Source organism: Mesorhizobium sp. B2-1-3, from assembly GCF_006442495.1.
GTDB lineage: Bacteria > Pseudomonadota > Alphaproteobacteria > Rhizobiales > Rhizobiaceae > Mesorhizobium.
Genome location: NZ_VFWL01000004.1, coordinates 1 through 115,343, shown reverse-complemented (window position 1 = coordinate 115,343; position 115,343 = coordinate 1). Strand labels below are relative to the sequence as shown.

Below are 115,343 nucleotides of genomic sequence, written 5' to 3'. Positions count from 1 at the left end.
CAGGAACATGGTCGCGATCAGCACCGAGAACAAAAGCGAGCGGCCGGGGAAGTGGTATTTGGCGAAGGCGTAGCCGGCCATCATGCTGGTGATGAGGATACCGGCTGTGGTGATCGAGGCGATGACCAGGGAATTCCACATAGAACGGCCGACATTGACCACGCCCGAAACTTTCCCGTAGGCGTCGAGGCTCGGCGTGTGCGGGATCCACACCGGCGGCACCTGCATGCTCTCGGCCGGAGTCTTGAGACTGGACAGAACCATCCAAACCAGCGGAAAGGCCGACGCCACGGCCACGAGCAGCATGAGCGTGGCCAGCAGCGCCTTGCGGCCGGCGGGGCGTCTGCGCGGCAACCGGCTCGACGATCCCGCGCTCATTCCTGATCCTTCCGGTTGGCAAAGGCGAACAGAGCGCAGACCACGACGATCAGCGACAGCATCAGCATGACGGCCATGGCCGAACCCAGTCCGCCCTGCGCGCGCTCGATGCCGACGCGGCGTATGTGATAGGTCAAGACATTGGTCGAGCCGACCGGCCCGCCCTGCGTGATCAGCGCCACCGGCTCGAACACCTGCACGGCGTTGATGATGGCGATCACCGCGCTGAACAGGAGTGTGCGCCGCAGCAACGGCAAGGTGATGAAGCGGAACTGCTCGAACCGGTTGGCGCCGTCGAGTTTTGCCGCCTCGTAGAGGCTGCCGGAAATCTGGGTCAGCCCCGCAATAGCCAGCACCGTGAAATAGCCGACCTGCTGCCACACATTGAGCAGGACGATCGAGATCAGCGCCGAGCGCGGGGACGATAGAAAGGGCTGCGGGCCGACGCCGATCAGGCCGAGCATCTGGTTCAGCGGCCCTTCACCAGGCGAATAGAGTTTCGACCACACCAGCGCCACCGCGATCATCGGTACCACATAGGTGGAAAACAGCACGGTCCGCAGCGCCGTGCCGCCGCCAACATCGTGCTGGTGGACCATCAGCCCGAAGGCGACCGAGAGCGGCAGGATGAGGATGACGGAAAGCGCGGTGTAGATGGAGGTGTTGATCAACGCGCCCTTGAAGTCGCGTCCGACCGATGAGGCGCCGAAAATCTCGCGAAAATTGTCGAAGCCAATGAAGGCCGCATTGGAAAAAGGCGTCTGCGTCGACCAGTCCTGGAAGGATAGCCAGACGGTGAGCAGCATCGGCAACAGGATGAAGATGCCGATCAGCGTCACGGCGGGCGCCAGCATGATGCCCGCCGAGGCACGGTACCTGTTGATCATGGTTCGGTCTACTTGGCGGCGCGCTCCAGGATCGAGGCGGCGTCCGCTTGCGCCGTCGCCTGCGCATCCTTGGCCGAGACCTGGCCGTACTGCAACGCCTCCAGCGTCTGCTGCAGGGATTCCGAGAACTCCTGTCCGCCCGGCACGACCGGGAAGGGCTTGGCGTCGGCCAGCACGCTGACATAGCCCGACAGGAATTCCGAGCCGAGCTTGTCCTTGTGGGCCTCGATATCGGAGGAGCGCGAGGGCAGGATGCCCATCGACATCAAGATGTCGGACATCGCCGAGGCGCCGTTCTTGCCGGATTTCGGATTGTTGAGCCAGGCCAGGAATTCCCATGCGGCCTTCTGCTCGGCCTCGCCGGCATTGCCGTTGACCACGGTCATCCAGGAATAGGAGATCGAATGCGGCTTGTCGCCGCTCGGGCCGACGGGGATTGGTGCGGTGGCGATATCCGCGAACCTGTCGCCCATGCCTGCCTTCAGCGCGCTTTCCCACCAATTGGCCATGATGATCATGCCGGTCTTGCCGGAGACGAAATTGTCGAGGAAGGGGCCGGTGGTGTTGGCGTCTGCCGTCGCCATGGCCGGCACGCTGGCGCCCGATTTGATGAGATCCTCATAGAGCTGGAAGGTCTGCGCGGCCTGCGGAGTGTCCAGCGCCGGCTTGCCGTCTTTGACCAGGTCGCCGCCATTGGAGACCAGCAGCGAGGCGAAGGGGTGGACGACGCCCGCCGCCCAGGAATTGATCATGCCGAAACCCTGCTGGCCGGCATCCTTGTTGGTCAGCTTCTTCGCCGCCTCCTTGAACTCGTCCCAGGTCTTCGGCGCAGCAGTAATGCCGGCCTGCTTGAACAGTGCCTTGTTGTAGTTCAGCGCGTAGACGTCGATCTCGTTGGGAATGCCGTAGAGCTTGCCGCCGACCGACGCGGCGCTCACCACGCCAGCGGGCCATGCTCCCTTGACCTCTTCGGCGACGGGGTCGGGGGCGGGCGCGACGAGCTTGTCGCGGGCGAGCTCAGGCAACCAGAGATCGTAGATGCCGCCGATCGTGGGACCGTCCGCGCCGCCGCCCTGGGAGCGCAGCGTGGTCAGGAGATCGCCGAAGGGAACGGCGCGCACGGTGACGCTGACATCTGGATTTGTCTTCGCATAGTCCTTGGCCGCCGCTTCCAGCAATGCGACCGTCTCCGGCGACCAATGGGTGAGATAGGAGATGTTGACCGACTGCGCCCAGCCGCTGGCGGGCAGGATGGCCAGGCTCGCGGCCAGAGCCAGTTTCGAAGTCCAGGCAAGAGACATCCTCATCCTCCCTCAGGCTAGCGATCACGATGACGTTATGACAACATGAAGCATTGGCGCAAGGGCCCGATTGCGAAAAAGCTGCGCATGGCGCTGTCCCTGATTTCTCTGCTGTCCGTTCACATACGAAATTTACGGTGGAAATACAGTTAGCTGTGAAGGAATCATGGTTGATTGGCTTAGCCCAGCCGTTCCCGGAGGGAGTGTCAGACCTCTTGCGGAGGCTGCTATGTCGTTATAATGACTTTCCTGAGGAATGACTCTCCGCGGCGTCGATAGGGCCGCGGGACGCCAAGGACAGATAAAAATGGGAGACTGGCAATGAGCATGCTTTCAATTCACCGACGCGCAGCCCTTGGCCTGATCGGCGGCCTTGCCGCCTGCGCTGGCCTGTTCACCAGCCTGCCGGCGCGGGCCGACAGCACGGTGACGCTGTGGAGCTGGCGCACCGAGGACGAAGCCGCGATGCGCCGCATCTTCGATGCCTTCGAGGCCAAGAACCCAGGCATCAAGGTCAACATCCAGTTCACGCCGGATGCCGACTACCAGAACCGCCTGAGCACGGCGTTGCGTGGCGGGCGCGGGCCCGACATCGCCCAGCTCAAGGCCTATGGCGAATTGCAGCCTTTCGTCGAGGCGGGCTATCTCGACGCGCTCGACGAGAGCGTGCCGGAACTGAAGAGCATGCCGGACGCAGCCCTTGGCGGCGCGCGCGGCCGCGCCGACGGCAAGCTCTACGGCGTGCCCTATTCGGTGCCGATGATGGGCGTCTTCTACAACAAGGATATCTTTGCCGCGCAGGGCATCGAGGTCCCCAAGACCTACAAGGATTTCGTCGCCGCCTGCGACAAGCTGAAGGCGGCCGGCATCACGCCGATCGCCACCGGCGGCGCCAACGGCTCGGCGTGGGAGCTGGAGATCGGCGTCGGCGTCATCGGCCCGACCGTCTACGGCCCCGGCTTTTACGACGAGATGATGACCGGCAAGGCGACCTTCGAGGATCCGCGCTATGTCGCGGCGCTGAAGCGCTTCGCCGAGCTGAAGCCTTATTTCCCCGACGGCTTCGCCGGGATCGACTACACCACCGCCACGCAGCAGTTCATTGGTGGCAAGGCCGCGATGTTCCTTGGCGGTTCGTTCGAGAATGGCAGCTTCAAATCGCAGAACCCGAAGCTGAAATTCTCGATCTTCCCGTTCCCCGCCGACGATGCGGGGGCAAAGCTCTACACCTCGGCCTTCTCGGACGGCTCCTACGGCCTCGTCTCCGAAAGCGCGAACAAGGAAGCCGCGATCAAGGTGCTGGACTTCATGGCCTCGGCCGAATTCGCGCAAATGTTCGCCGACGAACTCGGCTGGCCGCCGGCCCGCACCGATGTCACGGTGAAGGACCCGGTATTGGCCGAGATGATGGAGATGTCGAAGAACTCGACGCCTTACCTGACGCTGGTCGGCTTCCGCTGGCAGTCGCCGACCGCCTCTTCCGTCCTGCAAGCGGAGATCATCGACATGGTCGAAGGCAACATCGCACCGGAGAAGCTGGCGGCCGACATGCAGGCCGCCGTCGCCACCTGGTTCAAGCCGAAGCAGTAAGGAGCCGGGCCGGCCGCAATGCGGCCGGCCTCCCACCGGGCAAGCCACGCATGATCGATCGTCGCCGCAAAAGCAGCCTGAAGCGAACGCAGCAGCGCATGGCCGTGCTTTTCATCCTGCCGGCGCTGGCCGTCTACGCCCTGTTCGTCCTCTATCCCTTGGCGATGTCGCTGTGGGGCAGCTTCTTCATCTGGAAGGGGCTGCGCATCACCGAGTTCGCCGGCCTGTCGAATTTTTCGCGCCTGTTCGTTTTCCCCAGTAGCGCCAGGCTCTACGGCGCGCTCTGGCACAACACCGCCTGGTTCTTCGGCATCATGGTCTTCCAGAACGGCATCGGACTGCTGTTCGCCTGGCTGCTGTTCCTGCGTGATCGAGGTGCGGCCTTCTTCCAGTCGGTTTTTTTCTTCCCCGCGGTGCTGAGCCCGGTCATCGTCGGTGCGCTGTGGCGCCTGCTCCTGGCGCCGGGCGGCGTGGTCGAATGGGCGCTGAACGGGCTTGGCCTGCACCAGGGCAGCCTGACCGTGCTTGGCAACAGCCACACCGCGCTGGCCATGCTGGTCGCCGTCGACGCCTGGAACTGGATGGGCCTGCCGGTGCTGATCTACACGGCGGGCCTGCGGCAGATTTCGGGCCAGATCTTCGAGGCGGCGAAACTCGACGGCGCCGGCAATGCGCGCATGCTGTTCTCCGTCGCGCTGCCCTTGCTGATGCCGGCGCTGGGCACGCTGACGACTTTGTCCTTTATCAACACCTTCAACCAGTTCGACATCGTCTATGTGATGCAAGGCGTGCAGGGCAATCCGAGCTATTCGACCGACACGCTGGTGACCTATTTCTACAGGCTGGCCTTCGGCGCGGAGGGCGCCGTCGGCATCACCGACATCGGCCTGGCGCTGGCGTTGGGCACCATGCTGTTCCTCATCCTCAGCGTCGGCACGCTGTTGATGCTGCGTTTCTTCGACCGCCGCACGGTGCAGCTATGAGCGCGCTGACCATGGCAGGCAATCCCGTGATCTCGCGCCGGCTTTCGCGGCTGCCCGGCTGGACGGTGCTTGCCCTGTGGACGGCGGCCGTGCTGCTGCCGCTCTACATCCTCGTCGTCTCCTGCTTCAAGTCGACGGCCGAAATCTACGACAACCGGCTCGGCCTGCCGGCAAGCTGGGCCTTCGACAATTTCGTCAACGCCTGGACGCGCGCCGACCTCGGCCACAATTTCATCAACAGCCTGATCGTCACCGCCGGGACGGTCATCCTCACCATCGTCGTCTCGGCCATGGCCGCCTATCCGCTCAGCCGTTACCGGCTGGGCTGGAACGCCATCATGCTCGGCCTGTTCCTGTCCGGCATCATGCTGCCGATAAGGCTCGCCTCGGTCGAGCTGTTCACGCTGATGCGCAATCTCGGCCTGCTGGATTCCCTGACCGGACTGATCCTCGTCTATTCGGCGATCCGCATTCCCTTCGCCGTCTTCATCTTCGCCAATTTCATGCGCGTTCTGCCCTCCGAACTCGACGAGGCGGCACGCATGGACGGCGCCGGCGAGGTCCGCATCCTGTTCCAGATCATCCTGCCGATGGTGAAGCCAGCGGTGTCGATCGTCGCCATCTTCACGGCAATCGCCGTGTGGAACGACTTCTTCTTCCCGCTGATCTTCATCTTCGACGACCGCTACAAGACCGTGCCGCTGGCCATCAGCGTCTTCGTCGGCCAGTACCGCACCGATTGGGGCCTGGTGTTCGCCTCGCTGGCGATCTCCATGGCGCCGATCCTGATCATGTATTGTCTGCTCGCCCGCCAGATTCGAGAGGGCGTAGGCGCCGGGGGAGGCATGAAATGATCGAGGACAGGATCTATGACGCCAAATCCATCCTCGTCGTCGGTGCGCATGCCTTCGATGCCGAGGTGATCGCCGGACCGCTGGCGGCGGCCGCCGTAATGAGGGGCGCCACGGTGACGTTCCTGCACCTGAGCATGGGCGAGCAGGGCCATCCGTGCCTGATCCCCGAGCATTATTGCGCCCAGAAGGAAGAGGAAGCGGGCAGGGCCGCCGCTCGCCTCGGCGTCGCCATACGCAATCTTGGCCTGCATGACGCCTTCCTGCCTTCCGACGACGAGACGGCGCTGAAACTGTGCGATGTCATTCGCGAGCTGAAGCCGGAAGTGGTCATAACCCATTGGCACGGCAGCTGGCACAAGGACCATCGCGCCGCAGCCAAGCTGACGCAGACCGGCATCTTCTTCGCCGCCCTTCCGACTGTTGCGCGCGACCATGCCGCCTTTACGCCGGGCTTGCTGCTGTTCGGCGAGAACTGGGAGGACGATGACGGTTTCCGCCCCGAGCACCTGGTCGACGTCAGCGACGGCTTCGAGGCGTGGAGCGAGGCGGTGCATGAATACGAGCTGGCGCGGGGCCTGAGCAGCTTCCCCTATGTCGATTACTACAGCGCGCTCTACCGTCTGCGCGGCTGCCTGCGCGGCACGCGCCATGCGCAGGCCTTCGCGGCGGCCTCGCATTCCTGGAACGCCGGCAGCGGTCTGTTCGCGCCACCGGCTGCCGGAGGGCGCCGATGACGCGGGTTCTGGCCATCGATCTCGGCGGCACCAATCTGCGCGCCGCCGTCCAGTCCGGCAATGTCAGCGCGCTGGAGAGGCCGAGCCGCGAACCGGCGCCGGCAAGCCTTGATGCCTTCGTCGCCCGTATCGCGGCGCTTTGCGCCGAGGCTGGCGCGGTCAAGGCGTTGGGCCTGGCGGTGCCAGGTCTCGTCGAGGGGTCGGTCTGCCGCTGGATCCCGAATCTCCCTTGGCTCGACGGTGTCGACATCGCGGCGCTGTTCCCGCAATTGCGCGTCGCCGTTGGCAATGACGCGCAGATCGCCCTGCTGGCGGAAGCCGTTGAAGGCAGCGCGAAGGGCATGTCGGATGCGATCCTGCTGGCAATCGGCACGGGCATAGGCTCGGCGGTGCTCGCCAACCACCGCATCGTCGCCGGCACGCATGGCGGCGCCTGCTCGTTCGGCTGGGCCTGCGCCGACATCAAGGACCATGGCGAGGAGCGCAGCGGCTGGCTGGAGCGCGTTGCATCGGGCCGTGCGCTTGACGCGCTTGCCGGTCAGGTCGGCCTTGCCAGCGGCCGCCAGCTGATCGCGGCTGCCCAGGCGGGCGAACTCGCGGCACAGACCTTGCTCGAGCTGCCGGCGCGCCGGCTGGGCACCGCGCTTGCCGGCGCCGTCGCGCTGCTCGACCCCCAGGTGATCCTGGTTTCCGGCGGCCTTGCCGATGCGCTTGACGTCATCGGACCGCCGCTGCTTGCCGCGCTGCGGCGCCAACTGCCGCCGCATCTGCGCGGCATTTCTCTCAAGGCTGGCGCGTTCGGCCCTGGCGCAGGCCTGGTCGGTGCGGCAGTGGCCGGGCAGGCCGGAAGCGGGTGGAGACAGATCCGATGAGTGAAGCCAGTTTTCAGCAGCCGGATCGCAGAAGGCCCGAGCCGCTCTGGTATCAGGTCGAGGAGGCCATCCGCGCCATCGTCAAGAGCGGCGAATGGGCGACGGGCGACCAGATCCCGGCCGAAGACCGGCTGGGCGCGCTGTTCGGGGTCAGCCGCATCACGCTGCGCCACGCTTTGCGCAATCTGGAGGAAAGCGGATTGCTGCGCCGCGAACACGGACGCGGCACCTTCGTGCGCTCCACCACGCTCGTCGCCGGCACCCGCGAACTGACGAGCTTCACTCAGGAGATGGGCAATATCGGCGTCGTTGCCGGCTCGCGCCTGCTCGATTGCAGCCTCACCACCGCCAATGCGGCAGCGGCCGGCGCGCTGGAGATTGAGGAGGGTGACCCGGTGGTGCGCATCCGGCGGCTGCGGCTCGGCAACAACGAGCCGATCGGCATCCAGACGGCGCAGCTCGCAGCCGCGCGCGTGCCGGGCTTCCTCGACGCCGGCCTGCTGCAGGGATCGCTGTACGAGGCGCTGGAGCGCCACTACGGCATCGTGCCGGTGGCGGCGCGCGAGAATTATCGCGTCGGCGCGGTCGGAGCGGCGGACGCCGAGCTGCTCGATCTGCCGGTCGGCAGTCCGGCCTTCGTGGTCGAGCGTATCGCCACCGACGAGCGCGGTCCGTTCGAGTTCACTGTCTCCATCATGCGCGGCGACCGCTACGAGATACGCTCGACGCTGCGCGCCGGGCGCGTCCCGTCAAATCCGCGAAGCTGATCCATCATCACCCCAAGCACACACTTAACAGGAGTACCCACGTGTCCGACCTCTACATTCACCGTCTCGCCGCCCTCATCGACCAGGCAGCGAAAACCAATGAAGCGGCCTTTGGCCAGGCAGCCAGCCGCTTTGCCGACTCGCTTGAAGGCGGCGGTCTGATCCATCTCTACGGTTCAGGCCATTCGGTGCTGCCGGTGCAAGAAGTGTTTCCGCGTTACGGCAGCTATGTCGGTTTCAACCCGCTGACGGACCCGCGCGTGATGTGGCACAATGTGCTCGGCGCCGGCGGCGTGCGTGAGCTGCTGTGGCTGGAGCGCACCGAGAAATACGCCGAAAAATTTCTGGATCATCAGCCGCTCAACAAGGGCGACTCCATCATCATCTTCGGCCACAGCGGCCGCAACTCTTCCGGCATCGACACGGCGCTCTATGCCAGGAAGCGCGGCATCTTCGTCGTTGCGGTCACCAGCAAGAACAATCTCGACAAGCCCGCGACGCACTCCTCCGGCAAGCGACTGGCCGACGCGGCCGATCTCGTCATCGACACCTGCTCTCCGATCGAGGATGCGATCGTTCCGGTCGAGGGCTGGAGCCGTCCGGTCTCCGGCTCTTCGACAGTACTCGCCATGATCCTGGCGCATGAGCTGATCGCGCGTACCGCCGAGCAGCTCGCCAAGCGCGGCATCGAACTGCCGGTCTTCGCTTCGCCGACGATCGCGGGCGTGACCCTGCACGACACCGATGTCATCTACGGCGTCTACCGCGAACGCATGCTGGAAGCGCAGAAGAAGCACCTGCCGGCCTTCCAGGCGACGATGCGGGGCGAATGATGTTCGGGGCGGGAGGCGTCGCGTACGCCTCCCGCCCATGGATGCGCCCAATGCGAACTTATCATCGTCGATGCAAGACCGGGCCTATCCCATTGGCTTCCTTCCGAAGCTTCAGTGTTGCTTTGAAAGCGTCAATAGATAATTTGACGCGCGTAATGACTCTGCGATCTATTGGGAACCGTTAAAACTTGACTGGACAAGTTCGGTCGAGCATTGCTGCTTCCGGGCAACGGCCACGTGACTCGTGTCGGCCGGGGCGGCGGGCGAGGGCAAGGGACCCTGAATATCGATGGCGGAAAAGACGCACCGCACGATGGATGACTTCGCCCGGGCGTGCGGCGTGTCACGGCCGACCCTGTCGAAATATTTCGATGATCCGGCGAGCGTCAAGCCGGCGACGCGCACCCGCATCGAGGCCGCGCTTCGCTCCTCGGATTATCAGCCGAACCTCTTCGCCCGCAATCTCAACCGCAAGCGCACCCGCAATGTCGGCATCGTCGTGCCGGCGATCACCGATCCGTTCTATGCCGAGATGGTCAGCCGCATTGAACTGCGCTGCCGCGACGAGGGTTTTTGGCCGATCGTCATCTCCTCGCACGGTTCGCCCAGGCTTGAGTCGGAATCGGTCAAGACGCTCACCTCGCTGAAGGTGGCCGGCGCCATCGTGGCCCCGCTGGGATCGGTCTCCGAGCCGGGCGTCTTCGAACGGATGGGCAAAGACATCCCGATCGTCTATTTCGACACCTATATCGAGGGTGACACGCCCTTCGTCGGCAACGACAACCACCAGAGCACGTCGATCATGGTCGATTATCTCTGCCGGTCCGGCGAGCCGCCGGTGTATGTCGACATCCCGCACGTCAACCACAATTCGGGCGAGCGACTGCAAAGCTATATCGAGACGATGCGGGCCGCCGACCTTGAGCCTGTCGTCATCAACGCGGCGCGCGACTACACCTGGGACTTCGAGCGGATCGGCCATGAATGGATGGAAAGGACGCTCGACAAGGGAGGCCTGCCTGGTCGCACGATCCTGTGCGCCAATGACCGGCTCGCCTTCGGCATCATGTCGGCCGCTTTCACGCGCGGGCTGAAGATCGGCCGCAAGCCCGATTGCGATTTCCGTGTCGCCGCCCATGACGACCACCCGTTGAGCCGCTACACCTGTCCGCCGCTCACCACCATGGCGCAGGACTTCGCCGCAATGGCCGGCCGCAGCGTCGAGATATTGCTGGCCTTGCTCGACGAGGCCCGCCCGCCCGCGCATGACCTCGTGCGAAACGTCAAGCTCGGCGCGACCCTGGTGATGCGTCAGTCGGCCTGAGCGCGCGTCTGCAATTGGAGCCAGGCCGCGGCCTCGCTCATCGCTTGCCGCGCGGCGAGAATGTAGCGGCCCATCGAGACGAAGCCGTGGATCTGGCCCGGCCAGTGCCGCAGGACCAGCGGCACCCCTTCAGCGAGCAGGCGTTCGCCATAGGCGGTCCCTTCGTCGGCCAGGATATCGTGACCGGCGGTCAGGACAAACGCCGGCGCCGCGCCTGCAAGGCTCGATGCCAGCAGCGGCGAAACGCGCCAATCCTTGATGTCGTCCGGGGTGCGCACATAGTGGTCGCGGAACCAGGCCATGGTGGCGGCGGTCAGTCCAAAGCCGTTGCCGAAACGGCGGTAGCTGTCCGCCGTCTGGCGGGCATCGGTGTTGGGATAGATCAGGATCTGTGCGGCAAGCGGCGGTGCTTGCCCGTCGCGGGCGAGCAGTGCCAGCACGGCGGCAAGGTTTCCGCCGGCACTGTCGCCGGCAACGGCGATACGGGCAGGATCGATGCCGAGATCCCCGGCGTCTTGCGCGATGAAGCGGAGCGCTGCCGCGCAGTCTTCGAGCCCGGCGGGGAATTTGTGCTCTGGTGCCAGTCGATAATCGGGGCAGACGACGAGGGCATTGGCCAGATTGGCCAGCCAGCGGCAGATCTCGTCATGCGAATCGAGATTGCCGATGACCCAGCCGCCGCCATGCAGATAGAGCACGGCGCGCGCGCCGGTTCGCGGTGCGCCGATGCCGCGATGGATGCGGATCGGAACCGGGCCGTCCGGTCCGTCGATCTGCCGCTGCGACGTCGCCGCGACCGGCTCATGTTCGCCCTGCTGCGCCGGGAACGAAGCGTTGTAGGCGGCCCGCGCCGCCGCCACGCTGCCGTTCTCGAACGGCGCACCGCCGGCCGCGCGGCCGATTTCCAGGGCACGCAGAGCATCAGGATCGAGCGTCATCGCAATCTCCGTCATGATTGCATCTAGGCGAGCAGGCCGCGCGCCTCGTCCTCCGAGAGCAGGGCCGGCTGGACGACGTCGCCAGCAATGGCGACCGGGCTTTTCGTTTCGCCGGAGTGCAGGATCGCCTCCATGATCTCCAGCACATGCAGCGCCAGAGTGCCGGACGCGCGGGGCGTGGCACCTGTCGCGAGCGAACGCACGAGGTCGGCGACGCCGAGCATGCGATAATTGGCGCGGTCGGGCGCGGCATAGGGCCAGTTGCGGGCGCCGTAGAGTTCGCCCTCGCTGGGGAAATCCTTCCACTCGGCGCCGCGCTCGGACAAGGACACGGTGCCGCCGAACGTGTCGGGGTCGGGCAGGCGCAGCGAGCCCTCCGTGCCGTGCAGTTCGATCGGATGGTTGGAGTGCTTGAAGACGTCCCATGAGGCGCCGAAGGTGACTGTCGCGCCTGACCGGAATTCGAGCAGCGACAGCACGTTGGTCGGCGTGCCGACCTTGAAGGTCGTGTTCTTGAACGGTCCCTCGGCTGATATCAGCCGCTCCTGCTGGCCCCGCGTCGCCATTGCCATGACGCGTTGGACGGGACCGAGCAAATTGACCAGCATGGTCAGATAGTAGGGGCCCATGTCGAACACCGGGCCGCCGCCCGGCTGGTAGTAGAATTGTGGGTTGGGGTGCCAGTGCTCCATGCCGCGGCCCATCATGAAGGCTGTGCCGGTCACGGCGCGGCCGATGGCGCCTTCATCCATCAGGCGGCGCGCCCGCCGGCCGGCGGCGCCGAGGAAAGTATCGGGGGCCGAGCCGAGCAGCAGCCCTCGCTTGGCCGCCTCCGACACCAGGCGGCGCCCGTCGCTGGCCGAGGTCGCCAGCGGCTTTTCGGTGAACACATGCTTGCCCGCCGAAAGCGCCGAAAGCGAAACGTCGAAATGCGCAGCCGGGATGGTCAGGTTGAGGACGAGATCGATCTCGGGATCGGCCAGCATCGCATCGACGCCGAGCGCACGGATGCCATATTCCTTGGCGCGCAAGGTAGCCATGTCGGCCGAGATGTCGGCGCAGGCGCGCAGCTCGATGCCGCCGAAAAGCGCGGCATTGCGCAGGTAGGTCATCGAGATGTTGCCGCATCCGACGACGCCGATCCCAAGCTTCGTCTTCGATTGTCCGTGCATTTTCTTGTCGTTCCTCCGATGCGGCCACGCTCTGCCCGATCCGTTGCCCGCCAATGGATCATCCCTCGCAGCCGCTATACAACATATTGAATATTGACGCGCGTAAAATTTTTATAGACCATGCGAAACCCAGGGGCGCCAAGGAAACCCAGGGCGGCGTCAAGGAATGAACGACATGACGAAGACGAAGCTCAAGATCGGCTGCCAGACCTTCACCTGGGAGATGCTCGGCAAGGCCTGGACCGGCGGCCCCGACGATCTCCTGAAGGCGATCGCCGACGGCGGCTATGCCGGCATCGAGATCACCGACACCATGATCGGCCGCTATGCAGGCAAACCGACGGAGTTCGCCGCGGCGCTTGGAGCATCCGGCCTGACGCTGGTCTCCTTCGCCTTCGGTTCGAAAAGCGGCTTCACGCTGAAGGACGAGATCGGCGCCGATCTCGAAACCGCGAGGCGCTGGATCGATTTCGCTGCCGCGTTCCCAGGTGCGCTTGTCTCGATGGGCTCGGCGACCGTCGTCTCCAACGGCTCGCGCGACGACAAATTCGCTATCGCCGCGGAGGTCTACAACAGGGCCGGCGAGCTCGGGCGCAAGGCCGGCGTCCAGGTCGCAGTGCATCCGAGTTCGCACCACAACACGCTGCTGTTCGACCGCGCCGACTACGACGCGATCTTTGCCTTGCTCGAACCCGACCTGGTCGGCTGGGTGCCCGATACCGGCCACATATTGCGCGGCCACAAGGACATGGCCGATACGCTTACCACCTACCGCGACCGCATCCGCTACATCCATCTGAAGGACGTCGACGCCAAGGGCGATTGGGCGATGCTGGGTAAAGGCGTCTGCGACACGCCTGAAGTGATCGAGATCGTCGGTGCTGCGCCGCGCTTCAACGGCTGGCTGGTGCTTGAAGAAGAATCCGACACGGCCGCGGCCGATCCTGCCGGCGCGGTCAAGACCAACCGCCAGACGATGCGCGGCTACGGGGCCTGAGACGATGATCAGGAAACAGGACAGACGCCTCAGGGTCGGCGTGCTCGGCTGCGGCCCCATCGCGCAGTTCGCGCATCTGGAATCCTGTGCAAAGGCCGGCAATGCCGACCTCTACGCCATCTGCGACGCCGCGCCCGACCTGCTCGCCCGCATGGGCGCCACCTACGAGCCGCGGAAGATGTATGCCGACTATGACGAGATGCTCGCCGATCCGGAGCTGGAAGCGGTCATCGTCGCCACCTCGGACGCCTATCACGTGCCGATGTCGGTCAAGGCGCTCGACGCCGGCAAGCATGTGCTGTGCGAAAAGCCGATCGGAACTTCGGTCGAGGAAGGCGAGGCGCTGGCGGCGGCGGTGAAACGCTCCGGCAGGATCCTGCAGGTCGGCCACATGAAACGCTTCGATCCGGCGCTGGAGGCGGCGCGCGACTTCGTCCGCGACGAAATGGGCGAGGTGCTGGCGCTGAAGGCCTGGTATTGCGATTCCACCCACCGCTACACCAATACGGATGCGGTGCAGCCGCTGCCTGTCACCAGCAAGCTGGCGAAGAAACCGTCCGGCAATCCGAAGGCGGATCTCCGGCAGTATTTCATGCTGGCGCACGGCTCGCATCTGGTCGATACGGCCCGCTTCCTCTGCGGCGAGATCACGGCCGTACGCGCCCGTCTCAACGAACGCTTCGGCGCCTATTGCTGGTTCGTCGAGACCGAGTTCGCCAGCGGCGCGCTCGGCCATCTCGATCTCACCGTCGCCGTACGCATGGACTGGCACGAGGGTTTCCAGCTCTATGGCGAGAACGGCTCCGTCATCGCCAAGACGTTCAATCCCTGGTACTTCCGCGCCAGCGAGGTCGATATCTTCCATGAGAAGGACGCGACCTCGCGAAAACCGCTCGGCGCCGACGGCCATTTCTTCCGCCGCCAGCTGGAAGGTCTCGCCGACACGGTGCTGAACGGCGCGCCGATGCGCGGTGCCAATGTCGAGGACGGCATTGCCTCGATCCGCGCCATGGTCGCCATTGCCCGCTCCGTCGAGACCGGCGAACGGATTGAGCTCGCTTCAGTCTCGGGTGCGGTCTGATGCGTCTCGGCGTCTTCGCCAAGACCTTTGCGGGCACCGAGCCGGCTGTTGTGCTGGCGGCCGTGCGGCAGGCGGGCTATGAGACGACGCAATTCAATCTCGCTTGCGCCGGCCTGCCGTCGATGCCCGATGCGGTGCCTGACGCAGCCATTCCGGCCATCCGCGCCGCCGCCCGATCAACAAGCGTATCGCTCGCCGCCCTGTCGGGCACCTACAACATGGCGCATCCAGACAAGGCGGTGCGCGATGATGGTCTTCGCCGCCTTGCCGTCGTCATCGATACAGCCGCCGCCCTCGACATTCCGCTGGTCACGCTCTGCACCGGCTCGCGCAATGCAGCCGACCAATGGGCCTATCATCCCGACAACGCCACACCGGCCACCTGGTCCGACATGGCCACTGAGATGGAAAAGGCGCTGGCGCTGGCCGAAGGGGCAGGCGTCGATCTCGGCATCGAGCCCGAACAGGCCAACATCGTCACCTCGGCGAAGGATGCCACCCGCTTGATCGCCGACATGGGCTCGAAGCATCTGAAGGTCGTGCTCGATCCGGCGAACCTGTTCGAGCATGCGACGCCGGGCGAGGCGCGCGCCATCGTCGCGGCGGCGATCGACGAGGCCGCTGCCCATATAGCCATGGCGCATGCCAAGGACAGGCATGGCGACGGCCGCTTCGCCACAACAGGGGAGGGCATTGTCGATTTTCCGGATTTCGTCGCGCGGCTGAACGCTGTGAAATTCGATGGCCCGCTTGTCACGCACGGATTGTCGGCCGACGAAGCTCCCGCCGTCGCCGCGTTTCTGCGCGGGCTGCTCCGATGAGCGTCGCACCGACAATGATGCTTCGCGACGATGCTGCGCTTCGTATCTTCGACACGGAGCAAGGCAGGCTTTCCGTCGTCTTCCAGCACGGTCTCGGCGGTGATGCCGCCCAGGTGGCGCAGAATTTTCCCGACAGCCCGTCGCGACGCCGGCTCACCGTCGAATGCCGGGCCCAAGGCGGCTCCGGTGCCGGCCATAAGCGCCCCTTTTCGATCGCCATGTTCGCCGACGACGTGCTGGCCGCCGCCGATGCGGCCGGCATCGAACGCTTCGTCGCCGGCGGCATCTCGATGGGTGCGGCGATCGCGCTGCGCCTGGCCGTCCGGCATCCCGAGCGCGTCAGCGGCCTGGTGCTGGTCCGGCCTGCCTGGGCCTTCGACGCGGCCCCTGAAAACATGCGTCCCTATGCGGCAGTGGCCGAGCTCATCCGAAACCGTCCGCCGAACGAGGCGCGCGCCATCTTTGCCGCTTCGGCCACGGCGGCCCGGTTCCGCGCCGAGGCACCCGACAATCTGGCGTCCTTGCTCGGTTTCTTCGAACGCGACAATGCAGCGGACTTCGCCGAAATGATGCAGGCAGTCGCCGGCGATGGACCCGGCGTCTCGCGTGGCGTGGCCGGCTCGCTCGCTGTCCCCACACTGGTCATCGGCAGCGGTACCGATCTCGTCCATCCGTTGGCGATTGCGCGCGAACTGGCGAAGACAATCCTCAACGCGATCTTCACCGAGGTGACACCGAAGGCCACCGACAAGGATCGCCACTTCGCCGAAATCCGTGCCGCGATCGGCGGCTTTCTCGATAAAAATTTCAACAACCAGGACCAGTCATGATCTCGAAACTCCTTTCAGGCCCGGCCGCCATCGCCGCATTGCCGCGCGATCGTCTGATCGCCGAATTCTCGCTGTGGTCGGCCGATCTCGCCAATTTCGAGAGCGACCTCAGGCGCATCGAACCCTATGTCGATCTTCACCACATCGATGTCGCTGACGGCCACTTCGCGCCGTCCTTCCTGTTCTTTCCCGATCTGGTCGCTCGCATCGCCAAGCTGACGGCCAAGCCCATCCATGTCCATCTGATGGTCGACGGGACAATCGTCGGGGAACAGACGCGCCAATTCATCGAGGCCGGCGCCGACATGATCAGCGTCCATGCCGAGAATGGCGAAGCAGGATTGCGCGCTGTGCGGCTGGCGCGCGAACTTGGCGCCGAAGCCGGCGTCGTGCTGCGGCTGGAAACGCCGGTCGAAGCGGTGAGGCCCTTCGTGTCCGAAGTCGCGTTCGTCACGCTTCTGGGAACCGCGATCGGCGTCAAGGGGCAAGGCCTTTCGGAGAAAGCCTGCGACAGGTTGGTTGAGGCCCGCGCCATCCTGCGCAAGACCGGACGCGAGGCGGACGTGGTTCTTGCCGCCGACGGCGGCATCCGCCATGAGACCGTGCCGCTGCTGCGTGCCGCGGGTGCCGAGACCGTGGTTCTTGGTTCGCTCGCCTTCGGTGACAAGGATCTGGCCGGCCGCATTGGCTGGCTGCACGGGCTGAAAGTCGCGGCATGAGCAACGAGGCCGCTCTCGCGATCGATCTGGGCGGCACCGAGCTTCGTGCCGCCCTGGTCGACCGTGATGGCAAGATACTGGCGTTCGCGGCGGTGCCGACGCAGGCGCAGGCCGGTCCCGAAGTGGTGATCGGCCAGATCGAGGCTCTCGCCGCGACCATCCATGCCGAGGCGCCGGCGCTCGCCATCCTCGGTGTCGGCGTCGGCGCGCCGGGACCGCTCGATCCGCTGGCCGGCATCGCGGTCGGGCCGCCGACGCTTGCCGGCTGGCTGGACGTGCCGCTGGCCGACATCCTCGAGCGGCGGCTCGGCCTGCCGGTGCGGCTGGAGAACGACGCCAATGCGGCAGCGCTCGGCGAGTGGCGCTTCGGCGTCGGCCACCGCGCCCGTTCGCTCGTCTTCGTCACCGTCTCGACCGGCATCGGCGGCGGCGTCGTCGTCGACGGGCGCATCCTGCATGGCCGCCGGGGGCTTGCCGCCGAGATCGGCCACATGACCATAACCAACGAAGGCGAGCGCTGCATATGCGGCGTCGTCGGCTGTTTCGAGGCCATCGCCTCGGGCACCGCGCTCGGCCGCCGCGCCAATGCCGCGACGTCGGCCTTCGACGGCTCGACGCTGCGCCGCCTCTCGGCTAATGCCGAGGTGACGGGCCGCCATGTCGTCGATGCAGCGCGGCTGCAGGACGATCTCGCCCTGGCCCTGCTCGAGGAGGAAGCGCGCTGGCTGGGCGTCGGCTTCACCAACCTCCTGCATCTCTATTCGCCCGACGTGCTGGTCGTCGGCGGCGGCATCGCCAATGGCCTCGATCTGATGGCTCCGGCAATAGAGGCGACAATCCGCCAGCGCGCCATGCGCGCCTATCGCGACGTGCCGGTGGTTCAGGCCCAGCTCGGCCGCCACGCCGGGCTGATCGGCGCGGCAAGCCTTGTCCTGTTCGCCGATGGCACGGCCCGCCTGCCTGTCGACGGGCCGAGCAGATATCCCGGACACGAGGACGGACACTGATGGTCGAGGTCAAGCTGCGCGGCGTGCGCAAGTCCTGCCGCCTCACGCGGTGAACATACGAAAAATGGCCGGAGGCAGCGATGCCTCCGGCCGTTTGCTATCGCTGTGCGGCCGTTGTGATTACTCGGCTGGAACGATGTCCGCCGGCAGGCTGTCGTCGGCCGTTCCCGCCAGCGCCCTGGCCAGCTTGGCCTCGTCGAGCTCGCCTTCCCAGCGCGCCACCACCAGCGTCGCCACCGCATTGCCGACGAAGTTGGTCAGCGCCCGGCATTCCGACATGAAGCGATCGACGCCGAGGATCAGCGCCATGCCGGCGACAGGCACAGCCGGCACCACCGAAAGCGTGGCGGCAAGGGTGATGAAGCCGGCGCCGGTGATGCCGGCCGCCCCCTTGGAGGAAAGCATCGCCACCAGGAGCAGCAGGATCTGGTCGCCGAAGGAGAGGTGGATGTTCGTCGCCTGCGCGATGAACAGCGCGGCCAGCGTCATGTAGATGTTGGTGCCGTCGAGGTTGAAGGAATAGCCGGTCGGGATGACCAGCCCGACCACCGAGCGCTTCGCGCCGGCCTTCTCCATTTTCTCCATCAGCGAGGGCAGTGCCGCTTCCGAAGACGAGGTGCCCAGCACCAGAAGCAGCTCCTCCTTGATGTAGCGGATCAGCGACAGGATGGAGAAGCCGTTGTAGCGGCAGACGGCGCCCAGCACGATGAACACGAACAGAAAAGCGGTCATGTAGAAGGTGCCGACCAGCATGGCGAGGTTGATGACCGAGCCGATGCCGTATTTGCCGATGGTGAAGGCCATGGCACCGAAGGCGCCGATCGGGGCTGCCTTCATCAGCACGCTGACCAGCTTGAACATCGGCGCCATCAGCGCCTGCAGGAAATTGAGCACCGGCGCGCCCTTGTCGCCGACCAGGGCCAGCGCGATGCCGAACAGCACCGAAAAGAACAGCACCTGCAATATGTCGCCGTCGGCGAAGGCGCCGACGATGGTCGTCGGGATGATGTTCATCAGGAAGCCGGTGACCGACTGGTCGTGCGCCTTGGCGGCGTAGCTGTTGACGGTCGCGGCGTCGAGCGTCGCCGGGTCGATGTTGAAGCCGGCCCCGGGCTGCACGACATTGGCCACGATCAGGCCGATGATGAGCGCCAGTGTCGAGAAGGTGAGGAAGTAGAGCATCGCCTTGCCGGCGACGCGGCCTACCTTCTGCAGGTCGCTCATGCCGGCGATGCCGGTGGCGACCGTCAGGAAGATAACCGGGGCGATGATCATCTTGACCAGCTTGATGAAGGCGTCGCCAAGCGGCTTCATGCTCTCGCCGAGCGACGGATAGAAATGGCCGAGCAGGATACCGACGGTGATCGCCACCAGCACCTGCACGTAGAGTTGGGCGTAAAGCGGCTTGCGCTGCGCGGCGGGCGCGCGTGATTGGTCTGCCATGTGCATCTGCTATCTCCCTGGCCGGAGGGAACGGCACGCGCCGCCCCGCAAGACTTCTCCCATCGCGGCGCTCCGGTCGCTCGCCGCTGTCGAGAGTTTTGCAAGCGCCGTGCCAGATCGAGAAAAGGCCGGAACCCTGGATTTCCGGCGGTTTTGTCCCCGTTTCAATGGAGGCCTGTGCGGATTTCCGCACTCACCCTTGTTTGCCTGGGCGGAGTTTCGCATTACAGTGGCTGCTGAACAGCGAACGGTGGAGAGGGCAGACGCCGCAGGCAGACATCGATAGCGCATCCCCGGAATTCGCCGGCCGCGACCTGCTGCGCGAAGCGATGGCCAGGCTGCGTGACGGCCGCTGGCTCATTCTCCTGGTCGCCCTGGCAATGCTGGCGGGAGCGGTCGCGATTGCCGGGCGCCTTGCCGCCAACCAGGCCGCCGGCAATCTGCGCGACGGAGCACTGGCAGCCTTGCCGCTGGCGGCGGGCACCCTGACCGGCGAAATCGAAAAGCAGCGTCTCGTTCCCTTGGTGCTGGCACGCGACGATGCGGTGCGCGACGCGTTGCGCCGGGCCGGCAAAACCCAAGAGACAGCGCTCGACGACAAGCTCCGCGCCATTGCCGCCGACGCCTCGGCATCCGCCATCTATGTCATCGACACGGCAGGCATCGCGATATCGGCCAGCAACGCCGGCGAGCCGGGCAGCTTCGTCGGCATCGACTACAATTTCCGCCACTATTTCACCGACGCCATGACCAAGGGCGCCGCCAGCCAGTATGGCCTCGGCACGATCAGCGGCAGGCCGGGACTTTATCTCGCCAGCCGCGTCGATGACGGCAAGACGCCGCTCGGCGTTGCCGTACTGAAGGTCGAACTCGACGGAGTCGAAGCCAATTGGCGCTCCAGCGGCTTTGTCGTCTTCGTCACCGACGAGCGCGGTGTCGTGCTGGCGACCAGCCGGCCCGAGTGGCGTTTCCACGCGCTTGCGCCGCTCTCGGCCGCGGATGCCGCGACAGCCCACGCGCAGCTTCAACTTGCCGAAACCGGCTTCGAACCGCTGCCGATACGACGCGGTGCCGGTGATGGCCTGGCGACAATCGACAATGCCGGAAAATCGCGCCAGTTCGTCGAAGTGGCGCAAGACCTGCCCGGCGCCGTTCCCGGTTGGCGTCTGTGGCTGCTCACGCCTGCCGATGCCGCTTTGACGTCGGCCGCCAACACGGCACGCCTGACCACGCTGCTGGCGCTGCTGTTCACGGGTTTACTTGCCTACGTGCTTCTCAGGCGCCGCCGTGCGCGCCGCGTGAGGCAGGAAGCGCTGGCGCGCATGAATGCTGAACTGGAGAGCAGGGTAAGCACGCGAACGGCGGAACTGACCCGCTCCAACACCGCCCTTGCCGGCGAGATCGCCGAGCGCGAAAACGCCGAGGCCAAGGTCCGCCGACTGCGCGACGACCTCGCCCAGGCCAACCGGCTTTCCATCCTCGGCCAGATCGCCGCCGGCGTCGCGCATGAGATCAACCAGCCGGTGGCGGCGATACGCACCTACGCCGAGAATGCCGGCCGCTTCCTGCATGGCGACAAAGTCGAATCCGTCTCGGGCAACCTGACATCGATCGTGTCGATGACCGAGCGCATCGGCGCCATCACCAGCACGCTGCGCAGTTTCGCGCGGCGGCCAGGCGTCGCCGCCTCGCCGCTGCCGGTGCGCGAAGCGATCGACGGCGCGCTGTCGCTCCTGTCCGGCCGCATCCGCGATTCCGGCGTGACCGTCGTCAAGCCGCGCGGCACCGCCTCGCCGGCGGTCATGGCCAGCCGCATCCGGCTGGAGCAGATCCTGGTCAATCTCTTGCAGAATGCGCTGGATGCCCTGAAGGACCGGCCCGATCCGCGCATCGAGATCGAGCTTGCCGAGCGCGACGACAGGGTGCTGGTTTCGGTGCGCGACAATGGACCTGGCCTCGGGCCGGAAGCGGCCGGCAATTTGTTCATGCCGTTCCAGACCACCAAGGAAAAGGGGCTTGGCCTCGGTCTGGTGATCTCGCAGGAGATCGCCCAGGAACTGGGCGGCACGCTGCGCCTCGATCCGGGCAGCACGAAAGGCGCATCCTTCACCATAGAGCTGAGGCGAATTGAATGACTGAGGGATCAGGGCTGGTCGCGCTCGTCGAAGACGACGCGGATCTGCTTCACGCCACCACGCAAATGCTCGAGCTTGCCGGCTTCAGCGTGATCGCGTTCAAGGCCGCGGAGGCAGCGCTTGCCGCCGTCGACCGGGATTTCCAGGGCGTGGTTGTCAGCGATATCCGCATGCCCGGCATGAACGGCTTGCAGCTGTTCGATCGCATCAGGGCGATCGACATCGACATACCGGTGATCCTGGTCACCGGGCATGGCGATATCGATCTCGCGGTGGCGGCGCTCAAGGACGGCGTCTACGATTTCATCCCGAAACCCTATGCGGGCGAGCGCCTTGTCGAGGCACTGAAGCGGGCAAGCGAAAAGCGGCGGCTGGTGATGGAGAACCGGCGGCTGCACGAGGCCGCCGCACAGGCCGCCGACGGCCTGCCGCTGATCGGCGAGGCGCCCGCCATCCGCCGCCTGCGCGAGACCTTGCGTCAGATCGCCGACATGGATGTCGACGTGCTGGTGGAAGGCGAGACCGGCACCGGCAAGGAGGTGGTGGCGGATCTCCTGCACCGATGGGGCCGGCGCCGCGCAAAGCCTTTCGTGGCGCTGAATTGTGGCGCTCTGCCGGAGACCGTCATCGAGAGCGAACTGTTCGGCCACGAGCCGGGCGCGTTCACCGGGGCGCAGCGGCGGCGGATCGGTCGCATCGAGCATTCGAGCGGCGGCACGCTGTTCCTCGACGAAATCGAATCCATGCCGCCGCCGCTACAGGTCAAGCTGCTGCGGGTGCTGGAAACGCGCAGCCTCACCCCGCTCGGCTCCAACGAAACGCGCCGCCTCGATCTGCGGGTCGTCGCGGCAACGAAGGTCGATCTAGGCCGGCCGGACCAGCGCGGCGATTTTCGCGAGGATCTCTATTTCCGCCTCAACGTCGTGACGCTGCGCATCCCGCCGCTGCGCGAGCGGCGCGGCGACATCCCGCTGCTGTTCGGGCATTTCCTGGGTAACGCCTCGCAGCGTTTCGGCCGTCCTGTCGCGGCCGTGAATGCCGCGGTGAGCGACCATCTCCAGTCGCATGACTGGCCCGGCAATGTGCGCGAGCTCGCGCATTTTGCCGACCGGGTCGCGCTTGGCCTCGGGCCCGACGAGGAGGCCAGGGCAACGTCCGCGCGCTTGCCGGAGCCCTCGGCGGCGCTGCCCGAACGGGTCGGCCGCTACGAGGCGCAACTCATCCGCGAGGCTTTGCGCGATCATGCCGGCGACGTGCGCGGGGCCATCGACGCACTCGGCGTGCCGCGCAAGACTTTCTACGACAAGCTCAAGCGCTACGGCATTTCCGCCTCCGAATTCCGCAATGGTGGCGCCCCGGACCAGCACCCTGTTCGGGGACGGACATAGGCGTTGCGCAGGCGCTCCGGCCTTCGTAACTCTGTTCATCTCCCGTTGCGCATTTCGGATGAGCCATGATCACGACACTTGAAACGACGGCAACCCCCTTGCCCGAGGAGCTCGCCTTTCTCGGCGAGCGGTTGATGGCGTTCAACGACGGCGATGTCGGCGCTTCCGAAAGGAAGGCCCTTGCGGTGTTCGTGCGTGATGAAGCCGGCGCGATTGTCGCGGGCACTTCGGGCTACACCGCCTGGGGCTGGCTCTACGTGCAATGGCTGTGGGTCGACGAAAGGCTGCGCGGTCGGCACATGGCCGGCACGATGCTGGACGCGGCTGAGAAGGAGGCGATGGCGCGCGGCTGCCAGAACGCCTGGATCGACACCTTCAACCCCAACGCCGCCAGGGTCTATCGGCGCCAGGGCTATCAGCCCTTCGGAACACTCGCCGATTTCCCCGTCGGCCGCAGCCGCGTCTTCCTGCAGAAAAAACTGTCGGCGGGCTGATCAACCGGCCAACCGTCCGCCGCGCATCGGCTGCGGCGCGCCCGTCGTGCTGGGGAAACTGATCGGCAGGCCGCGCAGCACGCGCACCGCCAAAAAGGCAAAACACTCCGCCTCCACCGCGTCGCCGCTCCAGCCGAGGCTTTCGGCCTGCACCACCTCGACACCGGCGCGGCTGGCGATCATTGCCATCATCGTCGGGTTGTGGCGGCCGCCGCCGCTGACCACCAGTCTTTTCGGCCGGCTCGGCAGAAGATCGAGTGCCTTGCCGACCGCGGCGGCGGTGAAGGCGGTCAAAAGCGCGGCGCCGTCCTCGGCGCTCAGGCCATCCGCCATGGTGGCGCCGAAGTCGAAACGGTCCAGCGATTTCGGATAGGGTTTGGTCAAATAGGGGTGTTGCAGCAGCTTGGCGAGCCGGGCTTCGTCGACCGTTCCCCCCCGGCCAAGCGCGCCGTCGCGGTCCATTTCGCCGAGCCCCTTTGACTTGATGAAGTCGTTGAGCGGCGCGTTGGCGGGGCCGGTGTCGAAGGCGACGACATTGTCGCCGCCGTCCCACCAGGTGATGTTGGCGACGCCGCCCAGGTTGAGCACGGCTACCTCGCCACTGGCGCCGGCGCTGCGCATCAGCGCGGTGTGATAGGCGGCCGCCAACGGCGCGCCCTGTCCTCCGGCGCGCATGTCGGCAGAGCGGAAATCATAGGCGACCTTGGTGCCGAGGATCGCATGCATCAACTCGCCGTCGCCGAGCTGCCGGGTCTGTCCGAGCCGGCCGATTTGCGGCGCGCGATGCAGCACGGTCTGGCCGTGGAAGCCGACGACGCCGATATCCGCCATTGTCATCCCATGGCCTTCGACGAGCTCCCTGACCGCCGCCGATTGCGCGCGCGTCAGCGCCTCCTCGGCCTCGCGGAAGATCGCCGGCTCCGGTCCGGCAAAATTCCAGCCCCGCGCCTGCTTAAGCGTCTCTTCCAGCAGCGAGCGGATCGACGGGGGGTAGGGCATCAGCCGGTAGGTGCCGAAATCGTCGATGCGCTCGCCATCTGTCTTGATCAGGGCGACATCGATGTTGCCGTCCAGCACGGTGCCGGTCATCAGGCCGACGGCCCAGATGGATTCCATTATCGAACTCCATTGATGAGATCGCCGACCGCTTGGCGAAGCGCGACGATTCCGCTGTCGAAGTGACGTGTCGGATGGATCCGGTTGGTAAGCAAGGTCCAGGCCTTTCCCTTGTCGAAGTCGATCCACAGCCCCGTGCCGGTAAAGCCGGTATGGCCTATCGTTCCGGGGCCGCACAAAGCGCCGCCGGACCAGCCGTCATAGGGACGCTCCCAGCCATGGGTGCGGGTGGCGGACAAGGGCGTGCGCATCGGCGCGATCGACCGTTCGGATGCGCCGGTCAGCAGCCCTTGGGCGAAATCGAGCACCGAGGCCGCCGTGCCGAACAGGCCGGCATGGCCAGCGCCTTGCAACGCCGCGCAATTGTCGTCGTGAACCTCGCCGGACAGAACGCGATGGCGCCAGGTGCAGTCTTCTGTTGCCGCGGCGAGATCTGGCTCGGCGGACCACGCAAAGCCCGGGCCGGGCTCCATGCCCCGGATGCTTTTTCCCGACAGCCGTTCGAGCGCAAAGCCGAGCAGGATGAAATTGATGTCGGAATAGACCGGATCGCGGGCCCGCCATTCCCGTTGCAGGATGAAGGCGCGCAGCAAGTCGGGGTCGCGCCCGTAAGTGTAGATCGGTTCGACGGCCGGGAAGGGCGTCTGGTGCCCGAGGCACTGGCGAAACGTCACCTTCCGCTCCCAGGCACTCGCGTCATATTGGCGAAGGTCCGGCAGCACCGAGACGAGTGGTGCGTCGAGATCGATGGCACCGTCCTGAGCCAGCGCCAGAATGCGCGGCGTGGTGAAGATCACCTTGGTCAGGGATGCCAGGTCGAACCAGGTCTCCTCACGCATCGGTCGCTGCTTAGGCACGAGTTGGGCTGAGCCGATCGCCCTGGTGATGCGGTCGCCATTCCTGTCAACGATGCCGAGCACGCCACCGGGGATGCGCTTGGCGGCAACTGCCGCTGCGAGTGGTTGGAACGCGCGGTCGAAGATCTGGGCGAGGTTGGTCAATGCGGGCCTCCTGAAAGGCCGAGTTCCGTCACACCCCCCTCTGCCCTGCCGGGCATCTCCCCCGCAAGGGGGGAGATTGGCAGAGTTGATGTCCCGCCAGCCTTCCAACATCGGAGATTGGCGAAAGCCGACGCGACATCCGATCTCCCCCCTTGCGGGGGAGATGTCCGGCAGGACAGAGGGGGGTGCTGTCCCGCCGACCTAACCGAGCCCAGGGCACCATGCATCACCCTTCCACCCTCGCCATATGATCTACCCCAAATTCCTCCCATCTCGCCGGCGCCGGCTCAAACCCTTGCGGGCGCACCAGGGAAGGCACCTGGCGTGTGTCGACCTCGAAACGCTCATGCCGCCGGTCGATGGCCGGAACCGCTGATATGAGCTTCTTCGTGTAGGAATGTTTCGGCGCCGACAGCACCGAGGCCGCGTCTCCGATCTCGACGATCTGGCCGGCATAGATGACGGCGATGCGATGAGCGATCCGCTCGACGACAGCCATATCGTGCGAGATGAACAGATAGGCCAGCCCGAACTCGCGCTGCAGGTCGACCAGCAGCTCCAGCACCTTGGCCTGCACTGAAACATCGAGGGCGGAAACCGCTTCATCCAGAACGACGACCGACGGGTTGAGCATCAGCGCGCGGGCGATGCACAGCCTTTGCCGCTGGCCTCCGGAGAATTCGTGCGGATAGCGCTGCAAACTGTTCTGCGGCAGGCCGACGCGCTCCAGCAGGCTCGCCATCCTGGCTCGCGTTTCGGCGTCCGCCCGGCCGCCATTGGCGATCACCGGCTCCGCCAGGATGCTCTCGATGCTCAGCCGCGGGTTGAGCGAAGCGTAGGGATTCTGGAAAACCATCTGCACGGGCTTGGCGCCGTGCTTTGCCGAGGCCGTCCGGGCGCCGACCGAGAAGCTGCCGCGCGTCGAGCGCACCAGCCCAAGGACTGCTTTCGCGGTGGTTGATTTGCCCGAGCCACTCTCGCCGACAATGGCCAATGTCTCTCCCGGCATCAGGTCGAAGTCGACACCGTCCACGGCGTGCACCGCGCCGCTGGCATGGCTGAAGAAACTGCTCTTGAGCGGAAACCGCACCACGAGGCCGTTGACCTCAAGGGCCGGGTCCGTCCTTGCGTTCTTGTCGCGCTGCCCGTCCGTGCGTGTCGCGCGGCCGTGGGCGAAATGCGGCACATCCTGCAACAGATGCTGCGTGTAGGCGTGCTGCGGCCTGTCGAGGACCTGGTTCAGTTCGCCCTGTTCCACGGCCTGCCCGTTCTGCATCACCATCACAGTGTCGGCGATCCCGGCGACAAGGCCGATGTCGTGGGTGATGAAGATCATCGACATGCCGCTTTCCTGCTTGAGCTCCGCAAGCAGCGCCATGATCTGCGCCTGTACCGTCACATCGAGCGCCGTGGTCGGTTCGTCGGCGATCAGCAGACGCGGATTGCAGGCGAGCGCAATGGCGATCATTACCCTTTGCAGCATGCCGCCCGACAGCTGGTTGGGCGTGTATTTCAGCCGCCTTGCCGCATCGGGGATGCGCACCCGGTCGAGCGCGTCCTTGGCCGCCGCCGTGGCCTGCCGGCCGGTCAGGCCGCGATGCAGCCGGAACGATTCCTCGATCTGGGTGCCGATCGTCAGCACAGGATTGAGCGAGGTCATGGGCTCCTGGAAGATCATGCCGATCTCTGCGCCGCGAATCCCGGTCAGTTGCCGCTCGGTCGCGGTCGTCAGGTCGAAGAGACTGCCGTCGGCCCGTTTCAGCGTCATGGCGCCGCCGGTGATGCGGCCGCCGCCGAAATCGATGAGACGGTTGATCGACAGCGCGGTGACGGACTTGCCCGAGCCGCTTTCGCCGACAATGGCCAGCGTTTCGCCGTCGGCGAGATCGAAGCTGACGCCGCGCACCACCTCATTGGCTTTCGGGTGGCGGCCGAAGCCGACGCGCAGATCGCGGACCGACAGAAGCGGGATCATGCGAGCGCTCTCCGCATTCTGGGATCGAGGATGTCGCGCAAGGCGTCGCCCAAGAGGTTGAAGCCCAGAATACTGATCATGATCGCCAGGCCCGGGAAGATCATCAGCCATGGGGCGGTTTCCATCAGATTGCGGCTGTCGCTCAGCATCAGGCCGAGCGAGGCGGCCGGTGGCTGCGTGCCGAGACCGAGGAAGCTGAGGCCAGCCTCGGTCAGCAATGCCCAGGCGAGCGCCAGCGTCACCTGGACGGTCAAGGGCGCGATCAGATTGAGCAGCAGGTGCCGCGTGATGATGTAGCTGGAGCTGCTGCCGAAGGTGCGCGCGGCGTCGACGAATTCGCGCGCCTTGAGCGACAAAGCAGGGCCGCGCACCACGCGTGTGAAGATCGGCGTATAGACGATGCCGATGGCGACCACGCTGGTCCATGTGCCCGGTCCGGCAACGGTGACGATCAGCAGCGCCAGAAGAATGGCAGGAAAAGCCAGCAGCACATCCATGATCCGCATCAGCACGCCGTCCCAGCGACGCCCGAGCCAGGCGGCGGCGAGCCCCAGCACGGTGCCGGCAAGCGCGGCGAAGGCGACCGAAAGAAAGGCAACGGTGAAGGACTGGCCGACGCCCGCCATCAGCCGGCTCGCCACGTCGCGGCCGAACAGGTCGGTGCCCATCCAGTAGGCGGCACTGGGCGCATGCAGCCGGTCGACCCGGTATTGCGTGATCGGATTGTGCGGGGTCAGTCCCAACAGGCCGAGGATGGCGACCAGGAGATAGACGCCGACGATCACGCCGCCGACACGGCCGCTGCCGTGCCCGAAGATGGCGCGCAGCATGCGCATCACTGCTCGCCCAGCCGGATGCGCGGATCGAGCGCGACATAGGCGAGGTCGACCAGGAGATTGACGATCATGAAGTTGAAGGCGATGAACAGCACGCTGCCCTGCACCAGCGCGTAGTCGCGCTGGAGGATGGCGTCGAGCACCATGCGGCCGAGACCGGGCAGGGCATAGATCTGCTCGACGATGACCGCGCCGCCCAGGAGATAGCCGAATTCAATGCCGCTCAGCGTCACCACGGGGATCAGCGCGTTGGGCAGCGCATGCCGCCAGATGACGCTGCGCGCCGAGGCGCCCTTGCTGCGGGCGGTGCGCACATAGTCGTCGCTCAACACGTCGAGCATGGCCGAGCGCGAGATGCGGGTGACCGATGCGGCGAAGGCGAAGCCGAGCGTGATGGCAGGCAGGATCAATTGGCTGAGATTGCGCAAGGGATCCTGCCAGAGCGGCGCGAATTCGCCCATGGCCGGCAGCACGCCGAAGCCGGCCGACAGCGCGTAGATGATCAAAAGGCCGAGCACGAAGCTCGGCGTCGACTGGCCGATCATAGCGACGACGCGCACACCGAGGTCGGACAGTTTCTCACTATGCGTGGCGGCGTAGATGCCCGCCGGCATGCCGGCGGCGAGTGCGATGATCATCGACAGCACGGCCAGTTCCAGCGTCAGCGGGAAGCGCTCGAGGATGACGTCCAATACCGGCCTGCCATAGGTGACGGAGATGCCGAAATTGCCGTGCAGGATGCCGCCGATCCAGCGCCAGTACTGGACGAACCAGGGCTGGTCGATGCCGAAATAGGCGGCGAGCGCATCGCGCTGTGCCGGCGTCAGCAGGCCGGCTTCGGTGCCCAGCATCGCGGTGATCGAATCGCCCGGCACCATCCGGATCGCCACGAAGACCAGGATCGACACGCCAAGCAGGACGAGAGGAAACGCCGCAAGTCGTCGCATCAGATAGTTCACGCGAAGAAGACCTCTCGTCTAGAGCATGATGCCGAGTGTGAAGCGGTTTTCGGACGACATCATGCTCTATCCCTTTGATCTGGAGGCGGATTCAGATTTCAGGTCGATTCAACCTGAAATCATCCGTCTCCAGGGCCGCCCACGGCTACTGCTGGATGGTAACCTTGCTGAGGCTGAACAGCGTGCCCGTCGGCGTCGGCACGAACCCGGCGACGTTCTTCTGCTGGGCGGTATAGCTGTAGGACGTGTAGAGCCAGATCCAGGGCGAGACTTCGGCGAGGTGCTTCTCGAACTCGGTGAAGATCGCCTTGCGCTTGGCCGGATCGGTCTCGGCGCGGCCTTTCTGCATCAGGCTGTCCAGCGTATCGTCGATGTAGTTGGCCACCTTCTGCAGATTGCCTGATTTGGTCCAGTAGCGGTTATACATGGTGTAGGGGTCGGCGCGGCCGCCATTGAGCGCGATCGCCATGTCGAAATCGCCCTTCAGCCAGGCGTCGACATAGACGTTGAGCTCCATCATCTTGATGTCGAGCTTGACGCCGATCTCGGCGAGCTGCGATTGGATGACCTGGGCTTCTGCCGCCGCCGTCGGCGGCTCGCCGGTGGCGCCGATCACGGTCGCCGAAAAGCCGTCGGCAAAGCCTGCCTCCGCCATCAACTTCTTGGCCTTCTCGACATCACGCTTGTAGCAGAAGAGCTGGCTTGGATCGGTCGCAAGTGCTGGGATGGTCAGCGGTCCGGTGACCTTGCCTTCACCGAGCGCGGCGGTGTCCAGAACCTCCTGCCGGTCGATGGCGCAGGAGATCGCCTGGCGCACCTTGAGTTCGGTCATCGGCTTGCGTGACGGATTGAGCTGCAGCACGTTATAGGCCAGCACCGGCGCGCGGTTCAGTTGCAGGCTAGCCTCCTTCGGCACCAGCGTGGCGACGAGCGGATCGTTGAGCAGCGCGAAATCGACCTGCTTGGTGCGCATGGCGGCGAGGATCGCCGCTTCATCGGGCAGCACGCTGATTTCGATACCGTCGACGCCGGTCGCGCCGCCGGCCCATTCCTTGTTGGCGCTCAAGACTTCCTTGGCGTTGGGGTCCCATCTATCGAGCTTGAACGGGCCGGAGCCGACCGTTTTGGTGCCGATCGAGCCGGCCTTGATCTCGGCCGCCGGCACGATGGCCGCGTTGATGTCGCTCATCGCCGTCAGGATCGGCGCGTCGGGCTGCGATAAATGGAACACGACGGTTCCAACGTCCGGCGTGTCGATGCTGGCGATCGACAGGAAGTTGGCGCGGGCGGCGGCGCCTGTCTTCTCGTCCAGGATGCGCTCGAAAGACGCCTTGACGTCGGCCGAGGTCACGGCAGCGCCGTCCTGGAATTTCGCCTTGGGATCGAGCTTGAAGGTCAGCTCCTTGCCGTCCTTGGAGAATTCCCAGGACGTGGCGATGGCCGGGATGATCTGCAGGCTGGCATCGACCCGCACCAGCGGCTCATAGATCAGCTCCAGGAGCCGCAGCGAGGAAAAGGCCGTCTGCTTGTGCGGATCAAGTCCCGTTGCGTCCTGCGACCAGGCCATGTGCAGCGTCGCCGCCTGCGTCGAGACCGTGGCGATGCCGAGCATGGCTGCGAGCGTGACGCCCGACAGCAGCTTTCTTGTGAGGTGAACCATTCTCGTCTCCCATCTTTGCTTGAACCCGATGCCCTTGCAGTTTCTGCGGACCGCTTCCAAGACACACGCGCTTTGGAGCATCGGCCCAGTCTATGCGGCTTCGCGCCGTCTTGTGTAAAGCAGCTTCACGCCGTCTGGTCTCAAGCGCCTTCATGCGTCTCGTCGCTGATTGCCTTTCGCAGGAAACCCCTTGCCTTGGCGAGGGCTGCGCGCGCCTCCTCGACCTCAAGCCCGGTGATGGTCAGCAGGATCGCCAGCTTCACGTCGTTGCCGGTCCGGCCGAGCGCCTGGCGCGCCTGCGCCGCCGTGCAGCCTGTGGTCTGCATCACGATTCTGGTTGCCCTGGCGACCAGTTTCCTGTTGGACGGATTGAGGTCCACCATCAGGTTCTGGTAGCTCTTGCCGATGCGGATCATCGAGGCCGTGCTCAGCATGTTGAGCACCAGCTTCTGCGCCGTTCCGGATTTCAGCCGCGTCGAGCCGGTCAGCACCTCGGGACCGACGACCGGCGAGATGGCGATGTCGGCAATGCCTGCTATGGTCGATGCCGGATTGCAGGACAGGGCGACCGTCGTTGCCCCCACCTGCTTGGCATAATTCAACCCGCCGATCACATAGGGCGTGCGCCCGCTGACCGCGATGCCGACCACCACGTCGTCCGGGGTGAGCTTGATGTCCTGCAAGGCCCTGGCGCCCATCTTGGGATCATCCTCGGCCCCTTCGGTCGAGCGCACCAGCGCGTCGGGCCCGCCGGCGATCAGGCCAACGACCATGCCTTCCGGCACGCCGAAAGTGGGCGGACATTCCGAGGCGTCGAGCACGCCCAGCCGGCCGCTGGTGCCGGCGCCCATATAGATAAGCCGAGCGCCTTTCTGGAAGGCGAGGACGATGCGCTCGACCGCGGCCGCGATGTCCGGCAGCACCTTTTCGACCGCTGCCGGAACCACCCGGTCCTCGTCGTTGATCTTGCGCAGCACATCGATCGTCGGCAGCAGGTCGATGTCCATGGTCCGCGGATTCCGGCCTTCGGAAACCAGCCGGTCCAGCTCGGACATCAAACCTTGCTCGCTCATCCCAGTGCTTTCAAAAATCAGGCCGCTCAGCCTGTTCGGAAGTGGTTCCTCTTTGGCTCCGGCACACGCGTATTTCGTTATGCTACCCCGTTTCGTTAACGTATTAGAATTCAATATTCGGTCCGTCAACGGAAAGATGGAATAAATTATTCCTTTCGCGCTAATGCTTGCCGAGTGACCTGCGGGCAAGAATGATCGCCCCGGAAACCGCGTCGCCATCGGCGGCTTTCAGGCGCCGGCGAACGTCGGGTGCGAGCCATGGTTCGAGCGGACTGGCGAGCCCGCCCAGCAGGGCCACGCGCGGCGCGCCTTTTTCGACCAGAACCCGCACCAGCGTGTCGATCTGTTCGGCGGCCTTTTGCACGATGCGCCGCCCTGCCGGATCGCCTTGGTCGGCGTGGCGCATCACCATCGGCGCCAGGGCCGCATAGTCGGTGGCGCTGGCGCGGTCCATCCAGGCCACGGCTTGCATCGGGTCGTTCTCGAAACGCTGCATGACTTCCGCCAGCAGTGCCGTGCGCTCATGCCGGCCGTCATGGGCGCGCAACGCCAGCTGCACGGCCTTCAAGCCGAAATCGGCGCCGCTGCCTTCGTCGGAGATCGGAAAGCCATAGCCTCCGGCGCGCAGGTCGCGCCCTTCGACGAAGCCGAGCCCGATCGAACCGGTGCCGGCGATGACGATGGCGCCGTCCTGGCCCGAATGCGCGCCAAGGCAGGCGGCGACGCCGTCGCTGACGAAATCGATGCTGGCAAAGGGATGCGCGATCGCCCGCAGCGCCTCCAGCGCGCCCTTGCGGCCGATCCCGGCAAGACCGATGCCGGCGTGGATCCGGGTGGTCTCGGCCGCGCCGAACCCTGCCTCCTCGATCGCCGCGCCAAAGGCCTTGGCAACCGACGCCCAGGTCGCGTCGATGCCGAGCCGCGTCGACGCCGGACCCGAGAGGCCTTGTCCCAGCACGATCCCTTCGGCGTCCTCGATACGGGCGCGGCAGCCGGTCCCGCCGCCGTCGACGCCGAGAAAATAATCGGGGCGGCCGTTGTTCATGCGCTCAGCCGCTCGATGTCGGCGCCGCACAGACGCAGCTTGCGGTCCAGTTGCTCATAGCCACGGTCGAGATGATAGACCCGGTTGATGGTCGTCTCGCCCTCGGCGACCAAGGCCGCCAGCACCAGCGACACCGAGGCGCGCAAATCGGTGGCCATGACTTGCGCGCCATGCAGTTTCTCGCCGCCGCGCACCAGCGCGGTGGTGCCTTGCAGCTTGATGTTGGCGCCGAGCCGCATCAGTTCGGGAACATGCATGAAGCGGTTCTCGAAAATGGTTTCGCGCAGCAGCGACGCGCCCTGCGCGCAGCACATCAGCGCCATGAACTGCGCCTGGAGATCGGTCGGAAAGCCCGGATAGGGTTCTGTCGTGACGTCGGCGGCCTTGAGCGGCCGCTCGCGCGACACGATGAGCCCGCGGTCGCCCGGCCAGACGCCGACGCCGGTCGCCTCCAGCAGTTGCACCACCGAGGCCATGTGCTCGAGCCGGGCATGCGTCAGTTCCAGTTGCCCGCCGGTGATCGCCGCGGCGATGGCATAGGTGCCGGCCTCTATCCGGTCCGGAATGATGTCGTGCCTGGCCGCGCGCCAGTCCGTGTCGCCGGCGATCAGGATGCGATGTGTGCCGGCACCTTCGACACGCGCGCCCATCGCGTTGAGGCAAGCCGCGAGGTCGGCCACTTCGGGCTCGCGCGCCGCGTTGAGGATTTCGGTTTCGCCCTTGGCCGTGGTCGCCGCCATCATGGCGGTTTCCGTCGCCCCGACCGACGGCGAGCTCAGGACGATGCGCGTGCCGGTGAGCCCGTTCGGCGCCGAGGCGACGATCAGCCCGTTCTCGATGGCGATGCGGGCGCCCAGCGCCGCGAGTGCGGCGACATGCATGTCGACCGGCCGCGCGCCGATAGCGCAGCCGCCAGGCAGCGAAACCCGCGCATGGCCGAAACGGGCGAGCAGCGGCGCCAGCACCAGCACCGTCGCGCGCATCTTTCTGACGGTGTCGTAGGACGTCTCCCTGGAAACGGCGGCACGGGTGTCGATCGTCGCGGCATGGGCCGATCGCGTCACCTCGGCGCCGTGCAGCCGCACCACGCCGAGCATGTTCTCGACGTCGGTCACATCGGGCAGGTTGGTCAGTTCGAGCGGGTAGGGGCTTAGCAGCGCCGCCGCGATCTGCGGCAGAGCGGCGTTCTTGGCGCCCGATATGGTGACCGCGCCTTGCAGTCTTTGCCCGCCGACGATGCGCAGTCTGTCCATGGCTGAAACCTTGTGCGCCGGGCCGCGTCCGGGCGCGGCGCTCTCGAAAGCTGTTCCCGAGCTCAATCCGGCCCGCTTAAGAATTAATTCCGCGTTCTTGGCTGTCAATCGAAATTGGAATAAATTATTCCTTGGCCGTGCGGCTGGACGCCAAAGCGCAAGGGGGATCATGTCCGTTCTGAACAGGATCAATGCCAAGCTCGACGGCATGGCGCCCGGCGATCGTGAGATCGGCCAGTACATCGTCGAAAATCCCGAGGAGATGCTGCGGCTGTCGACGGCTGCTCTTGCGGCTGAGATCGGGCGCAGCCAGTCGAGCGTCGTCAAATTCAGCCAGAAGCTCGGCTATGCCAGCTACCAGGAGCTCAAGCTCGCCGTCAGCGAAGCCAAGGCGCGGGAATGGCAGGTGCCGGCCGGTATGATCCACGGTTCGATCGAAGTCGGCGACGGCTATCAGGTCATCTTGAAGAAGCTGATCGGCAGCAAGCTTCTGTCGATGGAGCGGACCGTCGCCGCCAACAGCGAGCGGATCATCTCCAGGGCGCTGGAATTGCTGGATGGTGCGCGCCGCATACATCTGGCCGGCGTCGGCGCCTCCTCGCTGGTGGCGCGTGATTTCTCCTACAAGCTGATGAAGCTTGGCCGCAATGTGCTGCATGACAGCGACAGCCATATCCAGATGGCCAATGCCTCGACGCTCGGGCCTGACGATGTGCTGTTCGCGCTCTCCCATTCGGGCGCCAGCATCGAAACTCTGCGCATCGCCGAGCTTGCCCGCAAGCGCGGCACCATGGTGATCGCGGTCACCGGCCTGCACGACAATCCGCTGAGCCGCGTTGCCGATATCTGCCTCTACACCATCGCCGACGAGGAGCGTGCGCGCTCATCGTCCATCACCGCGCGCGATGCGCAGCTGACTCTGACCGACCTTCTGTTCATCCTCCTGGTGCAGAAGCAGCCGGACGCCAATGACTACGTCCACAACAGCGAGGCGGCGGTCTCGGTGCTGAAGGCCGAATGGTCTTCCTGACATGCCCGGACCGCGTCAGCCCTGACGAGGCACGCCCTTGGCAAGCAGGTAGACGAGATACGGCCCGCCGAGCAGTGAGGCGAACAGGCCGACAGGCAGTTCGTACGGGAAGGCCGCCATGCGCGACAGCCAGTCCGATATGGTCATCAGCAAGGCGCCCAGAAGCATCGCCCCGGCAAGATGAATGCGTGCGCGCCAAAAGCCGAGGAGCCGGGCAAGGTGTGGCGCGATCAGGCCGACGAAGCTCAACGGGCCGACGATCAAAGCGGCCAGCGCGGTCAGGAGCGCGCTGACGACGACCAGCATCAGCCGCCCGCCGGCTACGGGCACGCCAAGTCCGCGCGCGCTGTCGGCCCCGAGCGGCAGGATGTCCAGCCAGCGCGCGGCAAGAAAAAGCGGCAGCGTCAGTGGCAACAGGCAGGCCAGTGCAACGGCTGCGTCCAGGGCGGTCGCCTGGCCGGTCGAACCGCTCAGCCAGCGCAACAGCACATAGGACTGTGTATTGCCCATCGCGATCGTCGCGGTGATCAGCGCGCTGCACAGTGCGCTCATGGCAATGCCGGCAAGCAGCAATCGGTCGGCGCCGAACTTTGCCTTGGCGGCGATGGCCAGCATGGCGGCCAGTGCCGCCAGTGAGCCCGCGGCCGAGCCGGCGAGCTGCCAGCCGAGCCCGGTCGTTGCGCTGACCGTCAGCACGGCGGTCAGACCGGCGCCCGCGCCGGTGCCGACGCCAAGCACTTCGGGGCTCGCCAGAGGGTTGCCGGTAACGCGCTGGATGACCACGCCCGCCGCCGCGAGCATCGCGCCGGCGGCCGCGGCCACGCCGACACGCGGCGCGCGCCAGGAGACGAGATCGGCCAGCAGGTCGCAGCCGGCGATCGACCACCCTGCCGGTCCACGCCCGACGACGAGAGCCAAGGCGGCGGCGGCAAATGTGAGCGCAAGCAGGACGAAGATGATGAGCCATGGCCGGCGAGCCTTGCGCGGTGCCGCGCCATTGGAACCGAGATGCGGCCATTCGAACATGCGCAGCCTCGGCAACAGCCACAGCAGCAGTGGGCCGCCCAGAAGCGCGGTTCCCGCGCCGGTCGGAATGCGCTCGCCGCCGGCTCCGGCGGCGAGCTGGACCAGCCCGTCCGTCAGCCACAGCAGTACTGCGCCGATCAGCGGCGCGGCGACCAGCTTCTGCCGCAGGGTGCGCGCGCCCGAAAGCGTGGCGAGCGCCGGCGCGGCAAGGCCGACGAAACCGATGACGCCGATCTGCGCCGCGACAGTCGTTGCCATCCACACCGCAAGCGCGATGATGAGAAAGCGGCTGGTGTGGCGGGCAACGCCAAGGCCGCGCGCCGAGGCGTCGTCGAGGCCAAGGATGGTCAGCGGCCGCAGCAGCATCAGCGCCGCGGCGGCGCCGGCCGCCAGCCTGATCGTCAGGGCGATAGCCGGTTGCCAATCCTGCTGCACCAGCGACCCGCCGCCCCAGATGAACAGCGAGAACAGGTAGTCGCCATTGGCGAGGATCAGCGCGGCGCTGACGGAACTCGCGGTCAGCGCCACCATCATTCCGGCGAGCACGACCGACACCGGCTCCAGCCCGCGCCGCCAGGTGAACGCCAGCACCAGCAGCACAGCGGCGGTGCCGCCGGCAAAGGCCACCAGCCCTTGCGATCGCTCCATCAGCAACGGCGCGTAAAGCGAGGCGAGCGTCATCGCCAGTTGCGCGCCGCCCGAAATGCCGAGCGTCGATGGTTCCGCCAGCGGATTGCGCAGCACATGCTGCAACAGCAGGCCGGACAGGCCGAGCACGGCGCCCGCCAGCACCGCTACGACGGCGCGCGGCAGCGAGCTGTAGAACAGGATGACATGCTGGAGATCGCCCGGCACCGATGCCGGCTGCTGCATGCCGACGCGCCATGCGAACAAGAGTGTGGCCAGCCCCGCGAGCAGGCCCCACAGGATGATGGGCGACAGCGCGCCGCCGATGGTGCGGTGAGGTATCTCGCTTCGGGCCACAGCGCGCTCCGTCACGAAGCATGACCCGCAAGCGCCGCCGTCGCCAGCCGCGCGAAGCGGCGCGCCGACGGCAGGCAGCCGAAATGGTTGATCGCTTCGAGCACCGCGACGCGGCCTTTGCTCACGGCCGGCAGCGCGTTCCACAACGCATTGGTGGGAAGCGAGCGCCCGACATCCGCCGGCAAGGGCGAGACGATCAGGATGGAGGCCTCGGGCACCCGCGCCAGCGCCTCCAGGCCAACGGGTGCTGCCGCGCTGTAACTTGTCTCTTCGGACCAGGCATTGACCAGGCCGAGCCGTGTGAGCACGTCACCGAACATGGAGTCGCGGCCGAAGGCGCGGAAGTGCCTGGAATCGCCGAGGCTGATGACAAAGACCGGCCGGGCAGACGTTGTTGGCAAGGCGGCGCGACGCCGCGCTATGTCGTCGGCGGTTTCGTCGAGGTAACGCTTCGCCTCGGCCGGTCGTCCGAGCTTCTCGCCCAGCGCCAGCGTCGCTGCCTCGGCAAGAGCGTAGGGCGGTACTCCGGCCTCGTAGACGGTTTGCGCGAACACCGGCGCTATGCGTTCCAGAATCGGGCGTTGGTACTCGTAGAAATTGGAGATGACGATCAGGTCCGGCGCGACGATGCGCAACAGCTCGTAGTTGGGCGTGCCGCGCAGTCCGAGATCGGTCACGGTTTGGGGAACGGCAGGCTCGACCGCAATCCTGCGGAACTGGATCAGTTCGGTCGCCGCCGCCGGCTCGACGCCGAGCGCCAGAAGCGTTTCCAGCATGCCCCAATCGATCGCGGCAACATTTGGGGTCGCAGTCCTGCCGGCAACCGGCGGCAGCAAGGCCGCGGCCGTTAGCGCAAGCACCTGCCGTCTGTTGGGCGGATGGATCATCGCCGGTGGGTTCGGTCCATGACTACCAACTCGTGTGCGCCTTCAGCTTGAAGGAGCGGCCTTCGCCGTAGGAGCAGGTGAGCGTTGTCTGGCAACTCGACACATAGCTCTTGTCGAAAAGGTTGGTGATGTTGAGGTCGACGCCCCAGTTCTCTTTCTCGTAGCCGAGCTTCAGGTCGGCCAGCGTTACCGCCGGAACCTTCGCTGTATTCTCATTGTCTGCCCATGAGGAGCCGATATAGCGCAAACCGCCGCCAATCGAGATGCCGTCATACCAGTCGCCACGGAAGGTGTAATCGACCGATGCGGAAGCCATCACTTCCGGCACGATGAAAGGCGTCTTGCCGATGAGCGCCGGGTTGGCGTCCTTGGTGATGTCGATGTCGTAAGCTGTGAATGCACCGGTAACCCGGAAATCCTCCGTCACGTTCACCTTGCCTTCGAGTTCGACGCCGCGTGAACGCACCTCGCCGGTCTGCATCTGGGTGAAGGGAGTGACATTCGACGGCACGTTCTGGCGGGTCAGGTCGAACAGCGACAGGGTGAACAGGCCATCGACAAAAGTCGGCACGTATTTCACGCCGACTTCGTATTGCGTGCCCTCTTCCGGCTTGAACAGATTGCCCATCGCATCGGTGCCGATGATCGGATTGAAGAAGGTGGCGATGCTGGCATAGGGGGTTACGCCGTTGGCAAACTCATAGGCCAGGCCGGCGCGGCCGGAGAAGTCGCCAACCGTGCTGCTCTGCGTGCTGGAGCCCGCCGAGTAATAGGTCGGGCGGTTGTCGGCTTCGAGCCAGCCACGGTCGTAGCGGCCGTTCAGTGTCACCAGCCAACCATCGCCGAAGCGCATTTGATCCTGTGCATAGAAGCCAAGCTGCTTCTGCGTCAGGTCCTGATTGAGATAGCTGACGCGAGGCGTCAGCGGCGAACCGTACACCGGATCGAAAGCGTCGATCGGATTGTCATAATTGGGATCGTAGAGGCCGGAAGACTGTACCTGGTCGATGTTGTAATATTTGAAATCGACGCCAGCGAGGATCGTATGTTCGATCGCACCGGTTGCCACCTTGCCTTCGATCTGGTTGTCGGCGAGGAACGTCTTGGCCGTGGTGTCGTGATCGAAATTGATGCGCGCCAGCTCGGTCGGCCCTCCGATGGTTGACCAGCCGTTCGGATAGACGCTGACCTCGTCGATGTCGGCGGCGGTGAAACGGGCGCTGGAGCGAACGGTCCAGTCGTTGTCGAACGTGTGCTCGAACTCGTAGCCGAGGGAGTCCTGTTCGCGCTTGTAGAGATCGATGCTCGGCTCCGTGAAGTTCGCATCGGGATCGATGCGGCCATAGTTCACGCCGCCGACAATGTGATCGACCACGGTGCCATCGTAGGGCAGGAAGCTGCCGCCATTATGGTTCTCGTCGATGTGGCTGTAATTGGCCAGTATGGTTAGCGTGGTCGCTTCGTCTGGCTTCCAGCTAATGCTCGGCGAGATGAAGCCGCGCCAGCCGTTCTGCAGGTCGCTGTAGGTATCGCCGCCGGCGACCTTGCCCGTCATCCGGTAGCTGACCGTGCCGTTGCTGGCGACATCGCCGATGTCGAAGCCGAGATAGACATTGCCGGCATCGTTGATGCCGGTTTCGACATAGCGCGTGCGTTCGAAATCCGGGCGCTTGCTGACATAGTTGACCAGGCCGCCCGGATTGCTGCCGCCATAAAGCACCGAGGCCGGCCCCTTCAGCACTTCGATGCGCTCAAGGCCGAAGCTGTCGACATAGAAACCGCCGAAACCATAACTGAACAGCTGGAGGCCATCCATGTAGGTGCCGGTGGCCGTTGCATCGAAGCCGCGAATGTACATCCAGTTGGTGTCGCTGTCGGGACCGAAGGGTTGGGCAAAGACGCCGGCGGTGTAGCGCAGCGCCTCGTCAGCTTTCTGTGCACCCTGATCCTCGATCTCCTGCCGTCCGACCACTGAGACGGATTGCGGGACCTCCTTGATGTCGGTCGCTGTCTTGGAGCCGGTTCTGGTTGTCTTGGCGACGACGCCGTCGACCGGCCCGGTCGCGCTGTCTCCGGCCTCGCCCTCGACCACGACCGGTTCGAGCTGGGTGCTGGATTGCGCCGTCTGCGCGAACGCCGGCATTGGCGGGATCGTCGCGGCAGCGGCGACGCCAGCCGCCAGAAGCGCCTTGATCCGGTAAATTCTGCTCATCAGGAAAGTCCCCGCCTGTCGTCGTTGAGATACTTGATGTTTTACCTCAACTTATCAACGGATCATTGGACTGATTTGGGCGGCTTGTCCATTCTTGTCCAAACCACTGATATCGCGGTGCCGTGTTGCGGAAATGTCACCGGCGGCCGGCGCTCTTCATCCACGCACCCGGGGTCAATCCGACCACGGACTTGAACACGCGGGTAAGGTGCGCCTGGTCGAAGAAGCCGGTGGCCTGGGCGATGTCGCCAAGCGAGGCAGCCTCATGCGCCATCATCGCCTTTGCCCTGTCGATCCGCGCCTGCATCTGCCAGCGATGCGGCGGCACGCCCGTTGCTGCCTTGAAGGCATGGCTCATCGCGGTTTCGGACAGGCCGGTCAGCGCGGCAAGATCAGCAAGGCGGATCCTGTCCAGGCAGTGGGCGTCGATGTAATCCGTGACGAGGCGCAGTTTGCGGCGGGGCAGGGGCGACCGGCGCCTGGCGGCACTTGGCCGGTCTATCTGGAAAAGGCATGCGAACAAGGCGTTGAGCAGACCTTCGCCATAAAGATCATGCAGGTTCCACTCGCTGCCGCATTCAGCGGCGATAAGCCCGGCAAGCGTAGCGATCCGATCATCGCGAAACTGGAGGCGCGATATCTGCAAGGCATCGCGATCGAGGCTGCGGCCGAAGCGGCGGGTCAGTGTCGCCGCGTCGAAATGAAGGTCGAGATGCCTGATCCGTTTGAGTCCTTCGACGCGGCCGCGGATCGGCACCCCGGCCGGTATATAGGCTATGGAAAACGCTTGGTTGTGGCGGCGCGGTTCGCCCTGGGCGCCTTCGACGACGAAGGCACCGTCGCCGTCGATATCGAGAGCGACGAACAGCCGGGGGTCGGGAGAGACGTAATAACCCTCGGCATTGTCACCGCATGAGACATCCCAGAGGTCGGCGACGACGCCGTCCCAGACGTGCCATTTCAGCTCGCCGATCACGGCAAATCCCTGAATCCGGCTCTCCATGCGCGCGACGAAGGTCAATTCTGCTTATCCCGGGCATAAACATGATAGAAAAGATCATGTTTATGCCCGGTCAGCGACAGCACCGCAAGCCCTTGCGTTCGAAGGTCGTGCTGAACCGACGCCGCTGCTGTCGGTCAGCGCAGCCTCAGACGCTTTCGAGATAGGTCTCGATCTCGAAGTCGCTGACGTTGAGCGCGAATGTATTCAGTTCCTGGCGTTTGCAGGCGATGAAAGAGTGGCGCAGGATCGCCGGGAAGATCTCCGCCACATGCGTCCCGCTTTCAAAGGCCGCGATCGCGGATGCCCAGTCCGGCGGCAACTTGGCCGGGGCAAGGCCTTGCCCATCATTCCCGGTTGGGTCGCCCGGTGACATCTGCCTTTCGATGCCGACCAGTGCCGCGCCCAGTATGGCGGCAAGCACAAGATAGGGATTGGCGTCCGCTCCCGACACGCGATGCTCGATCCGGCGCGCACCAGTCGGGCCGCCGGGAATGCGGATCGCGACCATGCGGTTCTCGTAACCCCAGGCGACGGCGGTCGGCGCGTAGGATCTCGGCCGGAGCCTGCGGTAGGAGTTGAAATGCGGCGCGAACACCAGCGTGCTCTCGGCCATCGCCGCCAGCAGTCCGCCGACAGCGTGGCGCATAATGCCGGAGCCCTGGTCGGTGCCGTCGTCGAAGACGTTGCGCCCGTTGGCGTCGACAAGGCTGAAATGGACGTGGAAGCCGTTGCCGGCTCGGTCGCCATAAGGCTTGGCCATGAAGCAGGCGGCAAAGCCGTGCTTGCGGGCAATGCCCTTCACCGTGCGCTTGAACAGGACGGCGTCGTCGGCCGCCCGCAGCGCGTCCGCGACATGGTTCAAATTGATCTCGAACTGGCCGACGCCGTTCTCGGCAATGGCGGTATCGACGGGAATGTCTTGTGCTCGGCAGGCTTCGTAGATGTCGTGGATGAAGGCCTCGAAGTCGTCGATCTCGTCGATTGACAGTGCCGCGTCGGAATCCAGACGCCGCCCGGTGACCGGCGAGACAGGCCCGACCGGTCGCTGCGATTGCGGGTCTACAAGATAGAATTCGAGCTCGGTCGCGACCACAGGCGTCAGGCCCAAAGCCTTGTAGCGGTCGAGGATACGGGCCAGTGCCCGCCGGGGATCACCGAGATACGGTGCGCCGCCTTCGTCGGCGAGCCAGAGCGGGATGAGGGCGGTCGGATGCGCCGTCCAGTTCACCGGAAGGATGCCGCGGCCTGTCCATTGGCACAATCCGTCTGCGTCGCCGGTCGAGAACACCAGCGCGTTGCCTTCGATATCCTCGCCCCAGATGTCCAGCCCGATCAGCGAATAGGGCATGCGCAGCTTGCCCTCCAGTGCCTTGCGCGCCTGCTCGACGGGGATGCGCTTTCCCCGCATGATGCCGTTGAGGTCGCACACCGCGGCCCTCAGGCTCTGGATGTCGTTTCGGCTCTCAAGCCAGTTCAGAACGTCCGCAATTGCATCGCCCAATTTCCAACCTCTGGTTTCGAAGGTGCCCGAGCCCTGATCGGCCGCGCTGTCCCTGGTAAAAATGGCTTGTGAGTTTTCGGGATCCATATCTGGCCGCAGCCGGATGTTTCCCTATTTATTCAAGTCATTAGCTGGGATGTCGGGAGGCATTTCAAAACCAGTTGCGCGATCTGCGACCGAAACATAGAGGCAAGAGCGTGGAAAGCCAAGGCTCGGCATCGGGCTCGGCGCGCGCAGGGTGAAGCCGGGATGCCGGCATCACTCTCGGGCATGCGCGGCCGTCGTGGGGATATGAAACGTCCCTATCACAAATCTTGACCTTCCCCGCACTTGCACCTCTGGCCGCTCTCTGGCTTTTTGGGACACCCATCCGAGCGGACTGATTCGTCACGCCGCTCTGCGTCGATTGCCGTTTTGCGGTGTGATCGATCTGGCGGGGCGTGAAGCGCGAGCGACTGGCGAAGGAGAAGAGGCATGGCCGAGTTCAAGAAGCCCGAGATCTCCGAGATGAGACCCAAGATCACCGTTGTCGGCGTCGGCGGCGGCGGCGGCAACGCCATCAACAACATGATCGCCGAGCAGCTTCAGGGCACCGAATTCATTGCCGCCAACACAGACGCGCAGGCACTCACCATGTCCAAGGCGACGCGGCTGATCCAACTCGGCGCGCATGTAACCGAAGGGCTGGGCGCCGGATCGCTTCCCGAGATCGGCCGCGCCGCGGCCGAGGAATCGCTGGACGAGATTATGGACCATCTGGCCGGCACCCACATGTGCTTCGTCACCGCCGGAATGGGCGGCGGCACCGGAACCGGCGCCGCGCCGGTCATCGCCCAGGCGGCGCGCAAGGCAGGCATCCTGACGGTCGGCGTCGTCACCAAGCCGTTCACTTTCGAGGGCAGGCGCCGCATGCAGATGGCCGAAGAGGGCATCGAGCGGCTGCGCGAAAGCGCCGACACCGTGATCGTCATCCCCAACCAGAACCTGTTCCGGATCGCTGACGCCAAGACCACATTCGCCGATGCCTTCGTCATCGCCGACCGGGTGCTCTATGCCGGCGTCAGCTGCATCACCGATCTCATCGTCAAGGAAGGCCTGATCAACCTCGACTTCGCCGACGTCAAATCGGTGATGCGCGGCATGGGCCGCGCCATGATGGGAACCGGCGAGGCGTCAGGCGATAGCCGGGCGATGAAGGCGGCGGAAGCCGCCATCGCCAACCCGCTGCTGGACGAAATGTCGATGAAGGGCGCCAAGGGCGTGCTGGTCTCGATTTCCGGCGGCCGCGACATGACCCTGTTCGAGGTCGACGAGGCCGCCACGAGAATCCGTGAAGAGGTCTATGAAGACGCCGACATCATCGTCGGCGCCATCTTCGACAAGAGCATGGAAGGCCGGTTCAGGGTTTCGGTGGTGGCCACCGGCCTCGACCGCGGGCTCGGCGTGGAAGATGCCGATGCCGGCATGGCGCACGACCATTCCATGCCATTCGCGGCGCGGACGTTGCAATAGGCGCTGCTCGCCAGCGGTCTTGGCCGCTGCCGGGCACCTCGACGTCGCCGGCGCACCACCAAGTTCAGCCTGGAGCTGATCACCCGAAAGCGGCTTGCCGAATAGTGCGATCCGCTCACCGGCGAATGCTGGGCGCCGCCGCTTCACCTGGACGGCGGCGATGGTGATCGGGTTCCTGCGCTTTCGCTGCCGCTGTTACCCTGACCGGTGCCACGCCCGGTGTTCGCTCGTCCATTCTCATTGAAAATCAGCGTTTGCAGGCGCTTGGCGCTTGACTCCGATGCGTCCATGTGAAAAATTTTGCAGAACCTGAAAAAAATATCAGAGGGCGGAACGTGGTTGGATTTGGAAACGGCCTCTTGCGCGATGATGAAACCGGCATGGCGGCACGCGCCGCCTGGCTTCATTACGCCGGCGGCCTGACCCAATCCGAGGTTGCCAAGCGCCTCGGGCTGACCAGCCTCAAGGCCCACCGCCTGATCACCAAGGCCAATCAGGAAGGGCTGGTGAAGGTCTATATCGACGGCGAAGTCTCGGAATGCGTCGAGCTCGAGGACGAGCTGTCGCGCCGCTACGGCCTCGATTATTGCGAGGTGGTTCCCGATTTCGATTCCGAGGAGTTGCCGCTCAAGGCGCTCGGCATCGCCGGCGCGCAATTCCTCAAGCGTGAGATCGAACGCGGCGAGCAGGCGCTGATCGGCGTCGGCCATGGCCGCACGCTCGCCGCCTGCGTGGAATACCTGCCGCGCAGCTCGACAGACAAGATCCGCTTCGTTTCGCTGCTCGGCGGCTTGACGCGGAAGTTCTCGGCCAACCCGCATGACGTCATTCACCGCCTCGCCGAGCGCACCGGCGCCGAAGCCTATGTGATGCCGGTGCCAATGTTCGCCAACACGGTGGACGACCGCGCGGTGTTGCTGGGACAGAAGGGCATCAGCGAGGTTTTCGATCTCGCAAGATCCGCCGACCTTTTGTTTGCCGGCATCGGCACGGCCGAACGCGAAGCCTCGCTCGTCGCCACCGGCATGATCGAGAAGGGCGAGATGGAGGAGATCCGCCGCAATGGCGGCGTCGGCGAATTGCTCGGCCATTTCTTCGACGATGCCGGCAAAGCGGTGGCGACAACCCTTTCCAATCGGGCGCTGGCGCTGGCGCGCGAGGACATCGCCAGCCGCCGGATCGTCGCGGTCGCCGGCGGCAAGGTCAAGGTTCGAGCCGTCAAAGCGGTGCTGGAGGGCCGCTATCTCAAGGGCCTGATAACTGATGAGCGGACAGCGCGATCGCTCGTGGAGGAGACGCCAGTCGGGTAGCCGGCGTCGGTTCAGTTAAAACTACCCTGTGGAGGAGAAGACCAAATGCATGAGAAAGAGAAAGACCTCATTGACGCTTTCCTGCGCGGACAAGTCGACCGTCGTGGGCTGATCAAGGGCCTGGGTGCGATGGGCCTTGCCGCCGGCACGGCCGGTACGCTGCTCAATTTTGGGCAGACCCGGGCGCTGGCCGCCGACTTCGACTGGAAGGCGCACCAGGGCAAGACCATCAAGCTCCTGCTCAACAAGCATCCCTATGCGGATGCGATGATCGCCAACCTCGAAAACTTCAAGCAGTTGACCGGCATGAATGTCGTCTACGACGTGTTCCCGGAAGACGTCTATTTCGACAAGGTCACGGCCGCGTTGTCGGCGAGCTCGCCCGAATACGATGCCTTCATGACCGGCGCCTATATGACCTGGACCTACGGCCCAGCCGGCTGGATCACCGACCTCAATGAATGGATCAAGGATCCGGCCAAGACCAACCCCAACTATGCCTGGGATGACTTCCTGCCCGGCGTCAAGAACTCCTGCGCCTGGAACGGCAAGCCGGGCGGGGCCCTGGGGTCCGAAGACGCCAAGCAATGGTGCATTCCGTGGGGCTTCGAACAAAACAACATCACCTACAACAAGGGGATGTTCGACAAGGCAGGCGTCAAGGTTCCCGGCAATATGGACGAGATGGTGGCCGCGGCCGCCAAGCTCACCAAGGATGTCGGCGGCGTCTACGGCATTGGCGTGCGCGGGTCGCGCTCCTGGGCGACGATCCATCCGGGTTTCCTTTCGGCCTACGCCAATTTCGACCAGAAGGACCTGAACGTGTCGGCCGACGGCAAATTGTCGGCCGCCATGAACACCGCCCAGTCCAAGGCTTTCCACAAGCAATGGGTGCAGATGATCCAGGAAAGCGGTCCGAAGGACTGGTCGACCTACACCTGGTACCAGGTCGGCGCCGATCTCGGCGCCGGCGCCTCGGCGATGATCTTCGACGCCGACATCCTCGGCTACTTCATGAATGGCGGCGACAACAAGATGGCCGGCAAGCTTGCCTTTGCCGCCTTCAAGGCCAACCCGGAGGCCAAGGCGCCAACGCCGAACATCTGGATCTGGTCGCTGTCGATGTCCAACTTCTCCAAGGACAAGGACGCCACGTGGTACTTCATGCAGTGGGCCTCCGGACCCGAGCATGCTCTGTTCGGCGCCACCAAGATGGATTTCGTCAATCCGGTCCGCCAGTCGGTCTGGAAGGATGAGACGTTCCGCGAGAAGCTGAACAAGAGCTATCCCGGTTATGTCGAAATGTTCGACGCCTCGGCGCCGGGCGCCTCGATCAAGTTCACGGCGCAGCCGCTGTTCTTCGATCTCACCACCGAATGGGCGGCGACGCTGCAAAAGATGGTGGCCAAGGAAGTGCCGGTGGACGAGGGTCTCGACAAGCTGGCCGAAAGCATCAACGGCCAGCTCAAGGAAGCCGGCCTCGGCTAGATGTAACAGAGGACCGGCCAGCCTTGGCAGGCCGGTCCTCACCTGACCTTTTCAAGATTGCGACGCGGGGCCGTAAGGTGGCCGCCAATTCGCCCGACCGGCCGCCTTGCTCCCTTGGGCGGCCGGCAGGGCGGAGCGACAGGGACAACGGAGCAGCACGATGACTGCGGTGGTATCGCAAAGGCCCAAGCCCTCGGGCTTCAGGATCAGCAAGAGAGTGCTGCCCTACGTGCTCAGCCTGCCGGCTCTGCTGGTCTGCATCGGCATCCTGATTCCGTTCCTGACCTCGGTCGTCTATTCCTTCCAGCGCTATCGGCTGAGCCAGCCCTGGGCGCGGCAGTTCAACTGGGGCGACAACTACATCTCCTTCTTCACCGATCCGAAGTTCTGGAACACGCTCAAGATCTCGCTGCTCTATGCCGGCACCACGGTGGTGCTGGAACTGCTTCTTGGCCTGGCCATCGCGCTGCTTTTGCAGAAGCGATCGACCCTGAACAACTTCATCTCGATCATGCTGCTGATGCCGCTGATGACGGCGCCGGCACTGGCCGCGCTGATGTGGAAGCTGATGACCAATCCCGGCTTCGGCGTGCTGAGCTATCTTGCCAGCCTCATCGGCTTACAGGATTTCCGCTGGGCCTCGTCGCCGTCGACGGCTTTGTTCACCGTCGTTCTCGTCGATATCTGGGTCTACACGCCCTTCATCATGATCCTGCTGCTTGCCGGCCTGCGCAGCCTGCCGACGCAGCCCTTCGAGGCCGCGGCCCTCGATGGCGTGCCGAGGAGCTTCGTCTTCTTCCGCATCACGCTGCCGATGCTGACGCCGTATATCCTGACGGCGACTTTGTTCCGCCTGCTCGATTCCATCCAGCAGTTCGACATCATCTACGCCATGACGCAAGGAGGACCGGGCGACACGCTGACCGTCTTCCAGGTCGAGGCCTATCTCAACTTCTTCCAGTCGACCAATGTCGGCCGCTCGGCGGCGCTGATGATCATCCTGTGGGCGATCACCTATTTCCTCTCCAACATCTTCATCAAGAACTGGCTCAGGCTGCGCGAGCGCGCCCGTGGCCAGGCATAGGAGGAGGCAGCCATGGAACACACCTCCTTGCTTGAACGCACCCTGCGCGGCGCGGCACTCACGCTGGTCGTGATCTTCTTCATGTTCCCGATCGTCTGGATCCTGATGATGTCGTTCCAGACCAACGAGACCATCCTGCGCATTCCGCCGCAGCTGGTCTTCGAGCCGACGCTCGCCAACTACACCGCGCTGATCACCGGCAAGCTGACGACCGCCGCCGGCACGCTCGACATCGCCTTCATGCGCAACCTGTGGAATTCGGTGTTCCTGTCGGTGACCTCGGTCGCGGTCTCGCTGCTGCTCGGCGTCCCGGCGGCCTACGCCTTCGCGCGGCACAAGTTCCGCGGCTCGGAGGACATCGCCTTCACGCTGCTGTCGTTCAGGTTCGCGCCGGCCCTGCTGGTGCTGTTGCCGCTTACGCTCTATTTCCAGAAGCTCGGGCTGGCCAACACCTATATCGGGCTGATCTGGGTCTATCAGCTGATCTGCCTGCCGCTGATCCTGTGGATCGTGCGCGGCTATTTCGAGGATATTCCGGCCGACATCGAATATGCCTATCGCATCGGCGGCCATTCCTGGTTTGCCACCTTCCGCAAGATCGCGCTGCCGCTCGCCGGCCCCGGCATCGCCGCTGCCGGCCTGCTTGCCTTCATCTTCGCCTGGAACAATTTCGTCTTCGCGCTGGTGCTGGCCTCGGCCGACAAGCAGCCGGTGACGGTCGGCGCGCTCGCCTTCATCACCTCCTCGGGCATCCAGTACGGCCAGATCTCGGCGGCCATCGTCCTGTCGATCACGCCGACGCTGGCGCTCGCCCTCTATGCACAGCGCTATCTGGTCGAAGGCCTGTCGCTCGGCGCGGTGAAGGGGTAGTTCCATGGCCAGCCTCGAACTCAGAAACCTCGTCAAGCGCTACAAGAGCCAGACCGTGCTCGACAATCTTTCGCTGACCGTCGCCGACGGTGAGACGCTGGTCCTGTTCGGACCCTCCGGCGCCGGCAAGACGGTGCTGCTGCGCCTCGTCGCCGGCGTCATCGACCCCGACGAAGGCAAGATCCTCATCGGCGGCGAGGACATGACCGACGTCGACGCCGAATTTCGTGGCGTCGGCATGGCGTTCCAGAATTTCGCGCTGTTTCCGCATATGAGCGCGTTCGACAACATCGCGACGCCGCTGGAGGCCAAGCGGTCGTCGCAGGGAGCGATCAAGGCCGGCGTCGAGAGTGTCGCCAAGCTGTTGAAGATCGCCCATGTGCTTTCCCATAAGCCGCGCGCTCTTTCCAACGGCCAGAAGCAGCGCACCGCGCTCGCCCGTGCGCTGGTCGGCTCGCCGCCGCTGCTGCTGCTCGACGATCCCTTGCGCAATGTCGACGCCAAGCTGCGTTTTGAGATGCGGCTCGAACTGCCGCGCCTGCTTGCCGACCGCGGCGCCACCGTCGTTTACGTCACCCAGGATTATAAGGAAGCCATGGCGCTCGGCGACCGCATCGCGGTCATGTCGCAAGGCGTCATCAGCCAGCTCGGTACGCCCGAACAGATCTATCGCGAGCCGGCAAATGTCGAGATCGCCCGGCTGTTCGGCGACCCGACCATCAACCTGCTCGACGTCAAGCCGGCGCTTGGCGCCAAGGGAATCCATGTCGCCCTGTCGAATGTGCAGGTCCATCTCGCCGGGGCTCCCGAGACCGCGGTCGGCCGCGACTGCATCATCGGGCTCAGGCCGGAAGCACTGCATTTCGTCGGCGAAAATGAACCCGGCGCCATTCCGGTGACGGTCGAGGCCGAAACCCCGCTCAACGAAAAGATCGTCACGCTGGTGCGCACGTTGCGCGGCCGCGAGATCCTGGTTTCGCGGCCGGCCGGAACACCGGGCCGCAGCGAAGGCAAGGCCCACATTGCCGTCGACGGCAAGAGCGCCCTGTTGTTCGATCGCGCCGGCGGCGAGCGCATCGGCTCGAAGAATGTCGTCAGTTTGCGCAACGGAGAAGCCGCATGAGCGCGAGCGCACTCACCATTTCCGGCGTCGACAAATTCTATGGCCCGATCGACCGGGGCGTCCACGCCGTCAAGAAGCTGACGATGGAGATCGGCAAGGGCGAGATCGTGGCGCTGCTCGGTTCGTCCGGCTGCGGCAAGACCTCGACCTTGCGCATGATCGCCGGCTTCGAGGAGGTGTCGCGCGGCGCGATCTCGGTCGCCGGCCGCCAGGTGCACACGCTGCCGCCGGTCAGGCGTAACGTGGCGATGGCCTTCGAGGGCTATTCGCTCTACCCGCCGCTGACGGTGCGCGAGAACATGGCCTTCGCGCTCAAGGCGGCCCGGCTGCCCAGAAGCGAGGTTGAGGCCAGGGTCGCCAGCATCGCCAAGCTGCTCGAGATCGAGGATATATTGGAGCGTTACCCAAGCTCTATCTCCGGCGGCCAGCAGCAGCGCGCCAGCCTGGGCCGGGCGCTGATCCGCGACGCCGATTTGCACCTGCTCGACGAGCCGATGGGGCAGCTCGAACCGCAGCTTCGCGCCGTGCTGCGCGGCCGCATCAAGCATTTCATCAAGGAGCGCGGCTTGACCGCGATCCTGGTCACCCACGACCAGACCGAGGCCAATGCGCTTGCCGACCGCATCGCGGTGATGGAAGGCGGCGTGCTGCAGCAATTCGATACGCCGGACAGGATCAAGGAGCGTCCGGCGAACCTGTTCACCGGCACCTTCGTCGGCGAGCCGCCGATGAATGTCTTCGAGGCCTATGTTGGAACCGCCGCCGGCCGCATCAATCTCAAGCTGCCCGACGGATTGTCGCTCGACTACGACAAGGACGCCTTCAGCGCTCCCGTCCGCGACCAGCTGCTCAGCCGCGAGCGGGTCGTCATCGGCATCAGGCCTTACGCGGTGCGGCGCTCGAAGGAGGGTGTTCCCGCCAGGGTCTCGGCCAACCAGTGGCTTGGCGACCAGACCCATATCGCGGCCGATTTCGCCGGCGGCTCGCTGGTCCTGGTCGAGCACGACCGCACCCGGCTGGACCTTGGCGCGCCGATCAATGTCAGCATCGACCCGAAGAACCTGCATGTCTTCGACCAGGCGAGCGGCGAGGCCATTTCGCACGGCATGGAGCTCGCCTGATGCGTGATCTCTTGATCGGTATCGACGCCGGTACTTCCGTCATCAAGTCCATCGCCTTCGACACGAAAGGCCGGCAGATCGCCGCCGCGGCAACGCCGAACCATTACGAGACGCTGCCGGGCGGCGGCGCCGAACAGGATCTGGCTTGCACATGGGCGGATGCGGCGGCGACCTTGCGCCAGCTTGCCGACAAGGTGCCCGATCTCGCCAGCCGGACGATCGCCATCGCGGTGACCGGGCAGGGCGACGGCACCTGGTTGATCGACGGCAAGGGCGAGCCGGTGGCAAAGGGCTGGCTCTGGCTCGACGCGCGCGCCGCCGGCGTCGTCGAGGAGATCCGCGCGCGGCCCGAGGACCGGCTGCGTTTCGAAAAGACCGGCAGCGGGCTCGCCGCCTGCCAGCAGGGCTCGCAGTTCGTGTTCATGAAGCGCAACATGCCTGAAATGCTCGACAAGGCGGCGACGGCGTTTCATTGCAAGGATTGGCTCTATTTCAAGCTGACCGGCGAACGCGCCACCGATCCTTCCGAGGGAACCTTCACCTTCGGTGATTTCCGCACCCGCGACTATAGCGACGATGTGCTCGACGTGCTCGGCGTCGCGGACCTCCGGCATCTCCTGCCGCCGGTCACAGACGGCACCAGGCACAGCGCCGGTCTGTCGCAGGCGGCGGCCGCCGCCACCGGCATGCTTGCCGGCACGCCGATCGTGCTCGGCTATGTCGACGTCGTCTGCACCGCGCTTGGCGCCGGCCTGCTCGACCGCGAGCGCAAGCCCGGCTGCACCATCATCGGTTCCACTGGCATGCATATGCGGCTGGCCGAGACGCCGGACGACGTGCAACTGAACGAGGCGGCAACCGGCTACACCATGGCCATGCCGGCGCCCGGCGTGTTCGCGCAGATGCAGTCCAACATGGCGGCGACGCTAAACATCGACTGGGTGCTTGGGCTTGCCTCCGGCATCCTCGCCTCGCAAGGCATCACCCGCAGCAATGGCGAAATGATTGCGCTCGTCGATGCCTGGATCGCGGCCTCGCAGCCCGCCTCACTGCTCTACCAGCCCTATGTGTCGGAGGCCGGCGAGAGGGGGCCGTTCGTCGATGCCAATGCGAGAGCCGGCTTCGTCGGCATTTCCTCGCGCCACGGCTATGCCGACCTGGTGCGCGCTGTCTTCGAGGGATTGGCCTTCGCCGCGCGTGACTGCTACGCCGCCATGGGGCCATTGCCGCGCGAGATCCGGCTGACCGGCGGCGCCGCCCGAAGCCCGGCGCTGCGCAAGATCCTCGGAGCCGCCGTCGGCGCAGACATCCGCACCAGCCAGCGCGAGGAGGCCGGGGCGGCCGGCGCGGCGATGATAGCCGCGGTCTGCGTCGGCCTGTACAAGTCGATGGACGAATGCGTCGCGGAATGGGTGACGCCGCTGCTTGGCGAGGCGGAGCCGAGTGATCGGGACCTCGCCGCGATCTACGACAGGATGACCCCGTCCTACGTGTTGGCGCACCAGGCGCTGCGACCGGTCTGGCGCGCGATGGCTTCGGTGCAGGCAAATTGAGAAGTCGAGTATGCCCAGGAAAATAGCGATCATTGGTGACAACTTCATGCTTCCGGAGGTGTTTCGCGCCAAAATCGAGAAGGTCGCGAGCGGTGACCTCGATGTCAGGACATTGCAGACCGCCTGGCCCGACGAGCCGATGGAATTCGGCGATCCGGCGCTCGGCCTCGACAAGGTCAAGGAGTATTTCGGCCGTCCCGACGAGGTCGTCGAGTTCATCGGCGACGCCGAGATCCTCGTCACCCAGCTCGCGCCGCTGTCGGAAGGCATGATGCGGCGCCTGCCGGCGCTGAAGCTCGTCGCGGTTTCGCGCGGCGGCCCGATCAACATCGACATGGAAGCGGCGCGCGCGCATGGCATCACCGTCGTCAACGTGCCCGGCCGCAACGCGACCGCCGTGGCCGAATTCACCATCGGCGCCATATTGGCCGAAACGCGGCTGATCCGGGTCGGCCACGAAGCGCTGCGCAGGGGCGAATGGCGCGGCGATCTCTACCGCGCCGACCGCACCGGCCGCGAGCTTAGCGAGATGACGGTCGGCGTCGTCGGTTACGGCAATATCGGAACAAAGGTAGTCAGGCTGCTGCGCGCTTTCGGCTGCCACGTTCTGGTCAGCGACCCCTATGTGCAGTTGAGCGCAGAGGACCGCAACGCCGGCGTCGAACTGGTCGCGCTTGACGATCTCCTATCCCGCTCCGACGTGGTCACGCTGCATTCGCGGGTGACGCCGGAGACGCGCGGCCTGATCGGCAAGGACACCATCGCGCGGATGAAACCCGGGGTGATCTTCGTCAACACGGCGCGCGGGCCGCTGGTCGACTATGACGCACTCTATGAGGCGCTTGTTTCAGGCCAGATCGCCAGCGCCATGCTGGAGACGTTCGCGGTCGAGCCTGTGCCGTCGGACTGGCCCTTGCTGCAGCTTCCCAACGTGACGCTGACGCCGCATATCGCCGGCGCCTCGGTGCGCACCGTGACCTATGCGGCCGAGCAGGCCGCCGAGGAAGTGCGCCGCTATATCGCCGGGCTGCCTCCGGTCAATCCGTGCTGAGGCGGCAGCCATGGTGTGTAAATCCGGCAGCGAGATCGTGACGAGATGAGTGGCGGACCCGAAATCGTCGACCTTTTCGTCATCGGCGGCGGCGTCAACGGCGCCGGCATAGCCCGCGATGCAGCAGGCCGCGGCCTCTCCGTCATCCTGTGCGAAAAGGACGATCTGGCGGAAGGCACCAGTTCGCGATCGGGCAAGCTCGTCCATGGCGGCCTGCGCTACCTCGAATATTACGAGTTCCGCCTGGTGCGCGAGGCGCTGATCGAGCGCGAGGTACTCCTGGAATCGGCACCGCACATCATCTGGCCGATGCGCTTCGTGCTGCCGCACAGTCCTGACGACCGGCCGGCCTGGCTGGTGCGGCTCGGCCTGTTCCTCTACGACCATCTCGGCGGCCGCAAGCGGCTGCCGGCCACCCGCACGCTCGACCTGCGCACCGCGCCCGAGGGCGCGCCGATCAAGGACGAGTTCAAGCGCGGTTTCGAATATTCCGATTGCTGGGTCGACGACGCCCGTCTCGTGCTGATCAATGCGCTGGATGCGCGCGAGCGCGGAGCGAAGATCTTCACCCGAACCGCCTGCACCGCCGCCCGCCGGGAAGGCGGCCTCTGGTCGGTGGAGATGCGCGACGGCAAGACCGGCGTGAAAACCACCGTGCGGGCGCGGGCGCTGGTCAATGCCGCCGGCCCTTGGGTCAACGACATCATCAACCGCGTTGCTGGCCAGAACTCGACGCGCAATGTCCGCCTGGTCAAGGGCAGCCATATCGTCGTGCCCAAATTCTGGGAGGGCCGCCAAGCTTACCTCATCCAGAACAGCGACAAGCGGGTGATCTTCATCAATCCTTATCAGGGCGATCTCGCCTTGATCGGCACCACCGACATTCCCTATGACGGCCGACCCGAGGACGTGGCGGCGGATGAGAGCGAGATCGAATACCTGATCAGGGTGGTCAACCGCTATTTCAAGCGCGGCCTCGCGCGCGGCGATGTCGTCTATTCGTTCTCCGGCGTCAGGCCGCTCTATGACGACAATGCCGACAACCCGAGTGCCGTGACCCGCGACTATATTTTCGAACTCGACGCGCCGGATGCTGAGGCGCCGCTGCTGTCCGTCTTCGGCGGCAAGATCACCACCTTCCGGAAGCTCGCCGAGCATGCGCTGGACAGGATCGCTCCGTTCTTCCCCCTGATGGGCAAGCCTTGGACGGCGAAGGCGCATCTGCCTGGCGGCGACATCGCCAATGCCGATTTCGAACAGTTTCTAGGAGATCTCGGGCGGGAGTATGCATGGATGCCGGCATCGCTGCTCAAGCATTACGGTCGGCTCTACGGCACCAGGACACGTCTTGTGGTCGGCGCGGCCCGTTCGCTCGCGGAACTCGGGCGATGTTTCGGCAAGGATTTCTTCGAGCGCGAGGCCAGTTACCTGTTCGAGCTGGAATGGGCTGAGACACCGGCCGACATTCTCGAACGGCGCACCAAGCACGGCCTGCATCTTTCCGCCGAGGAGAGATCGGCCTTCGAACACTGGTGCGCGAGCCGGCTGGCGAGGGCAGGGTGATGGCAATCATCGCCAATGTAGCGCGACAGGGCTGAGAGGATCGCGATCGTGGCATTCACGCTCTCCCTCAACACCAATCCGCTGGTCAATCGCTTTGCCGAGCCTGACGACCTGGTCGATACCATCGCCTACGACATCGGCATCAGGGATATTCAGCTCACGCATGAATTCGTCAATCCGGGCTGGCCGGCGGCGACGATCGTGAAATTCGTCCGCCTGTTTCGTGGCGCACTCTCCCGCACGGGCGTGCGCGTGACCTCGGGCATGACCGGTCCTTACGGCCGGCTCAACCATTTCGGCCATCCAGACGCGGATGTGCGCCGCTACTATGTCGACTGGTTCAAGACCTTTGCCGACATCTCGGCCGAGCTTGGCGCCGGCGGCATGGGTACCCAATTCGCGATCTTCACCCATCGCGATTATGATGATCCCGCGCGCCGCGCGCGCCTGTTCGACATTGCACTGGAATGCTGGCGCGAGGTCGCCGAACACGCCCGCGCGGCCGGGCTTAACTACCTGTTCTGGGAGCCGATGTCGGTCGGCCGCGAGTTCGGCCACACGATCGAGAATTGCCGGCTGCTGCAGGATGCGATCGACGCGGCCGGGATGGCCATTCCGCTGGAGATGATGGTCGACATCGACCATGGCGACGTCACCTCCAGCAACCCGGCCGATATCGATCCCTATGCCTGGGCCGAGACTTTCCCCAGGAAGTCGCCGATCATCCACATCAAGCAATCGTCGATGAACAAGGGTGGCCATTGGCCGTTCACCGCGGCTCACAACAGGGACGGCCGCATCACGCCTGAAAAGCTGCTGGAGACGGTGCGGCGCGGCGGCGGCACCGACAACGAGATCTGCCTCGAACTGTCGTTTCGCGAGCGCGAACCGGTCGACCACCAGGTGGTCGCCATGATCCGCGAATCGGTCGACTACTGGGCGCCCTTTATCGACACGGGCAGGCCTGACCTGCTGCCGAAAAACGGGTAGAGGTCGGAGTGGGGAGCCGATGCCACTCGCGCTGTTGACGTCCAACCGGTTGGCCCGCCAGCGAAGCAACCAGATGACATATTAGATAATGCGAGTATTGCGGCAGCCTGCGCTGCTGATTGCTATAAAAGTACAATGCGAAAGATACTTTTGTTTAACTTCGCCATGCATACTGCGAATTGGTCCGATTTGTTTGTCCGGCTTCCCTCGCGAACTAGAGAATCCGCATGTCGGTTACACGTCGTACGCTGCTCACGGCCGGAAGCGTCGGCTTGCTGGTCGCGCAAGCTCGGGCGGCCAATACTCCAGGACAGCAGGCGGAGATCGCTCCCGTCGTCGGCGACAATGCGCTTCGCATTGCAATGCCGGCCTTTGCCTCCGATCCATTCTTCCCGGCCGATGGATCGGGGAACAGCGGCATAGACATGGAACTGGCCCGCGGCATAGCAGCGGAGCTCGGCGTCGAGCCGGTGTTCGACCGATCCGCCGCAACGTTCGACGGCATGGTGAAACAGCTGACTTCCGGCCAGGCGGACATAGCCATCGGCAAGCTCAGCCGAACCCTTCGCCGTGGCCGCTCAATCCTCTATTCCCGGCCCTATGCCATGCTGCACCAAGGCCTCATCGCCAATCGCCTCAACCTGGCGCGCATCGCGCAAGGCAAACCACCCGAGCAGATCATCCGCGATTTCTCGGGCGATCTCGGCGTGATCGAGGGCTCTTCATTCGCAACCTATGCGGCGACGACCTTCCCGCATGCACAAGTTCATCGTTTTACAGGCTGGGACATGGTTGTCGATGCGATCCGCGATGGGACGATCGACATGGCGTATCGCGACGATTTCGAGATCAAGAAGCTGATGGTCGACGATCCGTCGATGACGGTCGCCGCGCGCTCGATCACGCTGACCGACAAGGTAGACACGATCGCAATCGGTGTGCGACCGGACAATCCGCATCTCGCGGCGTTTATCGACCTTTACCTCGATCTCGCGCGCGGTCAGCAGGTTCTCAACACTGACGAGATCATCGCGCGCTACCGGTTGGGGAGCAAAGCCTGACGATGGCCGTCACGGAAGCAGCCGGACCCTTGGCTTTCGATTGGCGCCTGGCGGCGAGGCGCATATTGCGCTCGCCCGCGACGACGATTGCGATGATCGGGGCGGGAATCCTTTGCGGCCTCTATTATCCAGCATTTGCCCATGCGATCAGCCCTGTGGCGCAGCTCTACCTGAATTTCCTCAAGATGGTCGTCCTGCCCTACCTGGTCTCGTCGGTCATCTTCTCGATCATGTCGATGGTTCAGGATCCGAACTCGGTCCGTTACCTGGGCCGCGTGGGTATGGCGGTGCTGGTCGTGTCGTTCCTGAGCGTATTGGTGAGTGGCACCTACTCGCTTGTCCTTCAGCCGGGCCAGATCGAGAATCCTCAATCGCGCATCGAGCTTGGCGAGTTCATCAATTCGCAGGGCAGTGTATCCACCGATCTCGCATTCCCCTACCAACCACCACCCAATGAGGGATCCGACACCGGGCGTTCGATACTGCTCGATCTTGTACCGAACAACGTCTTCAGCGCGCTGGCCTCCGGTCAAACCATCCAGGTCCTGCTGTTCTGCCTGCTTTTCGGGCTCGCGATGGGCAAGATTCCCCAGCCTTCGTCCATGAGCCTGTCTCAGGCGCTGAACGCGGTTTACCGGGCCTGCACGGTCCTTACCAACTGGTTCATCTGGGGATTGCCGTTTGCAACCTTCATCCTGATCGCGGATCAGACCGCGTCGACCGGAACCAAGCCGCTCACGCTGATGGGCGGTTATCTGCTGGTGATGGGTCTTTCCTGCCTCACATTCATCGCCGGCGCATTTGCCGTTATCGCCATCCGCTCTCGGCGAAGCTACTGGGCCACGATCAAGACCTGTCAGCCCCTTCTCATGGTCGCCATCACCACGCGCTCTACCGTCGCCTCGCTTCCGTGGGTCATAAACCTGCTGAGCGAGCGTCTGCGGTTCAGCCTCGTGGTCGTCGAACTGCTCGTGCCGCTGCAGGCGGCATTGCTGCGGACAGGCCCGGCGCTGCTTTACACGTCTGGTGTTCTTTTCATCGCCCAGCTCTACGGCCGTCCGCTGGCAATTCCCGACCTCCTGCTCGTCGGCATCACCTCGGCGCTTCTCGCGCTCACGACCGGCGGCATGGGCAGCCTGCTCATCCTGTCCCAGATGTCGATCGTCTGTGGCTACCTGAAGATTCCCTTCGAGGCGGCTTTCGCCCTGTTCGTCGCCGTCGACGCGGCCGTCGACACGTTCATGACGCTGTCCAGCGTCTGCACCGTGGCGGCGAGCACCGCAATGATCGCGCCCAGCCACAGGGAGACAATGCAGCCTGTCGAAGCGGCGTCGGAACAGCTCGAAGCCGAGCCCGCTCGATGATCGACCATGGCATCAGCCTCCAGCTCGGCGTCATTGGCGGCCTCGGGCCGTTGGCATCGGCTGACTTCTACTTCAAGCTGACCCGAATGACCCAGGCGTTCCGGGACAATGAGCATGTGCCCGCCGTCATCCTCAGCGTGCCACAGCTGCCTGACAGGACCGAGGCGATCCTTGCCGGCCATGACGGTCCGCTGGCGTCTTTGAAAGCCGCGGTCTCGACGCTCAATGCGCTCGGCGTTGCCTGTATCGCGATGCCGTGCAACACCGCCCATCATTGGTATGAGCAGCTGGCGGCGAGCTCGCAGGCGCGGATCATCCATATCGCCGACGCGGTCGTGGCTGAAACCCATCGTAGCCTGAGCCGAGGCAAGGTTACGATCCTCGCCACGCAGGGCACGCTGGTCTCCGGCTTCTATCGGGACAGGATGTCGGCGGCGGGATTTGAGCTCTGCTTTCCCGCCGTCACGGAATTCCAGGGCCGCGTCGATAGCGCGATCGGCCTGGTCAAGGGTGGTTCGATCGCGGAGGCGGCGAGCGAAACCGAGCGCGCGCTTGAAATCGCGCGATCGGCCGGCGCCGATACGGCCGTTCTCGGCTGCACCGAACTGTCGGTGGTGGCCGCCAGCCTCAACCCTACGAACGGATTGGTCGTCATCGACAGCAATGCAGCCTTGGCGCGAGCCTGTTTGACACGGTTGGGCTTCGCCGCGCAGGACGTTCCGCGACCTCGGCCGGTGTTCTCATCCCGTAAAGAGCTGGAGCGGTTCGGCGGTTCTATCCAACACTGAACCGCTCCGGGAACTGGTCGTTTAGCCGAATTTCGGATCGAGGCTGCCCGCTTTGTAACGCTTGGCCATTTCCGAGACCGGCAGCGGCTTGATCTTCGGCGCGTTGCCGGCGGTGCCGAACTGCTCGAAACGCTCCTTGCACAGCTTCCTCATCGCCGCCATCGCCGGCGTCAGATATTTGCGCGGGTCGAATTCCGAGGGATTTTCCGTCAGCACCTTGCGGATCGCGCCGGTCAGCGCCATGCGGTTGTCGGTGTCGATGTTGATCTTGCGCACGCCATGCTTGATGCCGCGCTGGATCTCTTCCACCGGCACGCCCCAGGTCGGCTTCATCTGCCCGCCATATTTGTTGATGATCTCCTGCAGATCCTCTGGCACCGAGGACGAACCATGCATGACCAGGTGCATGTTCGGCAGGCGGCGGTGGATTTCCTCGATGACGTTCATCGCCAGCACCGCGCCATCCGGCTTGCGCGAGAATTTATAGGCGCCGTGGCTGGTGCCCATTGCAACCGCCAGCGCGTCGACATGGGTGTCGCGCACGAACTGCTCGGCCTGCACCGGATCGGTGAGCAATTGGTCGTGGCTGATCGCGCCTTCGACGCCGTGGCCGTCCTCCTGCTCGCCGCCGCCGCTCTCCAGCGAGCCCAGCACGCCGATCTCGCCCTCGACCGAAACGCCGCCCCAATGCGCCATGTCGACGACGCGCTTGGTGATGCCCGAATTATAGGCGTAGTCGGCCGGCGACTTGCCGTCCTCCTTGAGTGATCCATCCATCATTACCGAGGTGAAACCATGCTGGATCGCGGTGACGCAGGTAGCCTCGTTGTTGCCGTGGTCGAGGTGCATGCAGACCGGGATGTCGGGATGGATCTCGACCAGCGCATCGATCAGCTTGGCCAGCACCACGTCATTGGCATAGGCACGCGCACCGCGGCTTGCCTGCAGGATGACCGGCGACTTGGTCTCCTCCGCAGCCTCCATGATGGCGAGGCCCTGTTCCATGTTGTTCATGTTGAAGGCCGGCACGCCATAGCCGTATTCGGCGGCGTGATCGAGCAATTGTCTCAGTGTGATGCGAGCCAACGAATAGTCTCCCGTATCTGGTTTCGAACCTGTGCTTGCTGGCTGTCCGCGCATCGTCCAGCCCACCGATGCTTCTGGCCGGATTTCCGCGCAACCGCAACCGTCAGACACCGTCCCGGCAGCAATTCTTGTTACAGGGCCGTGATGAAAGCCACGGGAATATCCCAGGAAAACATCTCATTATCACAGAAACCATGATAGTTTCAGGAAGAAATATGTTATCTTATCGAGGAGCCAGCGTCGGTTGGCGGACATCGGCAGCAATGAAGAGCGACAACAGGCGTCAAGGCATCATGGACTTTCTGATGGACGTCGGCGCGGTGAGCGTCGACGATCTTGCCTCACGCTTTGGCGTCTCCAGGATGACGGTGCATCGTGACCTCGACGACCTTGAGGAGAGCGGTTTCCTGCGCAAGGTGCGTGGCGGCGCTTCGATCCAGCCGAGCGGTCTCTTCGAAAGCGATTTTCGCTACCGGCAAAAGCAGGCGACAGGGGAAAAGCAGCGCCTTGCGGCGGCCGCCGTGGCGATGATCGAACCCGGCCAGACTGTCATCATCGACGACGGCTCGACGGCTGGCGGCATCGCACGGCATCTCGCCGATTTCAGGCCGCTGACGGTGATCTCCAACAATCTGGCCGTCATCCAGGACCTGGCCGGCGCCGGGGGCATCGACCTGATTGCGCTCGGCGGCCAGTATAGCAAGAAGTTCCACGGCTTCTTCGGACTGCTTGCCGAGGCTTCGCTGAGATCGCTGCGCGCGGACGTCGCCTTCCTGTCGTCATCGGCTATCCACGGCGCCTCCGCTTTCCACCAGGACCAGGAGGTGGTGCAGATCAAGCGGCTGATGATGGAAGCAGCGACCCGCAAATACCTTCTGGTCGATCACGGCAAGTTCGGCCGCACGGCGCTGCATTTCCTGACCGAACTCGAGGCGTTCGATGCCGTCTTCACCGGTCGCGCGCCCGAGCCCGGAATGCGCGCCGCACTGGATGCCGCCGGCGTTTCGCTGACGGTGGTCGCCAACAAGGATTGAGGATCAAGGAGCGCAGGCGTGGTTTATTGGGTCGGTACAAGCTGGAAGATGAACAAGACGCTCGCCGAGGCGCTGGATTTCGCCGGGGCATTGGCCGGCTTCGTGCCAGGCTTCGACGAGCGCATCCAGCCTTTCGTCATCCCCCCGTTCACGGCGGTGCGCGAGGTCAAGCAGGCGCTGTCGTCGACGCGGGTCAAGGTCGGTGCCCAGAACATGCACTGGGCCGATGCCGGGGCCTGGACCGGCGAGATCTCGCCGCTGATGCTGAGCGACTGCGGTCTCGACATGGTCGAACTCGGCCACAGCGAACGGCGCGAGCATTTCGGCGAGGCCGATCGCACCGTCGGCCTGAAGACGGCGGCCGCCGTCAAGCACGGACTGATACCGCTGATCTGCGTCGGCGAGACGCTGGCGGAGCGCGAAAACGGCAAGGCGGATGCGGTGTTGACCGGCCAGGTCGAGGGTGCGCTGCTGTTCCTCGAAGGCGAGGCGAAGGCGGCAAAAATCCTGTTTGCCTATGAGCCGGTCTGGGCGATCGGCGACAAGGGTATTCCGGCCAGCTCCGCCTATGCCGAAAAACAGCAGGCGCTGATCAAGAAAGTGGCCGGCGGCCTGCTGCCGTCCATCCCGCCGGTGCTCTATGGCGGCAGCGTCAATCCCGGCAACGCGGCCGAGCTGATCGGCCAGCCCAGCATCGATGGCCTCTTTATCGGCCGCTCGGCCTGGCAGGCGGAGGGCTACATCGACATCCTCAGGCGCGCCTCGGCGGCGATCTGAACGAACGAAATCTCATTCAAGAAAGGACACGACCATGAAAATAGCCATTGGAGCCGACAGCGCCGGCAAGCCGTTGCTTGATGTCATCGCCGCGCATCTCGCGACAAAATCCGGCCTCACCGTCAGCGACCTCAGCCAGGCCGGCTTTTATGCCGACCTGTCACAAAAGCTCGCCCAGACGATCATCGACGGCGAGAACGACCGCGGCATCCTGTTCTGCGGCACCGGCATCGGCGTCTCGATCTCGGCCAACAAGGTGCCTGGCATCCGGGCGGCACTCACCCACGACACCTATTCCGCGGAGCGCGCCGCCAAATCCAACAACGCGCAGATCATCACCATGGGCGCCCGCGTCATCGGCCCGGAACTCGCCAAGGCGATCGTCGATACCTGGTTGGCCTCGGAGTTCGACGAGAAGGGACCGTCGGCCGGCAATGTCCAGGCGATCAACAAGCTCGATGAAGCGAAGCAGGCCTAAGCCAGGTTGTCGCGCAAAGCCTCGATGACGGTCACGGCCGAGGCGGCGCCGGGGTCGATATGGCCGAGCGAGCGTTCGCCGAGCCGCGAGGAGCGGCCCTTGACGGCGATCATGTCCTTGGTCGCCTCGGCCCCCAGGCGCGCCGCGTCCACTGCCGCGTCGAGGCTTTCGGCAAGACCTTTTCCCGCCGCATTGCTGGCGCCGGCCGCTTCCGCCGCCGGCAACCAGGCGTCGATCATCGTCTTCTCGCCGATCTCGGCCTTGCCGCGATCGCGGATGCCTTGCGCCATCGCCTGGAACAGCGCGACGACATCCGCATCAGCTAGCGTGGTCTTGCCCTTGACGGCAGCGGCGGCGCGCATGAAGGCGGTGGCATAGAGCGGGCCAGACGACGCACCGACCGCGTTGAGGAACGATTTAGCCGCCATGTTGAGAAGCGCGGTCGGCTCGGTCGCCGTCAGGTCGAGTGGCGCCAGCGCGTCGCGCACTGCGTTGAAGCCGAGCGCCATGGCGATGCCGTGATCGGCGTCGCCGATGACGCCGTCGAGCTGGCAGAGCCGGTCCTTGTCGGCTTCGATCGCCACCGCGATCGCATCGAACATTCTCTTCAGGTCAGCGCTATCGATGCTCACGGGTCACTCCTCAGCCGGCGCGGAACATGGCGCAGTCGCACGGATGGTCGAGCATGGTCTGCAACTCGCCATCGAGATGGAACAGCGTCACCGAGGCGCCGGCCATTTCGAGCGACGTGCAGTAATTGCCGACCCAGGTCGCATGGATGGAAACGCCGATGTCGTCGAGACGCTGCTTGACGCGACGGTTCATGATGTAGAGCTCCATCAACGGTGTCGAGCCCAGCGAATTGACCAGCACCGCAACCTTGTCGCCACGCGAAGGCGCCATCTCGGCAAGGATATTGTCCAGCATCTCGTCGCTGATCTCGTCGGCGGTCCCGAGCTTGCCGCGCGCGATGCCCGGCTCGCCATGGATGCCCATGCCGATCTCCATCTCGTCGGCGCCGATCTCGAAATTCGGCCGCCGGGTCTGCGGCAGCGAGCAGGGCGACAGCGCCACGCCCATGGTGAAGGTATGGTCGTTGGCCTTGCGCGCCATGCGCTCGCATTCGTCGAAGGAGAGCATGCGATCACAGGCCGCGCCGGCCGCTTTGAAGACGAAGAAATTGCCGGCGACGCCGCGGCGCTTCTGCCGCTGGTCGCGCGGTGCCGAGGCGACATCGTCGGTGGTCAGCACCGTGCGCACCTCGATATCGTCCATGGCGGCCATTTCGGCCGCCATGTCGAAATTCATCACGTCCCCGGCATAATTGCCGTACGTGAACAGGACGCCGGCGCCGCCGTTCGCCGCCTTGGCGCATTCAAGGATGGGATCGGGTGGCGGCGAGGCAAAGACATTGCCGATCGCCGCCGCGTCCGCCAGGCCCTTGCCGACAAAACCGAGAAAGGTCGGCTCATGGCCCGAGCCGCCGCCGACGACGAGCCCGACCTTGCCGGGACGCGGTCCGTTGCGGGCGATGATCGAGCGCGGGTTGCCGTCCACGCTCCTGAGATGGCTGGGATGCGCGGCCAGAATCCCCTCTAGCATCTCGTCGACGGCACGGTTGCCGTCATTGATGATCTTCTTGGTCTGCACCGGCATCCTCCCGAACTCGGCATTTTCCCGAGATACTACAGGCTGTTACCGAGATTTCTACCCCGCTCTCGGCTGTTTCAGGCGGCGATGTGCTTTCGCGCCGCCAGGATCTGGAGGCATGCGCCGGCCGCTTCCTTGCCCTTCACCTGGAAGTGCTCGAGGAAGAAGCGGTGGTGCTCGGCGCGGTCGTGGTAATTGTGCGGCGTCAGTACCGCCGAAAGCACCGGCACGCCGGTCGTCAACTGCACATTCATCATGCCGTCGATGACGGCGCCGGCGACGAACTCATGCCGGTAGATGCCGCCATTGACGACGAAGGCAGCGCCGAGGATCGCGGCGTAGCGACCAGTCTCGGCCAATGTCTTGGCGTGCAGCGGAATCTCGTAGGCACCGGGCACGTCGAAGATTTCGACGGCAAAGCGGCCGTCGCCCACTGCTGCAAGCTCTGCCTCGAAGGCAGCGACACACTGGTCGACGATATCCGCGTGCCAGCGTGCCCTGACAACGGCAACGCGGGTCGTTTCATAGTCTCTGCGGGATTGCTGATTCATGGGTCCATCCTTCCGTTTCGAACCAGAATCAGGACGCACGATACGAAAACCGGCCGCCGGGGCGGTCCGTCTTCCGTTTCGTTCTCTTCCATCCGGACTGTAACCGTCGGCTCCGGAATTACACCGGATCTGCTGACCCTTCCGGTTTTGCCGGAAAGCGCTCGCGGGCTTGGGTCCCGCGCATGACCCCGAAAACCGGACCGGTTTTCGGAAAGAAACCATGCGCAATCAGGAGTCCTTACCGCCGGTGGGGACTTTCACCCCGCCCTGAGAACATTAACGGCTTTGTATGGAAGGGCAGGGGCGCGGCTGTCAACCAGGCGAAGGCTGGTGGCCCATCACGTCCTGTGTGGCTGGCGCGTGCGCCATGCCGCTGCCGAAGCCGCGACCAGCATCAGCAACGCCGCCACCATTGCCGATGCGGCAAAACCGAAATCCGAATATAGCGGCCCGAAACCGGTGGTGCCGATAAAGACCGCCAGATATGTCACCGCGCTGTTCAGGCCCATGATCGTGCCGCGCCGTGACGGATCGAGCGCCGACAGGCGCATCACCAGCACGTTCAATCCGAAATGATTGGCGAGACCCCAGGCCGCCACCATGGCGAGCGTCAGGCCATAGCTGTTGCTTGTTGCGGCGATCGCGACATAGACGATGGCGACGAGCAGGTAAGCGAAGGGCATGACGCGGCGGGCCCCCAGGCGATCGATGATGCCGTCGAAGAGCGCCGCCGTGCCGAAGCCGGCGCCATAGGCAAGCGCGGCCAGGCCGTTGGCGCTGACCGGCTGGCCCAGCCCGCTGTGCAGATGGTCGCCAAGATAGCCATAGACACCGTAGAAGGCGGTCATGAAAGCGCCGCAGGCGATCAGAAGCGGCACGATGCCGGGAATGCCGAGCGCCTCGAGCGGCGCTGGAGCCGGGCCGGCCTTTCTGACATCCGGGAGTGACGACGCGGTAAGGCTGCCAAGCGCCAGCGCCGCCAGCAGCGCCACGGCGGCGAAGACGGCCCGCCAGTGCACGAGATCGGCAAGCACCGCCGACAGCGAAACGCCGGCCACCATGCTCAGCGTCCATCCGGTCAGCACAACGCCGATCGTTCCGCTTTCCCGTCCAGGTGGGGCAATCGCCGCGGAACTGGCATAGATTGCCGGCATGGCGACGCCGGCGGCGATGCCGGTGAGAAGCTGCGCAGCGACCAGCGCCGTCACCGTCGGCGCCACCGCGCTTGCGACAAGCGCCAACGTCAGCAGCAGCAAGGCCGCCTGAAGCATCCGGCGCGCGCCGACCCGGTCGATGTAGCGTGCCAGGAACAGGGCGCTCGCCGAGGTGCCGAGGCCGAACGCGGCGGCCGCCATCATGACGACAGGCACGCTGGTCGCGAACGACACGGCCACGGCGGGAGCAATCGGACCCAGCACCAGGGAGTTCGAGCCGATGACGGCGATGCATCCGGTCAAGAGATAGGCCAGCGCCGGAATGGGCGGCCGGGCATTCGCACCCAAGGTTACTGCTTGATCGCTGTTCGACATATATTCATAATGGCCGTATTTTATTCGGCTGCAATCGGGAATTTCCACTATGGACGAAGAAACAAATGGCATTCCGCAGAACAGGCCGGCGCCCCGCGATCTCGACGCGATCGACAGAAAGATATTAGGCGTTCTCGTCGACGACGCCACGGTCAGCTATGCTGAGCTTGGCGATCGTGTCGGCCTCTCGCCGCCCGCCGCGCATGAGCGCGTCAAGCGCCTTCGGCGCAGCGGCGCCATTCGCGGCACGGCTGCCATCATCGACCCCAAGGCGGTCAAGAAGCCGCTGCTGGCATTCGTGCATATCGACACCAAGGGCTGGGGCAAGACGCCGGAGCTGATGGCGGTTTCGCAATATCCGGAGGTCGAGGAGATCCACACGGTTGCCGGCGACACCTGCATGCTGCTGAAGGTCCGCACGGAGGACACACGGGCGCTCGAAGGCCTGCTGTCGCGCCTCTACGAGACACCCGGCGTCACCTCGACGCGCAGCTACGTGGTGCTGTCGACCTATCTCGAGCGGCCGGTGCAGCCCGGCGTCACGACGCAGTGGCCGGCGCCCAAGCACATGGCCGAGCCTCTGTACTAAGGCCTGATGCCATAAGCGCGAAGCGGTTTTCGGACGACATCATGCTCTATCTCTTTGATTTGGAGCTGGACTCGCCGCCTCCGCCGAAAACGCCGCAAAACAAGGAATGATATGCTAATCTCCCGAGCCTCTAGGCAGAGGGCGGGTGGTGGCAATGCTGGAAACGGACAAGGTATTCGCTGGCTCCATACCGGAAAACTACGACCGCTATATGGTGCCGTTGATTTTCGAGCCCTTCGCTGCGGATATTGCAGGACGAGCAGCGTCACTGTCGCCCGCCGCCGTTTTGGAGACGGCCGCCGGCACCGGGGTCGTTACCCGTGCATTGGCGCCGAAACTGTCTCCCGGCGCAAGCTATACGGTAACCGACCTCAACCAGCCGATGCTCGACTATGCCGCTTCGCGACAACCTCCCGACGGTCGCATCACATGGCGTCAAGCGGACGCCTTGGCGCTGCCGTTTGAAGATGCGACCTTCGACCTCGTTTGCTGTCAGTTCGGTGCGATGTTCTTTCCCGACCGGCCATCGGCCTACCGCGAAGCCAGGCGTGTCCTGAGGCCGGGCGGACATTTCCTGTTCAGCGTATGGGATCGCATCGAGGAGAACGTCTTTGCCGATGATGTGACGAATGCTCTCGCAAGGATCTTCCCCGACGATCCGCCGCGCTTTCTGGCACGCACACCCCATGGCTACCACGACAAGGCAGTGATCCGTCACGAGCTGGAGGATGCTGGGTTCTCCGGTGTAATGATCGAGACGAGAGCCGAACAAAGCCGTGCATCCTCGCCGCGCCTTCCCGCCGTCGCTTATTGCCAGGGAACTGTGCTTCGCACCGAAATCGAGGCCCGGGAGGCCGGGAAACTGCAAGCCGCGACCGACTACGCCGCATCCGCGATTGCAGACAGACATGGCAGCGGCGCGGTGGCCGCCAAAATTCAGGCTCACGTCATCATGGCAACGGCTTAGAGCAATTCCAGGAAAAGTGTGTACGGTTTTCCGGGAAAAGCGCGTAGCGCTTTCCCTATGGAATTGCGCAAAAACAAACATCTAGCTTCCCAGCCGGATCGTCTCGAAATAGGCGTCGGTGCCGACCTGGCCGCCCTTGAGCGCGATTTCGAGTCCATCGATCGCACCGCCGCCATGGGCGACACAGAGCGGTGATCCCGGCGATTGCGGCAACGGCATGCGCACGGTCAGCGCGTCGATGGCCAATTGTCCGAGCGCGTGACTGGAGGTGTCGCCCCCAGCGATCACCGCGCGCTTGAGTTTCTGTTCCACGATTAACCGGCGCAGGATTGTTCCCAGCGCTCGCCCGAGCGTGTTTCGCGCACCTTCGATCCGGTCGATCTCGGCGCCACGGTCGGCCTGTGGGCCAAGCGCGGTGTAGAGGATGACGCTGCGCCCCGCAGCCAGGCTTGCCAATCCGCTCGCGACGGCGCGCTCGATTGCCTCCTTGGCGCCCTCCGTGACCAGTTGCATGGCATCCATCTCGACGCCGTCGAAACCGTGGGCAAGGGCGTGGCGGATCTGCTTTTCGGTGGTCGGCGACACGCTGCCCGAGACCACCGCGAGGCGGTCTACCGGTCCCGGCGGCGCGAACGACGCCTGCCCGGAGGCAATGCCTTTGCCGGCCCATTCGGCAAGCAAGGCATATTCGACGCCCGAGGATCCGACGACGAAGCCATGGCCTTGGTCATGGATGCGCCAGATCTGTTCGCCGACGCGTCTCTGTGTCTGGCGGCTTTCGACATCAAACAGGATGACCGCCCTGTTTTGCACGGCCTGGTCGACCGTTTGCGCGAGATCGTCGGTCTGCAATGCAGCCAGGTCGACAAGGCCGGAGCTGAGACTGGTCTGGCGCGAGAGATGCACGAGCAGGTCTGCTTCGTTCATCGGCGTCACCGGATGCCTGCTCATCACCGGATGCCTGTCGATGCGGAAATACTCGCCGCGGAACGCCGCGAAAAGATTGCCGAAGGCCGTGTAGCGCTTGAGCTGCGGCGCGCCGACGACCATCGGCACGCTACTCTGGCCGAAGATGCGCCGGCCGATCTCGATGGCGCGGCCGATATTGCCGACCGTCGGGCTGGAATCGAAGGTCGAACAGATCTTGTAATGGCAGATCGCCGCTTCGAGGCTCTTCAGCCATTCGAAGGCGGGCGCCAGATTCTGCTCCATCCATTGCGGCGTTTCGCTTCGGCTGGTGCCGGCCAGTCCGACGGCGCGGCAATGGAAAAATCGCGCCAGCAGGCGCTCATCGGGCCGACGCATGAACAGCACCGTCGGCACGCCGCCGAGCTCGAGCGCCTCCATGACATCCGTCGAGCCGGTGAGGTCGTCGCCATAATAGCTCAGGAGCAGGTTCTGCATGGCTTCGCTCAGGCCGCCTTGCCGTCGCTGAATTTCTCGATCGAGCGTGCCAGCTCGGCATGGTCGCGCGCGAATTCGTCGAGGGCAATGCCCTCGACCGCGGCCTGCCACGCTTGCAGCACCGCGCGCACCCCGGCGCCGGGCCCGTCCGGATGGCTGACGATGCCGCCGCCGCAGAGATAGAGGAGATCGACCGTGCGGCCGGTGCGCTCATAGGTCTCGGGCGCCTGGCCGCCCCATTGGCCGGAGCAGGCCACGGGCAGCGCGCAATCGTATGATGAAAACAGCGGCGTGGTCACCGCTTCGAAAGAGCGGATGAAAGAATCGTCCGGCTCCCAGTATTTCGAGCCGATACCGTTGATCTGGAACTGGTCGACGCCGAGCAGCCGCCAGAATTGCTGCCATACCTTGAAATCCATGCCGAGGCCGGGATGGCGGGTGAGAATGTCCCAGCCATTGCGGTGCGCATGCAGCGCCAGCCCGGAGCGCTTCCTGAGGAAAGCCATGCCGCCGAATCCGATGGAGTTGATGTTGACGACCGCGCAATTGCCGCCGGCTTCCAGCACCAGATCGTGGTTGCGCATCATCTCGTCGGGATCGGCATGCGAGATGCCGAAGGCGTACATCACTTTCTTGCCGGTCTTTTGCTCGTGGTCGCGGATCAGCGGCATGATCGCCTTCACCCGCTCAGCGAGCGGCGAATAGGCCGGGCTCATCAGCTTCTCGTCGTCCTTGATGAAATCGACGCCGGCTTCGATCAGTTCGCCCACCATCGCGGCTGTCTCGTGCGGCCTGAGGCCAAGCGCCGGCTTGACGATGGTGCCGATGATGGGACGGCCCTCGACCCCGGTCAGCCTGCGGCTGCCGGCAACGCCGAATTGCGGGCCGGGATGGGCGCCCCGGTATTGTTCCGGCAGCTTCATGTCGATGACCCGGATACCGGACAGGCCCCTGATCGAATAGGTGCCGCTGATGGCGATCGTCATCAGCGCCGACAGGTCGGTGCCGATGGCGTCGAACGGGAAGCCGATATCGACATCGGCGCGCCGGAAGGGGCCGTTCCCGGATCCGGGAAGCGACGGCTGCTCGGCATCGGGCAGCGGCCTGATCGCCAGCACACGAGCCGCCACACGCGCCTTTAATTCCTCGGTCTCGCCGGGCAGTGGGACGAAGGTGCCGGTCGACTGGTCGCTCGCGATCTTGGCCGCCAGCGCTTCGATGCTGCCAGAGGTTTCGATGCGATAGGTAAGCGTGATCATGGTCTGTCGGCCGCTTGAAAAGGGTTCGAAAAAAGTTTTGTCGCGCAGGAAATCTGGTATAATGAGTACCTAAGTATTGCAAGCAATATCCCGACTTCGGCAAGAGGGCCGGCTTCGGCAATTCCGGGAAATGAGCGGCGTTTTTCGTTCGGAATGCCTGGAACAAACAGCTGGCGCGGCTTGGCGATTGCATGAAATCGCGGGACCGCTCCAGGCGCAGGCATTCCGGTAATCCTGCCTGGAATGCTAAACAGGAACCGGGCCAGGGAGTGATTCGTCACGATGAACCGTTCGGAGCCGATCGTCCGGCGCAAACTTTCCGACGAAGTCTTTGCAAGGCTGAAGCGGCTGATCACCAGCGGCGAGCTGCAGCCGGGCGACGACATGCCGTCCGAACGCGAGTTGATGGAGCGCTTCGAGGTCGGCCGGCCGGCGATCCGCGAGGCCATGCAGGCGCTGAGCAATATGGGACTGGTCGCCATCTCGCATGGCGAGCGCGCCAAGGTGCTGCAACTAACCGCCAAATCGATCATCAAGCAGGTCGACGGCGCGGCCAAGATCATCCTGTCTTCATCGAGGGACACGCTGGAGCACCTGAAGACGACGCGCATCTTCTTCGAGCGCGGCATGGTCAGGGAAGCCGCGGAAAAGGCGACCGCCGAGGATGTGCAGCGGCTCAGGGCAACGGTGGCCGAGCAGCGCGCCGCGCGCGGTGATTCCGAAGCCTTCATCTCCGCCGACATGAAGTTCCACACCCAGATATCGGCGATATCGGGCAATCCGATCTATGTCGCCGTCAGCGAAGCCACGCTCGGCTGGCTGAAGGAATACCACACCGAGATGCTGATCTGGACCGGCAAGGAACAATACACGCTTACCGAGCATGAGGAGATCATCGACCGCATTGAGCACCGTGATGCCGACGGCGCCGAAAAGGCGATGATCAAGCATCTCGAACGCTCGCGTGCGCTCTATGTGATGAATTCCGATAAGTAGCTCTAGCCAACCCGGACAATGGCGTAGGGCGACATCGTAAGATGGCCCTGACCCAGTGCCGAAACATCAACCGGGACGTCGTTCGCCGTCAGGTTCGCCAGCCAGACGACAATGTCGCCTGAGGCGGCGCGACCGGCCAGCGCCGCAACACGCGTCTCGTCGCTTGTTTTCGCGGCAACATGCGCGAGCCCAGCCAGTTCGCAAAGCCCTTGGACGGCCCGGAAAATCGGCCGCGGCGATCCCTCGGCGACAGGTTCGCCGGATGCGGCCAGCACGCCGAATGGTCCGGTGATGCTGGACAGTGTCAGCATCTCCAGCCCGGCCGGCGCGACGCGCGCGGCATAGCCAATGGTCCAGGCGGCGGCAAACTGCGCGGCATGGCGGGGATCACGGTTCGCCATGGCAATGCGTTGGCCGGCAAAATTGTCCTTGGTCGCGCCGCCATAGGGGTTCTGTCGCATGGCAATGGTCGACGGGCCGATCCGGTAAGGCTTGTCGCCGAAGATCGCCCGTGTCGACCGGGTGATGAAGGGCAGCGCCTCCAGCGATTGCATGACGCTGAGATCGTCGGCGGCGTGAACGATCGGACAGGTGCAGTGCGTGACGAAATCGAGTTGGTCGGCGGGCACGCGCTTACGGTTGAGCTCGGTGAAATAGCTGAACATGCCGCCGCCGAGGCGGATCCCGGGAAAGGCGCGCCGCGCCGCGGCATAGATTTCTTCCAGCGGCGGGCATGCCGGCCAGGCGCTGCCCGGCGGCGTCGACTGGCGGTCGACCGAAGGCGAGACGGCAACCGCATCGAGCCGCAGGCCGACCCGGCGCACCATATCGGCGACATCGGAGAATTCGGCATCGAGGTCGCCCGTGCAGGCCACCACGCATTCGAGCGTGGTCGAGGCGGGATGCGCCGCGGCGAGCCGGGCATGGGCGCGCAGCGCGTCCAGGCCGTGGCCGCGCGTCGGATCGAAGTGGAACAGGAGTTGCTGCGGACCGAGCCTTGCGAGCATCGGCAGTTCGGCCAGCGTTGCCTCTACGTCCTCGGGATAGACGATCACGCCGACATCGGGCAGCCTCGGCCCGGTCTCGCCGAGTTCGATGCGGACCGGTTCGGCACTCGCGGTCGCGGCGGGCATCCCGGCGCCGCCGGTGAGGCGCAGGCTCACCGTCTGGCGCAGCGGTTCGCCGGCCGGCAGCACATAGGGCCACGGCAAGGCCAGCGGCCGCACATAGGTCTTGTAGGAGGCGTCCGACCAGTTGCGCTGGTCCTCCATTTCGAAAGTATCGCCTTCCATCCTGCATTCGGCGCTGACGCCGGGACGCACTGCATGGGTGATGGCACGCAGGTCCTTGAAGGGCTGCCATGGGTCGATCAGATCAGGCAGTTCCGTGTCCACCACCCTGCCATCGGTGTGCTCCACCGTCACCGGGCTGCCGGCGAGGCCGGCGATCGGATGCAGGATGCAGAAGCCGCAGCGGTTGGTCTCGAAATCGCTCTCCGGCAGCGTTGTCACATCGAAGACCAGCCTGCCGTCGGCGGAGCCTTCGATCGTCGCGTGGAAGCGCAGGCTGCTGCCGCCCGGGCCGGTGCAATTCGCCTCATAGCTTACCGAGAAACGGTCGACCTTCTGGTCGATGGTCAGGTCCGTGAGCTCCGGCTCATAAGTGCCCCAGTCGCGGTCGCGTACGATATAGGCGATGGCGCGCAGCACTTCGGTGCCGGCATGCCGGATTGTGCGCAGATTGCCATTGACCAGCTCGGCACTCAGCGCGCCCGCCTGCAGCAGGATCGGTGCCGCTTCGGCCGCCCGTGTGCCGTAAAGATCGAACACGTCGGCCGTCATTGCAGCAAGGCTTCGATCTGCACCGGTTCGCGGCTCGCAGCACCCGCATAGGCGGCCTCGACCAGGGCGAATGTCTTCAGATTGTCGGCGCCCGAGGTCGCCGGCTCCTTGCCGCCGACAAGGCAGTCGACCCAGTGCCGCTGGATGGCCAGCACGCTTTCCTGGATGTTGTGCCATGGCCGCGAGGCCCAGGGCAGGAGCGGCGGCGAGACATCGCTCACTCTGGTTCCGCTCTTGCCGGTGACGGTCAGCCGGTAGCCCTGCGCCAGCCGGATCGTGCCGTCGACGCCGTCGAGTTCGATAAGTGTTTCCGGGAACGGCTCGGTGGCAAGCTTCGTCGCATAGCTGCAATCGACAACCGACGTGGCGCCGCCGGCATGATCCATGAGCATCGTCGCCACATCCTCGCCGGCGATGGCGGGGTTGATGCGTGTGGTCCGCGCGGTCAGGCTCGTGACGTCGCCGAGCAGGAAGCGGGCGATGTCGAGGATGTGGATGCCGAGGTCCTCGATGATGAAGCGTTTTCCCGTTGCCAGATAGGGCTGGCCGGAAAACACGTCGTAGCCGGAGCGGAAGGAGATGCGGCCGAAGAACGGCGTGCCGATCTCGCCTCTGTCGAGCACAGCGCGCACCGCCTGGATCGGCGACTGCCAGCGGAAGTTCTCATGCACCATCAGCGGCACGCCGGCTTTGGCGCAGGCCGCGACCATCGCCTTGGCATCGCTAAGCGTCGGCGCGAACGGCTTCTGGCAGATGACGGGAACGCCATGCGCTGCCGCCATCTCGACCAGCGGTCGATGGCTGCCGACAGTGGTGGCGATGTCGACGAAGTCGAGGGTCTCGGCGGCGAAAAGTTCCGCCGCATCGGTGTAGCGCCGCACCACGCCGAACTGGTCGCCGACGATCCGCAACCGCTCCGGATCGCGGTCGCAGATGGCGTCGATCGAGGCGCCTTCGATATCGCGCCAGGCATGCATCTGGTTGACCGCGAAGAAGCCGCAACCGATCAGCGCTCCACGCAACTCCGCCATGCTCAGCCCGCCTTTGCCATCTGCATCAGGGTAACGCGCTGCTGCAGCCGGCGCTGCGCCTGGTCGACGACGACGGCGACGATGATGACGAGGCCCTTGATCACCATCTGCCAGAACGAGCTCACGCCCATCATCACCAGCCCGTCCGAAAGGATGCCGATGACGAAGGCGCCGACGATGGTGCCGCCGATCGTGCCGCGGCCGCCCGACATCGAAGTGCCGCCAAGCACCGCCGCGGCGATGGCGTTGAGCTCAAAGCTCTCGCCCGTCGCCGGATGCGAGGCCATCAGCTCCGACGAGATGATCAGCCCGACGATTGCCGCGCAGAAGCCGGAGAACATGTAGACGAACATCTTGACCATATTAACGCGCACGCCCGAGATGCGCGCGGCGCGCTCATTGCCGCCGACGGCGAAGATGTGGCGGCCAAGCGGCGTGTAGCGGGCGAGATAGGCCGCCCCCAGCGCCACCACGATCAGGATCCAGATCGAGACCGGCAGGCCGAGCAGCCGGCCGGCACCCAGGAAGCCGAAGCCGGTGGTGCCGAGTTCCGGCTTGCCGACGAGATTGGGGAAAGTGCGGCCGTCGGAGGAAAGCAGCGCGAAGCCGCGCGCCACATAGAGCACGCCGAGCGTGGCGATGAAGGGCGCGACGTTGAGCCTGGTGATCAGCAGCCCGTTGACGGCGCCGATCAGCATGCCGACCGCGAGCGTGATCAAGGCGATCTCGACGACATTGAAATAGATGGTGTAGCCGATCTGCAGGTCGATGCCGTTGAGCACGAGGTAGCCGGCCACCATGCCGCACAGGCCGACGATCGAGCCAACCGAAAGGTCGATGCCGCCGGTGATGATGACGAAGGTCATGCCCATGGCGAGAAAGGCATTGAGCGCCACGTGCTTGGCCATCAGGATCAGATTGGCGGCCGACAGGAAGTTCGGCGCCGCGATCGAGAAGAACACCAGCACGGCGATCAGCGCAATGAAGGTTCTGAGCTTCATCAGCGTCAGCAGCGCCGAGCCGCTGGAGGCGGAGGAAGCGGCAGCCTTGGCCGGAATGTCAGTCATCAGCGTTGCTCCCCATGTGCGGCCGGTCCGTGGCCCAGCGCCGACGCGGCGACGATCGCCGCCTCCGTCGCTTCGGCGCGGTCGAATATGCCGGTCAATCTGCCATTGCTCATCACCGCGATGCGGTCGGACAGCGCCATCACCTCGTCGAGGTCCGAGGTGGCGAACAGGATGCCCAGCCCGTCGCGCGAAAGCTTGCGCATGGTGCGGAAGACATCGGCCTTGGCGCCGACATCGATGCCGCGGCTGGGCTCGTCCATCAGAAGCACTTTCGGTCCGGTGAGCAGCGCCTTGCCGATCACCACCTTCTGTTGGTTGCCGCCCGACAGCGACGAGACCTCCTGCGCCGGGTCGGCGACCTTGATTGCGAGTTCCCGCACCATCTGCATCACGGCCTGCCGCTCGGCGCCGCCGCGGATGTGAAACAGGCGCACGAAGCGCGACAGGCTGGCCATCGTCAGGTTGCTGGCGACCGACAGGATCGACACCAGGCCCTCGCGCTGGCGGTCCTCTGGGATCAAGGCCAGCCCTCGCTGGATGCGGCGCGTCGTGTCGCGCTCCTTCACCTGCTTTCCGGCGATGAAGATCCTGCCGCTGGCATGGCCGTGACGGCCCATGATGCAGTCGAACAGCTCGCTGCGCCCCGCACCCATCAGCCCGTATATGCCGAGAATCTCGCCGGCGCGCAGCGACAGCGAGACGTGGTCGACCGCCAGCCCGCCGGTGACGCGTGGCAGGCAGATCTCCTCGGCGCGGAAGATTTCCGCGCCCGGCACATGGCCGTCGGCCTTGGCGAAGTCCTTGGCGTCCGAGCCGATCATCTGCCGCACGATCCACTGCGTATCGACGTTTTTCATCTGCTCCTGGCCGGTGATGCGGCCGTCGCGCAGCACGGTGATGTAGTCGCCGATGCGGATCAGTTCCTCCAGCCGGTGGGAGATGTAGACGATGGCGACGCCGCGCGCCTTGAGGTCGGCGATCACCTTGAACAGGATCTCGACTTCGGCGGCGCTCAGCGCCGAGGTCGGCTCGTCCATGATGAGGATCTTGGCGTCGAGCGAAACCGCCTTGGCGATCTCGACCAGTTGCTGCTGGCCGATGCGCAGATCCTCGACCAGCATGTCGGGCCGGATGCCGGCTTCCAGCCGCTCCAGGAATTCACCGGCCCGGCGCTCCTGTTCCTTGCGGTCGATCTTGCGGAAGCGGTTGGTGATCTCGCGCGTGGCGAAGATATTCTCGGCGACCGAAAGGTTGCCGAACAGGTTCAGCTCCTGGAACACCATGCCGATGCCGCGGTCGACCGCATCTCCCGACGACGAGAAAGAGACCTCTTCGCCTTCGAGCAGGATGCGCCCTACGGTCGGCTGCTCGACGCCGGCGATGATCTTCATCAGCGTCGACTTGCCGGCGCCGTTTTCCCCGACCAGCACGTTGACCGCGCCCTTGCGCACTTCGAAATTCGCCTGCTTGACCGCGACCGTGCCGGCATAGACTTTCGAGACATCCTCCAGCTTGAGGATGACGTCATGGCCATTGGCCTGGCTCATGGCTTCGGCCCGATCTCGGCCTCCGCCGGCGTCACCAGCGGCAGGTCCTGGCCGCCTTCGATCGTATAGGCGCCGAGCACCTTGGCGGTGCGGCCTTCCAGCGCCTCGCGCGGCAGCTTGGAGAGCACCGTCTTGGCCGCATGGGCGTTGAAAGCTTTGCCGAACTGGGCGAAGTCGATCTGGTTGGTGAAGTCGTTGAACTGGACGAAGTCGAGGCTGTCGCGCAGTGCCGTGCCGCGCATCGCCGGCCCGATCTGGACGCGCGCGTCCGCCTTGCCGTCACCCTCGACGTCGACGTCGATGGTGGCCGCGCGCGACTGCGTATTGGCGGCGACGATCTTGCCTTCGACGCGGACCGCGAAAGTCCATGGCGAATTCGCCTGCTTCTTCGGATTGCCGTATTTGGCGCCGGCCGCGGCCGGATCGGTCTTCGCCAGCGCATGGACCTCGGCGAACGGTCCAGCCTTCTGCTGCAGATAGGGAATGACTTTCGCCGCCCAGATGTCCTCGACCATCTTGTCGGAGTTGAAGGCGGAGGCATTGCCGTCGCCTTGCGCCGATGGCGTCGGAAGGATCTTGCAGGCGCTGAGCGCGATGCCGGCGGTCAGGGCAAGGATCGGCCAACTCGGCTTTTTCTGCATGGCGGTCAAGGGCATCCTGGTGAAAAGGAGCGAGGGACGAACCTCGGTTCGCCCCCCGCTGTTCGCGTTGCGCCGGCTCAGTTCTTGAGCGCGAAGGTTTCCAGCTTGGCGGCATTGTCGCCATTGATGAGCACGCAGTCCATCAGCTGCTTTTCCTTCTCGGGCGACTTCTTGTTCTTGATGAAGTCGTTGGCCTGTTCGACCGCCATCTGCGCCTGTGCGTAGGCAGGCTGCAGCACCGTCGCCTTGATGCCGCCCGAGATGATGGAATCGCGCACGTCGTTCGATCCGTCGAAGCCGACGACGATGACGTCCTTGCGGCCGGCCGCGGCAAGCGCCGCATAGGCGCCCATCGCCATCGTGTCGTTGCCGGAGATGACGCCCTTGATGTCAGGATTGGCCTGCAGGATCGATTCCATCTTGGAATAGGCCTCGGTCTGGCTCCAATTGGCCGACTGCTGCGCGACCATCTTCAGGTCCGGATAGTCGTCGATGACGTCGTGATAGCCCTTGGAACGGATGCCGGCATTGGTGTCGGATTCCTTGCCGACCAGCTCCACGAAATTACCCTTCTCGCCCATCAGCTTGACGAATTCCTGCGCGCCGAGCTGGGCGCCCTGGTAGTTGTTGGAGACGATCTGAGCCACCGCGACGCCGGTGGCGTTGATCTCGCGGTCGATAAGGAAGGAGGGGACGCCGGCGTCCTTGGCCTTCTGCACGGCGGCGACGGTGGCGTCGGCACCGGCATTATCGAGGATGATCGCCTTCGCGCCTCGGCCGATCGCGGTGTCGATCAGCTCGGACTGCTTGTTGGCGTCGTCGTCATGGACCAGCACCAGCGCCTCGTAGCCCAATTCCTTGGCCTTGGCTTCGGCGCCGACGGCTTCCGCCTTGAAGAACGGATTGTCGTGCGATGGGGTGATGATGGCGATGAGATCCGCCGCGTAGGCGGGCATCGCCGTGCCGAGTGCCAGCACGCCTGCGAAGGCAGCAAGCGTCATTCTGCGTGTCAGTTTCATGAAGTCCTCCCGTTGAAACCCATGCCTCGATCGTTTCGAGGCCTCTATCTACGATTGAATTCGTCAGGCAGGGCCGGCAGCGCGCCGCCCGGATTTCAGAGCCGATCGCCGGCTGTCATCCGAACTGCTCCTCGCTCCGCTCCCGCCGTCCTCCACTCGCATCAACTTCAAACTTCCAACGAAGCATGACCGATCCGAGTCCGGGAACAGCTAAAGCTAACTGGTATAATGAGTCAACCACTAATTCAGGTGATCTGTATCTAAGCGGCGGCCCTCAGGTAATCCGCTGGATGCTGGCTGCGATCTCTTCCGGTTCGAAGACCCGCTTCCAGTCGTCGCGCATCAGCACCGGCTTGCCGAATTCGATGGCCTTGTTGCAGGCGTCGGAGAAGACGCCCTTGGTTTCACCGAAGATCACGGCGCCGAGCACATTCATGTGGCCGAGCAGGAAATCGAGGGCCGCCTGCTGGTCGACGCCCCGCGCCACGACCTCGTCGACAGCTTCCTTCATCACCACCAGCAGCGAGGCGCACACGGTCTCAGAAAGGCCGGGCTCGAGCAGCGCCATCTGCTCGACGGAAACGCGGTGCGAGCGCATCACCGGCGCCCAGATGATCTTGGCGATGGCCTCGCCCTTGGCGTAGTCCGCTTCCGGTCCCTGCATCAGTGCGCTGACCATGTGCTGCTTGGCCTTGACGCCGCCGAAATAATCCTTCTTGGCCGCCATGTCGGTTTCGTCGTTGAAGATCGGCGGATGGCAGGGGTGGGTGACGAAGTAGGTCAGGTCGGGACGATCAGGCAAATGGCCCGCAAACGGCGCCGCGGCATCGAGAACGATCACCATCGTGCCCGGCGCAAGCTTGCTTTCGATGCGTGCCGCAACCTTGCCGATATGGGTGTCCGGAACCGCCAGGATCACCACCTCGGCGCCTTCCAGCGCCTCGTCGGCACTGACCGTATCGAAGCCCAGCCCGGTCTTCAGCCGCTCGCGCCCGGCTTCGCTGACCTCGACATGGCGGATCGTATAGGGCGAGCCGCGGAAATTGGTCGAAAGGCGGTAGCCCATTTTGCCGCCGGCACCGAACAGCGCGATCGTCGTCATCTAGCCTTGCTCCTAAATATTGAACGATGGTCTCGCCAATCGTCACCTTATATACTGGTATGATCACTCTACCATCTTGGCAAGAGAAATCATTGTCACTGCGGCCTGATTGCCGCAGCGCCCGCCTTAGGTTTCGCCGTGGCGTCGCCGGCTGCGCTCTCGAGGGCGGCGGGGTCGATGGCGGCGCGCCGCGACAGCACCTGCCGGCCGGCCAGCGCCAGAACGAAAATGACCACGATGCCCTGGACGATGTCCTGCGCGCCGGGCGGCAGGCCGATGATCTGCATGGTGGTGACGATGAGGATCAAAAGGATGCTGGCGAACAATGTGCCGAGCGCCGTCGCGGAGCCGCCGAAGATCAGCGTTCCGCCCAGTACCACCGCGGCGATGGATTGCAGGAGATAGGGCTGGCCCATTTCAAGGAAAGCGCCGCCGATATAGGCGCCCAGCAGCAGCCCGTTGAGCGAAGCCAGCACCGAGGAGATGATGAAGGCCGAGGCGATGACCCGGTTGTTGCGGATCGCTGCCAGCCGCGCCGCCGCGCGGTTCTGGCCGACTGCCGAGAGCAGTTGCCCGTAAACGGTATAGCGTAGCACGAACGACGTTGCGGCGACGCCCAGGATGGCGATGACTGCCATGATCGGCACGCCCGCGACGCGGCCCGTGGCCAGCGTCTTCAACAGCGGACTGACGGCGAAGCCCGATATCGCGCGGTTCGACAGCAGCGTTGCGGTTGCCAGCACATAGCCCGTCGCCAGCGTGGCGATGATGGCCGGTATGTTCAGCCCGACGACGAGCAGCGCGTTGAGAGCGCCGACCGCAAGGCCGAGCAGGATCGCGGCGCCGACGCCGACGGCGAGGTTGGCGTCCTGGCCCTTGATGGTCAGCAGCGCCACGAAGGCGCTGAGCGTGATCACCGAGGCCACGGAAAGGTCGATATTGCCGCGCCCGGTGGTGACGACGAACATCTGGCCGATGCCGACGACCGTTAGGAACGAGGCCGACAGAACGATGCCCGACAGGCTGGAGAGGCTGAAGCGGTTGGTGACGATGGACAGCACCAGCCAGAGCAGCAGCACCCCGATCGCCGACCAGATCCAGCGGTTTTTCTGCGCCCAAGGGCTGAAGGCGGCAAATGCGTTCATTGTTCGCTCCTGCGGTCCGCGGTCAGGCTGCGCAAGGTCAGCAGCGCGATGAGGATCAGTCCCTGCGTCGCTGCGTTGAAGTCGCTGCTCACGCTCAGCGTGCCGAGCAGGGCGCCGATCAACGCCAGCGTGACCGCGCCGGCGACGGCGCCGACCGGCGAGATGACGCCGCCCAGCAGCGAACAGCCGCCCATCACCACGGCGGCGACGCTGAGCAGGGTGAACGAATTGCCGGAATTGATGTCGCTCGCCGTGTTGATCGCCGTCAGCGACAGGCCGGCGGCGGCGGCGAACAGCCCGGCGACGAGATAGCGCACCAGCGCGTAGCGCGTCGGCGACCAGCCGGAACGGATCATCGCGGTCGGATTGTTGCCGAAACCGCGCAGCACCACGCCGAGGGGCAGCCGGTCGATCACGAACATCACGACTGCCACCGCGGCGATGAGGATGATCGAGGTTGGCACAAAGCCGAGTGACCAGTTGAACATTGTCGACAGCCATTCGGGGCTGGTGCCGCCGGGCGTCGGCTGCAGCGCATAGCCTATCCCGACCCAGATGAAGGAGGCGCCCAGCGTGACGACGATGGCCGGGATCTTGCGCGCCTGGATCAGGCCGCCGAGCCCGGCATAGGCGGCGATCGCTGCCGCCAGCGCCAGGGCGCCGAGCCACGGCTGGTCGTAGAGCAGCGTGGCGCTGAGCACGCTGACGAGCCCCGCGAACGCGCCGACGCCGAGGTCGATCTCGCTGCCGCCGACGATGAACATCTGCGCCGCGGTCACCAGCACCAGCGACAGCGCCGGCATCAGCAAGAGGTCGAGCCCGAAAATGGAGGCGACCGCCGGATTGGCCGACATCATCACGGCCAGTACGGCGGCGAGGCCGATGAAGGGGGCAGCGTTCACCAGCCTGCGGGCAAGCCCGGCGCCGACAGCGCCGCTGCGTCTCGCACTGGCAGCTTTATCCGTCTGCTGGGCAAAGGACGCGCCAACGACGGCTGATTCCGTGATCGCTTCGCCGGCCAGTTCCTTGACGATGCAGCCGCCGGAAAATACCAGCACGCGGTCGCAGGCCAGGAGTTCGGCATCTTCGGTCGTGTGCCAGATGAGCGTGCGCCCGCCTCGCGCAATGTCGTTGCAGAGGCGGTAGAAGTCCTGCTTGGTGGCGATGTCGACGCCGCGCGTCGGGTCGTCGAGCAGGACGATCGGCGTGTCGGCGACGAGCGCCCGGGCGACCAACGCCTTCTGCTGGTTGCCGCCGCTGAGCTCCAATATGTTGGATCCGAAGCGGGTCTCGTCGAGCCGCAGCCGGCCGGCGGCGTCCGCCGCTGCCGCGCGGTTGGCGCGGTCCGAGACCAGGCCCAGCGCCGGGCGGCGCGCCAGGGCGCCGATGCTGATGTTTCCCAGCACGCTCCACAAGGGGAACACGCCTTCCTTCTGGCGGTCGCCCGCGATGAAACCGGCTTCACCGTTCCTGGCGACGGCCGCATCCGTTCCGGAATCGGGCTTGAAGATTGCGTGCAGCAACTCCTTCTGGCCGCTGCCTTCGAGGCCTGCCAATCCGATGATTTCACCGCGGCCGATCTCGATGTCGCGGCCGAGTTCGGCCGTCAGGAACCCGGACAATCGCACCAGCGCTTCGCGGCTGCCGGTGGTGGCGGTACCATGCTGGTGGATCGAGTTGGCGTCGCCCCCCATGAGCTGCACCAGCCTGCCGATCGACGTCTCGGCCACATCGCCGCGCCAGGCGGTGCGTCCATTGCGCAGCACGACCACCTGGGTGGCGATGTCGATGATTTCCTGAAGCTTGTGGCTGATGAAGATGAAGGCGAGGCCGGATTTGGCCCGCTCGCGGATGAAGGCCCGCAACTGTCTCGAGCGATCGAGATCGAGCGAGGAGGTCGGTTCGTCAAGAACGATCAGCTTGACACCGGGGGTCGCGGCGGCGCGCGCAATCTCGACCATTTGCCGTTCGGCGATGGAGAGGTGGCCGACTTCGGCATTCACATCGATGCCGTTTGCGGGGAAGACGGCGTCCAGCGCCGAGCGGGCGCGCGCCCTGTAGAGTGCCCGCCAGCCCGGCCGGTTGGCGGCATCCGCCGGAATTTCCAGGAAGAAGTTTTCGGCCACCGAGAGGTTGGCGCACAGCGACAATTCCTGGTGCACCATGCGGATGCCGCGGCGCTGTGCTTCCGCCGTGTCGTAGCCGGCGAAGCCGATATTCTGGCCGGCAAACGAAATTGAGCCCAGGGTCGGCCACATCGCCCCGCACAGGATGCGCATCAGCGTCGATTTGCCGGCGCCGTTGCCGCCGACCAGCCCGATGATCTCGCCGGCGGAGACGGCGAGGTCGATCTCTGCATTCGCCAGCGTCGGTCCGAAGCTCTTGGTGATCCCGGAAAGCGAAACAACGCTCTGCCGGGCCGGATCGGCGAGCACCGCGGCGGCTGCGCCTTCCGGGGCGGCTACGGCGAGATGGGACATTCGTCCTCCGTTTCTTCACGGGCAGGGACCGGGCGCGGCCGTTCTGCGGCGCCCGGTCCCTGGCATTGCCAACCTTACTTGCTCAGCAGGTTCTGCTTGACCCAGTCGAGCGAATAGCTGGGGCTGATGATCTGGCCGCCCGGCAGCTTTGCATATTCCTTGAGGTTGCCGGCATCGACGGTGGCCACCGGCATGATCATCATCTTGGGTGCCTTGGCGCCCTTGAGCAGCGACAGGCCGAGCCAGAACGCGGCGCCGCCAATGCCGGGCGTCGTGTTCATGGACACCGTCTGGTAGCCGTTCTTGGCATTCTCCTCGGCCCACCATTTGACGAAGTCGGTGCCGCCGCCGCCTTCGATGATCGGCATCTTGCCGGCATAGTCGCCGCCATACTGGACGAACGCCTGGGCGATGCCGACATCGTCGCTGCCGCCTTGTGCGAGCACGGCGTCGACATGCGGCAGGGAGGGCAGCACGTTGGCGATGGCCGCCTGCGCGACCGACGCGGTCGCCTGGCCGTAGACCGTGGCGACAACCTTGATATCGGGATATTTGGCCAATACCGACTGTTGCGCGTTGAACATGTCGTTGTCGGGCGCCGAACCCTTGACGCCGCGCACCTGGATGACGTTGCCCTTGCCGCCGATCATCTTGAAGACGGCCTCGGCCTGGGCTGCCTTGTAGCCCTTGAAGTCGAAGTTGAGCTGGTAGTTGCAGGGCGCCGAGGCGACCGAATCGAACGAAACGACGATGATGCCGGCCTTGCAGGCTTTTTCGATGATCCCGTTGACCGCGGTTTCCGACGCGGCATCGACGGCGAGCACGTCGACCTTCTTGAGGATCAGCTCGGCGATCTGGCTGTTCTGCTGCGCCACCGAGCCGTCGCCGTTCATGACGATGTAGTCGGCAATCTGACCGGCCGCCTTGGCTTCCTTGGCCGAGGCTTCGAAAGCCTCCACCATCTGGTGCCGCCAGGTGTTGCCGTAATAGGCGTTGGCGAGCGCGATCACCGGCGCATCCGGTGACGCCATTGCCGGCACAGCCGAGACGCTGACCAGCGCGGCGCCGGCAAGCGCCGCCACGGTTGAAAACTTCATGATATTTTCCTCCCAAAAACACCGGCCGATACGTCGGCCTTCTGCCATTCCTTTACGACGTCCTCCGAAAGACGCCATACCAGCTACATGTTATACCAGCATACCAAATAGGCAAGCGGGCACCGGAACCTCGATTGCCGAAACCTCCTTCGATTTAAGGACGAGACGAAGCTCGGCCGTCAGCTTCGTTCTTTCCTTGGCCAAACGGAGCCGGCCTGCTCCAGCAACTGGCGACCAGTCCAAAGTCGGCCGTAGACGGACGTTAGGTCATCATATATGTAATGTCAATCGATGGCGCGACCCTTGTCCGCCGACGCGACTCGGGATCGATTATGCCGCGAACACCCAGGGAGGAACGGATGGAGCCGGTCCAGAAAAAGAAATTATATGTGGAGGTGCTTGACCGGTTGATGGCGGCAATCTCGACATCCGAATTCCCGCCCGGCTCTCAATTGCCGTCGGAAAAGGAACTGATGACGATGATCGGCGTCGGCCGGCCCTCGATCCGGGAAGCGATGCTGTCGCTGCAGCAGATGGGACTTATCAGGATCTCGCACGGAGAACGTGCCCGCGTCATCAATCCGACGCCTGATGTCATCGTCGATCAGGTCTCAGCGGCGATGGTCATGATGCTGGCGACGAACTCTCGCGGGCTTGAAGAACTCAAGGAAGTCAGGCTCTTGCTGGAAACCGGCCTGGTTCGGATAGCCACGCGGCGCGCTACGGCCAAGAGTTTGGAACGCCTCGCGGAGACCTTGCGTCATTTGCGCGAGGCAAAGGGCGACCAAGCCCGGTTTGTAGCTGCCGACATGGAGTTCCACGCCGTCATTGCGGAGATGAGCGGCAATTCGATGATAGCGGCGGTGGCGAAGGGAATGCTCGAATGGCTGTCCCGTTTCAAGCGGGATCTGGTGGCGATGAAAGGCGCCGAGCGGCTGACGGTCGAGGAGCATGAGCGGATCTACAAGGCAATCGCCGGCGGCGATCCGGAAGGCGCGAGCGCGGCAATGGCCGACCACATTGGCCGCGCCAACGAGCTCTATTCGAAACTGGCCGGCGGCGGAGCCGGCTGAGCGGCCGCCGAAATTTTTTTGCCCGAGAAAACTCATATGATGACATGATTTCTTTTTGGTGCTAACGGTCACTCCGTGAACGTCATTCCAGTCGGGAAGCCTGCATTGTTCGGTCGCCTCCGCGCCACCTATCTGATCGAAACCCGCTACCCGCTGGAGGTTGCCGCGGCTGCGATGGCGGGCGAACAATCAAGCGGGACTTTCCGCGCCATACCCGGAGAAACGCCGGAGCTGCTGCGCAAGTTCGGAGCCCGCGTCGAATTCATCAGCGATGTTGCCGAGGTCGACAGCGAGGCGTTGCCGTTCTCGCGCTCGCCAAAAAATGCGACCGTGAGGCCGCGCCGGGCCAAGGTGGGCCTTTCCTGGAACATCGAGAATACGGGGACAGTGCTGGCTTCGGTCTGGTCGACGGTTCTCGGCAATCTGTTCGAGCTGCATCATTTCTCGGCCATGCGTCTCCTCGACGTTACCTTTCCCGATGCCTTCGCGGATGCCTACCCAGGGCCGGCCTTCGCCGTCGAGGGAACGCGTCGCCTGACCGGCGTCGACGGGCGTCCGCTGATCGGCACCATCGTCAAGCCGAGCGTTGGTCTTACCCCGCAGGAGACGGCGGCCCTGGCCGACACGCTGATTGCCGCGGGGCTTGATTTCATCAAGGACGACGAATTGATGGGGGACCCTCCGCATTCGCCGTTCGAACACCGGTTCGAAGCGGTCATGGCGGTGATAGACAGGCACGCCGACAGGACCGGGCGCAAGGTCATGTATGCGGCCAACATTTCCGGTGACATCGACGCCATGCGTCGCCAGCTGGATCTGATCGAGCGCCGTGGCGGGACCTGCGCCATGCTGGTCCTGAATTCCGTCGGCCTGTCCGCCGTCATCGAGATGCGCCGCCACTCCGCCGTTGCGCTGCACGGCCATCGGGCCGGATGGGGCCTCTTCAGCCGCTCTCCCGATCTCGGCATGAGCTATCTCGCCTATCAGAAATTCTGGCGTCTGGCGGGCATCGACCACATGCACGTCAACGGGCTGTCCAACAAGTTCTGCGAGCCGGACGAATCGGTGATGGCGTCGGCCCATGGCTGTCTCACCCCGATGTTCGAGCGGGCTGGCCGTCCCGATACGGTCATGCCGGTGTTTTCGTCTGGACAGACCGCTGTGCAGGCGGCCGAGACCTATACGAGGCTCGGCTCGGACGATTTCATCTATTGCTGCGGCGGCGGGATCATGGCGCATCCAGGCGGGCCGGCCGCCGGCGTTCGAAGCCTGCATGATGCTTTCGAAGCCGCGGCGGCAGGGGTTCCCGCACGCGACTACGCCGCCACGCATCCGGAGCTCGAAGCCGCGCTGCAAGCGTTCGGCTGAATCTGCGCCATCGGCGCGCCATCAAGGCAAATGGGAGAGAAAGCAAATGACGACATCCGTGGCGGTGCTTGGGGCCGGAGGGAAGATGGGCTTCCGCGTGACGCGCAAGTTGATCGAAGCGGGCTACGATGTCCGCGCCGTGGAGATCGGCGAGGCCGGCCGCAAGCGGCTGGGAGAGGCCGATATCGGCGCCGTCGCCATGGACGAGGGCATTCCCGGCGCCAAGGTGGTGGTAATGGCCCTGCCGGACAATACCATCGGCCAGGTGGCGCGGCAGATCTCGCCGATGCTTGCCGCGGGCACCATGATCCTTATTCTGGATGCGGCAGCGCCCTATGCCGGCGACTTGCCCGCGGATCGGCCGGATCTCACCTATTTCGTCGGCCATCCCTGCCATCCGCCGCTGTTCGGCGAAGAGACGGAATGGGCCGCGCGTCGCGATTACCATGGCGGCATCGCCAGGCAATCGATCGTCTGTGCCCTGATGCAAGGTCCGGAAGAGCACTATGCGCTTGGCGAGGAAGTGTGCAGGGCCATGTGGTCGCCGATCATCGACAGCCATCGCGTCACGGTCGAACAACTGGCGATCCTGGAGCCGGGCCTGTCCGAAATGGTGGCCATGCCCTTCGTCGACACCATGGTCGAGGCCGTCGAGGAGTGTGAGCGCAAATATGGCATTCCCAGACAGGCCGCGCTGGACTTCCTGATAGGGCATCTGAACGTCGAGATCGCCATGTGGTTCGGCTTCTCTCCGAAAGTGCCGTCCGATGCGGCGCTGAGGCTGATGCGATTCGCCAAAGGCGTCGTGGTCCGGGACGACTGGCGCGAAGCGCTGTCTCCTGCCAAGGTCAAGGAAGCCTCGGAATTGATCGTCTACGGCAAGGGAGCCTGAGCCCTGCCTTCGCCGCGCCGGACCTCGGTATCGACCGCGCTCTTCGATGGCTATCCCATGGAATTGGCCCTCGAGGAGATTGCGGCGGCCGGCGCCCTCCATGTCGAGCCGGCCTTCATCCGCGGCTATGTCGATTTCGACGAAGGCATGTTTGCGGCTGCGCACGCCGCGAAGTTGCGCCAGGCAGCGGAACATGCCGGGCTGGGGATCAATGCCGTGTCGGCTCATCTCGACCTGTCGGGGGCCGATGCCGTCGACGCCTTGTCCCGCCGCATCGGCTTTGCCGCCGGTCTTGGCGCGTCCTTCCTGATTACCAATGCCGGCCCGGCGAGAAACAGCGCGGCGATCCGCAAAACGATTGACGCCCTCCTGCCGAGGCTGGAGGAAGTCGGCATCGTCCTGGCGCTTGAAAACCCCGGACATGGCCAAGGCGATCTGCTCGGCAGTGCCCGGATGGGGGCAAGCTTCATTCGGGACATCGGATCGCGACACGTGCGCCTGAACCACGACGCCGGAAATGTCTTTACCTACAGCAACGAGACGGTGCAGCCGGCGCAAGATATCGCTGATGCCATCGATGCCGTTGGGCATGCCCATCTGAAGGATGTCGTCAGCACCGGGGAGGGATGGACATTTTGCGCCATCGGCGACGGCTCGATGGGCTACGGACCGTACTGGGCAACGCTTCCCGCGACGCTGCCGGTCAGCATCGAACTGCCATTGCGGCTGCGGCGCCCGCAGCGCCGTGATCCCCAACGGCGGAGCGCGCCGGTGGATATGGCCACCATTCGGAGCGCGCTGCGGCGTTCACTGGATTTCGTCAACTCGCTGGAGATCGCAAAGAGCAGCACCTTCTGAACGCGAAAGGTGGTTCCTGGCCTTTGCGAGAGCCGGCTATCCCCGCTCCGGGAACATCTCCTTTAGGCTCGCGCGCGAGGCCTTGGCGACGCCCCGTTCGGTAATCAGGCCGGTGACCAGCCGCGCCGGCGTCACGTCGAAGGCGGGGTTTGCCGCGCGCGTCGCTTCCGGCGAGACGCGCACCTGGGCGATCTCGCCGCTCGCGGTCTTGCCCCACACCAGCGAAACCTCGTCGCCCGAGCGTTCCTCGATCGGGATTTCGGCAAGCCCGTCGCCCACCGTCCAGTCGATGGTCGGCGAAGGCAGCGCGACATAGAACGGCACGTCGTTGTCTGCGGCGGCGAGTGCCTTCAAATAGGTGCCGATCTTGTTGCAGACGTCGCCGTCGGCCGTCGTGCGGTCGGTGCCGACGATGACCATGTCGATTGCGCCGCGCTGCATCAGATGGCCGCCGGCATTGTCGACGATCAGCGTATGCGGCACGCCGTGGCCGGCCATCTCCCAGGCCGTCAACTGGGCGCCCTGGTTGCGCGGCCGCGTCTCGTCGACATAGACATGGACCGGAATGCCGGCCTCCGTTGCCAGGTAGATCGGCGCGGTGGCCGTGCCGTAGTCGACGGTAGCCAGCCAGCCGGCGTTGCAATGGGTCAGGATGTTGACGGTTTCGCCCGGCTTTTTGCGCGCCGCGATGTCCTTGATGATGGCGAGACCGTTCTCGCCGATGGCGCGATTGAGCCCGACATCCTCGTTGGCGATCTCGCTGGCGCGACGATAGGCGGCTGCGGCGCGTTGTTCCGTCGGCAGCGGCCGCAGGAACCGCCGCATCTCATCCAGCGCCCAGCGCAGATTGATCGCCGTCGGACGCGTCTCGTGGAGCGTCTCCCAGACGGCATCGAGCGCGGCATCCGCCGGATCGTCCGCCATCTGCATGGCAACGCCATAGGCAGCGGTGACACCGATCAGCGGCGCGCCGCGCACCCACATGTCGCGGATGGCGGTGGCGATGCCATTAACGGTGTCGACCTTCACGATACGGAAGTCATGCGGCAGCCAGCGCTGGTCAATGATCTCCACCGAGCGCCCATCGTCGCTCAGCCAGATGGTGCGATAGTGGCGCTCGCCGACGTTCAAATGCGGTTCTCCTGTTCGATCAGCGCGGCCAGGTTGTTGACCTCGTCGATGCTGTGAATATGACGCCTGTTGACGGCGATGTGGCGGCCGAACTTCAGCGCCCTCGCTTCACATGTGGCGCGCAGGTCTTCGTCGGCAATGGTTTCGAAATCGGCATTGTGGGCGAGGCCGAGGATGCGCCGGTGCACCTCGATGCCGGCAAAGCCGAGGAGGTCGTCCCATATCTGGTGCAGCACATGGTCGAGCGCCTGTTCTGCGCCCAGCCTGTCGCCCTGATCCTCGAACAGGCTCTTTTGATAAAGCATGCCGTTGCGCTCCGTGCGCCACAGATGCGAGAATTCGGTGCGGAACACCGACCACGTCTGCGCCGTGACATCGAGCAGATAAGCGCGCATGGCGTCGCGCTTGCCGCTCTGCTCATGACCCCGCTGCGAGAAGAAGGCCATCCAGAAATTGGCGAGCAACATGCCGACGTCGAACGCCATCGGCCCGTAGAAGGCGAATTCAGGGTCGATCATCCTGGTCTCTGTATCCGTGACCATGATCGAGCCGGAATGCAGGTCGCCATGCAGCAATGTCTCTGCATTGGCGGCGAAAAGATGCTTCAGGCGCTGCGCTTCCACCTTGAGGTCGCGGTCGGCGCGCAACTCGGCGACCAGGGCGTCGAGTTGCGGCGAAGTGTGCCGGTTCATCTTGGCGTCGAAATAGGGGTCGGAGAACACCAGATTCTCGGTGATGTCGCACAGCTCGACATTGTCGGCGAACAGCGCCAGATCCGCTTTGCGATCCTTGGTCACCATCGAGAAGTCGGAGCCGCGGAACAGGGTGCGGGCCATGAACAGCCCGATATCCCTGGCGATGTTCGGCAATTGCCGGCCCTCGATCAGCGCCCGCCGCAAAATGATGTGCGGCGACAGATACTCCATGATGATCAGCGCCTGGGTCTCGTCGAAATGGTAGATGGCCGGCACCGAGCCCGGCGCGCGCGCCTCCTGCCGCGTGAGCGCGTGATATTCGAAGAAGGAACGCTTCAGCGGCAGCGGCCAGCTGTCGCCGACCAGCCGGACATAGGGCAGGGCCTGCTTGACGACAGCCGCGCCCTTGTCGCCCTCGACGATGAAGACGAGGTTCAGATTGCCATCGCCGACCTCGCGCACCTTCCAGCGGCTGGTGTCCTCGCCGATGCGCTGGGTGAGCGCTTCGTTGCTGCCGAGCCGCGTGGCGAGCGTCTCCACCGACAGTGCTTCGAACGGCGTTTTCCCGGTCATCCTCACCTCTCCTGCTCGTCCCTCATAATAGCGGAGCCACGGCGGCGGGGCCAAGCTAGGTAGCGCACTGGCAATTGTCAATCGTGTTGACAATTGCCGATGTAGCCCATAGCGTCACCGTCAGGGAGGAACGCATGGTCGGCAATGCCGTGTTCCGCGTAGAGGGACTGAGGAAATCCTTTGGCCGCAACGAGGTGCTTGGCGGCGTCTCGCTCGAACTCCATGCCGGTGAAGTGACCGTCCTGATGGGTGCCAACGGCGCCGGCAAATCCACCCTCGTCAAGATCGTCAGCGGCGTCTACGAGCGCGACGGCGGCACCGTGACCCTGGCCGGCCAGGACTTTGCGCCGGGAAGACCGGCGGAAGCGATCCGCGCTGGCGTCGTCACCGTTCACCAGAACATCAATGACGGTGTCGTCGCCGACCTTGACGTGGCGACCAACCTGACATTGGACAGGCTGAGCGGCAGTGGCGCCCCGGTGCTCTTCAACCCGGTCCGTGTGCGTCGCGAGGCCAAGGCGGTTGCCGACCGCATGGACCTGGCGATCGACTTGAAGGCGCGCGTCAGCGATCTCTCGCTGGCCGATCGCCAGATGGTGGCGATTGCCCGCGCGCTGGCACATCAGCCGAAAGTGCTGATTCTCGACGAACCGACCTCATCGCTATCGAGTGCCGAAGCCGATCGGCTTTTTGCGCTGGTCGACAGGCTGCGCGCGCAAGGCGTGGCGATCCTCTATATCTCGCACCGCATGTCCGACATAAGGCGGCTTGCCGACCGCATCGTCTCGATGCGCGACGGCGCCGTGTCCGGCGTCTTCGACAAGAAGCCGCTCGACTACGAAGGCGCGGTCAATGCCATGCTCGGCCGCAAGATCCACCTCGACCAGATCGTCGTCAGGCATTCGGCCCGGGCGGTGCTGACTGTCGAGGGCCTGCGTATCGCCCAGGGCGCCAGGCCGATATCGCTGACACTTGGCGACGGCGAGGTCGTTGTCATCACCGGGCTGGTCGGCGTCGGCAAGACAGCGCTTGCCGAGACGCTGTTCGGCGTGCGCAGGCCTCTCGCCGGCACCATGACGATGAACGGCAAGCCCTACGCGCCGCGCTCGGCTGGCGACGCGATCGCCGCCGGCGTCTTCCTCGTCGCCAAGGATCGCGCCACCAGCGGCATCGTCGGCGGCTTCAACATCGAGCGCAATGTCAGCCTGCCGTTCCTGAGGCGGATGTCGAACCTGGGCGTGCTCAAGCGCCGCCTGGAACGCGCCACGGCGCGCCGGCAGATCCAGGAATTGGGCATCGTCTGCCGCTCCGAGAAGGACGAAATGTCGGCATTGTCCGGTGGCAACCAGCAGAAGGTGATGGTCGCCCGCTGGATGGCGCAGGATGCAAGCCTGTTCATTCTCGACGAGCCGTTTCAAGGCGTCGACATCTCGGCCAGGCGCGACATCGCAGCCAAGCTGAGGGCAAGCGCCAATGGCCGCGCGACGCTTTTGTTCGTCACCGAACTCGACGAGGCGCTGGAGACGGCCGACCGTATCCTGGTGATGTCGGAGCAGACCATTGTCGGCGAACACCGCAACGCGGACATCGATCTCGATCGCCTGCTGGCCGAGGTGGCCGGCGGGCCGCTGCACAGCGCGGCGTGACGGGCTGGAATTGAAGAACTGGCGATGACAATTGGAATGGAGAGCATGGGTTCGAGTTGGGTAAAAACGGCAGCGGCGCGCGGGGGCGCTGAATGACGCGGCGCAACCACGCCATCCGCTACGGTTTCATCGTCCTGTTGTTCGGGCTCGTCGCTTATTTCGCGATCGCCGCCGACGGTTTCGTTTCGCCGCAAAGCGCGGTCTTCATTTTTCAGTCGGTCGCCATCACCGGCGTGCTGGCGCTTGGCGTCACCGCCACGCTGGTCGTTGGCGGCTTCGACCTGTCGATCGGCTCGGTCGCCACGTCAGCCATGATGGCTGCGGCCTATGTGATGGTGGTGCTGGAGCAGAACGCTGTCGTCGCGGTCATCGTCTGCCTGCTGATCGGCGTTATTGTTGGGCTCATCAATGGTTGGCTGATCGTCTATATGCGCGTGCCGGACCTGCTGGCGACGCTCGGCATGATGTTCCTGCTGGTCGGCCTGCAGCGCATCCCGACCGAAGGCCGCTCGATCGCCACCGGCATGACCATGCCCGATGGCTCGGTCGCCAACGGCAAGTTCGGCGAGGCGTTCCTGGCGCTCGGCCGCCACCGCTTCGACTTCTTCATTCCCAATCTCGTTCCGGTCTCGGTCGTCGTCCTCGCGGTGCTCGCGGTGCTGATCTGGTTCTTCCTCGAATACACCCGCTTCGGCCGCATGATGTATGCCGTCGGCTCCAATGAGCGCGCCGCCGAACTCGCCGGCGCGCCTGTCAAGGCATACAAAATCTGGGCCTATATCATTTCAGGAGTTTTTGCCTCGATCGGCGGTATTTTGCTCGCCGCCCGGCTTGGACGCGGCGACATCGCCTCGGGTAATAACCTTCTGCTCGACGCCGTCGCCGCGGCGCTCATCGGCTACGCGGTGCTCGGCGCCGCCAAGCCGAACGCGTTCGGCACGGCCGTCGGCGCCGTGTTCGTCGGTGTCCTGCTGCAGGGCCTGACGATGATGAACGCGCCGTACTACACGCAGGATTTCATCAAGGGCGCCGTTCTGGTCGTCGCCCTTGTCTTCACCTTCGCTCTTTCCGGCAGGGGCAGGACATAGATTTCGACCGGGTTGCATTTCAACAAGTGGAGGAAACGACGTGAACATCACAAGAAGACTTTTGGGCAAGGCAGCACTCGGGCTCGCCGGCGCGGCGTTGCTGGTGCAAGGGACGGCCCTGGCTGCCGATCGCCCGGCGCCGTTCGACAAGCCAGGCGTCAAGATCGCCTTGGTGCGCTATCTCTCGACCGGGGATTTCTTCCAGGCCTATCTGTCCGGCGTCGAGGCGCAGGCCAAGGCCCTTGGCGTCGACCTGCGCGTGCTCGACAGCCGCCAGGACGCCGCCCTCCAGGCCGACATGGTCGACCAGGCCATCGCGCTCGGCGTGCAGGGTATCATCATCCAGCACGGCCTGACGGAATCGATGAAGGACGCCGCCCAGCGCGCGGTCGACGCCGGCATCAAGGTGGTCGCTTTCGACGTCAACGTCGAAAACCCCAAGATCCCGCAGATCGAGCAGTCAGACCGCGACCTTGCGCGCCTCGCGCTCGAGCAGGCGGTCAAGGATAATGGCGAGAGCTGGAAGGCCGGCTATGTCTATGTCGCGGGCATCGCCCCGCTCGACCGCCGCAATGAGACATGGGTCGACGTGAAGAAGAAATACTCGGGCATCAAGGAAGTCGCCATGTTCGGCACGCTGGACAACCCGATCGCCAACTCGGTCGCCAACCAGGCGCGCTCGGTGCTGACCGCCCATCCGGACATCAAGGTGATGTTTGCTCCCTATGACGAGTTCGCCAAGGGCGTGAAGATCGCCGTCGACGAGGCGGGCCTGAACAAGGACATCAAGATCTATTCGGCCGACATCTCGACCTCCGACATTGCGGCGATGCGCGAGCCCGACAGCGCCTGGGCGGCAACCGCGGCCACGAACCCGGCCGTCGTCGGCCAGGTCTCGGTGCGTGCGCTGGCGCAGCTGCTGGCCGGCGAAGACCCAGGCCACAACGTCGTCGTGCCGCCGACGCTGATCACCCAGAAGGACCTTCTCGACAAGGACATCAAGAATATGGAGGACCTGTCGGCCAAGCTGCCGCAGTTCGCCCACGCCGATGTCGCGATGCCGGCCTGGATGCCGAACCCGAACGCGAAGTAGGCCAATCGATATTGCAATTCGCTCACACTTGGAACAGCCGCTTGCAGCAACTGCAGGCGGCTTTTTTGCTGTCTTCATTCGTTGAACAGATCGGAGTAGGAGCCGGTGCGGGCAAGCCGCAGCTCATCGTCGGCAATGCGGTAGATCAAGAGCCAATCCGGTTCTACATGCGCATCCCGATAGTCTTTCCAGTCGCCTTTTAGAGGGGTGATCCTTATAACGCGCCGGCAGTCCGGCGATGAGCAGGCCCAACAACTCGCGCAATTTAGCGAGGTCTTTGCCACGCTTCTCCATGCGCTTAACGTCCCTGCGGAATTGCCCGGAGTGAACGGGCGTCGGCATGTCAGATGCCCAAATCCTTGAACAATTCGTCGGCTGACGCGAAACGCTTGCCTTTGCCTTTTTCCAATTCGGCCATGGCCTTTTGGGTGGTTGCGTTCGGCACCTTCACCGGAAAGGGAAATTCCTTGTCGGCGGCGACGCGGACCAGCAGCAGGCGAATGGCGTCGGAGACCGACAGTCCCATTGCCGCCAGGGCTTCGGTAGCCTGGTCCTTTGTCGCGGCATCAATTCGAGCGCGGACAACCGTATCCGTAGCCATGTTGCGACTCCTTACTGTTGAGCCACAATGTAGCTACAAACGGGTGTTCTTGCAAGCCTGCCGTCTGCGCTGTGCGTGACCGTGCTACCGCAGCGCCGCCGCGATATTGCCGCCGTCGACCGTCGTTACGTCGGCGGTTGTGCGGTCGGCCAGCGCGTGGTGCAGGAAAGCCTGCGCCACGTCCTGCGCCGTCACCTCCTGGCCGAGCAGATTGCCGGACATGTACTCTTTTTCCGACACGCCGCGTGCGCCCGATCGGCTGGCGATCATGGCGTCGGTCAACAGCCCGGAGCGGATGCGGTCGGCATTGACGGCGTTGGAACGGATGCCATGCGCGCCGTAATCCAGTGCATATTGCCTGGACAGGAACAGCGTCGCCGCCTTCGGCACGCCGTAGGCGCCGAATTTCGGACCCGGATTGACCGCCTGCTTGGAGGTGTTGAACAGGAGAGCGCCGCCGGTACCCTGTTCGAGCATGATGCGCACCGCGTTCTGCGCCACCGACTGGTGGGCGAAGAAATTGAGCTCGAAGCTCTTGCGCAGCAGCGCGTCGTCAAGTTCGCCGATCCGGCCTTCCCAAGCGGCACCGGCATTGGACACCACTATGTCGACGCCGCCATACACGGCGACCGCCTTGTCGAAGGCTGCACGCACCTGCGCCGTATCGGTGATGTCGGCGGCGACCCCGATCGAATTGTTGCCGGCCTTCTTGGCGGTTTCAGCGGCTTTTTCGCCATCGAGATCGACGACCACCGCATGCGCGCCATTGTCCGCAAACAGCTTGGCGGTCGCCGCACCGATCGCACCGGCACCGCCAGTGATCAGCACGACCTGGCCGGTCAGCGGCTTCGGCTTGTTGGAGGCGAGTTTGGCCTGTTCCAGCGACCAGTATTCGAGCGGGAACAGGTCGGCCTTGGAAAGCGGATGAAAACGGCCGACCACCTCGGCGCCACGCACGGCCTCGATCCACATTTCGCCGACATCGGAAGCGATCCTGGCATCCTTCAGCGTGCGGCCATGGCCGAACATGCCGAGCCCCGGCACCAGCGTCAGCCGCGGCATCGGGTCGAGCATGGTGCGTTTGACGTCGTCGAGCGCGTCATTGGTCTCGAAATAGGCGCGGTATTCCTTGGCGAAGGCGTCGACATGGTTCTTGATGACGGCCTTGTAGTCGCCGGCCTTGTCCGCATCTGGCGCCGGCACCGCCATCGGCCCGGTCTTGATGCGGATCGACAGGTCCGGCGTCGACACGCCGCGCGCGGCGTAGTCGGCGATCTCGGCCGAATTGATGAAATCGACGATCGCATCCGAGGTGCGGAAATCGCTGATCATGCGGTCGAAGCGGCCTTCGCCGCGTGCCACCGCCACGGCGCCGCGCAACATAGGAGCGATGGAAGCCGGCGTCGCGAGCTTCGCCGGAAGCGCGGCCTTTGCCGCCTTGGGCTTGGCATGCTTGGCTACATACTCCTCGGCGACATTCACATAGTGGATCATCCGGTTGTAGGCCTGCTTGGCGTCGTCGCCGAAGGTGAAGATGCCGTGCTTGTCGAGGATCAGTCCTTCCACATCAGGGTCGGCATCGAAGACGTCGGCCGCCGCCTTGGCGAGGTCGAAGCCCGGCATGATGTAGGGCACGTAGCCCATCTTGGTCCCGAACACCGTCTTCACCAGCGGCTTGCTGTCTTCCTGGTCGACGATCGCCAGGATGGCGGTCGAGTGCGTGTGGTCGACGAATTTGTGCGGCAGGAAGGCATGCAGCAATGTCTCGACCGAAGGATTGGGCGAGGACGGATCGATGAGGTTCGCCCGCTGCAGCGCGACCATGTCCTCGTCGGAGAGCTTGTCCAGCGCGCGCGCCTTGATGAGCGCGCCCATCTTCACCGCCGGCAGGCCCTGCGGCTCGATGACGGCCATGTCCCAGCCGCTGCCCTTGACGCACAGCACGTCCCATTCGTCGCCGACGAGGTCGGTCGCCTTGGTCTTGCAGGAAGTGTTGCCGCCGCCATGCAGTACCAGTCGCGGTTCGCCGCCCAGCAGGCGCGTCGTGTAGACGCGCAGCGCGAGATCGCGTCCGACGCCTTTCTTTGCATAGTCGGCAACCATCTTCTCCGCGTCGCCGTCATTCCACAGGTTCTTCATTAGCTTCGTCCAGTTGCTGTCATAGTGGTGAAACAGGAATGCCGCGACGCCTTGATGACGGCCGCGGCAGGAATGGTCTCTAGGATACCTTTTTGCCTGGCGCTCCGGCATCATCCAGAAGCCGCTGCGCCATATCGGCGCCGACCACCAGATGTGTGCAAAGGCCGCCGTCGATCGCAGCGAGCAGGGGTTCGAACTTGCTGTTCTCCTGCACCACCATCAGCCGCTTCTGAATGGCGCGCAACGAGGAAAGCTCCGCCGAGATCACCCGCCTGTTGTAGCCGCAGTCGAGCACCTTGCCCTCGGCATCGATGATCTGCCCGGCAATGACGCCGGCCGCGCCCGCCTTGCGCAGGTCGGCCATTTCGTCTGATGTCAGCGCGCCGCATTTGACCAGATGGCTGTCGGCATCGACGGCGCCGACCGAATACAGCGCCAGATCGCATTCGTGGATGCTCGACAGCTGTTCGCGGATTACAGGCTCGGCGCGCAGGCCGCGCGCCAGCTCTTCGGTGGTCAGCACGAGCGGGGCGTAGAAATTGATGCCCTTGGCGTTGAGCCGCCGGGCGATCTCCATCGTGCACTGGTCGGGACGATAGGAATAGGGCGCGCCGAGATTGCCGCAGAGCTGCACCACGGTGACATCCTGGAGATCGGCGTAGGACATGATGTCGGCGATCATGTAGACGGTGCGTCCCCAGGCGACGCCGATGCGGTCGCCTTTTTTCACCAGTTCGAGAAAGACGCTCGCCGCCAGCACCGCGATGTCGGTGGCGGGATCGGCGATATGGCCGTTTTCCGGCGCGATCCAGACCGCGTCGAGACCGAGTGCATCCTCGAGCTTGCGCGCCATGACGTCGTCGGTGAAAAGCTGGGTCGAGGTCGAGATGTTGACGATGCCGGTCTCTCGCGCCTTGCGCAGATACATGGCAACGGAGGCGCGGGAAATGTTAAGCTGGCTCGCCACCTGGTCCTGGCGCAGGCCATGCGCATAATAGAGCCAGGCGGCCTTATGTATAAGTTGTTCTGCCGGTCGGATCGCCATGCCTTCTCCTCGGCTGACATTAGTCACGGCTCTCGACAAAAGTCAAACCGCGCGGAGGTACGCGATGCCTTTACGCGCGCCAAATCTAGATCATCATTGCGCCAGACGCGCTTTGTCGTGGCATCGTTGCTGGTGACGCGGCCCCAGCCTGTGGTTAGAACTTGTCGGCAAAGGGACATACGGGGAGGACACGATGGGCAACCCTTACGAACAGGATCTCGACAGGAACGCTGCCAACCACCAGCCGCTGACGCCGCTCACCTATCTGGAGCGGGCAGCCAAGACCTATCCCGATCATGTCGCCATCATCCATGGCCGGCAGCGCGTGACGTATCGCGATTTCTGGCGGCGTTCGCTGCAGCTCGCCTCGGCGCTTGCCGGGCGCGGCATAGGCAAGGGCGACACGGTGACGGTGATGCTGTCGAACACGCCGCCGATGCTGGAGGCGCATTTCGGCGTGCCAATGACCAAGGCGGTGCTGCATTCGCTCAACACTCGCCTCGACGCCGCCGTGATCGCTTTCCAGCTCGACCATGCCGGGACCAGAGTGCTTATCGTCGATCGCGAATTCTCCGAAGTGGTTCGGCAAGCGCTTGACCTGGCCAAGGTGAAGCCCCTGGTCATCGACTATGACGATCCCGACTACGCCGCGGACGCTCCCTATCCGAAGGGCGGTCGCATCGGCACTCTCGACTACGAGGCCTTCGTCGCCGAGGGCGAGGGGAATTTTGCCTGGTCGATGCCTGACGACGAGTGGGACGCCATTTCGCTCAACTACACCTCGGGCACGACAGGCAACCCGAAAGGCGTCGTCTATCATCATCGGGGTGCTGCGCTGATGGCCTACGCCAACACCGTCCATGCCGGCATGGCCAAGCACGCGGTCTATCTGTGGACACTGCCGATGTTCCACTGCAATGGCTGGTGCTTTCCGTGGACCTTGGCCGTCCAGGCCGGCACCCATATCTGTCTGCGCTGGGTTCGGCCGAAGCAGATCTACGACGCCATCGCCGACCATGGCGTCACCCATCTGTGCGGCGCGCCGATCGTCATGTCGGTGCTGATCAACGCCAGGGATGAGGACAAGCGCCAGTTCCCGCAAGCCGTCACCTTCAACACGGCCGCCGCGCCGCCGCCGGAAGCGGTGCTCACCGGCATGGCCGATGCCGGCTTCGCCGTCACGCATCTCTATGGTCTGACCGAGACCTACGGCCCGGCGGTGGTGAACGAATGGCACAATGAGTGGGATCATCTGGAGAAGGGGCAGAGGGCCACGAGGAAGGCCAGGCAAGGCGTCCGCTACGCCGCGCTCGAAGGCCTCACGGTGATGGATCCCGAAACGATGACGCAGACGCCCGCCGACGGCCAGACCATCGGCGAGGTCATGTTTCGCGGCAACATCGTCATGAAAGGCTATCTCAGGAACCGCAAGGCCACCGACGAGGCGTTCGCCGGCGGCTGGTTCCACTCCGGCGATCTCGGCGTCATGCATGCGGATGGATATATCCAGCTCAAGGACCGCTCCAAGGACATTATCATTTCGGGCGGCGAGAACATTTCCTCGATCGAGGTCGAGGACGCGCTCTACAAGCACCCGTCCGTTGCGTCTTGCGGCGTGGTGGCGCGGGCGGACGAGAAATGGGGCGAGGTGCCGGTCGCCTATGTCGAGCTGAAGCCTGGCAAGACGGCGACCGAGGCAGAGATCATCGAGCATTGCCGCGCGCTGCTTGCCCGCTTCAAGCTGCCGAAAGCGGTGGTGTTCGCCGAGATTCCCAAGACCTCGACGGGGAAGATCCAGAAATTCCGGCTAAGGGAGATGGCGAAGGAGGCGTAGGCCGCATGGCCGCTCTTGCGATGACCCCGACAATTTGCGGCGGGCCTTGTGACTTCGTCATCCCAGGGCGACGCAAGGACCAGCGACGCGGCGCAGACCCTAGGATCCATGCCCTGATGTCAGTCAAAAAATGAGGCGGATCAGGAAGTTACTGTAGCCCACAGCAGCCATCCTCGACTGCCGGAGCACGGCCGCAAGGCCACGGCATGGATCCTAGGTTTCCGCTACGTCGCTTCGCGACTGCTTCACCCTGGGATGACGAAGTGCGAGGCGAGCCACCCCCCTCACTGTCACCATCTGTCACCATTTTGTACGCGTACGCCGAATCCGTGTTGACATCGCGTTCCTTTCGATTTACGAGTGACGAAAATCAAAATTCATCACTAGTAAATCGAAAGAGGCTATGTCCGAAACCGCCAACCTCGTCGCCGATGCCGCCCGCCAGGAGAATGTAACGCGCATTCTCGATTGCGCCGAGCGCCTGTTCCGGCACTATGGCTACGGCAAGACCAATGTCGCCGACATTGCCCGCGAACTCGGCATGTCGCCAGCCAACATCTATCGCTTCTTTGCTTCCAAGGTCGAAATCCACCAGGCGGTCTGCGGCCGGATGCTCGGGGCCAGCTACAGGATGGCCTACGAGATCATGCATTTGCCGATCAGCGCCGAGGAACGGCTGCGGCGCTACGTGCACGCGCAGTACAAGATGACCATGGAGGTCATGCTCGACGACCAGAAGGTCCATGAGATGGTCATCGTCGCCCTCGAGCGCGATTGGGGCGTTATCGACAAGCATGTCGACAGTATCCATGATCTTTTTGCCGAGGTGATCCGCGAGGGCATCGCGGCCGGCGAATTCAGGGAGCAGGATCCGGTGATTGCGTCGCGCTGCTTCGGCGCGGCCACGGTCATTTTGTGCCACCCGCAGATGGTGGCCCAGTGTCTTGCCAAGACCAACCGGGCAATGCCCGACGACCTCATCGACTATGCGATCAAGGCCTTGAAGAAGTAGCCGCCGCCCGCCGGGCGCCGGTAACGACAATCAATCTCCAGTTTGGGAGTGCTAAGGTGTCTTCGTCCAATTCCATTATCCGCTGGCTGCCGGTTGCCGGCCTGATCGTCGCGTCGCTCGGCCTTGCCGGTTGTTCCCAGGAGAAGGCGGAGGTCAAGGATATCATCCGCCCCGTCAAGGTCGTCGAGATCGGCGCGGCGCAGACCACCCGCCAGCTCGATTATTCCGGCTCGGTGCGTGCCCGCACCGAGATGAATCTCGGCTTCCGCGTTGCCGGCAAGGTCACCGAGAGGCTCGTCGACATCGGCCAGCATGTCACCTCGGGCGACGTCCTCGCCCGCATCGATCCCTCCGATTACGAGCTTTCGGTCAAAAGCGCCGCGGCGAGCCTTGACGCCGCCGAGCGCCAGGTCGAGACGGTGGATCTCGCCAGGAAGCGCGCCGAGCAGCTCTATGCCAAGAATTTCGCGCCGAAATCGCAGCTCGAGCAGGCGACGCTGGCCTACAACCAGGCGGTCGCGACGCGCGATGCCGCCCGCTCGACCCTCGCCCAGGCTCAGAACCAGGTCCACTATACCGACCTCAAGGCGAGCGAGAACGGCATCGTCACCGCGGTCAGTGCCGATGTCGGCCAGGTGGTCGGTGCCGGCACGCCCGTGATGACGGTTGCCGTCGATGGCGAGAAGGAAGTGCTGATCGCGGTGCCGGAAATGGATATTGCCGGCTTCAGGCCGGGCAAGGAGGTCAAGGCAAGCTTCTGGGCGGACGATGCGCTGACGCTTGCCGGCAAGGTCCGCGAAGTGGCCGGCAGCGCCGACCCGCAGTCGCGTACCTTCGCCGTTCGCGTCTCGCTTCCCAACGATCCGCGCGTGCTGCTCGGCATGACCGCCAACGTGCAGGCCTCGATCGACAGCAAGACCCAGCTGGTCTCGATCCCGCTCAGCGCCCTGGCTGAAAAGGACGGCCAGAAGATCGTCTGGGCCGTGGACCGCGGCAGCGACACCGTGCATTCGCGTCCGGTCAAGATCGCGAACTTCACCGCCGATGGCGTCGCGGTTGCCGACGGCCTCAAGCAGGGCGACGTCGTGGTTGCCGCTGGCACCCAGTTCATGACCGACAATCTGAAGGTCAAGCTGTCCGGCGATAGTCTCCAGCAGTCCGCCTCGGCGGCGGACGACGCTGCCACCAGCAGCCTGCGCTGACAGCCAGGCACTACGAAAGCCCCCCTGTCTTGGCGGCGCGAGCCGCAAGACCGGGCAGGCCATGGTTTCCGGGCGGCAGGCGCCCGATCGTCGAGACGCCGGCAAGATGGCTCCCCCGCATCACTGTCGCGTCACACGCGATGCGAGTCTCTCCGCTTGAGGGAGCTTCGCCGCCCGGAAGCCAGACGAAGAACGCATGAACGGCATGATGAACCTGCCCTGCAGATCAATTGGACTGGACTGGCGCCATGACCACCGACAGCAACACTGAAAAGCGGCCTTTCAACCTCTCGCGTTGGGCGATCGGGCATCCGAGCATCGCACGTTTCCTGTTCGGCCTGATCATCCTTGCCGGTGCGCTCGGCCTGATGCGCATGGGCCAGAAGGAAGATCCCGATTTCACCTTCCGCGTCATGGTCGTGCAGGCGATCTGGCCGGGTTCTTCGATCCAGGAGATGGAAGACCAGGTCGTCAACAAGATCGAACGCAAGCTGCAGGAAACGCCGCATCTCGACTTCGTGCGCTCCTACACGCGCGCCGGCAGCGCCATCATCACGGTTCAGATCAAGGGCGACACCAATGCTGCCCAGGTCAACGACGCCTTCTATCAGGTGCGCAAGAAGGTCGGCGACATAGCAGGCGATCTGCCGCAGGGCCTGCTCGGCCCCTATTTCAACGATGAATTCGGCGACACCTTCATCACCTTGCATTCGATCAGCGGCGATGGCTTCAGCTATCCCGAATTAAAGAAGTTCGCCATCCAGGCCCGCGATATGCTGCTGACGACGCCCGGCGTCGAGAAGGCGGTCATCATCGGCGACCAGCCCGAGAAGATCTATATCGACGTCTCGTCCAAGGCGCTAGCCGAGCGCGGCCTGACGCTGACTGACCTGCAGAACGCGATCAAGGGACAGAACAATGTCGACCCGGCAGGCTCTGTCGACACCGGCCTGCGCTCGGTCCGCATTTCGGTCGAGGGCGACGTCACCAGGGCGGCCGACATTCGCGAGCTGCGCTTGCGCGCCGGCAACCAGGTGACGCGCCTTGGCGATATCGCCACCGTGAGCTCGGGGCTGGAGGATCCTTTCGAGCGCAAGTACCGGTTCAATGGCCACGAGAGCGTCCAGCTCGGTGTCGTCATGGCCAAGGGCTTCAACGTCACCGATGTCGGCAAGGACGTCGAGGCGACCTACAAGCGATTCGAGGAGGCGCTGCCCTATGGCGTCTCCGTCGATCAGATATCGGACCAGCCCGAGGTCGTCAGGGACGCTGTCAGCGAGTTCATGCATGCGCTCGGCGAAGCGCTGCTGATCGTGCTCGTCGTCTCGTTCCTGTCGATCGGCTGGCGCTCCGGACTTGTCATTGCCATCGCCATTCCGCTGGTCCTGGCCGCCACCTTCGCCATCATGTACGAGATCGGCATCGACCTGCAGCGCATTTCGCTCGGCGCCTTGATCATCGCCCTCGGCCTGCTTGTCGACGACGCCATGATCGTCGTCGAGATGATGGAACGCAAGCTGGAGGAGGGGCTGGTCAAGATCGAGGCGGCGGGTTTCGCCTATTCCTCGACCGCTTTCCCGATGCTGACCGGCACGCTGATCACCACCGCCGGCTTCATTCCGGTCGGCTTCGCCGCCTCCACCGCAGGCGAATATGTCCGCACGCTGTTCTACGTCGTCGGCATCGCGCTCGTGGTGTCCTGGTTCGTGGCGGTCTATTTCACGCCATGGCTGGGATATATGATCCTCAAGCAGCGCAAGCATGCCGGTTCCCATCACGACGTCTTCGACACCAGCTTCTATCGCCGGCTTCGCTCGACCGTTACCTGGGCCGTGCGCCATCGCATCATCGTGCTGACGATGACGCTGGTGACCTTCGCCACCAGCCTGTGGGCCTTCCAGTTCATTCCGCAGAACTTCTTCCCGCAATCGTCGCGCCCGGAAATCCTCGTCGATCTCTGGCTGCCGGAAGGCACCAGCATCAAGGAAGTCGAAACGCAGGCCAAGGCGCTGGAAGCCAAGATGATGGACGACAAGGACAAGCGCTTCATCGCCACCTATATCGGTGAAGGCGCGCCGCGCTTCTTCCTGCCGCTGGACCAGCAGCTCAGGAATCCTAACTTCGCCCAGCTTCTTGTGATGGCCAATGACGAGCCGGCGCGCGAGCGGCTGATCGTCAAGCTGCGCACCATCCTGGCGCAGGACTTCCCCTCCATCCGCGGCAAGGTCGACCGCTTGTTCCTCGGCCCGCCGACAGGCTGGCCGGTGCAGATGCGCGTCATGGGCCCGGACCGCCAGGAAGTGCGGCGCATTGCCGACCAGGTGAAGGCAAAATTCCAGGCCAACCCGCTGCTCGGCGCCGTCCATGACGACTGGCTGGAACCTGTGCCGGCGATGAAGCTGGTCATCGACCAGGACCGCGCCCGTGCGTTGGGCGTCACCTCGCAGCGCATCCGCCAGATGCTGCAGGCGTCCATGTCCGGCGCGCCGTTGGGCGACTTCCGCGACGGCGAAGAAACGGTGTCCATCGTCGCCCGCGAACCGGATGCCAGTCGCACCCTGCTGTCCTCGGTCGATTCCATCTACATCCCGACCGATTTCGGTGGCTTCGTGCCGCTGTCGCAGGTGGCCAAGGTTGTGCCGGTGCTGGAGCAAGGCGTCGAGTGGCGGCGCGACCGCTTGCCGACCATCAGCGTGCGGGCGACCTTGCCCGACGGCGTGCAGTCAAACGACGTCGTCACCAAGATGTACAACGACATGAAGGGCCTGCGCGACGGCTTGCCGCCCGGCTACAAGATCGAGATCCAGGGCGGTGCCGAGGATTCGGCGGAAAGCCAGGCTTCCATCGCCGCCAAGGCGCCTATCATGCTGGCCGTCATCGTCATATTGCTGATGGTCCAGCTGCAGCATTTCGGCAAGGCTATGCTTGTTCTGGCCACCGGTCCACTCGGCATCATCGGTGCGGCCGCGGCCCTTTTGATCAGCGGCGCGCCGTTCGGCTTCGTCGCCATCCTCGGAGTCATCGCGCTGCTCGGCATCATCATGCGAAACTCCATCATCCTCGTCGACCAGATCGACCAGGACATCGCGAAAGGCATGGAACGCTCCGAAGCGATCATCGGCTCGGCTGTGCGCCGTTTCCGGCCGATCGTGTTGACGGCAATGACCGCGGTGCTGGCGCTGATCCCAATCTCGCGCGGCGTGTTCTGGGGGCCGCTCGCCTACGCCATGATGGGCGGCATTCTGGTTGCAACCGTGCTCACCATCCTGGTGCTGCCCGCTGGCTACGCCCTGTTCTTCGGCCGTGAGCGAAAGAAGGTGCCGACCGACGAACAGACGCCCGAACCGGAAACCGTCGAAGGCGTCGAGAGGCCGCAACTCGCTTTGGCGGCTGAATGAACCAAATCGGCCGGTCTCATTTGAGACCGGCCAATTTCTGTTCTTGCGGAGCCGAAGGCCGCTTGCCCGTCAGGCAATCAGATGACGAAAAACCAGTTGGCGATCAGCATTACCGCCACTCCGGCGACCAGCGTCAGATAGGGCAGCATGCCCGCCTTTTTCACCGAGAGGTCCGCTCCCGCCATGCCGAGGTCGGCCAGCATGTGGTCGGGGAACTTGCCGCCGTCCTGGATGTAATGGCGGAAGCAGAACACCGGGATGATCAGCGCCGCGGTGATCAGCCCGGCCCACAGCGCCATCGGGTTCCACACCTTGGCGCCGGCGCCCATGAAGATCGCGTTGACATAGGCGAAGATCGCCCCGATCCCCAAGAGCCACGTCGGGGCCTTCCATGGCCGCGCGATATGGCCGTTGTCGATGCGATGGATCCAGCCGGCATTGAGGTTGAGGAAGTTGAAGATGATGTAGCCGCAATTGGATACGGCGAGAATGAAGAAGAAGCTCGTCGCGTCGGCCGAGGCGATCGCCAGCACGATCAGGTTGAAGCACAGGTCGGTCCACATCGCCCGCGTCGGCGCGCCATGCTCGTTGACGTGACTGAGGTAGCGCGGCAGCCAGCCGTCGACGGAGCCCTGGTAGAGCGTGCGCGAGGAGCCGGCCATAGCCGTCATGATGCACAGCACAAGCGCCAGGATCATCAGCATCACCAGCAGGCTGTGGATAAGCCCGCCGCCGCCGACCATGCCGGCGAGAGCATCCGCCACGCCTGAGCCGTCAACGATCGGCGTCGCCAGCATGCCGTTGAGGCCGAGCACGCCCTGGAAGGTGAACGGCACCAGGATGAACAGCAGCATGCAGAGCAGGCCGGAATAGAAGATGGCCTTGAAGGTGTCGGTGCCCGGATTCTTGAACTCGGACGTATAGCAGACGGCGGTCTCGAAGCCGTAGGTCGACCAGGCCGCGATGAACATGCCGCCGAGCACCAGAGTCCAGCCGGCGATGTTCCAGGCGCCGGGCTCTGGCGCATAGGCGGCGGCCAAGGGAACCAGCGGCGAGAAATTGGCCCAGTTGATCTGGCCGGTGAAGATCGGCACGACGCCGACGATCAGCATCGGGACGATGACCAGCAGGCCGATATATTTCTGCACATTGGCGGTGCCCAGGATACCGCGATGCTGGATCGAGAAGATCATCAGCATCAGCACGGCGCCGATGAAGAAGGTGGCGTTGAAGGTGAAGGACACCGGACCCAGCGTGTGGCTGAACGCCGACCACGTGCGGATCGCCGGGGTCGCCGCCGCGGTCACCGCGGTAATGGCGTCGGCGGCGCTTGTTCCGGCATGTGCCGTGACATAGGCGGCGACCTCGGGCGACGTGTCGGTAAAGATCGGCACCGGCGCCAGCGCGTTGAGGATATAAGCGGCGGCGATCGAGCAGCCGAGCGAGAGCACCGGCGACCAGGCGAACCAGTTGCACCACACCGACAAGGGCGCGATGAACTTGGAGTAACGCAGCCAGGCGGTGGCGCCGTAGATCGAGGCGCCGCCCGATTTGTTCGGGAACAGGCCGGCGATCTCGGCATAGGTGAAGGATTGCAGGAAGCCCATGACCATGGACACCGTCCAGATCAGGAAAGCGAGCGTCCCGGTCGTGCCGGCAATGCCGCCGATCGAGAACAGGACGAGGGCCGGGACGCCGCTCGCCACCCAGAAGGCGCCGCGCCAGTCGATATGCCTGAGCAGCTTGCTTTCGGCAGGCTGGTCCAGGACTGTGCTTATGGTGCTCATGTCGGTGAATTCCCCTTTTTGATGTTCCCCGCCGGCGACGCCTCGGCTGTGCGAAGCTTGCTCCCGGCCAATATCGCCGCGACTTCAGTGTTTCCACTCAGTCGTATTTTTTTCTTAGGAGTGAAGATTGATCCGGCGCGCTTTCACGTCAAGCGTTTTGTCGCGCCGTGCACATCACGCTTGCGGGCGGGCGCACAAATGTGCCCCGCGGCGCCGCCGATGGGCAATCCCGTATGCCCGGAAGGCCGCGGTCAGGAACGCGGCCTGGTCTTCTGCGGATCGTAATGGGCGAAGGCCACGACTCGCGCCGGCAGCCGCTTGGCGTGGCCGTCGAGCTTGCCGATTTCAACTCGCGCGCCGATGGCGGCGTGGGTGACATCGAGCCGCGCCAGCGCGATGGTCTTGTTCAGCACCGGCGAGCGCATGCCCGACGTGACGACCCCGATCTGGGCGCGGCCGACATGCACGCAATCGCCATGGCCGACCGCGACGTTGGCATCGATGTCGAGCCCGACCAGTTTGTTCTGCGGGTTCTCCTTGCGCCGGATCAGCGCCTCGCGGCCGATGAAGTCGTCGGTCTTGGACTTCAGCGGCACGGTGAAGCCGATGCCGGCCTCGAACGGGTCGGTCTGGTCGGAGAACTCGTAACCGGCGAAGATCAGCCCGGCCTCGATGCGCACCATGTCCAGCGCCTGCAGGCCCATCGGCTTCAATCCATGCGGCTGGCCGGCGGCCCAGATCGCGTCGAAGACCTTTTCGGCGTCGCCCGGATGACACCAGATCTCGTAGCCGAGTTCACCGGTATAGCCGGTGCGCGAGACGACGACCGGAACGCCATTGCCGCCGCCGATGCGCGCGACGGCGAAGCGGAACCATTCCAGTTCCTCGATCGACGGCTGCAGCGGCGAGGTCCAGATCACCTTCCTCAGGATGTCGCGGCTCTTCGGCCCCTGCACGGCGATATTGTGCATCTGGTCGGTGGACGAGCGCACCAGCACGTTGAGGCCGAGCTTTGTCGCCGTCTCGCGCAGCCATTCGCCGGACAGATCGTCGCCGCCGACCCAGCGGAAATTGTCCTTGCCGAGCCTGAGCAGCGTGCCATCGTCGATCATGCCGCCATGCTCGTAGCACATGGCGGAATAGACGACCTGGCCCACGCCGAGCTTCTTGACGTCGCGGGTCAGCGTATATTGCAGCAGCGCTTCGGAATCCGGGCCGGTGACCTCGAATTTGCGCAGCGGCGACAGGTCCATGATCACGGCGTCCTGCCGGCAGGCCCAGTACTCGGCGATCGCGCCTTCCCTGGCGAAGGAATTGGCCAGCCAATAGCCCCTGTACTCGACGAAGTCGCGGGTGTGCTTGGCAAAGCTCGAATGAAAGGAGGTCTCGCGGGTCATTTTCGGTTCCGAATCGGGCGTCATGCGTCTGGCGATCGCACGCGAGAATTTGTGCTGGCCGGAATAGGTGCGCACATGGATGTCGGTCAGGTCCCAGCCATTGGCCGGCGTTGTGTCGTCGGGGCAGGCGGAGGACACGCAGACGATGTCGGTCAGCGCCCGCAGCAGCACATAGTCACCTGGCCGCGACCATGGCTCGTCGGAGACCATGACGCCATGCGCGTCGATTGCCGTGTTGAAGAAGAAGTTGATAGCCATCCAGCCGGCGCGTGGTGTGACGCCCTTGTCCGACAGCGCGCGGTTGAAGTTCTCCGAGCAGTTGGCATGGCCGGGATAGCCGATGTCATCGTAATATTTGGCGGCGCATGCGAGCGCGAAGGCGTCGTGCCGGCCGCATGTGTCCTGCACCACTTCGACCAGCGGCTCCATGTCCTGGTCGTAATATTTCGAGTGCAGCCCCGGCATCGGATAGCTCGATCCCATCAGCGTGCGTGTTGTCGTCACATCGAGCGGATGGTCGAGCCCCTTGTCCAGCTTGCGCGCCGAAAAGCACTGGAAGTCGGTGCATTGGCGCCCGTCGACGTCGATGATCTGCAGATAGTCGCCGGCTTTGACGAAATAGGATTCCGCCGTCGCCGAATGGACGCGCAGGTCGAGCACCGGATCGGCGAGCGGGTCGGCCAATTGGGACTTCGCCGCCGGACGGATGGTGGCACGCCGCACGATCACAGTAAGCGGCGTCGCCGTATCATGGCCGTCGACCAGCATCGGCCCGCCGGGCGCGGCGATCACCACCGAGCCGACGCGCACGATGGTGAAAGCCTGTTCGGTGCCGGCCGGCGTGGCGCCGCCGAATACGCGCACCGCCTTGGCCTGGTCGAGCTGCACCTGCCGGCGCGCGAGCCCGCGCCGCAGGGACGCGAGGCTGTCATCGCCCTCGGCAAGCAGTGCCTTGATGCCGGCGGCATTGCTGTTGGATTTTTCCCCGAGGATGGAGGGATCGGTCGCACCGGTGCCATCCCATGCCAGCAGTTCGCAAGCCTGGCCGCCCTCGACATTGCGCACTGTGATCGTGTCGCCGGCCTCGACCTCGATCAGCACCGCACCATTGCCCTGGACCGTATAGCGCTCCATGCCCGGCGGCAGCGCGATCTGGCCGGGCCGCAGGATCAGGCTCGGCCGGGGTGGTCCGGATGCGACGGCAGGGTAGGGCGACTGGCTCATCTCAGCCTTGCGGTTCGAGAAACAAGTTTGCCTGTGCGTGAAATTATTTTAGCAGCAAGAATAGCAGTGCGGGTGGGTTTGGCAAGGCGGTGGTGGGGCAGGTTCTTCCTTCTCCCCTTGTGGGGTCCGAAGGACGGGGCGAGATCCGTGGCTCGCCCCAGGGCGGTGGATCAGTGCCCAGCGCCGAGACGGTTGAGGGGGTGGGTGACGGCGTGCCGTCATTGCCAAGCTGGAGCACCACTCATCCGACCTCGCTCCGCGAGGCCACCTTCTCCTACAAGGGGAGAAGGGAAGGGCGTGCGCAAGGCTACGTCACTTCCTCGGAATGGCTGATATCCACACCATATTCCGCCGCCGCATCGAGCATCGTGTGCCACAGGCTCTCGGCAAAGGTCGCGAAGACCAGAACGTTGAACACCGCCTGTCCGTCCGCCCGATCATTCCCACGCCAGAGCGTGACGCTGGTGTGATCCATCGAGGTTGCGGCGGCAGAGCCGACCGCGAACACACCGGCATGCAGATCGAGCGATGAAAGCTTGGCCAACATCGCCCGCGCCTTGTCACCGGAGATGCTGATCAGCGCCCGCGCATGCGACTGGTCAGACAGCGAAGCCGATCCGGCAAGCAGAGGAGCAAGCGCCTTCATCCCGTGCTTGCCACTCTTCGACAGCACGAAAAACTGATCCGGCCCGGACCAGATCAGCGTGGCGTCCGCAATCCGCACCGCCTTGGGCGCATCCGGACCGGCAATGCCGAAACACGCCGTCGCAGCCCTGGCCAGGTCACCCGCCTTGCCGCGGCGTGCCATCACTTGCACGAGGTCGAAATTGCGGATCTCGGTCAGCGAAACGCCGGTATCGCCCTGCGCGCCATGCGGACCGACGACCAGCGTGCGGTCGAGAGGGCTGCGCGCATCCCAGGTAAATTCAGCCACGCTGGCGCCCTCCATCCGGGTCGTAGAAGACGGGATTGCACAGTTCGACATCATACTCCTCTGCGCGCAGCGGATCGTGCGCGCGCACGGTCTCGCCGATACGCTCGCGACCACGTTCCACGAGAGCAAGCCCGATCCATTGATCCGATGTCGGCGAGAAGCAGACTGAGGTGACATAGCCCTGGTCGTTATCAGGTCCGGGCGTCTGGCCCTTCGGAACGATGTGCGCGCCGGAGCGCAGCCGCCGCGCCTTGTCGGTCGGCTTGATGCCGACGACGACCTGCCGGTCCGGCGCGACCAGTGCCTCGCGCCCGGCCATGATGCGGCCCACAAAATCCTTCTTGGTCGACATCATCTTGCCCAGGCCGAGGTCGGCGGCCGTGGTCGTGCCGTTCAGTTCCGGTCCGGCGACATGGCCCTTTTCGATGCGCATGACGCCAAGAGCCTCGGTGCCGTATGGCGTCACGCCGAACGGCTTGCCGGCCAGCATCAGATTGCGCACGAGCGCCTCGCCATAGCGCGCCGGCACCGAAATTTCGAACGCCATTTCGCCGGAGAAAGAGATGCGGAACAGCCGCGCCTTGATGCCGCCGCGCAGCGCGACTTCGCGTGCACCCATGAAGGGGAAGCCCTCGTTCGACAGGTCCTCGGCCGGATCGACGATCTCCTTCAGCAGATCACGCGTCTTCGGCCCGGCGACCGAAAACTGCGCCCACTGGTCGGAGACAGAGGTCAGTTGCACATCGAGTTTCGGGAACAGCACCTGCCGGCAGAATTCGAGATGCTGCATCACCAGTCCGGCCTTGGCGGTGGTGGTGGTGAGGAAATAATGATCCTCGGCCAGCCGCGAGGTCGTGCCGTCGTCGTAGACGAACCCGTCCTCGCGCAGCATCAGCCCGTAGCGCGCCTTGCCGACGGCGAGGCTGGAGAAGGTGTTGATGTAGACGCGGTCGAGGAAGGCGCCGGCATCGGGGCCGTGCACGTCGATCTTGCCGAGCGTCGAGACATCGCAGAAGCCGACGCCGGAACGCACCGTCTTGACCTCGCGTGTGACTGATTCCAGCCAGTCCTTCTCGCCCGTGTGCGGATACCATTGCGCGCGCTTCCACAGGCCGGTGTCGACGAAGACGGCACCCTGTTCGGCGGCCCAGTGATGCGAGGGCGTCAGCCTTGTGGCGTGAAAAGTCTCGTCGCGGTGATGGCCGGCAAAGGCGCCGATCGCGACCGGCACATAGGGCGGGCGGTAGATCGTCGTGCCGGTTTCGGGAATGGACTTGCCCGACACCGCGGCCATGATGGCAAGGCCGGCGACGTTGGAGGTCTTGCCCTGGTCGGTCGCCATGCCGAGCGTCGTGTAGCGCTTCAGATGCTCGACCGACTCGAAGCCCTCGCGCTGCGCCAGTTCGATGTCGGAAGCTGTGACATCGTGCTGCTGGTCGACGAACGCCTTGCCCTTGCCGGCGACATGCCAGAGCGGCGTCAACGAGAACGCCTCGTCATCGGCAGTTGGCGCTGTGCCGGCCTTGCCGCTGCGCCCGGCGTCGAGCGCGGCCGCCGCGCCTGCTGCAAACCCTCCCGCCAAACAGGCGCCGAGACCGAACGAGCCATTGGCTGCACCGGCGGCGACCATGCCGGGAGGCGCGCCGTCGGGCACGAAGGCGGCGATGTCGTCGCGCCATTTCGGCCGGCCGCGATGATAGGAGGTGAGCCCGACCGCCGGGTTCCAGCCGCCGGAGACCGCAAGCCCGTCCGCTTCCACTTCGGCTCGCGCGCCGCCGGTGAGAGAGACGGAGATTTTCCTCACACCGTCCTTGCCGCCGTCCGCACGGCTGACGGCGCCATGCAGCACCGGGAAGCCGCTCTTCGAGGCGAGCGAACGATGGGCGGGCGAGACGTCAGGCCGTGCGTCGATGACCGCCGCAATCTGCAAGCCTGCGCCGAGTACTGTCTCGACCGTGCGCCAGCCATCCTCATTGTTGGTGAACAGCGCGATGCGTTTTGCCGGCGCGGCGGCATAGCGCGCGACATAGGTCCGCATGGCCGAAGCCATCATCACGCCGGGCGTATCGTTGCCGGCAAAGACGACCGGCCGCTCGAGGGCGCCGGCCGCGACGACGCAACGCCTGGCCACGATGCGCCACATGCGCTGGCGCACCTGGTGCTCGGGCGGCGAGGGCAGATGGTCGTTGACCCGCTCGATCGCGCCATAGGTGCCGCCATCGTAGACGCCGAACAGCGTCGTGCGGGTCATGATGCGGACATCGGGCATTGCCTCGAGTTCCGCCAGGGTTCGCGACAGCCACTCGGCTGCCGGCAGCCCGTCGATCGTGCCGCCATCCGAGAGCAGGCGGCCGCCGGGGATAAAATCCTCTTCGCACAGGATGACGCGGGCGCCGGAGCGGCCGGCGGCAAGGGCCGCCGCAAGCCCGGTCGGGCCGGAGCCGGCGATCAGCACGTCGCAATGCGCCCAGGCCTTGTCATAGTGGTCGGGATCGGCAACGCCGGCGGCGCGGCCGAGGCCTGCGGCGCGGCGGATCGCCGGCTCGTAGATCGCCTCCCAGAATTTCGCCGGCCACATGAAGGTCTTGTAGTAGAAGCCGGCGACGAAGATCGGCGCGAAGAGCTGGTTGACCGACATCACGTCGAAATGGAGCGACGGCCAGCGGTTCTGGCTGGCGGCCTCAAGCCCTTCATAGAGCTCGGCGGTCGTGGCCTTGGTGTTCGGCTCGCGGCGTGCGCCGGTGCGCAGTTCGACCAGCGCGTTGGGCTCTTCCGAGCCAGCGGTCAGAATGCCGCGCGGACGGTGGTATTTGAACGAGCGGCCGACCAGCTTGACGCCGTTGGCGATCAGCGCCGACGCCAGCGTGTCGCCCTCGAAGCCGAAGAACGTCTTGCCATCGAAGCGGAAGCTCAGCGGTGACGAACGATCGAGGAGGCCGCCAGTGGAGAGACGATTGGACTGGGAGGAAATCACGATGCAGCCCCATGCACTGGCGTCGCGCTGCCCCTCATCGCCCTGCCGCTTCTTACCCTCCCCCTGGTGGGGAGGGTAAGAAGCGGCAGGGCGATGAGGGGC

Annotated in this window: 95 protein-coding genes, 1 pseudogene and 1 riboswitch (1 of these 97 running past the window's edge); of the genes and pseudogenes, 49 read left to right on the top strand and 47 right to left on the bottom strand. The window is 64.6% G+C overall.

Annotated features, from left to right (window positions below):
• The 3 genes in view from FJ973_RS09720 to FJ973_RS09710 are tightly spaced (at most 8 nt apart) and all read right to left on the bottom strand, a layout consistent with a single transcriptional unit that may run on beyond the window.
• Positions 1 to 378, bottom strand: partial view of a carbohydrate ABC transporter permease gene (locus tag FJ973_RS09720; RefSeq protein ID WP_140497680.1) — the start only. Its footprint begins 486 nt before the window's first position; only the first 378 of its 864 coding nucleotides appear in the window; the start codon lies at positions 376 to 378; its stop codon lies beyond the left edge, outside the window.
• Positions 375 to 1,265, bottom strand: coding sequence for a sugar ABC transporter permease (locus FJ973_RS09715; RefSeq protein WP_140555552.1), 891 nt, complete (start codon positions 1,263 to 1,265; stop codon positions 375 to 377). Before FJ973_RS09715 ends, FJ973_RS09720 begins: the two co-directional genes overlap by 4 nt.
• 8 nt (positions 1,266 to 1,273) lie before the next feature.
• A complete protein-coding gene (locus FJ973_RS09710) occupies positions 1,274 to 2,566 on the bottom strand; it encodes a sugar ABC transporter substrate-binding protein (protein ID WP_140555550.1) in 1,293 nt (430 codons plus the stop codon).
• Positions 2,567 to 2,887: 321 nt separating this feature from the next.
• On the opposite strand from FJ973_RS09710, the gene FJ973_RS09705 reads away from it, so the two are divergent.
• The 8 genes from FJ973_RS09705 (at position 2,888) to FJ973_RS09670 (ending at position 10,523) form a co-directional block, all read left to right on the top strand.
• The gene (locus tag FJ973_RS09705; RefSeq protein WP_140520925.1) at positions 2,888 to 4,156 is read left to right on the top strand and encodes an extracellular solute-binding protein; all 1,269 of its coding nucleotides are present in this window, start codon (positions 2,888 to 2,890) and stop codon (positions 4,154 to 4,156) included.
• 50 nt (positions 4,157 to 4,206) lie between these two features.
• Entirely contained in the window at positions 4,207 to 5,139 is a 933-nt protein-coding gene (locus tag FJ973_RS09700; protein WP_140514575.1) for a sugar ABC transporter permease, read from the top strand.
• The gene (locus FJ973_RS09695; protein WP_140555548.1) at positions 5,136 to 5,993 is read left to right on the top strand and encodes a carbohydrate ABC transporter permease; all 858 of its coding nucleotides are present in this window, start codon (positions 5,136 to 5,138) and stop codon (positions 5,991 to 5,993) included. The genes FJ973_RS09700 and FJ973_RS09695 overlap by 4 nt, the downstream gene beginning before the upstream one ends.
• Complete coding sequence (locus FJ973_RS09690; RefSeq protein WP_140555546.1) at positions 5,990 to 6,727, top strand: PIG-L family deacetylase; 738 nt, start codon at positions 5,990 to 5,992, stop codon at positions 6,725 to 6,727. The genes FJ973_RS09695 and FJ973_RS09690 overlap by 4 nt, the downstream gene beginning before the upstream one ends.
• Positions 6,724 to 7,599: an ROK family protein gene (locus FJ973_RS09685; RefSeq protein ID WP_140497694.1), complete on the top strand. Its 876-nt coding sequence runs from the start codon at positions 6,724 to 6,726 to the stop codon at positions 7,597 to 7,599. The genes FJ973_RS09690 and FJ973_RS09685 overlap by 4 nt, the downstream gene beginning before the upstream one ends.
• On the top strand, positions 7,596 to 8,366 hold the full coding sequence (locus FJ973_RS09680; RefSeq protein ID WP_140555545.1) for a GntR family transcriptional regulator: 771 nt from the start codon (positions 7,596 to 7,598) through the stop codon (positions 8,364 to 8,366). The genes FJ973_RS09685 and FJ973_RS09680 overlap by 4 nt, the downstream gene beginning before the upstream one ends.
• A 41-nt stretch (positions 8,367 to 8,407) precedes the next feature.
• Positions 8,408 to 9,199, top strand: a complete 792-nt coding sequence (locus FJ973_RS09675; protein WP_140520921.1) for an SIS domain-containing protein — start codon at positions 8,408 to 8,410, stop codon at positions 9,197 to 9,199.
• 289 nt (positions 9,200 to 9,488) lie between these two features.
• On the top strand, positions 9,489 to 10,523 hold the full coding sequence (locus FJ973_RS09670; protein ID WP_140555543.1) for a LacI family DNA-binding transcriptional regulator: 1,035 nt from the start codon (positions 9,489 to 9,491) through the stop codon (positions 10,521 to 10,523).
• On the opposite strand, the gene FJ973_RS09665 is transcribed toward FJ973_RS09670, so the two are convergent.
• Together FJ973_RS09665 and FJ973_RS09660 are read right to left on the bottom strand one after the other, a co-directional pair.
• Positions 10,511 to 11,461: an alpha/beta hydrolase gene (locus FJ973_RS09665; RefSeq protein ID WP_140555709.1), complete on the bottom strand. Its 951-nt coding sequence runs from the start codon at positions 11,459 to 11,461 to the stop codon at positions 10,511 to 10,513. The genes FJ973_RS09670 and FJ973_RS09665 overlap by 13 nt on opposite strands.
• 23 nt (positions 11,462 to 11,484) lie before the next feature.
• Positions 11,485 to 12,633, bottom strand: coding sequence for a Gfo/Idh/MocA family oxidoreductase (locus FJ973_RS09660; RefSeq protein WP_140555542.1), 1,149 nt, complete (start codon positions 12,631 to 12,633; stop codon positions 11,485 to 11,487).
• Between the two features lie 175 nt (positions 12,634 to 12,808).
• Between FJ973_RS09660 and FJ973_RS09655 the strand changes: the two genes are divergently transcribed.
• From FJ973_RS09655 to FJ973_RS09630, 6 genes are read left to right on the top strand one after another with little or no spacing between them, the layout of a single operon-like run.
• A complete protein-coding gene (locus FJ973_RS09655; RefSeq protein WP_140555540.1) occupies positions 12,809 to 13,630 on the top strand; it encodes a sugar phosphate isomerase/epimerase in 822 nt (273 codons plus the stop codon).
• A gap of 4 nt (positions 13,631 to 13,634) precedes the next feature.
• Positions 13,635 to 14,711, top strand: coding sequence for a Gfo/Idh/MocA family oxidoreductase (locus tag FJ973_RS09650; protein WP_140555538.1), 1,077 nt, complete (start codon positions 13,635 to 13,637; stop codon positions 14,709 to 14,711).
• Complete coding sequence (locus tag FJ973_RS09645; RefSeq protein ID WP_140555537.1) at positions 14,711 to 15,532, top strand: sugar phosphate isomerase/epimerase; 822 nt, start codon at positions 14,711 to 14,713, stop codon at positions 15,530 to 15,532. The genes FJ973_RS09650 and FJ973_RS09645 overlap by 1 nt, the downstream gene beginning before the upstream one ends.
• The gene (locus FJ973_RS09640; RefSeq protein WP_140555535.1) at positions 15,529 to 16,362 is read left to right on the top strand and encodes an alpha/beta hydrolase; all 834 of its coding nucleotides are present in this window, start codon (positions 15,529 to 15,531) and stop codon (positions 16,360 to 16,362) included. The genes FJ973_RS09645 and FJ973_RS09640 overlap by 4 nt, the downstream gene beginning before the upstream one ends.
• The gene (locus FJ973_RS09635; protein ID WP_140520915.1) at positions 16,359 to 17,081 is read left to right on the top strand and encodes a ribulose-phosphate 3-epimerase; all 723 of its coding nucleotides are present in this window, start codon (positions 16,359 to 16,361) and stop codon (positions 17,079 to 17,081) included. The genes FJ973_RS09640 and FJ973_RS09635 overlap by 4 nt, the downstream gene beginning before the upstream one ends.
• Entirely contained in the window at positions 17,078 to 18,088 is a 1,011-nt protein-coding gene (locus FJ973_RS09630) for an ROK family protein (RefSeq protein WP_140555534.1), read from the top strand. The genes FJ973_RS09635 and FJ973_RS09630 overlap by 4 nt, the downstream gene beginning before the upstream one ends.
• A gap of 120 nt (positions 18,089 to 18,208) precedes the next feature.
• Here the strand turns inward: FJ973_RS09630 and FJ973_RS09625 are convergent, their stop codons facing one another.
• Complete coding sequence (locus FJ973_RS09625) at positions 18,209 to 19,537, bottom strand: dicarboxylate/amino acid:cation symporter (RefSeq protein WP_140497716.1); 1,329 nt, start codon at positions 19,535 to 19,537, stop codon at positions 18,209 to 18,211.
• A gap of 323 nt (positions 19,538 to 19,860) precedes the next feature.
• Between FJ973_RS09625 and FJ973_RS09620 the strand changes: the two genes are divergently transcribed.
• The 3 genes from FJ973_RS09620 to FJ973_RS09610 all read left to right on the top strand — a co-directional run bounded on the left by FJ973_RS09620 (position 19,861) and on the right by FJ973_RS09610 (position 23,548).
• Complete coding sequence (locus FJ973_RS09620; protein ID WP_140555532.1) at positions 19,861 to 21,666, top strand: sensor histidine kinase; 1,806 nt, start codon at positions 19,861 to 19,863, stop codon at positions 21,664 to 21,666.
• Positions 21,663 to 23,054, top strand: a complete 1,392-nt coding sequence (locus FJ973_RS09615) for a sigma-54 dependent transcriptional regulator (RefSeq protein ID WP_140555531.1) — start codon at positions 21,663 to 21,665, stop codon at positions 23,052 to 23,054. The genes FJ973_RS09620 and FJ973_RS09615 overlap by 4 nt, the downstream gene beginning before the upstream one ends.
• 65 nt (positions 23,055 to 23,119) lie before the next feature.
• The gene (locus tag FJ973_RS09610) at positions 23,120 to 23,548 is read left to right on the top strand and encodes a GNAT family N-acetyltransferase (protein ID WP_140555529.1); all 429 of its coding nucleotides are present in this window, start codon (positions 23,120 to 23,122) and stop codon (positions 23,546 to 23,548) included.
• On the opposite strand, the gene FJ973_RS09605 is transcribed toward FJ973_RS09610, so the two are convergent.
• The 9 genes from FJ973_RS09605 to murA all read right to left on the bottom strand — a co-directional run bounded on the left by FJ973_RS09605 (position 23,549) and on the right by murA (position 34,466).
• Positions 23,549 to 24,664 carry an anhydro-N-acetylmuramic acid kinase gene (locus FJ973_RS09605; RefSeq protein WP_140497724.1) on the bottom strand — a complete coding sequence of 372 codons (1,116 nt, stop codon included), beginning with the start codon at positions 24,662 to 24,664 and terminating at the stop codon, positions 23,549 to 23,551.
• A complete protein-coding gene (locus FJ973_RS09600) occupies positions 24,664 to 25,665 on the bottom strand; it encodes a serine hydrolase (protein WP_140555528.1) in 1,002 nt (333 codons plus the stop codon). The genes FJ973_RS09605 and FJ973_RS09600 overlap by 1 nt, the downstream gene beginning before the upstream one ends.
• 226 nt (positions 25,666 to 25,891) lie before the next feature.
• The gene (locus FJ973_RS09590; protein ID WP_140555525.1) at positions 25,892 to 27,640 is read right to left on the bottom strand and encodes an ABC transporter ATP-binding protein; all 1,749 of its coding nucleotides are present in this window, start codon (positions 27,638 to 27,640) and stop codon (positions 25,892 to 25,894) included.
• A complete protein-coding gene (locus FJ973_RS09585) occupies positions 27,637 to 28,476 on the bottom strand; it encodes an ABC transporter permease (protein WP_140555523.1) in 840 nt (279 codons plus the stop codon). Before FJ973_RS09585 ends, FJ973_RS09590 begins: the two co-directional genes overlap by 4 nt.
• Entirely contained in the window at positions 28,476 to 29,435 is a 960-nt protein-coding gene (locus tag FJ973_RS09580) for an ABC transporter permease (RefSeq protein ID WP_140555522.1), read from the bottom strand. The genes FJ973_RS09585 and FJ973_RS09580 overlap by 1 nt, the downstream gene beginning before the upstream one ends.
• A 145-nt stretch (positions 29,436 to 29,580) precedes the next feature.
• Positions 29,581 to 31,095, bottom strand: coding sequence for an ABC transporter substrate-binding protein (locus FJ973_RS09575; RefSeq protein ID WP_140497737.1), 1,515 nt, complete (start codon positions 31,093 to 31,095; stop codon positions 29,581 to 29,583).
• Between the two features lie 140 nt (positions 31,096 to 31,235).
• Positions 31,236 to 32,168: an N-acetylmuramic acid 6-phosphate etherase gene (murQ, locus tag FJ973_RS09570; RefSeq protein ID WP_140497739.1), complete on the bottom strand. Its 933-nt coding sequence runs from the start codon at positions 32,166 to 32,168 to the stop codon at positions 31,236 to 31,238.
• Between the two features lie 160 nt (positions 32,169 to 32,328).
• A complete protein-coding gene (locus FJ973_RS09565) occupies positions 32,329 to 33,213 on the bottom strand; it encodes an N-acetylglucosamine kinase (RefSeq protein ID WP_140555520.1) in 885 nt (294 codons plus the stop codon).
• Positions 33,210 to 34,466, bottom strand: a complete 1,257-nt coding sequence (murA, locus tag FJ973_RS09560; RefSeq protein WP_140497743.1) for a UDP-N-acetylglucosamine 1-carboxyvinyltransferase — start codon at positions 34,464 to 34,466, stop codon at positions 33,210 to 33,212. The genes FJ973_RS09565 and murA overlap by 4 nt, the downstream gene beginning before the upstream one ends.
• 169 nt (positions 34,467 to 34,635) lie before the next feature.
• Here murA and FJ973_RS09555 point away from each other — a divergent pair, with 169 nt between their 5' ends.
• Positions 34,636 to 35,496, top strand: coding sequence for a MurR/RpiR family transcriptional regulator (locus FJ973_RS09555; protein WP_140497745.1), 861 nt, complete (start codon positions 34,636 to 34,638; stop codon positions 35,494 to 35,496).
• Positions 35,497 to 35,511: 15 nt separating this feature from the next.
• Here FJ973_RS09555 and fhuB read toward each other — a convergent pair whose 3' ends face one another.
• The 5 genes from fhuB to FJ973_RS09530 form a co-directional block, all read right to left on the bottom strand.
• The gene (fhuB, locus tag FJ973_RS09550; RefSeq protein WP_210240106.1) at positions 35,512 to 37,506 is read right to left on the bottom strand and encodes a Fe(3+)-hydroxamate ABC transporter permease FhuB; all 1,995 of its coding nucleotides are present in this window, start codon (positions 37,504 to 37,506) and stop codon (positions 35,512 to 35,514) included.
• A gap of 11 nt (positions 37,507 to 37,517) precedes the next feature.
• The gene (locus tag FJ973_RS09545) at positions 37,518 to 38,366 is read right to left on the bottom strand and encodes an iron-siderophore ABC transporter substrate-binding protein (protein WP_246674734.1); all 849 of its coding nucleotides are present in this window, start codon (positions 38,364 to 38,366) and stop codon (positions 37,518 to 37,520) included.
• 49 nt (positions 38,367 to 38,415) lie between these two features.
• Positions 38,416 to 40,605 carry a TonB-dependent siderophore receptor gene (locus FJ973_RS09540; RefSeq protein ID WP_140555517.1) on the bottom strand — a complete coding sequence of 730 codons (2,190 nt, stop codon included), beginning with the start codon at positions 40,603 to 40,605 and terminating at the stop codon, positions 38,416 to 38,418.
• Positions 40,606 to 40,741: 136 nt separating this feature from the next.
• Positions 40,742 to 41,626: an AraC family transcriptional regulator gene (locus tag FJ973_RS09535; protein ID WP_181165159.1), complete on the bottom strand. Its 885-nt coding sequence runs from the start codon at positions 41,624 to 41,626 to the stop codon at positions 40,742 to 40,744.
• 127 nt (positions 41,627 to 41,753) lie between these two features.
• Positions 41,754 to 43,109 carry a glutamine synthetase family protein gene (locus FJ973_RS09530; protein WP_140555515.1) on the bottom strand — a complete coding sequence of 452 codons (1,356 nt, stop codon included), beginning with the start codon at positions 43,107 to 43,109 and terminating at the stop codon, positions 41,754 to 41,756.
• Between the two features lie 474 nt (positions 43,110 to 43,583).
• On the opposite strand from FJ973_RS09530, the gene ftsZ reads away from it, so the two are divergent.
• The 14 genes from ftsZ (at position 43,584) to FJ973_RS09460 (ending at position 59,987) form a co-directional block, all read left to right on the top strand.
• Positions 43,584 to 44,621: a cell division protein FtsZ gene (gene ftsZ / locus FJ973_RS09525; RefSeq protein WP_140497755.1), complete on the top strand. Its 1,038-nt coding sequence runs from the start codon at positions 43,584 to 43,586 to the stop codon at positions 44,619 to 44,621.
• A gap of 335 nt (positions 44,622 to 44,956) precedes the next feature.
• Positions 44,957 to 45,931: a sugar-binding transcriptional regulator gene (locus FJ973_RS09520; RefSeq protein WP_181165158.1), complete on the top strand. Its 975-nt coding sequence runs from the start codon at positions 44,957 to 44,959 to the stop codon at positions 45,929 to 45,931.
• A 45-nt stretch (positions 45,932 to 45,976) separates the two neighbouring features.
• A complete protein-coding gene (locus tag FJ973_RS09515; protein WP_140555514.1) occupies positions 45,977 to 47,419 on the top strand; it encodes an extracellular solute-binding protein in 1,443 nt (480 codons plus the stop codon).
• Positions 47,420 to 47,579: 160 nt separating this feature from the next.
• Positions 47,580 to 48,503 carry a sugar ABC transporter permease gene (locus FJ973_RS09510; protein WP_013896837.1) on the top strand — a complete coding sequence of 308 codons (924 nt, stop codon included), beginning with the start codon at positions 47,580 to 47,582 and terminating at the stop codon, positions 48,501 to 48,503.
• Between the two features lie 12 nt (positions 48,504 to 48,515).
• A complete protein-coding gene (locus FJ973_RS09505) occupies positions 48,516 to 49,373 on the top strand; it encodes a carbohydrate ABC transporter permease (protein ID WP_140497759.1) in 858 nt (285 codons plus the stop codon).
• Between the two features lie 4 nt (positions 49,374 to 49,377).
• Positions 49,378 to 50,496: an ABC transporter ATP-binding protein gene (locus tag FJ973_RS09500; RefSeq protein ID WP_140514619.1), complete on the top strand. Its 1,119-nt coding sequence runs from the start codon at positions 49,378 to 49,380 to the stop codon at positions 50,494 to 50,496.
• Positions 50,493 to 51,617 (top strand): ABC transporter ATP-binding protein, encoded by a 1,125-nt coding sequence (locus FJ973_RS09495; RefSeq protein ID WP_140555512.1) that lies wholly within the window; start codon positions 50,493 to 50,495, stop codon positions 51,615 to 51,617. The genes FJ973_RS09500 and FJ973_RS09495 overlap by 4 nt, the downstream gene beginning before the upstream one ends.
• The gene (locus FJ973_RS09490; RefSeq protein ID WP_140555510.1) at positions 51,617 to 53,170 is read left to right on the top strand and encodes an FGGY-family carbohydrate kinase; all 1,554 of its coding nucleotides are present in this window, start codon (positions 51,617 to 51,619) and stop codon (positions 53,168 to 53,170) included. Before FJ973_RS09495 ends, FJ973_RS09490 begins: the two co-directional genes overlap by 1 nt.
• Positions 53,171 to 53,180: 10 nt before the next feature.
• Positions 53,181 to 54,221, top strand: a complete 1,041-nt coding sequence (locus tag FJ973_RS09485) for a 2-hydroxyacid dehydrogenase (RefSeq protein ID WP_140497767.1) — start codon at positions 53,181 to 53,183, stop codon at positions 54,219 to 54,221.
• A 45-nt stretch (positions 54,222 to 54,266) separates the two neighbouring features.
• Positions 54,267 to 55,784, top strand: a complete 1,518-nt coding sequence (locus FJ973_RS09480) for a glycerol-3-phosphate dehydrogenase (RefSeq protein ID WP_140555508.1) — start codon at positions 54,267 to 54,269, stop codon at positions 55,782 to 55,784.
• Positions 55,785 to 55,832: 48 nt separating this feature from the next.
• Positions 55,833 to 56,774 carry a TIM barrel protein gene (locus tag FJ973_RS09475; RefSeq protein ID WP_140555506.1) on the top strand — a complete coding sequence of 314 codons (942 nt, stop codon included), beginning with the start codon at positions 55,833 to 55,835 and terminating at the stop codon, positions 56,772 to 56,774.
• A gap of 227 nt (positions 56,775 to 57,001) precedes the next feature.
• Positions 57,002 to 57,835, top strand: a complete 834-nt coding sequence (locus tag FJ973_RS09470) for a transporter substrate-binding domain-containing protein (RefSeq protein WP_181167654.1) — start codon at positions 57,002 to 57,004, stop codon at positions 57,833 to 57,835.
• Positions 57,836 to 57,900: 65 nt separating this feature from the next.
• Positions 57,901 to 59,199 (top strand): cation:dicarboxylase symporter family transporter, encoded by a 1,299-nt coding sequence (locus FJ973_RS09465; RefSeq protein WP_246675850.1) that lies wholly within the window; start codon positions 57,901 to 57,903, stop codon positions 59,197 to 59,199.
• Positions 59,196 to 59,987: an amino acid racemase gene (locus FJ973_RS09460; RefSeq protein ID WP_140555502.1), complete on the top strand. Its 792-nt coding sequence runs from the start codon at positions 59,196 to 59,198 to the stop codon at positions 59,985 to 59,987. Before FJ973_RS09465 ends, FJ973_RS09460 begins: the two co-directional genes overlap by 4 nt.
• Before the next feature lie 21 nt (positions 59,988 to 60,008).
• On the opposite strand, the gene fba is transcribed toward FJ973_RS09460, so the two are convergent.
• The gene (gene fba, locus FJ973_RS09455) at positions 60,009 to 61,073 is read right to left on the bottom strand and encodes a class II fructose-bisphosphate aldolase (RefSeq protein WP_140497777.1); all 1,065 of its coding nucleotides are present in this window, start codon (positions 61,071 to 61,073) and stop codon (positions 60,009 to 60,011) included.
• Positions 61,074 to 61,336: 263 nt separating this feature from the next.
• On the opposite strand from fba, the gene FJ973_RS09450 reads away from it, so the two are divergent.
• From FJ973_RS09450 to FJ973_RS09440, 3 genes are read left to right on the top strand one after another with little or no spacing between them, the layout of a single operon-like run.
• Positions 61,337 to 62,107, top strand: coding sequence for a DeoR/GlpR family DNA-binding transcription regulator (locus FJ973_RS09450; protein ID WP_140555500.1), 771 nt, complete (start codon positions 61,337 to 61,339; stop codon positions 62,105 to 62,107).
• Positions 62,108 to 62,125: 18 nt separating this feature from the next.
• Complete coding sequence (locus tag FJ973_RS09445; RefSeq protein ID WP_140555498.1) at positions 62,126 to 62,884, top strand: triose-phosphate isomerase; 759 nt, start codon at positions 62,126 to 62,128, stop codon at positions 62,882 to 62,884.
• A 34-nt stretch (positions 62,885 to 62,918) separates the two neighbouring features.
• Positions 62,919 to 63,362 (top strand): RpiB/LacA/LacB family sugar-phosphate isomerase, encoded by a 444-nt coding sequence (locus tag FJ973_RS09440; protein WP_140497783.1) that lies wholly within the window; start codon positions 62,919 to 62,921, stop codon positions 63,360 to 63,362.
• Here FJ973_RS09440 and dhaL read toward each other — a convergent pair.
• The 4 genes from dhaL to FJ973_RS09420 form a co-directional block, all read right to left on the bottom strand.
• Positions 63,359 to 63,994, bottom strand: coding sequence for a dihydroxyacetone kinase subunit DhaL (gene dhaL / locus FJ973_RS09435; RefSeq protein ID WP_181170887.1), 636 nt, complete (start codon positions 63,992 to 63,994; stop codon positions 63,359 to 63,361). The two genes, FJ973_RS09440 and dhaL, sit on opposite strands and share 4 nt — an antisense overlap.
• Before the next feature lie 10 nt (positions 63,995 to 64,004).
• Positions 64,005 to 65,012: a dihydroxyacetone kinase subunit DhaK gene (locus FJ973_RS09430; protein WP_140555496.1), complete on the bottom strand. Its 1,008-nt coding sequence runs from the start codon at positions 65,010 to 65,012 to the stop codon at positions 64,005 to 64,007.
• A gap of 77 nt (positions 65,013 to 65,089) precedes the next feature.
• The gene (locus tag FJ973_RS09425) at positions 65,090 to 65,563 is read right to left on the bottom strand and encodes a 6,7-dimethyl-8-ribityllumazine synthase (RefSeq protein ID WP_140555494.1); all 474 of its coding nucleotides are present in this window, start codon (positions 65,561 to 65,563) and stop codon (positions 65,090 to 65,092) included.
• A gap of 76 nt (positions 65,564 to 65,639) precedes the next feature.
• A riboswitch (FMN riboswitch) is annotated at positions 65,640 to 65,842 on the bottom strand.
• A 59-nt stretch (positions 65,843 to 65,901) separates the two neighbouring features.
• Positions 65,902 to 67,092: an MFS transporter gene (locus tag FJ973_RS09420; protein WP_140555492.1), complete on the bottom strand. Its 1,191-nt coding sequence runs from the start codon at positions 67,090 to 67,092 to the stop codon at positions 65,902 to 65,904.
• 49 nt (positions 67,093 to 67,141) lie between these two features.
• Here FJ973_RS09420 and FJ973_RS09415 point away from each other — a divergent pair, with 49 nt between their 5' ends.
• Entirely contained in the window at positions 67,142 to 67,681 is a 540-nt protein-coding gene (locus tag FJ973_RS09415; RefSeq protein WP_140514639.1) for an Lrp/AsnC family transcriptional regulator, read from the top strand.
• A gap of 154 nt (positions 67,682 to 67,835) precedes the next feature.
• Positions 67,836 to 68,648 carry a class I SAM-dependent methyltransferase gene (locus tag FJ973_RS09410; RefSeq protein ID WP_140555490.1) on the top strand — a complete coding sequence of 271 codons (813 nt, stop codon included), beginning with the start codon at positions 67,836 to 67,838 and terminating at the stop codon, positions 68,646 to 68,648.
• 81 nt (positions 68,649 to 68,729) lie between these two features.
• Here the strand turns inward: FJ973_RS09410 and FJ973_RS09405 are convergent, their stop codons facing one another.
• Both FJ973_RS09405 and oiaX read right to left on the bottom strand, forming a co-directional pair.
• Positions 68,730 to 70,052 (bottom strand): four-carbon acid sugar kinase family protein, encoded by a 1,323-nt coding sequence (locus tag FJ973_RS09405; RefSeq protein WP_140555488.1) that lies wholly within the window; start codon positions 70,050 to 70,052, stop codon positions 68,730 to 68,732.
• 8 nt (positions 70,053 to 70,060) lie between these two features.
• Positions 70,061 to 71,311: a 3-oxo-isoapionate-4-phosphate decarboxylase OiaX gene (gene oiaX, locus FJ973_RS09400; protein ID WP_140555486.1), complete on the bottom strand. Its 1,251-nt coding sequence runs from the start codon at positions 71,309 to 71,311 to the stop codon at positions 70,061 to 70,063.
• A 282-nt stretch (positions 71,312 to 71,593) separates the two neighbouring features.
• On the opposite strand from oiaX, the gene FJ973_RS09395 reads away from it, so the two are divergent.
• Positions 71,594 to 72,307 (top strand): transcriptional regulator NanR, encoded by a 714-nt coding sequence (locus FJ973_RS09395; RefSeq protein WP_140555484.1) that lies wholly within the window; start codon positions 71,594 to 71,596, stop codon positions 72,305 to 72,307.
• Positions 72,308 to 72,309: 2 nt separating this feature from the next.
• Here FJ973_RS09395 and FJ973_RS09390 read toward each other — a convergent pair whose 3' ends face one another.
• The 10 genes from FJ973_RS09390 to FJ973_RS09345 form a co-directional block, all read right to left on the bottom strand.
• On the bottom strand, positions 72,310 to 74,148 hold the full coding sequence (locus FJ973_RS09390) for a hypothetical protein (RefSeq protein ID WP_140555482.1): 1,839 nt from the start codon (positions 74,146 to 74,148) through the stop codon (positions 72,310 to 72,312).
• On the bottom strand, positions 74,145 to 75,179 hold the full coding sequence (locus FJ973_RS09385) for a Gfo/Idh/MocA family oxidoreductase (RefSeq protein WP_140520884.1): 1,035 nt from the start codon (positions 75,177 to 75,179) through the stop codon (positions 74,145 to 74,147). The genes FJ973_RS09390 and FJ973_RS09385 overlap by 4 nt, the downstream gene beginning before the upstream one ends.
• Before the next feature lie 2 nt (positions 75,180 to 75,181).
• Positions 75,182 to 76,246, bottom strand: a complete 1,065-nt coding sequence (locus tag FJ973_RS09380; RefSeq protein WP_140497803.1) for an ABC transporter permease — start codon at positions 76,244 to 76,246, stop codon at positions 75,182 to 75,184.
• Positions 76,246 to 77,793: a sugar ABC transporter ATP-binding protein gene (locus FJ973_RS09375; RefSeq protein ID WP_140555480.1), complete on the bottom strand. Its 1,548-nt coding sequence runs from the start codon at positions 77,791 to 77,793 to the stop codon at positions 76,246 to 76,248. The genes FJ973_RS09380 and FJ973_RS09375 overlap by 1 nt, the downstream gene beginning before the upstream one ends.
• A complete protein-coding gene (locus FJ973_RS09370) occupies positions 77,790 to 78,434 on the bottom strand; it encodes a DUF2291 family protein (RefSeq protein WP_140497807.1) in 645 nt (214 codons plus the stop codon). Before FJ973_RS09370 ends, FJ973_RS09375 begins: the two co-directional genes overlap by 4 nt.
• A gap of 77 nt (positions 78,435 to 78,511) precedes the next feature.
• Entirely contained in the window at positions 78,512 to 79,453 is a 942-nt protein-coding gene (locus FJ973_RS09365; protein ID WP_140555478.1) for a D-ribose ABC transporter substrate-binding protein, read from the bottom strand.
• Between the two features lie 274 nt (positions 79,454 to 79,727).
• The gene (locus FJ973_RS09360; protein ID WP_140555477.1) at positions 79,728 to 80,555 is read right to left on the bottom strand and encodes a phosphogluconate dehydrogenase C-terminal domain-containing protein; all 828 of its coding nucleotides are present in this window, start codon (positions 80,553 to 80,555) and stop codon (positions 79,728 to 79,730) included.
• Positions 80,556 to 80,650: 95 nt separating this feature from the next.
• Positions 80,651 to 81,700, bottom strand: coding sequence for an ABC transporter permease (locus tag FJ973_RS09355; protein ID WP_140555475.1), 1,050 nt, complete (start codon positions 81,698 to 81,700; stop codon positions 80,651 to 80,653).
• Positions 81,697 to 84,180 (bottom strand): ATP-binding cassette domain-containing protein, encoded by a 2,484-nt coding sequence (locus tag FJ973_RS09350; protein WP_140555473.1) that lies wholly within the window; start codon positions 84,178 to 84,180, stop codon positions 81,697 to 81,699. The genes FJ973_RS09355 and FJ973_RS09350 overlap by 4 nt, the downstream gene beginning before the upstream one ends.
• A 74-nt stretch (positions 84,181 to 84,254) precedes the next feature.
• A complete protein-coding gene (locus FJ973_RS09345; RefSeq protein ID WP_140520883.1) occupies positions 84,255 to 85,277 on the bottom strand; it encodes an ABC transporter substrate-binding protein in 1,023 nt (340 codons plus the stop codon).
• 359 nt (positions 85,278 to 85,636) lie between these two features.
• Between FJ973_RS09345 and nanR the strand changes: the two genes are divergently transcribed.
• From nanR to FJ973_RS09325, 4 genes are all read left to right on the top strand, one after another.
• Positions 85,637 to 86,350, top strand: coding sequence for a transcriptional regulator NanR (gene nanR / locus FJ973_RS09340; RefSeq protein ID WP_140497819.1), 714 nt, complete (start codon positions 85,637 to 85,639; stop codon positions 86,348 to 86,350).
• A 105-nt stretch (positions 86,351 to 86,455) separates the two neighbouring features.
• Positions 86,456 to 87,718 carry a ribulose-bisphosphate carboxylase large subunit family protein gene (locus tag FJ973_RS09335; RefSeq protein WP_181170886.1) on the top strand — a complete coding sequence of 421 codons (1,263 nt, stop codon included), beginning with the start codon at positions 86,456 to 86,458 and terminating at the stop codon, positions 87,716 to 87,718.
• Between the two features lie 46 nt (positions 87,719 to 87,764).
• A complete protein-coding gene (locus tag FJ973_RS09330) occupies positions 87,765 to 88,610 on the top strand; it encodes a phosphogluconate dehydrogenase C-terminal domain-containing protein (protein ID WP_140555469.1) in 846 nt (281 codons plus the stop codon).
• 57 nt (positions 88,611 to 88,667) lie between these two features.
• On the top strand, positions 88,668 to 89,468 hold the full coding sequence (locus FJ973_RS09325; protein ID WP_140555467.1) for a sugar phosphate isomerase/epimerase: 801 nt from the start codon (positions 88,668 to 88,670) through the stop codon (positions 89,466 to 89,468).
• 36 nt (positions 89,469 to 89,504) lie between these two features.
• On the opposite strand, the gene mtnA is transcribed toward FJ973_RS09325, so the two are convergent.
• Both mtnA and mtnK read right to left on the bottom strand, forming a co-directional pair.
• Entirely contained in the window at positions 89,505 to 90,599 is a 1,095-nt protein-coding gene (mtnA, locus tag FJ973_RS09320) for an S-methyl-5-thioribose-1-phosphate isomerase (protein ID WP_140555465.1), read from the bottom strand.
• The gene (mtnK, locus tag FJ973_RS09315; protein ID WP_140514666.1) at positions 90,596 to 91,867 is read right to left on the bottom strand and encodes an S-methyl-5-thioribose kinase; all 1,272 of its coding nucleotides are present in this window, start codon (positions 91,865 to 91,867) and stop codon (positions 90,596 to 90,598) included. The genes mtnA and mtnK overlap by 4 nt, the downstream gene beginning before the upstream one ends.
• A gap of 134 nt (positions 91,868 to 92,001) precedes the next feature.
• Between mtnK and FJ973_RS09310 the strand changes: the two genes are divergently transcribed.
• The 3 genes from FJ973_RS09310 (at position 92,002) to FJ973_RS09300 (ending at position 95,694) form a co-directional block, all read left to right on the top strand.
• On the top strand, positions 92,002 to 93,513 hold the full coding sequence (locus FJ973_RS09310; protein ID WP_140555463.1) for a sugar ABC transporter ATP-binding protein: 1,512 nt from the start codon (positions 92,002 to 92,004) through the stop codon (positions 93,511 to 93,513).
• Positions 93,514 to 93,605: 92 nt separating this feature from the next.
• On the top strand, positions 93,606 to 94,601 hold the full coding sequence (locus FJ973_RS09305; RefSeq protein WP_140555461.1) for an ABC transporter permease: 996 nt from the start codon (positions 93,606 to 93,608) through the stop codon (positions 94,599 to 94,601).
• A 40-nt stretch (positions 94,602 to 94,641) separates the two neighbouring features.
• Positions 94,642 to 95,694, top strand: coding sequence for a substrate-binding domain-containing protein (locus tag FJ973_RS09300; protein ID WP_140555459.1), 1,053 nt, complete (start codon positions 94,642 to 94,644; stop codon positions 95,692 to 95,694).
• Positions 95,695 to 95,768: 74 nt separating this feature from the next.
• Here FJ973_RS09300 and FJ973_RS09295 read toward each other — a convergent pair.
• The 4 genes and pseudogenes from FJ973_RS09295 to FJ973_RS09280 form a co-directional block, all read right to left on the bottom strand.
• A pseudogene (locus tag FJ973_RS09295) lies at positions 95,769 to 96,036 on the bottom strand (type II toxin-antitoxin system YafQ family toxin).
• 1 nt (position 96,037) lies between these two features.
• A complete protein-coding gene (locus FJ973_RS09290) occupies positions 96,038 to 96,295 on the bottom strand; it encodes a type II toxin-antitoxin system RelB/DinJ family antitoxin (protein WP_140497837.1) in 258 nt (85 codons plus the stop codon).
• Positions 96,296 to 96,379: 84 nt separating this feature from the next.
• Positions 96,380 to 98,434: a bifunctional aldolase/short-chain dehydrogenase gene (locus FJ973_RS09285; protein WP_140555457.1), complete on the bottom strand. Its 2,055-nt coding sequence runs from the start codon at positions 98,432 to 98,434 to the stop codon at positions 96,380 to 96,382.
• Positions 98,435 to 98,513: 79 nt separating this feature from the next.
• Positions 98,514 to 99,479: a sugar-binding transcriptional regulator gene (locus tag FJ973_RS09280; protein WP_140555456.1), complete on the bottom strand. Its 966-nt coding sequence runs from the start codon at positions 99,477 to 99,479 to the stop codon at positions 98,514 to 98,516.
• Positions 99,480 to 99,672: 193 nt separating this feature from the next.
• On the opposite strand from FJ973_RS09280, the gene FJ973_RS09275 reads away from it, so the two are divergent.
• The 4 genes from FJ973_RS09275 (at position 99,673) to FJ973_RS09260 (ending at position 106,925) form a co-directional block, all read left to right on the top strand.
• Positions 99,673 to 101,313: an acyl-CoA synthetase gene (locus tag FJ973_RS09275; RefSeq protein WP_140555454.1), complete on the top strand. Its 1,641-nt coding sequence runs from the start codon at positions 99,673 to 99,675 to the stop codon at positions 101,311 to 101,313.
• Positions 101,314 to 101,716: 403 nt separating this feature from the next.
• On the top strand, positions 101,717 to 102,325 hold the full coding sequence (locus FJ973_RS09270; RefSeq protein WP_140497843.1) for a TetR family transcriptional regulator: 609 nt from the start codon (positions 101,717 to 101,719) through the stop codon (positions 102,323 to 102,325).
• A 56-nt stretch (positions 102,326 to 102,381) separates the two neighbouring features.
• Entirely contained in the window at positions 102,382 to 103,527 is a 1,146-nt protein-coding gene (locus FJ973_RS09265; protein WP_140555452.1) for an efflux RND transporter periplasmic adaptor subunit, read from the top strand.
• A gap of 248 nt (positions 103,528 to 103,775) precedes the next feature.
• Complete coding sequence (locus FJ973_RS09260) at positions 103,776 to 106,925, top strand: efflux RND transporter permease subunit (protein WP_140555450.1); 3,150 nt, start codon at positions 103,776 to 103,778, stop codon at positions 106,923 to 106,925.
• A gap of 77 nt (positions 106,926 to 107,002) precedes the next feature.
• Here FJ973_RS09260 and FJ973_RS09255 read toward each other — a convergent pair whose 3' ends face one another.
• The 4 genes from FJ973_RS09255 to FJ973_RS09240 form a co-directional block, all read right to left on the bottom strand.
• The gene (locus FJ973_RS09255) at positions 107,003 to 108,712 is read right to left on the bottom strand and encodes an APC family permease (protein WP_140555449.1); all 1,710 of its coding nucleotides are present in this window, start codon (positions 108,710 to 108,712) and stop codon (positions 107,003 to 107,005) included.
• A gap of 251 nt (positions 108,713 to 108,963) precedes the next feature.
• Positions 108,964 to 111,333: an aminomethyltransferase family protein gene (locus tag FJ973_RS09250; RefSeq protein WP_140555447.1), complete on the bottom strand. Its 2,370-nt coding sequence runs from the start codon at positions 111,331 to 111,333 to the stop codon at positions 108,964 to 108,966.
• A 307-nt stretch (positions 111,334 to 111,640) separates the two neighbouring features.
• Complete coding sequence (locus FJ973_RS09245) at positions 111,641 to 112,267, bottom strand: sarcosine oxidase subunit gamma family protein (protein WP_140555446.1); 627 nt, start codon at positions 112,265 to 112,267, stop codon at positions 111,641 to 111,643.
• The gene (locus FJ973_RS09240) at positions 112,260 to 115,241 is read right to left on the bottom strand and encodes a sarcosine oxidase subunit alpha (protein WP_140555444.1); all 2,982 of its coding nucleotides are present in this window, start codon (positions 115,239 to 115,241) and stop codon (positions 112,260 to 112,262) included. The genes FJ973_RS09245 and FJ973_RS09240 overlap by 8 nt, the downstream gene beginning before the upstream one ends.
• Between the last annotated feature and the right edge of the window lie 102 nt (positions 115,242 to 115,343).

Coding starts and splice junctions, on each gene's coding strand:
- FJ973_RS09640 (WP_140555535.1), top strand. CDS start 15,529: ATGAGCGTCGCACCGACAATGATGCTTCGCGACGATGCTGCGCTTCGT.
- FJ973_RS09290 (WP_140497837.1), bottom strand. CDS start 96,295: ATGGCTACGGATACGGTTGTCCGCGCTCGAATTGATGCCGCGACAAAG.
- FJ973_RS09470 (WP_181167654.1), top strand. CDS start 57,002: ATGTCGGTTACACGTCGTACGCTGCTCACGGCCGGAAGCGTCGGCTTG.
- FJ973_RS09630 (WP_140555534.1), top strand. CDS start 17,078: ATGAGCAACGAGGCCGCTCTCGCGATCGATCTGGGCGGCACCGAGCTT.
- FJ973_RS09665 (WP_140555709.1), bottom strand. CDS start 11,461: ATGACGCTCGATCCTGATGCTCTGCGTGCCCTGGAAATCGGCCGCGCG.
- FJ973_RS09680 (WP_140555545.1), top strand. CDS start 7,596: ATGAGTGAAGCCAGTTTTCAGCAGCCGGATCGCAGAAGGCCCGAGCCG.
- FJ973_RS09370 (WP_140497807.1), bottom strand. CDS start 78,434: ATGCAGAAAAAGCCGAGTTGGCCGATCCTTGCCCTGACCGCCGGCATC.
- FJ973_RS09645 (WP_140555537.1), top strand. CDS start 14,711: ATGCGTCTCGGCGTCTTCGCCAAGACCTTTGCGGGCACCGAGCCGGCT.
- mtnK (WP_140514666.1), bottom strand. CDS start 91,867: ATGACCGGGAAAACGCCGTTCGAAGCACTGTCGGTGGAGACGCTCGCC.
- FJ973_RS09405 (WP_140555488.1), bottom strand. CDS start 70,052: ATGCAGAACCTGCTCCTGAGCTATTATGGCGACGACCTCACCGGCTCG.
- FJ973_RS09615 (WP_140555531.1), top strand. CDS start 21,663: ATGACTGAGGGATCAGGGCTGGTCGCGCTCGTCGAAGACGACGCGGAT.
- FJ973_RS09275 (WP_140555454.1), top strand. CDS start 99,673: ATGGGCAACCCTTACGAACAGGATCTCGACAGGAACGCTGCCAACCAC.
- FJ973_RS09685 (WP_140497694.1), top strand. CDS start 6,724: ATGACGCGGGTTCTGGCCATCGATCTCGGCGGCACCAATCTGCGCGCC.
- FJ973_RS09625 (WP_140497716.1), bottom strand. CDS start 19,537: ATGCACATGGCAGACCAATCACGCGCGCCCGCCGCGCAGCGCAAGCCG.
- FJ973_RS09460 (WP_140555502.1), top strand. CDS start 59,196: ATGATCGACCATGGCATCAGCCTCCAGCTCGGCGTCATTGGCGGCCTC.
- oiaX (WP_140555486.1), bottom strand. CDS start 71,311: ATGATCACGCTTACCTATCGCATCGAAACCTCTGGCAGCATCGAAGCG.
- FJ973_RS09260 (WP_140555450.1), top strand. CDS start 103,776: ATGACCACCGACAGCAACACTGAAAAGCGGCCTTTCAACCTCTCGCGT.
- FJ973_RS09710 (WP_140555550.1), bottom strand. CDS start 2,566: ATGTCTCTTGCCTGGACTTCGAAACTGGCTCTGGCCGCGAGCCTGGCC.
- FJ973_RS09500 (WP_140514619.1), top strand. CDS start 49,378: ATGGCCAGCCTCGAACTCAGAAACCTCGTCAAGCGCTACAAGAGCCAG.
- FJ973_RS09605 (WP_140497724.1), bottom strand. CDS start 24,664: ATGGAATCCATCTGGGCCGTCGGCCTGATGACCGGCACCGTGCTGGAC.
- FJ973_RS09490 (WP_140555510.1), top strand. CDS start 51,617: ATGCGTGATCTCTTGATCGGTATCGACGCCGGTACTTCCGTCATCAAG.
- FJ973_RS09670 (WP_140555543.1), top strand. CDS start 9,489: ATGGCGGAAAAGACGCACCGCACGATGGATGACTTCGCCCGGGCGTGC.
- FJ973_RS09280 (WP_140555456.1), bottom strand. CDS start 99,479: ATGGCGATCCGACCGGCAGAACAACTTATACATAAGGCCGCCTGGCTC.
- FJ973_RS09380 (WP_140497803.1), bottom strand. CDS start 76,246: ATGACTGACATTCCGGCCAAGGCTGCCGCTTCCTCCGCCTCCAGCGGC.
- FJ973_RS09375 (WP_140555480.1), bottom strand. CDS start 77,793: ATGAGCCAGGCCAATGGCCATGACGTCATCCTCAAGCTGGAGGATGTC.
- FJ973_RS09305 (WP_140555461.1), top strand. CDS start 93,606: ATGACGCGGCGCAACCACGCCATCCGCTACGGTTTCATCGTCCTGTTG.
- FJ973_RS09410 (WP_140555490.1), top strand. CDS start 67,836: ATGCTGGAAACGGACAAGGTATTCGCTGGCTCCATACCGGAAAACTAC.
- FJ973_RS09540 (WP_140555517.1), bottom strand. CDS start 40,605: ATGAGCAGAATTTACCGGATCAAGGCGCTTCTGGCGGCTGGCGTCGCC.
- FJ973_RS09395 (WP_140555484.1), top strand. CDS start 71,594: ATGAACCGTTCGGAGCCGATCGTCCGGCGCAAACTTTCCGACGAAGTC.
- FJ973_RS09390 (WP_140555482.1), bottom strand. CDS start 74,148: ATGACGGCCGACGTGTTCGATCTTTACGGCACACGGGCGGCCGAAGCG.
- FJ973_RS09655 (WP_140555540.1), top strand. CDS start 12,809: ATGACGAAGACGAAGCTCAAGATCGGCTGCCAGACCTTCACCTGGGAG.
- FJ973_RS09505 (WP_140497759.1), top strand. CDS start 48,516: ATGGAACACACCTCCTTGCTTGAACGCACCCTGCGCGGCGCGGCACTC.
- FJ973_RS09355 (WP_140555475.1), bottom strand. CDS start 81,700: ATGAACGCATTTGCCGCCTTCAGCCCTTGGGCGCAGAAAAACCGCTGG.
- FJ973_RS09690 (WP_140555546.1), top strand. CDS start 5,990: ATGATCGAGGACAGGATCTATGACGCCAAATCCATCCTCGTCGTCGGT.
- FJ973_RS09610 (WP_140555529.1), top strand. CDS start 23,120: ATGATCACGACACTTGAAACGACGGCAACCCCCTTGCCCGAGGAGCTC.
- FJ973_RS09635 (WP_140520915.1), top strand. CDS start 16,359: ATGATCTCGAAACTCCTTTCAGGCCCGGCCGCCATCGCCGCATTGCCG.
- FJ973_RS09270 (WP_140497843.1), top strand. CDS start 101,717: ATGTCCGAAACCGCCAACCTCGTCGCCGATGCCGCCCGCCAGGAGAAT.
- nanR (WP_140497819.1), top strand. CDS start 85,637: ATGGAGCCGGTCCAGAAAAAGAAATTATATGTGGAGGTGCTTGACCGG.
- FJ973_RS09425 (WP_140555494.1), bottom strand. CDS start 65,563: ATGAATCAGCAATCCCGCAGAGACTATGAAACGACCCGCGTTGCCGTT.
- FJ973_RS09485 (WP_140497767.1), top strand. CDS start 53,181: ATGCCCAGGAAAATAGCGATCATTGGTGACAACTTCATGCTTCCGGAG.
- FJ973_RS09385 (WP_140520884.1), bottom strand. CDS start 75,179: ATGGCGGAGTTGCGTGGAGCGCTGATCGGTTGCGGCTTCTTCGCGGTC.
- FJ973_RS09555 (WP_140497745.1), top strand. CDS start 34,636: ATGTCCGTTCTGAACAGGATCAATGCCAAGCTCGACGGCATGGCGCCC.
- murA (WP_140497743.1), bottom strand. CDS start 34,466: ATGGACAGACTGCGCATCGTCGGCGGGCAAAGACTGCAAGGCGCGGTC.
- FJ973_RS09510 (WP_013896837.1), top strand. CDS start 47,580: ATGACTGCGGTGGTATCGCAAAGGCCCAAGCCCTCGGGCTTCAGGATC.
- ftsZ (WP_140497755.1), top strand. CDS start 43,584: ATGGCCGAGTTCAAGAAGCCCGAGATCTCCGAGATGAGACCCAAGATC.
- FJ973_RS09515 (WP_140555514.1), top strand. CDS start 45,977: ATGCATGAGAAAGAGAAAGACCTCATTGACGCTTTCCTGCGCGGACAA.
- FJ973_RS09695 (WP_140555548.1), top strand. CDS start 5,136: ATGAGCGCGCTGACCATGGCAGGCAATCCCGTGATCTCGCGCCGGCTT.
- FJ973_RS09450 (WP_140555500.1), top strand. CDS start 61,337: ATGAAGAGCGACAACAGGCGTCAAGGCATCATGGACTTTCTGATGGAC.
- FJ973_RS09360 (WP_140555477.1), bottom strand. CDS start 80,555: ATGACGACGATCGCGCTGTTCGGTGCCGGCGGCAAAATGGGCTACCGC.
- FJ973_RS09250 (WP_140555447.1), bottom strand. CDS start 111,333: ATGAGCCAGTCGCCCTACCCTGCCGTCGCATCCGGACCACCCCGGCCG.
- FJ973_RS09365 (WP_140555478.1), bottom strand. CDS start 79,453: ATGAAACTGACACGCAGAATGACGCTTGCTGCCTTCGCAGGCGTGCTG.
- FJ973_RS09440 (WP_140497783.1), top strand. CDS start 62,919: ATGAAAATAGCCATTGGAGCCGACAGCGCCGGCAAGCCGTTGCTTGAT.
- FJ973_RS09660 (WP_140555542.1), bottom strand. CDS start 12,633: ATGCACGGACAATCGAAGACGAAGCTTGGGATCGGCGTCGTCGGATGC.
- FJ973_RS09705 (WP_140520925.1), top strand. CDS start 2,888: ATGAGCATGCTTTCAATTCACCGACGCGCAGCCCTTGGCCTGATCGGC.
- FJ973_RS09255 (WP_140555449.1), bottom strand. CDS start 108,712: ATGAGCACCATAAGCACAGTCCTGGACCAGCCTGCCGAAAGCAAGCTG.
- FJ973_RS09480 (WP_140555508.1), top strand. CDS start 54,267: ATGAGTGGCGGACCCGAAATCGTCGACCTTTTCGTCATCGGCGGCGGC.
- FJ973_RS09650 (WP_140555538.1), top strand. CDS start 13,635: ATGATCAGGAAACAGGACAGACGCCTCAGGGTCGGCGTGCTCGGCTGC.
- FJ973_RS09620 (WP_140555532.1), top strand. CDS start 19,861: ATGGCCAGGCTGCGTGACGGCCGCTGGCTCATTCTCCTGGTCGCCCTG.
- FJ973_RS09285 (WP_140555457.1), bottom strand. CDS start 98,434: ATGAAGAACCTGTGGAATGACGGCGACGCGGAGAAGATGGTTGCCGAC.
- FJ973_RS09415 (WP_140514639.1), top strand. CDS start 67,142: ATGGACGAAGAAACAAATGGCATTCCGCAGAACAGGCCGGCGCCCCGC.
- FJ973_RS09700 (WP_140514575.1), top strand. CDS start 4,207: ATGATCGATCGTCGCCGCAAAAGCAGCCTGAAGCGAACGCAGCAGCGC.
- FJ973_RS09565 (WP_140555520.1), bottom strand. CDS start 33,213: ATGAACAACGGCCGCCCCGATTATTTTCTCGGCGTCGACGGCGGCGGG.
- FJ973_RS09585 (WP_140555523.1), bottom strand. CDS start 28,476: ATGCGCATGCTGCGCGCCATCTTCGGGCACGGCAGCGGCCGTGTCGGC.
- FJ973_RS09330 (WP_140555469.1), top strand. CDS start 87,765: ATGACGACATCCGTGGCGGTGCTTGGGGCCGGAGGGAAGATGGGCTTC.
- murQ (WP_140497739.1), bottom strand. CDS start 32,168: ATGAGCGAGCAAGGTTTGATGTCCGAGCTGGACCGGCTGGTTTCCGAA.
- FJ973_RS09345 (WP_140520883.1), bottom strand. CDS start 85,277: ATGAAGTTTTCAACCGTGGCGGCGCTTGCCGGCGCCGCGCTGGTCAGC.
- FJ973_RS09310 (WP_140555463.1), top strand. CDS start 92,002: ATGGTCGGCAATGCCGTGTTCCGCGTAGAGGGACTGAGGAAATCCTTT.
- FJ973_RS09575 (WP_140497737.1), bottom strand. CDS start 31,095: ATGGTTCACCTCACAAGAAAGCTGCTGTCGGGCGTCACGCTCGCAGCC.
- FJ973_RS09350 (WP_140555473.1), bottom strand. CDS start 84,180: ATGTCCCATCTCGCCGTAGCCGCCCCGGAAGGCGCAGCCGCCGCGGTG.
- FJ973_RS09495 (WP_140555512.1), top strand. CDS start 50,493: ATGAGCGCGAGCGCACTCACCATTTCCGGCGTCGACAAATTCTATGGC.
- FJ973_RS09715 (WP_140555552.1), bottom strand. CDS start 1,265: ATGATCAACAGGTACCGTGCCTCGGCGGGCATCATGCTGGCGCCCGCC.
- FJ973_RS09325 (WP_140555467.1), top strand. CDS start 88,668: ATGGAATTGGCCCTCGAGGAGATTGCGGCGGCCGGCGCCCTCCATGTC.
- FJ973_RS09590 (WP_140555525.1), bottom strand. CDS start 27,640: ATGATCCCGCTTCTGTCGGTCCGCGATCTGCGCGTCGGCTTCGGCCGC.
- FJ973_RS09420 (WP_140555492.1), bottom strand. CDS start 67,092: ATGTCGAACAGCGATCAAGCAGTAACCTTGGGTGCGAATGCCCGGCCG.